The sequence below is a fragment of the Streptococcus macedonicus ACA-DC 198 genome (assembly GCA_000283635.1).
Taxonomy (GTDB): domain Bacteria; phylum Bacillota; class Bacilli; order Lactobacillales; family Streptococcaceae; genus Streptococcus; species Streptococcus macedonicus.
On record HE613569.1, the window covers coordinates 1 to 82,500 of the forward strand.

The following is an 82,500-nucleotide window of genomic DNA, read 5'->3' on the forward strand; positions in this document are numbered from 1 at the left end:
ATGACTGAAAATGAACAAATTTTTTGGAGTAGGGTTTTGGAATTAGCAAAAAGCCAACTAAAACAAGCAACATATGAATTTTTTGTTTTGGATGCTCGTTTGATTCAAATTGAGCAAAATATGGCTACCATTTATTTAGACCCTATGAAAGAGTTGTTTTGGGATAAAAATCTTAAACCAATTATTTTGACGGCTGGTTTTGAGGTTTATAATGCTGAAATTGTTGTCAACTATGTCTTTGAAGAGGATTTAACCAATCAAACAGGAGTAGTGACAACTTCACAAACTGTTCCAACAACTCAAAAAAACACTTTGCCCCTAGTCGATTCTGACTTAAATACCAAATATACCTTTGATAATTTCGTACAAGGTGACGAAAACCGTTGGGCATTTTCTGCGTCTTACGCCGTTGCAGACGCTCCAGGAACAACTTACAATCCTCTTTTTATTTGGGGAGGACCTGGGTTGGGAAAAACTCACTTGCTCAATGCCATTGGTAATGCGGTTTTACAAAATAATCCCAATGCGCGTGTGAAGTACATTACTGCTGAAAATTTCATCAATGAATTTGTTATTCATATCCGTTTGGACACAATGGAAGAGTTAAAGGAAAAATTCCGCAATCTTGATGTCTTGCTAATTGATGATATTCAATCCCTAGCTAAGAAAACATTGTCTGGGACACAGGAAGAATTTTTCAATACTTTCAATGCTCTTTATGATAATAACAAGCAAATTGTATTGACAAGTGACCGTACACCTGACCATCTGGACAACCTTGAGCAACGTTTGGTCACGCGCTTCAAATGGGGCTTGACAATCAATATCACTCCCCCTGATTTTGAAACACGTGTTGCCATTTTAACGAATAAAACGCAAGAATATAATTATATTTTTCCGCAAGATACGATTGAGTATCTTGCAGGACAATTTGATTCCAACGTTCGTGACCTTGAGGGAGCTTTAAAAGATATTAGCCTCGTTGCTAGCATTAAAAAGATTGAAACCATTACGGTTGATGTCGCAGCAGAAGCGATTCGCGCTCGTAAGCAAGATGGTCCAAAAATGACAGTTATCCCAATCGATGAAATCCAAAGTCAAGTTGGAAAATTCTACGGCGTTACTGTTAAAGAAATCAAGGCAACCAAACGGACGCAAGATATTGTTTTAGCGCGCCAAGTAGCTATGTATCTCGCACGTGAAATGACTGACAATTCACTTCCAAAAATCGGGAAGGAATTTGGCGGTCGCGATCACTCAACGGTCTTACATGCCTACAATAAAATCAAAAATATGCTAGCTCAAGATGACAGTTTACGTATTGAAATTGAAACCATCAAAAATAAGATAAAATAGGTATTGTGGATAACCATAAAAATTTTTAGCGACTTATCCACAGGTTGTTAACAACTCTTTTCGCGCGACGTTTGTGCGATTTTAGGACTTATCAACAATATAAACAAGACCTACTACTACTACTAATTTAATACTTAATAACTAAAGGAGTTTTCCTATGATTAAATTCTCAATCAATAAATCTTTCTTTCTTCAAGCATTGAATGCAACCAAGAGAGCTATTTCTACTAAAAATGCGATTCCAGTTCTTTCAACAATTAAAATTGAAGTTCAAAATAGTAACATTACATTGACTGGTTCTAACGGACAAATTTCAATTGAAAACACTATTCCAACTTCTAATGAAAATGCAGGCTTATTGATTACTTCAACTGGTGCTGTACTATTAGAAGCAAACTTCTTTATTAATATCGTTTCAAGTCTTCCAGATATGACATTAGACTTTGAAGAAATTGAACATCATCAAATCGTTTTAACAAGTGGTAAATCAGAAATTACCTTAAAAGGAAAAGATGTTGATCTTTACCCTCGCCTTCAAGAAATGGCTACTGAAAATCCTTTAGTTTTAGAAACAAAACTATTGAAATCTATCATTGCTGAAACAGCCTTTGCAGCAAGTCTTCAAGAAAGCCGTCCAATCTTGACTGGTGTTCATATGGTTCTTAGTGACCACAAAGACTTTAAAGCAGTCGCAACTGATTCTCACCGTATGAGCCAACGTAAATTAACTTTGGAAAATACTTCAAATGATTTCAACGTTGTTATTCCAAGTAAATCTTTACGTGAATTTGCAGCTGTATTTACAGATGATATTGAAACGGTAGAAGTTTTCTTCTCTGATAGTCAAATGCTTTTTAGAAGCGACTACATTAGCTTCTATACACGACTTTTAGAAGGAAATTATCCAGATACTGACCGCTTGTTGACAAATACTTTTGAAACAGAAGTAACATTTAATACCAATGCACTTCGTTCAGCAATGGAACGTGCTCACTTGATTTCAAATGCAACACAAAATGGTACTGTTAAACTTGAAATTGCTAATAATAGTGTTTCTGCTCACGTTAACTCACCTGAAGTCGGTAAAGTTAACGAAGAATTGGATACTATTGACCAATCAGGCAATGATTTGACAATTAGCTTTAACCCAACTTATCTGATTGAAGCTCTTAAAGCCTTGAAGAGTGAAACAGTTGTTATTCGCTTTATTTCATCAGTGCGTCCATTTACCTTAATGCCAGGTGATGATGCTGAAAACTTTATTCAATTAATCACTCCGGTTCGTACAAACTAAAAATCTTTAAGAAAAATTTAAGGAAGAATTTATACACTATAACCATCCTAAAACTTTTCTTTTTCATAATCTCCAGCGAGAGCACTGTTCATGCAGTGTTCTCGCTTTTTATGGTATAATATCTAATAATATGACGCTTTATATTATTGCTAATCCCCATGCAGGAAATCATGGGGCAAAACAAGTTATCAGTGATATTGAAAAACATCATACATCAGATATTTGCACTTTATTAACACGCTATAAAAACGATGAATTACATCAAGTTGAGAGACTGCTAAAAACATTTGACCCAGAAAAAGATAAGCTTCTGATTGTCGGAGGAGATGGAACATTATCAAAAGTTCTCTATCATTTGCCAGCAAATCTTCCGTTTGCCTATTATCCTGTCGGTTCTGGTAATGATTTTGCGCGTGCTCTTGGTATAGTACCAAACTTAGAAGCATTATTAGCCTCGTTAACAAATCTGCCTAAAGAAATCACGGTTTACAGTTATCAAGAAGGTTTAGTATTAAATAGCTTAGATTTAGGATTTGCAGCATGGGTTGTTAATCAAGCTGCTAAGAATTTGGGGTGTGTTTATGCCAAAGGAGAACCTTTTTTCCAACGATTAACGGTACTGTTGTCTTTGGTTCTTAAAAGACATGAGAAATCGTCTTACTTAAATCACTGTTCGTTAAAACAGGTTACGGTTAACTTTCCAAAAGAGAGTTTAATTGAAATTGATGGTGAAATTGTATCATTGAACGAAATTACTTTATCACCAAAAAACGCTATATTTATTTGTAAAAGGAGAAACAATGTACGAACTTGGAAGTCACGTTGAAATGAAAAAGCCCCATGCTTGTACGATAAAAGCTACTGGAAAAAAAGCCAATGAATGGGAAGTCATTCGACTTGGAGCTGATATTAAAATTCGTTGCACAAACTGCGACCATGTAGTTATGATGAGCCGCCACGACTTTGAACGCAAATTAAAGAAAGTTTTGTCGTAAAGTAAAAATAATTATACTGAACTCAATTTTTATGGCTAATAGCGCTTGCTATATAGTAGAAATGTTTGTTTAATGCTGAGTTTTTCTGCTATAATAGGTATGATTGAATAATTTAAACGGAGACTTATAAAATATGGCTTTAACAGCAGGTATCGTTGGTTTACCAAATGTTGGAAAATCAACTCTTTTTAATGCGATTACAAAGGCAGGTGCGGAAGCTGCTAACTATCCTTTCGCGACAATCGACCCTAACGTTGGTATGGTAGAAGTACCAGATGAACGTTTGCAAAAATTGACTGAACTTATCAAACCGAAAAAAACAGTTCCAACAACCTTTGAATTTACTGATATTGCGGGTATCGTAAAAGGTGCTTCACGTGGTGAAGGTCTAGGTAACAAATTCCTTGCTAACATTCGTGAAGTAGATGCTATCGTTCACGTTGTTCGTGCTTTTGATGATGAAAATGTTATGCGTGAGCAAGGGCGTGAAGATGCTTTTGTTGACCCACTTGCAGATATCGACACAATTAACTTAGAATTGATTCTTGCTGACTTGGAATCTGTTAATAAACGTTATGCGCGTGTAGAAAAAGTGGCACGTACTCAAAAAGATAAAGATTCTATCGCAGAATTTAACGTTCTTCAAAAAATTAAACCAGTCCTTGAAGATGGAAAATCAGCACGTACGGTTGACTTTACAGAAGAAGAACAAAAAATTGTTAAACAATTGTTCCTTTTGACAACAAAACCAGTGCTTTATGTTGCAAACGTTGATGAAGATAAAGTAGCTAATCCAGATGATATCGAATACGTAAAACAAATTCGTGAATTTGCTGCAACTGAAAATGCAGAAGTTGTTGTCATCTCAGCGCGTGCCGAAGAAGAAATCTCTGAACTTGATGATGAAGATAAAGCGTTATTCCTTGAAGACCTTGGTTTAACAGAATCTGGTGTTGATAAATTGACACGTGCTGCTTATCACTTGCTTGGTCTTGGCACTTATTTTACAGCAGGTGAAAAAGAAGTTCGTGCATGGACATTCAAACGTGGTATCAAAGCTCCTCAAGCAGCTGGTATCATTCACTCTGACTTTGAACGTGGATTTATCCGTGCGATTACAATGTCTTATGATGACTTAATCAAATATGGTTCTGAAAAAGCTGTCAAAGAAGCAGGTCGTCTTCGTGAAGAAGGGAAAGATTATGTGGTTCAAGATGGTGATATCATGGAATTCCGCTTTAACGTATAAGCAAAATTAATTAAATATTGTCGAGGTTGGAAAAAGTTTTTCCAGCCCTTTTGGCGTTTATTGGAAAGGAAAATTAATGGTAAAAATGATTGTTGGTCTGGGAAACCCAGGCAGTAAATATCACGAAACAAGGCATAATATTGGTTTTATGGCAATTGACCGCCTTGCTAAGGATTTCAATGTCACATTTTCAGAGGAGAAGAATTTTAAAGCAGAAGTTGGTTCTTGTTTTATCAACGGAGAAAAAGTTTATCTAGTCAAACCAACCACTTTTATGAACAATTCAGGCATCGCTGTTCATGCTTTGTTGACGTATTATAATATTGATATTGAAGATTTCTTGGTGATTTATGATGATTTAGATATGGAAGTGGGGCGTATTCGCCTACGTCAGAAAGGCTCTGCTGGTGGGCATAATGGCATAAAATCTATTATTGCTCACACTGGAACGCAGGCATTTGACCGTATTAAAGTTGGTATTGGACGTCCAAAGCAAGGTCGTCCGGTAGTTGACCACGTTCTTGGAAAATTTGACCAAGATGATTATATTACAGTTACTAATACACTTGAAAAGGTTAATGAAGCTGTTCAATTTTATTTACAGGAAGCAGATTTTGTAAAAACCATGCAAAAATTTAATGGGTAAGTCTATGAATATTATTGATTTATTTAGTCAAAATAAGCTCATTCAAACATGGCATAGCGGCGTGGCTAATATTGGTAGGCAACTGATTATGGGCTTATCAGCTTCTAGTAGAGCTCTTGCCATTGCTTCTGCTTATCAGGCTAATGAGGAAAAAATAGTTGTCATCACCTCAACACAAAATGAAGTTGAAAAATTGGCTAGTGATTTATCTAGCTTGATTGGTGAGGAAAAGGTTTATACTTTTTTTGCGGATGATGTTGCGGCGGCAGAGTTTATTTTTGCCTCGATGGATAAGGCACACTCACGCCTAGAAGCTTTAAATTTTTTACAAGATAATAAGCAATCTGGTATCTTAATTACAAATTTAGTAGGAGCCCGTGTTTTACTACCAAATCCAGAAATTTATGCTGAAAGTCAGCTAAATTTTGTTGTCGGTAAGGATTACAACCTTGACAAGGTTGTAAAGGTACTGTCAAATATCGGTTACCAAAAAGTATCACAGGTTCTTAATCCAGGCGAATTTAGTCGGCGTGGTGATATCTTTGATATTTATGAGATGACAGCTGACTATCCTTATCGTTTAGAATTCTTTGGTGATGAAGTTGATGGTATTCGTCAGTTTGATGCAGAAACACAAAAATCACTTAGTAATATTGAGCAGGTAACCATTTCCCCAGCTGATGAGCTCATTTTATCGGAAGAAGATTTTGCTAGAGCTAGTAAGGCATTTGAGACGTTTTTAGAGACTGCTAAAGATGAACAGCAAGCTTATTTAAGTGAGCTTTATGCTGCAACTCAGGAACAGTATAAGCATAAAGACATTAGACGTTTCTTATCACTCTTTTATGCAAAAGAGTGGACGTTACTTGATTACATTTCTAAGGGAACACCAGTCTTTTTTGATGATTTTCAAAAGCTAGTTGACCGCAATGCTAAGTTTGATTTGGAAGTTGCAAACTTGTTGGCAGAAGATTTACAATGTGGTAAAGCAGTGTCAAGTTTGGTTTACTTCGCTGATATTTATAAAGACTTACGTCAATATCAGCCAGCAACGTTCTTTTCTAATTTTCATAAAGGATTTGGTAATCTTAAATTTGATAAAATTCATAATTTTACACAATATCCAATGCAAGAATTTTTCAATCAATTTCCGTTATTGATTGATGAAGTTAATCGTTATCAAAAATCTAAAGCGACCGTTTTAATTCAAGCAGATTCGCAGCATGGCTTAGAACGTTTACAGGAGAATTTACATGAATATGGTTTGGAATTACCTGTGGTTGCTGCAGATGATTTACAAGCACAACAAGCTCAGCTAGTCGTTGGCAATTTATCACATGGCTTTTATTTTGCTGATGAGAAAATTGTTCTCATTACCGAGCATGAAATTTATCATAAGAAAATTAAGCGCCGTATTCGTCGTTCAAATATTAGCAATGCCGAACGTTTGAAAGACTACAATGAATTGTCAAAAGGTGATTATGTGGTTCACCATGTTCATGGTATTGGTAAATTTTTAGGAATTGAAACAATTGAAATCCATGGTGTGCACCGCGATTATTTGACCATTCAATATCAAGGTTCTTCAACAATTTCATTGCCAGTAGAGCAAATTGAAAGTTTATCAAAATACGTTTCTGCAGATGGCAAGGAACCTAAAATCAATAAATTAAATGATGGTCGTTTCCAAAAGACCAAACAAAAGGTTTCTAAGCAAGTTGAAGACATTGCGGATGATTTGTTGAAATTGTATGCGGAACGTAGTCAGCTAAAAGGTTTTGCTTTTTCACCAGACGATGATTTGCAGCGGGAATTTGACGAAGACTTTGCTTTTGTAGAAACAGAGGACCAGCTTCGCTCTATCAAGGAAATTAAGCACGACATGGAAGAAGATAAGCCAATGGATCGCTTATTGGTTGGGGATGTTGGCTTTGGTAAAACAGAAGTTGCGATGCGCGCCGCTTTTAAAGCTGTTAAAGACCATAAACAAGTAGCTGTCTTAGTGCCAACAACTGTTCTTGCTCAACAACACTACACAAATTTCTCAGAGCGTTTTGAAAATTATCCTGTTACAGTTGATGTGCTTAGTCGTTTCCGTAGCAAAAAAGAACAAAATGACACCCTAGACAAGTTGAAAAAAGGTCAAGTTGATATCATTATTGGTACTCATCGTCTACTATCTAAAGATGTTGATTTTGCTGATTTAGGTTTGATTATTATTGATGAGGAGCAACGTTTTGGCGTTAAGCACAAAGAAAAATTAAAAGAGCTTAAGACTAAAGTTGATGTATTGACCTTGACAGCGACTCCAATTCCACGAACCCTTCACATGTCAATGTTGGGAATTCGCGACCTGTCAGTTATTGAAACGCCACCGACTAACCGTTACCCTGTTCAAACTTACGTTTTGGAAACGAATCCTGGTCTGATTCGTGAGGCTATCATTCGTGAAATTGACCGTGGCGGACAAGTTTTCTACGTTTACAATAGGGTTGACACAATTGACCAAAAAGTGTCAGAATTGCAAGAGTTGGTTCCTGAAGCAAGCATTGGTTTTGTTCATGGTCAGATGAGTGAAATTCAACTTGAAAATACGCTCATGGACTTTATTGACGGTGTTTACGATGTTCTGGTTGCGACAACTATCATTGAAACAGGCGTTGATATTTCTAATGTTAATACTTTATTTATCGAAAATGCAGACCACATGGGCTTGTCAACCTTGTATCAACTTCGTGGACGTGTTGGGCGTTCTAATCGAATTGCTTACGCCTACCTCATGTACCGTCCAGACAAGATTTTGACAGAGGTCTCTGAAAAACGTTTAGATGCCATTAAAGGCTTTACAGAATTAGGTTCTGGTTTCAAGATTGCCATGCGTGATTTATCCATTCGTGGCGCTGGAAACATCCTCGGTGCCTCACAAAGTGGTTTTATTGACTCTGTTGGTTTTGAAATGTATTCGCAGTTATTAGAAGAGGCTATCGCTAAGAAACAAGGCAAATCTCAAGCGCGCCGTAAGAGCAATGTGGAGATGAATTTACAAATCGACGCTTATTTACCAAGCGAATATATTAATGATGAACGTCAAAAAATTGAAATTTACAAACGTATTCGTGAAATCGAAAGTCAGAAAGATTATCAAAGCTTACAAGATGAGTTAATTGACCGTTTTGGCGAATACCCTGACCAAGTCGCCTACTTACTTGAAATTGGCTTGGTTAAAGCTTATATGGACAATGCTTTCACAGAACTTGTGGAATGTAAAGATAGCAGTCTATTAGTACGTTTTGAAAAAGCTTCGCTGCAACATTACTTGACACAAGATTATTTTGAAGCTCTTTCAAAAACAAACTTGAAAGCCCGTATTGGCGAAAATCAAGGTAAAATTGAAATTACTTTTAATATCCGTGATAAAAAAGACTATGAGATTTTAGAAGAACTTCAGAATTTTGGTAAAATGCTAGCTGAAATCAAATCCAGAAAAATTGAAAAAGACTAGTTGTCAAAGTCTTTTGTTAATAGAAAGCTAGTATATCAAAGAGATTTTATGGTAAACTTTTTGATAAAGTCTAGACTGGAATTATCAAGGAGGTCAAAATGGAACTTGAACACAGATTAGTTGAATTGAGAAAGGAAAAAAATCTCTCTCAAGAAGAATTGGCAGAAAAACTCTATGTTTCACGTCAAACAATTTCTAAAACAGTATTTGACTAAAAATCAACAACCCCCACAGACCTGTTGTCAATCTAATTAGCTCTGCAGAAGCGCGACGAAATCTTAGATTTCTGTTTAGAGTAGAGGTATGCTTTAGTGAATGTGAGGATTTTATTACATTATCTTAACAAACGCGTTTAAGTCAGTCATTTTCCTAAAAAAATGATAAAATAGAAAAGATTGTGAGGTGACATATGTATGAGACTCGATAAATATTTAAAAGTATCCCGTATTATAAAACGTCGTCCAGTAGCTAAAGAAGTTGCAGATAAAGGACGCATCAAAGTCAATGGTATCTTAGCCAAATCATCAACTGATTTAAAAATTAACGACGAAATTGAAATTCGTTTTGGAAATAAATTGCTAACAGTACGTGTTTTAGAAATGAAAGATAGCACGAAAAAAGAAGATGCAACCAGAATGTATGAAATCATTAACGAAACAAGGATAGAAGCGGATGGAGAAGCCTAATATCGTTCAATTGAGCAATCAATATATCAATGATGAAAACACCAAAAAACGTTATGTCGAAGAAGAAAACCGCAAACGTAATCGTTTTATGGGGTGGATTTTGATTGTTGTCATGCTACTGTTTATTTTACCAACTTATAACCTTGTTAAAAGTTATCAAACTTTACAAGAGCGTAAAGAGCAAGTTGTTTCACTGCAAAAAAGTTATGATAAATTAGTCGTTGAAACAGACGCAGAAAAGCTACTAGCTGACCGTCTAAAAGATGATACTTATGTTGAAAAATATGCTCGCGCTAAATATTACTTGTCACGTTCTGGTGAAACAATCTATCCGTTACCAAACTTATTACCAAAATAATATGGAAAATTTAATCGAAACCATTGAAAAATTTCTGGCTTATTCCGATGAAAAATTGGAAGAATTAGCCAAAGAAAATCAAAAACTCAGAGAAGAAAATCATCAATCAACTAAAAACTAACGAAGGGAGAAGCCAATGAAAAAACTATTTGTAGTAATGCTGATACCATTTTTCTTGACTTCTCTTTCTGTTGTTAGTACCGAAAAAACGATTGCCTTAACTAATGAAGAAAAGTATCAACTGACGTCAAATGTAGTAGCGGAAACAACTTATTTTGATAGTATTCCGACCAATCCTATTTTGGCTCAAGACAGCAGTACCTACAAAGACACTGCTTTAACGACAGTATCTGATACTTTATTAGCTGGTGATACCCTGTCAATTGTTGATTTAACCATTAATGACAGTGCCATTCCAGTTTTTGAATTATCGGATGGCAGTTATATTGAAGCTAGTCGTCAATTCATTTATGATGATGTTGTGATTAGTCAAGAAAATATTTCAAAAGAATATTGGCTAGAAGATGGTTTTAAAGTTTATCAAGCACCTTATGTCACGGGAACCAAAGAAGTAAAAACTGATTTGACTTCGTATTCAGAAGTGACAGTGACTCAAAAAGCAACAACTTACCACGGAACTTATTATAAAGTAGATGGTAAAGGTTGGATTAGCGAGGATGATTTGTCAGCTACTGATAACCGTATGGAAAAAGTTCAGCAAGTTCTTAATCAAAAATATAATAAGAGTAATTATTCTATTTACGTTAAGCAGCTATCAACGCAAACAACCGCTGGGATTAACGCTGATACTGTTATGTATTCAGCAAGCGTTGCTAAATTGGCTACACTTTATTATGTTGAGGTAAAACTTCAAGATGGTACAATTTCAGCAAATGATACTTTAAAATATGTTGATGATGTCAATAGTTTTGCTAAAGCCTATGACCCAAGTGGTAGTGGTAAAATTAGCAAAACCGCTGATAATAAAGAATATACTATTGATGATTTGTTAAAAGTTGTCGCTCAAAATTCTGATAATGTGGCAACTAATATTTTAGGTTATTATGTTGCTAATCAATATGATGATGACTTTAATTCAGAAATTAGTGCGATAGCAGGAACAGATATTGATATGAAAGCACGTAATATGTCATCTAAGACAGCAGCTAACTTAATGGAAGCTATTTACAATCAAGATGGTGACATTATTTCTTATCTATCATCAACTGCTTTTGATACAACACGTATTTCAAGAGATATTGACGTTCAAGTAGCTCATAAAATAGGTGATGCCTATGATTACAAACATGATGTTGCCATTATTTATGCTGATGAACCTTTCATCTTGTCAGTTTTTACCAACAACGCTTCTTATGACGATATTTCAAATATAGCTAATGATGTTTACGCCATTTTAAAATAGTGATATGTACGATAATATTTTTAAAGAAATTCAAAAAAAGGCATATTTTGCCAAACATAAAAAAGTTTTAATAGCTGTATCGGGTGGAGTAGATTCTATGAATCTGCTACACTTTTTGTATATATACCGTGATAAATTAGAAATTGAGATTGGAATTGCTCATATCAACCATAAACAGCGACAAGAGTCAGAAATGGAAGAAGCCTACCTTTGTGAGTGGGCTGAAAAACATCAGATTCCGATTTATGTCGATTATTTTTCTGGTATTTTTTCGGAAAAAGCTGCGCGTGATTTTCGTTATCAATTTTTTAAGAAAATTATGGTAGAAAAAAACTATACTGCTGTGGTGACTGCACATCATGCAGATGACCAAGCTGAAACGATTTTTATGCGTTTTTTGCGTGGCAGTCGTCTTCGTCATTTATCAGGAATACAAGCTGTTAGCTCGTTTGGTACAGGAGAGTTAATCCGTCCTTTTTTGACTATTCCTAAAAAAGATTTACCAGAAATTTTTCATTTTGAAGATGATTCTAATCAGTCATTGGATTATCTGCGAAATCGTATTAGAAATCAATATCTGCCAAGTTTGGAAAAGGAAAATCCCAAATTTAGGCAATCTTTGCAACATCTCGGACAGGAAAGTCAACAACTCTTTCAAGCCATTCAAGATTTAACAGCAGAAATTGACATAACAGATTGTTCTCAATTTTTAGCACAAACAACAGCTGTACAAACTTTCCTTTTTCAAAATTATCTTGAGGAATTTCCTGATTTGCAAGTATCACACGGTCAATTTAATGAAATGTTGCAGTTGCTACGAAATAAGACAAATCTAGTGTATCAAATCAAGGGAAATTATTGGTTAAAGAAAGATTACCAAAGCTTTCAAATCACAAAAATCAGACCTAAGACCGATAGGGAATCAGCAGAAAAAGTGCTAGAATATAACAGCATGGTCAAATATGGTCAGTATCGATTTCAATTTAAAAACAAGGATAGGGATGGCATTCCTGTTTACAGTTCTCACCCAATTCTTTTAAGACAAAGACAAGCGGGTGATTCCATTGATTTTGGAACTTTTTCAAAAAAATTGCGTAGGCTTTTTATTGACGAAAAAATCCCAATTCAAGAACGAACAGATGCTATTATCGGTGAACAAGATAAAAAAATTATTTTTGTCTTGGTTGGCGGTAAAATTTATTTGAGAAAACCCTCTAAACATGATATAATGGAGGGCAAATTGTATATTGAAAAAATTAGAAATAGGTGATGTCATGCTTGAACAAGATATTAAAAAAGTTTTGTACTCAGAAGAGGAGATTATTGCCAAAACCAAAGAATTAGGCGAACAACTAACGAAAGATTATGAAGGTAAAAATCCTCTTTTAATCGGTGTTCTGAAAGGTTCTGTACCATTTATGGCAGAATTAATCAAACATATCGATACACATGTTGAATTAGACTTTATGGTCGTTTCTAGTTATGGTAATCAAACAACTAGTAGTGGTGAAGTGAAGATTTTAAAAGACGTTGACACTAACATTGAAGGTCGTGATGTTGTCTTTATCGAAGATATCATTGATACTGGACGTACTCTTAAATACCTTCGCGACATGTTTAAATACCGTAAAGCAAATTCAGTAAAAATTGCAACTCTTTTTGATAAACCAGAAGGTCGCGTTGTCGATATTGAAGCAGATTATGTCTGCTACGATGTTCCAAACGAATTTATTGTAGGGTTTGGTCTTGATTATGCTGAACGTTACCGTAATTTACCATATGTTGGTGTACTAAAGGAAGAAATCTATTCAAAATAATAGAAGGTCGATAATTACTATATGAAAAATAACAAAAATAATGGCTTTGTTCGGAATTCCTTTATTTATATTCTTTTAATTATTGCAGGGATTACAGCCTTTCAATATTATCTAAGAGGGACAAGTACACAAAGTCAACAAATTAATTACTCAACTTTAATTAAACAAATTAAAGCGGGTGATATTAAATCAATCACTTACCAACCAAGTGGAAGTATTATTGAAGTCAGTGGTGAATATACAAAAGCTCAAACGACTGAAACAAGTTCAAGCCTTCCATTCTTGGAGGGAAGTACCAATTCTACTGTAACAGAATTCACTTCAATTGTTTTACCAAGTGACTCTTCTATTGAAGCCATTACGAGTGCAGCAGAAGATGCCGATGTTGAAGTTACTGTCAAACCAGAAAGTTCAAGTGGAACTTGGATATCTTACATTATTACTTACATTCCTTTCATTGTCTTGATTGTCTTTTTCTTTGTGATGATGAATCAAGGAGGAAATGGCGCTCGTGGAGCGATGGGTTTTGGTAAAAATCGTGCCAAATTTCAAAGTAAAGGTAATGTAAAAGTTCGTTTCTCCGATGTCGCTGGTGCTGAAGAAGAAAAACAAGAACTTGTTGAAGTTGTTGATTTCTTGAAAAATCCGAAAAAATACAAAGCTCTTGGTGCTCGTATTCCTGCTGGTGTCCTTTTAGAAGGCCCTCCGGGAACAGGTAAGACACTCCTTGCTAAAGCTGTCGCTGGTGAAGCTGGTGTTCCATTCTTTTCAATCTCAGGTTCTGATTTCGTTGAAATGTTTGTTGGTGTCGGTGCAAGTCGTGTAAGATCGCTTTTTGAAGATGCTAAAAAGGCTGAACGTGCCATTATTTTCATCGATGAAATTGACGCCGTTGGCCGCCGTCGTGGCGCTGGTATGGGTGGTGGAAATGATGAACGTGAACAAACACTCAACCAACTCCTTATTGAAATGGACGGCTTTGAAGGCAATGAAAGTATCATTGTTATCGCAGCAACAAACCGTAGCGACGTCTTAGACCCAGCCCTTCTTCGCCCAGGACGCTTTGACCGTAAAATTCTTGTAGGTAGTCCAGACGTTAAAGGACGTGAAGCTATTCTCCGAGTTCATGCTAAAAATAAACCATTAGCAGAAGATGTTAATCTAAAAGTTGTTGCCCAACAAACGCCAGGATTTGTAGGTGCCGACTTGGAAAATGTTCTTAACGAAGCAGCACTAGTTGCCGCTCGTCGTAACAAGAAAAAAATCGATGCTTCAGATATTGACGAAGCAGAAGATAGAGTTATTGCAGGACCTTCTAAGAAAGACCGTACAATCTCTCAAAAAGAACGAGAAATGGTTGCTTATCACGAAGCAGGGCATACAATCGTTGGTTTAGTACTTTCAAGTGCACGTGTTGTCCATAAAGTTACTATTGTGCCACGTGGCCGTGCTGGTGGCTATATGATTGCCCTTCCTAAAGAAGATCAAATGTTACATTCAAAAGATGAATTGAAAGAACAATTAGCTGGTTTGATGGGTGGTCGTGTTGCTGAAGAAATTATCTTTAATGCCCAAACAACAGGCGCTTCAAATGACTTTGAACAAGCCACACAATTAGCTCGTGCTATGGTAACTGAGTATGGTATGAGTGATAAACTTGGTCCTGTTCAATATGAAGGAAATCACGCAGTAATGACAGGGCAATTGTCACCTGAAAAGACATATTCTGCACAAACTGCACAAATGATTGATGACGAAGTTCGCACACTTCTTAATGAAGCACGTGATAAAGCAGCGGATATTATCAATAATAACCGTGAAACACATAAACTCATTGCAGAAGCACTTCTTAAATATGAAACACTTAATGCTGCTCAAATTAAATCAATCTATGAAACAGGAAAAATGCCTGAAGAACTAGAAAACGATACCGAAGAAGCTCACGCTCTATCATACGATGAAGTCAAAGAAAAAATGGATGACTCTGATGATTCTAAAGAATAGTACAAATTCTTAACATCAATAATTACCAAAAAGAGAGCCTATCTAGGCTCTCTTTTGTTGTAGAAAGTGAAAAGAATTCCAAATGATCTTTTTACGGCTCTTTTCTACCATTTGTCAAGCCTCATAAGGAGTCACATTGTAAAAAGTTTATTCTGTTTTTCCCAAAATAAGGGTACACAAAATCAACACCTTATTCACCATTTTTCACATAAGGTGTTACAATAATATGGCATAGTCAACTTTACTGATTTATGGCTAAATGGTAATTGTAAAGTTTATTATGCGTTATGAGATAATACATTGTCCGAATAAGGCGATGTATGGAGGCAATCGTGTGTGGCTTAGTAGAGTCGATGTTTGATTGCCTTTTTCGTTTCTCATAGAAATTCGCGATATGACAGGGATTGGTATGACTAGCCGAAGCAATATTATGGATACATTTGAATAAAATCTTTCTAGCATAAGGGTTGCCACGTTTTGTGATGTGTTCTTGTGCTAAATAATTTCCGGATTCGTAATGTCTTAAGTCAATACCAATAAAAGCGTTAATTTGATTGGTAGACTGAAAACGGCGGATGTCTCCCAATTCGCCAATGATGCTTGTGGCTGTTGTCTCCGCAATACCAGGAATAGAAAGCAGTATCTCATATTCTGGTAAAGGCTGGGCTAGACTAACCATTTGCTCTAAGATCACTTGTCTACGTTCATCAAGTCTAAGCAGTTCTTTTGCATAATATCTTACCTCTTCAAGGATTGGAGAGGTTTTCTTGACTGCTGGATAGGACTGATTGGCCAGTACAAGTAATTTATCAGCCAAAGATGTTAACCGCTTTTCAGAAATCCGTTTTGAAGTGGACTTTCTGATAGCCTTTAACAGTTCAGCTTCTGATAGCTCAAAGACCAACTCTTTGATTGGGAAGGTAATGATAAGATTCCAGTATTGTTCACCAGTTGGTTTTGAGAGGACTTGTTCCAACTCAGGGAAAGTCACTTGAAGGACTTTGTGAAGACGATTCTTCATACGAACGATGTCTTCTGTTAGATTTTGATAGAAGCGACTGAGGTCTCGCAAGTTTTGATAAGTCTCTTCTTGCACATAGCTTGACTTACGATTGAGGGTAAATTGAGATATCGCAAGCTTTTTCGCATCAATTTTATCCGTTTTACGTACTCTTAAGCTGTCCTATTACTTCTTAGCTTCTAGAGGATTTAGGCGAGTATAGGGGTAGCTATTATTGTCCAACAAAGCTTGAAGTCTACGAGAGTAGACACCTGTTGCTTCAAAGACGATTTCTGGATTTGTGACTGTTTTCAAATCGTTTAATATCGTTTAATAGTCTAGAAAAACCAATAGAGTCATTGGGAATTGAATAGCTATGAACCTTCTCTCCATTAACTAAGATAGCTACTTCTGAGCTGGCTTTACTGACATCAATTCCAAAAACTGTACGCATAGGGTTACCTCACATATCTTGTCTAATTCCTTGTTTTAGTTATCTCATTTTCAATACTCGACGTTACTCGTCCCACATACTTTGACCAGATTTCAACTAAAATAGGTGCCTTGCCAGTTTGTCAAGCGACGTCTAGCGCCTTAGAGCCATACGACTTAACAAGACACCTCTACTTTAACATAAAGAAAAAGTAGTGAATACTCTCTCTCGTCGGAAATTTCTTCACTACTAATCTTAGTATGTTTGTCAACTGTAGTGGGTGGCAAAGTTAAGCTCTAGCGAGAACGATTTTTGTTCTCGCATTTTTGATGTTCAAAGCAAGATAAATGCGTTTTTTAAAGTTGTCAAAGTTCCTGTAACCAAAAGCGTTTCGTTTAATATCTTTGATGAGCCTGTTGGTTGCTTCAAGTTTGGCATTAGAATAGGGAAGCTTAATGGCATTAGTGATGTATTTCTGATAACGACTGAAGGTTGTTAGTGCAATTTTTAAAAGGCTGATTAAGTTGAGGTAAAGCTTCCTGAATTAATCCAAAGAATTGTTCAATGTTCTTTTCTTGTAAGTGGAAAAGAAGTAATTGATAAAGGTTGTAGTATTTTTCAAGTTGCGGAACGTGTTTAAAAATTTTGTCTAAACACTCTTTAGGCGTTAACGTTTCTCTGAAAGTCCTTGAATAAAAAGCATTAGGCGATAGTTTTCGACTATCCTTTTGAATGAGTTTCCAGTAATATTTAAGGATATGGTATTCAAGAGGCTTCTTCTCAAATGCTTTCATCATTTGAATACGAGCCTGTTTTAGCGCTCTGTTTATGTGTTGGACAATATGAAAACGGTCAAGAACGATTTTAGCGTTAGGAAAAAGCAGCTTAACCAGAGGCATATAGTTGCTAGACATGTCCATAATAACGATTTTCACCCTTTCTCGAGCTTCTTTAGAGTATTTGAAAAAGTGATTGCGAATGGTTGTTTGTCGTCTGTTATCAAGAATGGTTATGATTTTCTTCGTGTTATAGTCTTGAGCAATAAAAGCTAGTTTTCCTTTTTGATAAGAGAATTCATCCCAAGACAGTACTTCAGGTAAGGTTGAAAAGTTATCCTTGAACTGCAATTGCTTAAGCTTGCGATACATAGTTGAGGTCGAGATGGCAAGTTTTTCAGCGATGTGCGTTAAAGCTTCTCACTTAAGTAAGAGCTGAGCGATTTTCTGCTTCACTAGCTCAGAGATTTGATAGTTTTTCTGAACAAGGGAGGTCTCAGAAACCGTCACTTTATGGCAGTCTTTGCATTGAAATCTTCTCTTCTTCAAGCGAATAAGACCAGGAAGTCCACCAATCTCAATAAAAGGAATCTTAGAGGGCTTTTGAAAGTCGTATTTAATTCGTTTTCCTTGGCAATGACAACACTTAGGTGGTGTGTAATCTAGCGTAGCTTGCACCTCAATATGTGTCTCGTGTTGAAAAAATCTTTAGTTAAAGTGATATTTTTGTCTTTAATTCCGATTAATTCTGTAGTATGATAGAGTTGTCTCACATATAATTCTTTCTATTTATGGTTTCGTCGCTTTAAATTTTAAGTCATATGGGACTTTTTGTATACTCAAAAGCTCCATAACTTCTTAGCGGGATTTCACCCACTACAGAAATTATAGAGCCCTTTTTATGCCTCCTCCGCCCTTTCTATAAGCTCCTTAGTCATAATTCTCTATTTTACCCAAAAAGGCAACAAGCCACTCTAAAAAACTTACGGACAAGTAGTTGACAGTTTTTTCTAAGTTTAGTATACTAGATAAGCTATCGCAAGAGAGCAGGTTTCAGGTTTACAGAAAAGCTAAAAAAGTTCTTGACAAAGTAAGCTTGAGATGATACACTAATATAGTTGTTGTCCGAGAGGGCGGCAGAAATCGGTTTGAAACAGAATTGAAAAAACTTTAAAAAAGTGGTTGACAAGCTATTTCAGATTTGATAGAATATAGAAGTTGTCTCACGAGAGACAAAGACCTTTGAAAACTGAACAAGACGAACCAAACGTGCGGGTTGAGAAATCGACCTGTTAAGAAAATAAATCTGTCAGTGACAGAATGAGAACAAGATTAAATGAGAGTTTGATCCTGGCTCAGGACGAACGCTGGCGGCGTGCCTAATACATGCAAGTAGAACGCTGAAGACTTTAGCTTGCTAGAGTTGGAAGAGTTGCGAACGGGTGAGTAACGCGTAGGTAACCTGCCTATTAGTGGGGGATAACTATTGGAAACGATAGCTAATACCGCATAATAGTGTTTAACACATGTTAGAGACTTAAAAGATGCAATTGCATCACTAGTAGATGGACCTGCGTTGTATTAGCTAGTTGGTGGGGTAACGGCCTACCAAGGCGACGATACATAGCCGACCTGAGAGGGTGATCGGCCACACTGGGACTGAGACACGGCCCAGACTCCTACGGGAGGCAGCAGTAGGGAATCTTCGGCAATGGGGGCAACCCTGACCGAGCAACGCCGCGTGAGTGAAGAAGGTTTTCGGATCGTAAAGCTCTGTTGTAAGAGAAGAACGTGTGTGAGAGTGGAAAGTTCACACAGTGACGGTAACTTACCAGAAAGGGACGGCTAACTACGTGCCAGCAGCCGCGGTAATACGTAGGTCCCGAGCGTTGTCCGGATTTATTGGGCGTAAAGCGAGCGCAGGCGGTTTAATAAGTCTGAAGTTAAAGGCAGTGGCTTAACCATTGTTCGCTTTGGAAACTGTTAAACTTGAGTGCAGAAGGGGAGAGTGGAATTCCATGTGTAGCGGTGAAATGCGTAGATATATGGAGGAACACCGGTGGCGAAAGCGGCTCTCTGGTCTGTAACTGACGCTGAGGCTCGAAAGCGTGGGGAGCAAACAGGATTAGATACCCTGGTAGTCCACGCCGTAAACGATGAGTGCTAGGTGTTAGGCCCTTTCCGGGGCTTAGTGCCGCAGCTAACGCATTAAGCACTCCGCCTGGGGAGTACGACCGCAAGGTTGAAACTCAAAGGAATTGACGGGGGCCCGCACAAGCGGTGGAGCATGTGGTTTAATTCGAAGCAACGCGAAGAACCTTACCAGGTCTTGACATCCCGATGCTATTTCTAGAGATAGAAAGTTTCTTCGGAACATCGGTGACAGGTGGTGCATGGTTGTCGTCAGCTCGTGTCGTGAGATGTTGGGTTAAGTCCCGCAACGAGCGCAACCCCTATTGTTAGTTGCCATCATTCAGTTGGGCACTCTAGCGAGACTGCCGGTGATAAACCGGAGGAAGGTGGGGATGACGTCAAATCATCATGCCCCTTATGACCTGGGCTACACACGTGCTACAATGGTTGGTACAACGAGTCGCAAGCCGGTGACGGCAAGCAAATCTCTTAAAGCCAATCTCAGTTCGGATTGTAGGCTGCAACTCGCCTACATGAAGTCGGAATCGCTAGTAATCGCGGATCAGCACGCCGCGGTGAATACGTTCCCGGGCCTTGTACACACCGCCCGTCACACCACGAGAGTTTGTAACACCCGAAGTCGGTGAGGTAACCTTTTAGGAGCCAGCCGCCTAAGGTGGGACAGATGATTGGGGTGAAGTCGTAACAAGGTAGCCGTATCGGAAGGTGCGGCTGGATCACCTCCTTTCTAAGGAAAAAACGGAAGCACGTTTGGGAAGTCTTGTTTAGTTTTGAGAGGTCTTGTGGGGCCTTAGCTCAGCTGGGAGAGCGCCTGCTTTGCACGCAGGAGGTCAGCGGTTCGATCCCGCTAGGCTCCATTGAATCGAAAGATTCAAGTTGATTGTCCATTGAAAATTGAATATCTATATCAAATTCCACAATTAGAAATAATTGTAGAAAGTAACAAGAAATAAACCGAAACGCTGTGATTTAATGAGTTTAAGGTCAGAAGACCAAAATAAGGTTAAGTTAATAAGGGCGCACGGTGGATGCCTTGGCACTAGAAGCCGATGAAGGACGTGACTAACGACGAAATGCTTTGGGGAGTTGTAAGTAAACATTGATCCAGAGATGTCCGAATGGGGGAACCCGGCATGTGATGCATGTCACTCATTACTGTTAAGGTAATGAAGAGGAAGACGCAGTGAACTGAAACATCTAAGTAGCTGCAGGAAGAGAAAGCAAATGCGATTGCCTTAGTAGCGGCGAGCGAAGCGGCAAGAGGGCAAACCGATGTGTTTACACATCGGGGTTGTAGGACTGCGCTGTGGGAAGTCAAGATTATAGAAGAATTACCTGGGAAGGTAAGCCAAAGAGAGTAACAGCCTCGTATTCGAAATAGTCTTAAACCCTAGCAGTATCCTGAGTACGGCGAGACACGAGAAATCTCGTTGGAATCTGGGAGGACCATCTCCCAACCCTAAATACTCTCTAGTGACCGATAGTGAACCAGTACCGTGAGGGAAAGGTGAAAAGCACCCCGGGAGGGGAGTGAAATAGAACCTGAAACCGTGTGCCTACAACAAGTTCGAGCCCGTTAATGGGTGAGAGCGTGCCTTTTGTAGAATGAACCGGCGAGTTACGATATGATGCGAGGTTAAGTTGAAGAGACGGAGCCGTAGGGAAACCGAGTCTTAATAGGGCGAATTAGTATCATGTCGTAGACCCGAAACCATGTGACCTACCCATGAGCAGGGTGAAGGTGAGGTAAAACTCACTGGAGGCCCGAACCAGGGCACGTTGAAAAGTGCTTGGATGACTTGTGGGTAGCGGAGAAATTCCAAACGAACTTGGAGATAGCTGGTTCTCTCCGAAATAGCTTTAGGGCTAGCGTCGATGTTAAGTCTCTTGGAGGTAGAGCACTGTTTGATTGAGGGGTCCATCCCGGATTACCAATATCAGATAAACTCCGAATGCCAACGAGATATAATCGGCAGTCAGACTGCGAGTGCTAAGATCCGTAGTCGAAAGGGAAACAGCCCAGACCACCAGCTAAGGTCCCAAAATATATGTTAAGTGGAAAAGGATGTGGGGTTGCACAGACAACTAGGATGTTAGCTTAGAAGCAGCTATTCATTCAAAGAGTGCGTAATAGCTCACTAGTCGAGTGACCCTGCGCCGAAAATGTACCGGGGCTAAAACATATTACCGAAGCTGTGGATACCTTTTAGGTATGGTAGGAGAGCGTTCTATGTGTGATGAAGGTGTACCGTGAGGAGCGCTGGAACGCATAGAAGTGAGAATGCCGGTATGAGTAGCGAAAGACAGGTGAGAATCCTGTCCACCGTATGACTAAGGTTTCCAGGGGAAGGCTCGTCCTCCCTGGGTTAGTCGGGACCTAAGGAGAGACCGAAAGGTGTATCCGATGGACAACAGGTTGATATTCCTGTACTAGAGTATATAGTGATGGAGGGACGCAGTAGGCTAACTAAAGCGTGCGATTGGAAGTGCACGTCTAAGCAGTGAGGTGTGATGTGAGTCAAATGCTTACGTCTATAACATTGAGCTGTGATGGGGAGTGAATTTAAGTAGCGAAGTTAGTGATGTCACACTGCCAAGAAAAGCTTCTAGCGTTAATTATACTCTACCCGTACCGCAAACCGACACAGGTAGTCGAGGCGAGTAGCCTCAGGTGAGCGAGAGAACTCTCGTTAAGGAACTCGGCAAAATGGCCCCGTAACTTCGGGAGAAGGGGCGCTGGCTTTAAGTCAGCCGCAGTGAATAGGCCCAAGCAACTGTTTATCAAAAACACAGCTCTCTGCTAAATCGTAAGATGATGTATAGGGGGTGACGCCTGCCCGGTGCTGGAAGGTTAAGAGGAGCGCTTAGCATTAGCGAAGGTGTGAATTGAAGCCCCAGTAAACGGCGGCCGTAACTATAACGGTCCTAAGGTAGCGAAATTCCTTGTCGGGTAAGTTCCGACCCGCACGAAAGGCGTAATGATTTGGGCACTGTCTCAACGAGAGACTCGGTGAAATTTTAGTACCTGTGAAGATGCAGGTTACCCGCGACAGGACGGAAAGACCCCATGGAGCTTTACTGCAGTTTGATATTGAGTATCTGTACCACATGTACAGGATAGGTAGGAGCCTAAGAAGCCGGGACGCTAGTTTCGGTGGAGGCGTTGTTGGGATACTACCCTTGTGTTATGGCTACTCTAACCCAGATAGGTGATCCCTATCGGAGACAGTGTCTGACGGGCAGTTTGACTGGGGCGGTCGCCTCCTAAAAGGTAACGGAGGCGCCCAAAGGTTCCCTCAGAATGGTTGGAAATCATTCGCAGAGTGTAAAGGTATAAGGGAGCTTGACTGCGAGAGCTACAACTCGAGCAGGGACGAAAGTCGGGCTTAGTGATCCGGTGGTTCCACATGGAAGGGCCATCGCTCAACGGATAAAAGCTACCCTGGGGATAACAGGCTTATCTCCCCCAAGAGTTCACATCGACGGGGAGGTTTGGCACCTCGATGTCGGCTCGTCGCATCCTGGGGCTGTAGTCGGTCCCAAGGGTTGGGCTGTTCGCCCATTAAAGCGGCACGCGAGCTGGGTTCAGAACGTCGTGAGACAGTTCGGTCCCTATCCGTCGCGGGCGTAGGAAATTTGAGAGGATCTGCTCCTAGTACGAGAGGACCAGAGTGGACTTACCGCTGGTGTACCAGTTGTCTTGCCAAAGGCATCGCTGGGTAGCTATGTAGGGAAGGGATAAACGCTGAAAGCATCTAAGTGTGAAGCCCACCTCAAGATGAGATTTCCCATGATTTTATATCAGTAAGAGCCCTGAGAGATGATCAGGTAGATAGGTTAGAAGTGGAAGTGTGGTGACACATGTAGCGGACTAATACTAATAGCTCGAGGACTTATCCAAAGTAACTGAGAATATTGACAGCGCGTCGGAAACTTGTTAAAATATATAGGTATTCAATTTTGATTGGATAATCAATCAGAGTTAAGTGATGATAGCCTAGGAGATACACCTGTTCCCATGCCGAACACAGAAGTTAAGCCCTAGAACGCCTGAAGTAGTTGGGGGTTTCCCCCTGTTAGATATGGTAGTCGCTTAGCAAAAGGGAGTTTAGCTCAGCTGGGAGAGCATCTGCCTTACAAGCAGAGGGTCAGCGGTTCGATCCCGTTAACTCCCATTAAGAAGGTAAATATACCAAAGGTCCCGTAGTGTAGCGGTTATCACGTCGCCCTGTCACGGCGAAGATCGCGGGTTCGATTCCCGTCGGGACCGTTTGACTCGTTAGCTCAGTTGGTAGAGCATCTGACTTTTAATCAGAGGGTCACTGGTTCGAGCCCAGTACGGGTCATAATATTATGCGGGTTTGGCGGAATTGGCAGACGCACCAGATTTAGGATCTGGCGCTTAACGGCGTGGGGGTTCAAGTCCCTTAACCCGCATTAGAAAAAGTAGCCGGCTTAGCTCAGTTGGTAGAGCATCTGATTTGTAATCAGAGGGTCGCGTGTTCAAGTCATGTAGCCGGCATAGGATACTCTTTATGCGAACGTAGTTCAGTGGTAGAACATCACCTTGCCAAGGTGGGGGTCGCGGGTTCGAATCCCGTCGTTCGCTTGTAGAGGCCGGGGTGGCGGAACTGGCAGACGCACAGGACTTAAAATCCTGCGAAGGGTAACCTTCGTACCGGTTCGATTCCGGTCCTCGGCAGAAAATTTAATAAGATGCACCCTTGGCTCAACTGGATAGAGTACCTGACTACGAATCAGGCGGTTGCAGGTTCGAATCCTGCAGGGTGCATATTTCGGGAAGTAGCTCAGCTTGGTAGAGCACTTGGTTTGGGACCAAGGGGTCGCAGGTTCGAATCCTGTCTTCCCGATTGATGGCGGTGTAGCTCAGCTGGCTAGAGCGTCCGGTTCATACCCGGGAGGTCGGGGGTTCGATCCCCTTCGCCGCTATAAGATATTATGGATGACTTTGGACCTTTAGCTCAACTGGTTAGAGCACTCGGCTCATAACCGAGCGGTCGTAGGTTCGAGTCCTACAAGGTCCATATATTTTAATATATTATAATTTGGAGGATTACCCAAGTCCGGCTGAAGGGAACGGTCTTGAAAACCGTCAGGCGTGTAAAAGCGTGCGTGGGTTCGAATCCCACATCCTCCTTTAATATTGTTGACGCGGGATGGAGCAGCTAGGTAGCTCGTCGGGCTCATAACCCGAAGGTCGTAGGTTCAAATCCTGCTCCCGCAATAGAAGGCTCGGTAGCTCAGTTGGTAGAGCAATGGATTGAAGCTCCATGTGTCGGCGGTTCGATTCCGTCTCGCGCCATTAATTTTATATTTTATTATGCGGGTGTAGTTTAGTGGTAAAACTACAGCCTTCCAAGCTGTTGTCGCGAGTTCGATTCTCGTCACCCGCTTTTATTTATATTTTGGTTATTCCAACTTTCATGGGCGCATAGCTCAGCTGGTTAGAGCGCACGCCTGATAAGCGTGAGGTCGGTGGTTCGAGTCCACTTGTGCCCATACATGGAATGGAGAATTACTCAAGAGGCTGAAGAGGACGGTTTGCTAAATCGTTAGGTCAGGTAACTGGCGCAAGGGTTCGAATCCCTTATTCTCCGTGCTATTTTGAAGCGAGATTATCTTTGGATATCTCGTTTTATTTTTTATATTCTAGGATAGTTGGTGCAAAATATTGAAAAAATTAAGAATCTCTCGTTTTGTTTTTTTTGCGGTATTGATTTTATTGCTTTTGGGCATGTCTTTAGCTTTTTTATTTAGAAATTTTGGGGTGCTTTCTGCAATCTCTTCCCCTATAAGGAGTGTTGTTGCTCGTGTGGATTCCGTGGTTTCTACTCCTTTTCGCTTCTTAAATTCTGCTAATGAGGAAATTCGAGATCTTTTTAAAACGTATTCTGAGAACAAGGAATTAAAGCAAAAAGTCGCAGAATTAGAGGATCAAAATGAATTAATTGATTCTTTAAAAGAAGAAAATGAAGAGCTTAATAGTGAGATTGGAGCTTCATCATCAATTACTTCTCAATTTTCAGCTACTGGAAAGGTTATTGTTCGAAGTCCCATTTCTTGGTATGATTCGTTAACTGTTAAGCTAGGAAAGAAGAATAATATAACGAAAAAAATGTTGGTTTTATCGGGTGGTGGTCTAATCGGTAAGGTATCTAATGTGGATTCTACGACTTCGAGTATAACACTTTTATCAAACGGTTCAGATTTTAATATTCCAATTAAGATTACGACCTCTTCAGCAGAAGTTTATGGTTTATTGGAATCTTATGATTTGGATAAAAAATGTTTTGTAATTACAAATTTGAATTCTTCTGTGGATATTGAAGAAGGAGATAGTGTTGTAACGAGTGGTCTAGATGGAGATACTGTTGCCAATATTTCTGTCGGTGCAGTTTCTAGTGTAAAAAATAGTTCAGAAAGTTTGGCGCGTGTTGTCTATGTGACTCCGACAGCAGACTTCTCTGATATTTCTTATGTAACAATTGTTGGTGGTTAAAGTGAAATTTTATAAAAATAAGTATTTTTTACTATTGTTACTTTTCCTATTAATGTTAATTGATGGACAACTATCTTCTTTAGCGAGTTCGATATTTTCTTATCATTTGAAGGTTTCTAGTCATTTATTGCTATTAGCTGTTTTGTACTTTTATCATGATAAGAATAAATATTTTATGTTTATCAGCTCACTTGTTTTGGGTGGGATATTTGATATTTACTATTTAAAACAAATTGGTTTAGTTATCTTTTTGCTACCGATTCTAGTTATTTTTACTAGTAAAATTAGTAAAAATTTCTTTGTGAGCAATTTTCAAACATTAATTTTTTATATTGTTGTTTTATTTTTGTTTGAAATTGTTGGGGAATTAGGAGCTATTCTACTTGGAATGACAACGATGTCAATGACCTATTTTATAGCTTATTGCTTTGCACCAACTCTTATCTACAATATTCTTATGTACTTAATCTTCCAAAAAGTGTTTAAAAAAGTATTTTTGGAAAGTTAGATTACCAGAACAAAACACAAATGTAATAATCACGTAATATTAATTGCGTGATTTTTTGGTAAAATAATAATGTCTTATCAAAAAAGGAGTAGTTTAATTTATATGAAAAAAAGAATTTTATCAGCTGTTCTTGTCAGTGGTGTAACACTTGGAACGGCAGCCGCTACAGTAAATGCGGATGATTATGATACACAAATCGCTGCACAAGATGCGGTTATCAGTAATCTTACATCTGAGCAAGCTGCTGCTCAAAGTCAAGTTGATGCTCTTCAAGATCAAGTGACTTCACTTCAATCACAACAAGATGAACTGGAAGCACAAAATGCTCAACTCGAAGCAGAATCTCAAAAATTGAGCGAAGAAATTCAAGCTCTTTCAAGCAAGATTGTTGCTCGTAATGAATCTTTGAAAAAACAAGCACGCAGTGCTCAAAAGACTAACACAACTACAAGCTACATTAATACTATCTTGAATTCTAAATCAATTTCAGATGCTATTAATCGTGTAACCGCTGTTCGTGAAGTTGTTTCTGCAAATGAAAAAATGTTGGAACAACAAGAATCAGATAAAGCTGCTATCGAACAAAAACAAGCTGAAAACCAAGAAGCTATCAATACAGTAGCTGCTAATAAAGCAACTATTGAACAAAACCAAGCAGCTTTGGCAACTCAACAAGCTGAATTGGAAGCAGCTCAATTGAACTTGTCAGCTCAATTAGCAACTGCAGAAGATGAAAAAGCAAGCTTAGTAGCTCAAAAAGAAGCTGCTGAACAAGCAGCGGCTGAAGCTGCTGCAGCACAGGCTGCTGCTGAAGCACAAGCACAAGCAGAAGCACAAGCACAAGCAGAATCTGTAGCACAAGCACAAGCTGCTGTTCAAAATGGTACAGCAACAACTGATACAACTACAGATACTTCAGCTCAAGATTCATCTGCTGCAGCACCAGCGCAACAAGCTTCAACTCCGGCTCAAGCTGCACCAGCACAACAAGCTTCAACTCCAGCTCAAAGTGCACCAGCACAACAAGTTTCAACTCCAGCTCAAAGTGCACCAGCACAACAAGTTTCAACTCCAGCTCAAAGTGCACCAGCACAACAAGTTTCAACTCCAGCTCAAAGTGCACCAGCACAACAAGCTTCAACTCCAGCTCAAAGTGCACCAGCACAAACTGCTTCTAAACCAGCTGCTTCAACTTCATCATCAGCTAAACCATCTTCAGTAACACCAACTACTAACACAGCAGGTAACACTTACCCAGTAGGTCAATGTACTTGGGGTGTTAAATCACTTGCTTCATGGGTTGGTAACTATTGGGGTAATGCTAACCAATGGATTGCTAGCGCACAAGCTGCCGGTCACTCTGTAGGTACTACACCACAAGCTGGTGCAGTAGCTGTATGGCCGTACGATGCTGGTGGTTATGGACACGTTGCATACGTAACAGCTGTTCAAAGCTCAACTAACATCCAAGTTATGGAAGCTAACTATGCTGGTAACTCATCAATCGGTAACTACCGTGGATGGTTCAACCCTACTTCATCAACTTGGGGTGGCGGTACTGTTTACTATATCTATCAATAATAAAAAATTGAGAAGGATTGTTTCCTTCTCTTTTTGTTTTTATTCGGATTTCCTTGTATTTATAGGGATTTAACGGATTTGTCATTGAAAAATACTTGAAAAAACGTTAAAATGGTATAGGATAAAAACTTTGGAGGAAATCATGTCTTATTCTGATTTAAAATTGTTTGCCTTGTCGTCAAACAAAGAATTAGCAGAAAAAGTTACTTCGGCTATGGGTATTGAACTTGGAAAATCGACTGTTCGTCAATTTTCTGATGGTGAAATCCAAGTCAACATTGAAGAATCAATTCGTGGACACCATGTCTTTATTTTGCAGTCAACTAGCTCACCAGTTAATGATAACTTGATGGAAATCTTGATTATGGTTGATGCGCTTAAACGTGCTAGTGCTGAAAAAATTAGTGTGGTTATCCCTTACTATGGTTATGCTCGTCAAGACCGTAAAGCTCGTTCGCGTGAACCGATTACTTCTAAATTAGTAGCTAATATGCTTGAAGTTGCAGGAGTTGACCGTCTTTTGACTGTTGATTTGCACGCCGCTCAAATTCAAGGGTTCTTTGATATTCCAGTTGATCATTTGATGGGTGCTCCATTGATCGCTAATTACTTTGATCGTCATGGATTGGTTGGAGATGATGTTGTTGTCGTTAGTCCTGATCATGGTGGTGTGACACGTGCTCGTAAATTGGCACAATTCCTCCAAACACCGATTGCTATCATTGATAAACGTCGTAGTGTTACTAAAATGAATACCAGTGAAGTTATGAACATCATTGGTAATGTTAAAGGTAAAAAATGTATCTTGATTGATGATATGATTGATACGGCAGGTACTATTTGTCATGCAGCGGATGCTCTTGCTGAAGCTGGTGCAACAGCGGTGTATGCATCATGTACTCACCCTGTTCTTTCTGGTCCTGCACTTGAAAATATTGAAAAATCAGCTATTCAAAAATTGGTTGTTTTGGATACTATCTATCTTTCAGAAGAACGTTTGATTGATAAAATTGAACAAATCTCAATTGCTGAATTAATCGCTGAAGCAATTACTCGTATTCACGAAAAACGTGCTTTGTCACCATTATTTGAAATGGGAACTGCTAAATAAGACGACTTTTATTAGCTTTCATATTAAAAACCGTTAGATTTTTGTCTGACGGTTTTTTAGTCTTGAAAGATATTAACATGTGGATAACTTGACGAAATTTTCTATAAAATAGAGTTGTGGATAAGTCTAAAAGGGCTGTTTAATTATCTGAATTTTATGTATAATAGATGTAATTAGATTTTGAGGTGAGACTATGAGTTTAACAAATCGTTTTAATAAAAACTTAGATAAAATTGAAGTATCATTGATTCGTCAATTTGACCAATCAATTTCAGATGTACCAGGGATTATGAAGTTAACTTTGGGTGAGCCTGATTTTACAACTCCTGACCATGTAAAAGGAGCTGCCAAAGCGGCTATTGATGCGAATCAATCACATTATACTGGTATGGCAGGGTTACCAGCGCTTCGTCAAGCGGCTGCAGATTTTGTGAAGTCAAAATACAACTTGTCTTATAATCCTGACAATGAAATTTTGGTTACGATTGGAGCAACAGAAGCCTTATCAGCGACTTTGACAGCAATTTTAGAACCAGGAGATACGGTTCTTTTGCCAGCGCCAGCTTATCCTGGGTATGAGCCAATTGCAAATCTTGTTGGTGCTGAAATTGTTGAAATTGATACAACGGCAAATGATTTTGTATTGACACCAGAAATACTTGAAAAAGCGATTTTGGAACAAGGTGATAAATTAAAAGCAGTTTTGCTTAATTATCCAACTAATCCAACTGGTGTGACTTATTCACGTGAGCAAATTAAGGCTTTGGCAGATGTTCTTAAAAAATATGATGTTTTTGTTATCTCAGATGAAGTGTATTCTGAATTGACTTATAATGATGAACCGCATGTGTCAATTGCTGAATATCTTCCAGAGCAAACGATTTTGATTAATGGGCTTTCAAAATCTCATGCTATGACTGGTTGGCGAATTGGTTTGATTTTTGCGCCAGCTATTTTCACGGCACAGTTGATTAAGAGTCACCAATATTTGGTAACGGCTGCTGCGACAATGGCTCAATTTGCTGCAATTGAAGCTCTTTCTGCTGGTAAAGATGATGCACTACCGATGAAAGTTGAATATATCAAACGTCGTGATTATATTATTGATAAGATGTCTGCTCTTGGCTTTAAGATCATTAAACCAGACGGTGCTTTTTACATTTTTGCGAAAATTCCTGCTGGTTATGAACAAGATTCGTTTAAGTTCTGTCAAGATTTTGCGCGTGAAAAAGCAGTTGCTTTCATTCCTGGTGTGGCTTTTGGTAAGTATGGTGAGGGTTATCTACGTCTTTCTTATGCGGCTAGCATGGAAACAATCACAACAGCGATGGAACGCTTGAAAGAATTTATGGAAGAACATGCAAACTAAGGAAACTTATGGTCTTGTCCTCTATAATCGTAATTATCGTGAGAATGATAAGCTAGTCAAAATTTTTACAGAAACCAATGGAAAGCATATGTTTTTTGTTAAACATGCTGGTAAATCTCGGTTTAATTCTGTTATTCAACCGTTAACGGTGGCAAAATTTATTTTAAAAATTAATGATACAGGTCTGTCTTTCATTGAAGATTATAAGGAAGTTGAGTCTTTTAAGGAAATTAATGCAGATTTGTTTAAGTTGTCCTATGCTTCTTATGTGACAGCATTGACGGATGCAGCTGTGCCAGATGGTGTGGCAGACCCGCAGTTGTTTGCATTTGTTAATAAGACGCTTTCTTTAATGGAAGAGGGACTTGACTACGAAATTTTGACTAATATTTTTGAGATTCAACTTTTAGAACGATTTGGTATTAGTCTTAATTTTCATGAGTGTGCTTTTTGTCATCGGGTTGGATTGCCCTTTGACTTTTCGCACAAATATTCTGGTCTGCTTTGTCCAGAGCATTATGGTAAAGATGATTATCGCAGTCATCTTGATCCGAATGTGCTGTACCTAGTGGATCGATTTCAAGCCATTCATTTTGATGAATTAAAGACGATTTCAGTTAAGTCTGAGATGAAACGAAAATTGCGTTTATTTATTGATGATATTTATGATAATTATGTCGGTCTTCGTTTGAAAAGTAAAAAATTCATTGATGATTTAGGGACTTGGGGAAATATTATGAAATAATGGTTGTTAGTACTGCTTGATTTGTAGAGTGAGCACTAACAGCTTTTTATTTAGAGGTGTGTCATTGAGAAGACATCTTTTTGAAAAGGTATTGTGATATCTTCTGGAACTGAAAAAAATCGGGAATCATGCTATAATGAAGTGATAATGTTTTGTGAGGAAAAAATTGATATGAAAAAAATTGCTGTTGATGCTATGGGTGGCGATAATGCCCCTAAAGCTATTATCGAAGGAGTTAATCGTGCGTTAGCAGAATTCTCAGATATTGAGATTCAACTTTATGGAGATGAATCTAAGATAAAAGAGTATTTGACTGCAACAGAGCGTGTTTCAATTATTCATACAGAAGAAAAAATTAATTCAGATGATGAACCAGTTAAAGCTATTCGTCGTAAGAAGAAAGCTAGCATGGTACTTGGGGCACAAGCTGTAAAAGAAGGGACAGCAGATGCTGTCATTTCAGCAGGGAATACAGGTGCGCTCCTTGCGGCAGGACTATTCGTTATTGGGCGTATTAAAGGTATTGACCGTCCAGGGCTTATGTCCACTTTGCCAACACTTGATGGTAAAGGGTATGATATGTTGGACCTTGGGGCTAATGCTGAAAATACCCCTAAACATTTACATCAGTATGCTATTTTAGGGTCATTTTATGCGAAGAACGTTCGTGGTATTGCTAAGCCACGTGTTGGTTTGCTTAATAACGGAACTGAGGCAACGAAAGGTGATCCACTTCATAAAGAAGCTTATGCGCTATTAGCAGAAGATGCTTCTTTGAACTTTGTCGGAAATGTTGAAGCGCGCGATTTGATGAATGGTGTTGCAGACGTTGTGGTATCGGATGGTTTCACGGGAAACGCTGTCTTAAAAACAATGGAAGGAACTGCTCTTAATATCATGGGAGGTTTGAAATCTTCTATTAAATCAGGTGGTTTGAAAGCAAAATTGGGAGCCCTTCTTTTGAAGGATAGTTTATATCAATTAAAAGGTACTATGGACTATTCAAGTGCAGGTGGTGCAGTTCTTTTTGGACTTAAAGCGCCTGTTGTGAAATGTCATGGTTCAAGTGATGCGCAAGCTGTTTACTATACAATCAGACAAGTTCGTACAATGTTAGAAACGAATGTGGTCGGTCAACTAGTAGAAGCTTTCACACCAAAGGATTAGAATAAAGGGGAAGAGATGACAAAAGAGGCTATTTTTGGAAGGATTTGCTTCATTATTAAGGAGCAATTGCATAAACCAGAGCTAAACATTACTCAAACGTCAACTTTACATGATGATTTGGGAGTTGATTCGATTGCCTTAATGGAATTTATCATCAATTTAGAAGACGAGTTTCATTTGGAAATCCCTGACGAAGATGTTGAAAACATGAAATGTATGGGAGAAATGATGGAATATCTTTATAACCGTGTAAATTAAGCAAAAACGTTCGTTAATTTCGAACGTTTTTATTTTTATTTCGTTAAAAAGTCTGCTAAATGTTGAAATTGGTAACATCATGTGTTAAAATTTAGTAGAATAAAAGCGAAAGGCGAACAAAAACATGTCACGACAACTTATTTATACGGGAAAAGCAAAAGATATTTACACTACATCAGAAGATGAGAATTTGATTATTTCAGTCTATAAAGACCAAGCGACAATGCTTAATGGTGCTCGTAAAGAGACTATTAAAGGTAAAGGCGTTCTTAATAATCAAATCTCATCTTTAATTTTTACGAAATTGAATGAAGCAGGTGTGGCGACTCACTTTGTTAAACAATTGTCAGAAACCGAACAATTAAATAAAAAAGTTGATATTGTTCCACTTGAAGTTGTTTTGCGTAACGTTACTGCAGGTTCATTCTCAAAACGTTTTGGTGTTGAAGAAGGAATCAAATTAGATACTCCAATTGTTGAATTTTACTACAAAAATGATGACTTGGATGACCCATTTATCAATGATGAACATGTAAAATTCCTTGGTATTGCAAGTGATGAAGATATTGCTTATATCAAAGTAGAAACACATCGTATTAATGACCTTTTGAAAGATTGGTTCAGCCAAATTGGTCTTAATTTGATTGATTTCAAATTGGAATTTGGTAAAGACAAAGATGGCAAAATTATTCTTGCGGATGAATTTTCACCAGATAACTGCCGTCTTTGGGATGCTGAAGGTCATCACATGGATAAAGATGTTTTCCGTCGTGATTTAGGTAGTTTGACAGATGTTTACGAAGTTGTCCTTGAAAAACTCAAAGGGCTTAACTAAAAACTATGATTTCTAATTAAGTAGAAAGAAGAATTCTAAAAAGGGTAAAAAATGAATAAACGAATTTTCGTTGAGAAAAAATCAAATTTTAACATTAAGGCTCAGGCGCTTGTTAAAGAACTCAAACACAATCTTCAATTAACAAGTTTGACTGATTTACGCATTATTCAAGTTTACGATGTTTTTAATTTGGCAGATTCGCTTTTCGAACGTGCTGAAAAACATATTTTTTCTGAACAAGTAACGGATAATATTTTGGCTGAGAGTGATGTGGTTGCTGAACTTTCTAACTATGCTTTCTTTGCTATTGAATCACTTCCAGGTCAATTTGACCAACGTGCAGCGTCATCACAAGAAGCATTGCTTCTTCTTGGCAGCAGTAATGATGTAACGGTTAATACGGCTCAACTTTATCTTGTTAACAAGGATATTGATACTGCTGAACTTGATGCGATTAAGAATTATCTTCTTAATCCAGTAGATTCTCGTTTTAAAGATATTACAACAGGAATTGCGCCACAAGCATTTTCAGAATCAAACAAAACGATTCCAAATCTTGATTTCTTCAAGACTTATACAGCGGCTGAATTTGCTGATTATAAAGCTGAACAAGGTTTGGCGATGGAAGTTGATGACCTTGTCTTTATCCAAGAGTACTTCAAATCAATTGGGCGTGTGCCAACGGAAACAGAATTGAAAGTTTTGGATACTTATTGGTCAGACCACTGCCGCCACACAACTTTCGAAACTGAGCTTAAACATATTGATTTCTCAGCATCTAAATTCCAAAAACAATTACAGGCAACTTATGATAAATATATTGCTATGCGTGATGAACTTGGACGTTCTGAAAAGCCACAAACATTGATGGACATGGCGACAATCTTTGGTCGTTATGAACGTGTGAATGGTCGCTTGGACGATATGGAAGTGTCAGACGAAATTAACGCATGTTCTGTTGAAATTGAAGTTGATGTGAACGGTGTTAAAGAACCATGGCTTTTGATGTTCAAGAATGAAACACACAATCACCCAACGGAAATTGAACCATTTGGTGGTGCTGCAACGTGTATCGGTGGAGCAATCCGCGACCCATTGTCAGGACGTTCTTATGTTTATCAAGCAATGCGTATTTCAGGTGCTGGTGATATTACAATACCAATTTCAGAAACACGTCTTGGTAAATTGCCACAACAAGTGATTTCTAAAACAGCGGCACATGGTTATTCTTCATATGGTAACCAAATCGGCCTTGCCACAACTTATGTTAAAGAATATTTCCACCCAGGATTCGTCGCTAAACGTATGGAACTCGGTGCTGTTGTCGGTGCAGCTCCTAAGGGAAATGTTGTTCGTGAGAAACCAGAAGCTGGTGATGTGGTTATTCTTCTCGGTGGTAAAACTGGTCGTGACGGTGTCGGTGGTGCAACTGGTTCATCTAAAGTTCAAACGGTTGAATCTGTTGAAACAGCTGGTGCAGAAGTACAAAAAGGGAATGCCATTGAAGAACGTAAAATTCAACGTCTTTTCCGTAATGGTAATGTGACTCGCCTCATTAAAAAATCAAACGACTTTGGTGCAGGTGGAGTCTGTGTGGCAATTGGTGAGTTAGCTGACGGTCTTGAAATCGACCTTAACAAAGTGCCTTTGAAATACCAAGGACTTAATGGAACTGAAATTGCCATTTCTGAATCACAAGAACGTATGGCTGTTGTGGTTCGTCCGAAAGATGTTGAGGCTTTCGTGGCAGAATGTCATAAAGAAAATATTGACGCGGTAGTGGTTGCCACAGTTACTGAAAAACCAAATCTTGTTATGACTTGGAATGGTCAAATAATCGTTGATATTGAACGTCGTTTCCTTGATACAAACGGTGTGCGCGTGGTGGTTGATGCTAATGTTGTTGACAGTCAAGTTGACATGCCAGAACAACGTATCACTTCAGCTGCGACACTTGGATCTGATACTGTAAATATTCTTTCTGACCTTAATCACGCTAGTCAAAAAGGTTTACAAACTATCTTTGATAGCTCAGTTGGTCGTTCAACAGTTAATCACCCGATTGGTGGTCGTTATCAAATCACACCAACAGAAAGTTCAGTTCAAAAACTTCCTGTTCAAAACGGTGTAACAACAACAGCGTCAATTATGGCACAAGGGTTCAACCCTTATATTGCTGAATGGTCACCATATCATGGTGCAGCTTACGCTGTTATCGAAGCAACAGCGCGTTTGGTGGCAACAGGTGCGAATTGGTCTAAAGCACGCTTCTCTTATCAAGAATATTTCCAACGTATGGATAAACAAGCTGAACGCTTTGGACAACCAGTCTCAGCCCTTCTTGGGTCAATCGAAGCGCAATTGCAACTTGGTTTGCCATCAATCGGTGGTAAAGACTCAATGTCTGGTACATTTGAAGAATTGACAGTACCACCAACATTGGTTGCTTTTGGTGTGACAACAGCTGATAGTCGTAATGTTCTTTCGCCAGAATTTAAAGCAGCTGGTGAATACATTTACTACATTCCAGGGCAAGCTATTTCACAAGAGATTGATTTTGATTTGATTAAAGCTAATTTTGCTAAATTTGAAGCGATTCAAAAAGCACACCATATCACATCAGCTTCAGCTGTTAAATATGGTGGTGTGATTGAAAGCTTGGCACTTGCAGCTTTTGGGAACCATATCGGAGCTAAAGTAGAATTGGCAGAGCTTGCAACTAGTTTGACAGCACAACTCGGTGGCTTTATCTTTACATCTACTGAAGAAATTACTGAAGTTAGCAAAATCGGTGAAACAACAGCTGACTTTACACTTGCTGTCAATGGTGTCAACCTTGCAGGAGATAAACTTTTGTCAGCCTTTGAGGGCAAACTTGAAGATGTTTATCCAACTGAATTTGAACAGAGTACAAAACTTGAAGATGTTCCAGCAGTTGCTTCGGATGCAGTGATTAAAGCAAGTGAAAAAGTTGCTGAACCATTGGTTTACATCCCAGTATTCCCTGGTACAAACTCAGAGTACGATTCAGCTAAAGCCTTTGAACAAGCAGGTGCAAAAGTTAACTTGGTACCATTTGTAACACTTGATGAAGCAGCTATTGAAGCATCTGTTGACACAATGGTTGACAATATCAGTAAAGCTAACATCATCTTCTTTGCAGGTGGTTTCTCAGCTGCTGACGAACCAGACGGTTCGGCTAAATTCATTGTCAATATCTTGTTGAACAAAAAAGTCCGCGCAGCTATTGACAGCTTTATTGAAAAAGGTGGCCTTATCATCGGTATCTGTAATGGATTCCAAGCACTTGTGAAATCAGGTCTTCTTCCATATGGTAACTTTGAAGATGTGACTGAAACAAGTCCAACTCTTTTCTACAATGATGCTAACCAACACGTGGCGAAAATGGTTGAAACACGTATTGCCAATACGAATTCACCGTGGCTTGCAGGTGTTGAAGTGGGTGACGTTCATGCTATTCCAGTATCACATGGTGAAGGTAAATTCGTCGTAACCGATGAAGAATTTGCAGAACTTCGTGATAATGGACAAATCTTCAGCCAATACGTTGACTTTGACGGTAAACCAAGTATGGATTCTAAATACAATCCAAACGGTTCTGTTAATGCGATTGAAGGTATCACAAGCAAGAACGGTCAAATTATTGGTAAAATGGGACATTCAGAACGTTACGAAGACGGTCTTTTCCAAAATATTCCAGGAAATAAAGACCAACACTTGTTCCGTAGCGCTGTTGAATATTTTACTAAAGAGTAATACTATTTTTAAAAATATATTTTATAGAAATGACATGACTGCGATTGCGTCTTGAAATTCTAAATGCAAATACATAGGCAAGAGAGCTGAGGCTTGTCTCAGCCTCTTTTGTCAACTTATCAAAAGGAGAAAAAATTCCTTATAATTTAGTTCTAGGTAATAAAAATAATGACATACGAAGTTAAATCTCTAAATGAAGAATGTGGTGTTTTTGGGATTTGGGGGCACCCTCAAGCCGCTCAAGTGACTTATTTTGGACTCCACAGTCTTCAACACCGTGGTCAAGAAGGTGCTGGTATCGTCACAAACGATAACGGCAAACTTCTTCAGCACCGTAACACTGGTCTTCTTTCAGAAGTATTTAAAAATCCCGCTGATTTGGAAAAATTAACAGGAACTACAGCTATTGGTCACGTTCGCTATGCGACTGCTGGCTCTGCGTCTATTAATAATATTCAACCATTTCTTTACAACTTTACAGATGAGCAATTTGGGCTTTGCCACAATGGTAATTTGACAAATGCAGTATCATTGAAAAAAGAATTGGAAGACCAAGGGGCGATTTTTAATGCCTCATCTGATACTGAAATTCTAATGCATTTGATTCGCCGTAGCCATAATCCTGAGTTTATCGGTAAAGTCAAAGAAGCGTTGAACACTGTCAAAGGTGGCTTTGCTTATCTTTTGATGACAGAAGATAAATTGATTGCTGCGCTTGACCCAAATGGTTTTCGTCCGTTGTCAATTGGGCAAATGGCAAATGGTGCTTGGGTAGTATCAAGCGAAACGTGTGCCTTTGAAGTGGTTGGTGCTAAATGGGTTCGTGATGTAAAACCAGGAGAATTTGTTATCATTGATGACAATGGCATTCAGTATGACACTTACACAAATGATACACAGCTTGCTATCTGTTCAATGGAATATATCTATTTTGCACGTCCTGACAGTAATATTTATGGTGTCAATGTTCACACGGCTCGTAAAAATATGGGGAAACGTTTGGCACAGGAATTTCAACATGAAGCTGATATTGTCGTTGGTGTACCGAATTCATCACTTTCAGCAGCGATGGGATTTGCTGAAGAATCAGGTCTCCCAAATGAAATGGGCTTGGTGAAAAATCAGTACACACAACGTACTTTCATTCAACCAACACAAGAGTTGCGTGAGCAAGGTGTTCGCATGAAGCTCTCAGCCGTATCTGGTGTTGTTAAAGGTAAGCGCGTGGTCATGGTTGATGATTCTATCGTGCGTGGAACTACATCACGCCGTATCGTTCGTTTGCTTCGTGAAGCTGGTGCGACAGAAGTTCATGTGGCAATCGGTAGTCCAGAATTGAAATACCCATGTTTCTACGGTATCGATATTCAAAATCGTCGTGAATTGATTTCAGCTAACCACATTAAAGATGAAGTTTGTGAGATTATTGGTGCGGATAGCTTGACTTATTTGTCAATTGACGGTTTGATTGAATCAATCGGTCTTGATACAGATGCGCCTAATGGTGGTTTGTGTGTGGCTTACTTTGACGGTAAGTATCCAACACCACTTTACGATTACGAAGAACCTTACCTCAAGAGCTTAGAAGAAAAAACAAGCTTCTATATTCATGAAGTTAATGAAAATAAATAGAACTGTTTAATAGCTCTGCTATTTCCCAAAAGGAGAAAAATATTATGACAAAAAATGCTTATGCTCAATCTGGTGTTGATGTTGAAGCGGGTTATGAAGTTGTTGCACGTATCAAAAAACACGTTGCGCGTACTGAACGTGCAGGTGTTATGGGAGCTCTTGGTGGCTTTGGTGGTATGTTCGACCTTACAAAAACTGGTGTGAAAGAACCTGTTTTGATTTCAGGAACTGATGGTGTGGGAACAAAACTCATGCTTGCCATTAAATATGATAAACACGATACAATCGGTCAAGACTGTGTTGCCATGTGTGTTAATGACATCATTGCAGCTGGTGCGGAACCACTTTACTTCCTAGATTACATTGCAACTGGTAAAAATGAACCTGCAAAACTTGAACAAGTCGTTGCAGGTGTTGCTGAAGGTTGTGTTCAATCTGGCGCAGCTCTTATCGGTGGTGAAACTGCTGAAATGCCTGGTATGTATGGTGAAGATGATTATGATTTGGCTGGTTTTGCAGTAGGTGTTGCTGAAAAATCACAAATCATTGATGGTTCAAAAGTTTCTGATGGTGATATTCTTCTTGGACTTGCTTCAAGTGGGATTCATTCAAATGGTTATTCACTTGTCCGTCGTGTCTTTGCTGATTACACAGGTGAAGAAGTACTTCCTGAACTTGAAGGCAAAAAATTAAAAGAAGTTCTTCTTGAACCAACACGTATCTACGTTAAAGCGGTGCTTCCACTTATCAAAGAAAAATTGGTTAACGGTATTGCTCACATTACTGGTGGTGGTTTCATTGAAAATGTCCCACGTATGTTTGCGGATGATTTAGCTGCTGAAATCGAAGAAGGTAAAGTTCCTGTTCTTCCAATTTTTAAAGCTCTTGAAAAATACGGTAACATCAAACACGAAGAAATGTTTGAAATCTTCAACATGGGTATTGGTTTGATGTTGGCAGTTAGCCCTGATAAGGTTGAGCGCGTGAAAGAATTGCTTGACGAACCAGTTTACGCACTTGGTCGTATTGTTAAAAAAGCTGATGCAAGTGTGGTGATTAAATAATGAAAAAAATCGCAGTTTTTGCGAGTGGTAATGGGTCAAATTTTCAAGTCATTGCGGAGCAATTTCCAGTTGAATTTGTCTTTTCAGACCACCGAGATGCATATGTCTTAGAACGTGCAGAAAAACTTGGTGTGACAACTCATGCTTTTGAACTTAAAGAGCTTGACAATAAAGTAGCTTACGAAGAGGCTATTGTTGCTTTGCTTGAAAAATATGATATTGATTTGATTTGCCTAGCTGGTTATATGAAGATTGTTGGTCCGACTTTGCTAGCAGCTTACGAAGGTCGTATCATTAATATTCACCCAGCTTATCTGCCAGAATTCCCAGGTGCTCATGGTATTGATGATGCTTGGGAAGCAGGTGTTGACCAGTCTGGTGTTACCATTCACTGGGTTGACAATGGCGTTGACACGGGAAAAGTGATTAAACAAGTTCGTGTGCCTCGTCTGTCTGATGATACCATTGACAGTTTTGAAGCTCGTATTCATGAAAATGAGTACAGACTCTACCCAGAAGTTTTAGAGAGCTTAGGAGTTGAGAAAAAGTAGTCAGCGCATTTGATAGCGTAGCTATTGGCATGCTAGCTTATTAGGAGATTATGATGATGAAAAAGATTTTGGTGTTTGTATTAACTTTTATTGTCGTTGCCTTTATAATAAATGTACTATTTGGCAATCTTGAAAATCCATGGCGTCTTAGTTTAGCTTATGCTATCGGGCTTATTGCTAGCATTATGATTGACTGGTTTATTTTTTATAGAAAGTAGGACTGAAATGACAAAACGTGCACTAATTAGTGTTTCTGATAAAGCGGGTATTGTTGAATTTGCTCAAGAATTGAAAAAACTTGGTTGGGATATTATCTCGACTGGTGGAACAAAAGTTGCGCTTGATAAAGCAGGTGTTGACACTATCGCGATTGATGATGTGACTGGATTCCCAGAAATGATGGACGGTCGTGTGAAAACACTTCACCCAAATATTCATGGCGGTCTTTTGGCTCGTCGTGACCTTGACAGCCACCTTCAAGCTGCAAAAGATAACCACATTGAATTGATTGATCTTGTTGTGGTTAACCTTTACCCATTCAAAGAAACAATCTTGAAACCAGAAGTAACTTACGCTGATGCGGTTGAAAATATTGATATTGGTGGCCCTTCAATGCTTCGCTCTGCTGCTAAAAACCATGCTAGTGTAACAGTTGTCGTTGATCCAGCTGACTATGCTGTTGTTTTGGATGAATTGTCAGCTAATGGTGAAACAAGCTTTGAAACTCGTCAACGTTTGGCAGCAAAAGTTTTCCGTCATACAGCAGCTTACGATGCTTTAATTGCAGAATATTTCACAAAACAAGTTGGTGAAACAAAACCTGAAAAACTCACAATCACTTACGATTTGAAACAACCAATGCGTTATGGTGAAAATCCTCAACAAGACGCTGATTTCTACCAAAAAGCTTTGCCAACAGATTACTCAATTGCTTCTGTTAAACAATTGAATGGTAAAGAATTGTCATTTAACAACATCCGCGACGCTGATGCTGCAATCCGCATTATCCGTGATTTCAAAGACCGTCCGACAGTTGTTGCCCTTAAACACATGAATCCATGTGGTATTGGACAAGCTGACGATATTGAAACAGCTTGGGACTATGCTTATGAATCAGACTCAGTTTCAATCTTTGGTGGAATTGTTGTACTTAACCGTGAAGTTGACGCCGCAACAGCTAAGAAAATGCACGCTATCTTCCTTGAAATTATCATTGCACCAAGTTATTCAGAAGAAGCCCTTGAAATCTTGACAACTAAGAAGAAAAACTTGCGTATTCTTCAATTGCCATTTGAAGCTCAAGAGGCTAGCCAAGTTGAAAAAGAATACACTGGTGTTGTCGGTGGTCTTTTGGTTCAAAACCAAGATGTTGTCGAAGAAAATCCAGCTGATTGGAAAGTTGTGACAAAACGTCAACCAAATGACCAAGAAAAAACAGCGCTTGAATTTGCTTGGAAAGCTATCAAATACGTGAAATCTAACGGTATTATTGTGACAAATGACCACATGACACTTGGTGTTGGTCCTGGTCAAACAAACCGTGTAGCTTCTGTTCGTATCGCTCTTGATCAAGCCAAAGACCGTCTTGACGATGCTGTCCTTGCTAGTGATGCCTTCTTCCCATTTGCAGACAACGTTGAAGAAATTGCTGCAGCAGGTGTGAAAGCAATCATCCAACCTGGCGGTTCAGTTCGTGACCAAGAATCTATTGATATGGCTGATAAATACGGCATTACCATGGTATTTACAGGTGTTCGTCACTTCCGTCATTAAGATTAAGAGTTAATAATATAATAACAAGTACCTTAGCCAAATTGGTTGAGGCGCTTTTTAAGTTTTCTGAAAGAAAATTTTCAGTCTCTCTTAAGCAAGCCACCCTATACTAAAGATACTCCTAAATAAACTTTTTTTCATCCCCCTGCAAATCCTAATCTATTTGAGATTGGGATTTTTATTTGTAAAAAAACGGCTTAAAAAGGGCAAAAAATCGTTACCTGTGTTACACTTTAATTGAAATTTTTTGTTTTTTAGGTGTTAGAACTGTTGCCTCGGTTCTAACACCTTTTCATTTTGGTAAGATTGGTGAGTAGCGAGTAGTTTATAAATAATCCTGAGAATCTTATGTGCACATACAATTACCGCTTTCATCTTACTTCCTCTTTGGGAAATTCTATAGTAAGGTGATGAAAAAGTCGTATCTTTAGAGTGTGCCGCAATCAATCCCGACATTGTTAGAGCATGTTTGAGATAGCGATTTCCTTGAGTAATATGAGATGATTTTTTAATTCCTGCGCTTTCAGACGAACCCGGACCTAATCCAGCCCAAGATGCTAAATGTCCATCTGATTTTAATGCTTGAACATTAGGTCCAATTTCTGCAAAACAGTAGTTGCACAGTTTTCATTAATCCCGGAATACTCTGAAGTATTCTGTATTTTTCAGGGAAACTCCTTTTTAATATAATCCTTGATTTCACTCTCTAATGTTTCAATTAGATTTTGATACATTTGATATTCTTCTAAACTTTGGCTAATAAGAAAACGGTCTTCTAGTGATAACTTTCCATTCATAGCTTCCCCTAACTCTTCTGGACTAGCTTTTATACGTCTATGAATACAAGAAGCTACACTTTCAGAATCCATAGCTTCTCCATTGATGAAAAGAGTTAAAAGAGATTGTCCTGTTTTAGAGAAAACATCTGAAAGATGGCTCGTTAATTTAATATTAGCATGTTGTAAATGATTATGAATTTCGTTTTTAACTTGGGTTTGGCGTTGTTTGTAAGACCGTAGTCGATGAGTTAATAAACGTAATTGCATTACTTTAGGACTCGGTATGTAAGAAGGTTCGATAAGTCCACATCTTCCAAGTTGTGCAATCCATTCCGCATCTTTCATATCAGTTTTATGTCCAGGAACATTTTTGGTGTGTTGGGGATTGGCGAGTATAAGTACTAAATCTGAAAAAAATATTGAAAAGTGGCAACCAATATTGACCGGTACTTTCAAAAAAGACGTGAGTTACATGATTTTCTTTTAACCAAGCTAAAGCCTTTTGAAGTGCCACAGTTGTTGTTCCGAATTTCTTTTGAATCTTCTTAGGCTTGTTAGTGTCTAGTGGACCATCTAAGATACAGCAGACAATAGACTTTTGATGAACATCAATACCACAGCATGTTTCAATCATAACTTCCATAATAAAAACCTCCGATTCTATCATTGAACAATAGAACAAGAGGTTGTTAGTAATTTTATTTTCACGTTCAAGACGTATTCGAGTTATCTCACGACCCTTTTTCATCCAGTTTTTTGTACAGGCTAGGCAAAGCCCTATTAAACACCACGGATTTGTATCGTTCACCTTAATTATAGTCGGTGATTCTTTTTCTGTCATGAGTTAGCAGGTGAAACCTGCTTAGAGCTTTTTGTGGAACAATTTTAGAGATAAAAAAGAAAGAACCCCGCTAGCGGAGCCCTTTCAGGAGATTATGAAAAAGAAAAGTTTTAGGATTGTTTATATTGTAAATCGGGTGCCTTAATTTTTTCTTAAAAATAAAAATAGAAGTTAGAGTATTTGTCGTGTGATAAGGCTCTGTTTTTTGTTATAATGATAAAAGAAGTTTTTAATAAATGAGTTATTGACTACGTAGGGAGAGAAAATGAAAAAAGTATGTTTTGTTTGTCTAGGAAATATTTGTCGTAGTCCAATGGCTGAATTTGTGATGAAAGATTTGGCTGGTGCTGAAGACTGGCTGATTGAAAGCCGTGCAACTTCTGGCTGGGAACATGGTAATCCCATCCATCATGGAACGCAAAGTATTTTTAAAAAACATAACATTAGTTACGACAAACACAAGTCATCTCAACAGATTTCGCGCAAAGATTTTTATGATTTTGATGTTATTATTGGCATGGATGCGGAAAATGTTGCGGATTTGAAACATATGTCACAAGGAAAGTATGATGACAAAATCTTTCTTTTTGTAAAAGGTGGTGTACCAGATCCTTGGTTTACAGGTGATTTTGATGCGACCTATGATTTGGTTAAGCGTGGTTGTGAACAATGGCTAACGTGGCTAAAAAATTCTTAAAAATAGAAGTTGAGCAAAAATGAAAAAAATAAAAATAACCAGAGAGCGCATAGAGTTCTTAACGGTTTTGATCCTTATCATCTGTGGTTTATCCGTTTTTACGCTATCAATGAAATCTAAAACAACGTTAACCTATGACAATGGTAAAATAACCTACACAGGTTATGTTGTTAATCACCGTATGAATGGTCAGGGAAAATTGACTTATGAAAATGGTGATACCTATGAAGGTAATTTTGTAGATGGTGTTTTTGAAGGTCAAGGAACTTTTACCTCAAATTCTGGTTGGACATATCAAGGAGAATTTAAAAATGGTCAGCCAGACGGTCAAGGAACTTTGACAGCGCAAAATGGAGAGGTATATGCAGGAATCTTTAAACAGGGGATTTTTCAAAAATGAGAATAAAATGGTTTTCAATGGTTAGGGTGACGGGGCTCTTGCTCGTTTTACTCTATCATTTCTTTAAAACAGCTTTTCCAGGCGGTTTTATTGGTGTTGATATTTTCTTTACATTTTCAGGATATTTGATTACGGCTTTACTGATTGATGAATATTCGAAAAACAAGAAAATTGATCTTTTAGGATTTTACAAGAGGCGTTTTTATCGTATCGTGCCTCCGTTGGTGTTGATGATTCTTATTGTTATGCCGTTTACTTACTTGGTACGTAAAGACTACGTGGCAAGCATTGGTAGTCAAATTGCGGCAGCAGTAGGATTTACAACAAATTTTTATGAAATTATCACAGGTGGTAACTACGAAACGCAATTTATCCCACATCTCTTTGTTCATACATGGAGTTTGGCAATTGAGATGCATTTTTATTTGATTTGGGGACTTTTGGTGTGGTTTTTGAGTAAACACCATGATAACGTAGCAAAATTCCGTAGTTTGATTTTTACAATTTCTGCAGCATTTTTTGCTGGAAGTTTCCTATCAATGTTTATCCGAGCATTTTTTGTTGACAACGTTTCGACAATTTACTTTTCATCTCTGTCTCATAGTTTTCCGTTTTTCTTAGGAGCCATGGTGGCAACGATGACAGGAATTCGAGAAACAACGGCTCGTTTCAAAAAGAATGTTCGTCTATGGTCAACAAAACGCAGTATTTTGACAATGGTGCTAAGCTTTGCTTTGTTGCTACTGTTGACATTTGCTTTGAAATTTGACCAACGAATCACGTATTTGTTTGGCTTTGTATTAGCAAGTTTATTTTCAACGATGATGATTTATGCGGCGCGTGTGCTAAATGACCAAACCCCTAATGCCAAAGAGCCCGCTATTATCAATTATTTGGCAGATGTTAGTTATGGTGTTTATCTTTTCCATTGGCCATTTTACATTATCTTCACGCAACTAATGTCAAATGGTTTAGCGGTATTGGTAACGGTTATCTTTTCATTGATATTTTCAACGCTGTCTTTTTATGTATTGGAGCCATTTCTTGCTGGCAAGTCTGTCAAATTGCTTGGCTTGAATTTAGATTTACATCCTTATCAAAAATGGCTTTATGGTGGAGGAACTTTGCTTGGTTTGGTGACAATTGTGACCATTATCATTTCTCCAGCTGTTGGCGATTTTGAGACAAGTCTTTTGGTGAATTCGCTCCAGCAAGCACAGACTAATTTGAATCGGACACATACTGTAACTGCTGGGGATGCAACGGCTTTAAGTGATGTTACTGTCATTGGAGATTCCGTAGCTCTTCGCTCAAGTGCTTCATTTTCAAGCTTACTTCCAGATGCTCAAGTTGACGCTGCGGTTAGCCGAAATTTTGATGATGCTTTTGAGATTTTCCAAAATGAAATTTCAAGCGGAACATTATCGCAAACAACAGTTCTTGCGGTGGGGGTTAATTCGCTAGATAATTACCAAGAAGATTTGCAGCAGTTTATTGATGCTCTGCCAGATGGCTATCGTTTGATTATTGTGACACCCTACAATGCTAATAATAAAGCTCAAGTCAAAGAAGTTCGTGATTATGAGCTAACTTTGGCTGATACTTATAATTATGTTACGGTGGCAGATTGGTATAAAGCAGCAACTAAACACCCAGAAATCTGGAGTGGTACTGATGGCGTGCATTACAGTGATAGTGATACGACTGGTGCAGACCTTTATGTTAAAGCGATTCAAAAAGCAATTGAAAAATCCGCTAAAAATCCAGCTAAAGGAGAGTCGGATTCTTAGTTTATTTCAGAAACCAACTTCGGTTGGTTTTTTCTTGTTCAAAACGCCAATTTTCTATCATTTTATGTAAGAAATAATAACATCAAAAAAGTTTTAAAAACCCCTTTACAGTATAGGTTTGAAGCGTTATAATACAGGTGCATAAAACGTGAGAAGAAAGGAGAAAGAAGAAGGTGGCTGATTTATTCTACGACGTCTTGGCAAGCGTCTGGATTTCTATTGCTGGTGTTGATTCACGTTGGAGAAAATAAGAAATTAGGGAAGCTGAGACCAAATTCTCAGCTTCTTTGTTTACATAGTTATTATTTACAAGACGCAGTAGTTTGGTCTTCAACAATCTGGGGATAGATTGTTGCGCTGTCAAAAAATATTAAAACAGCGATTACCAACTTTAGTCAACTTAGAGTTTCCCATGCACAATTGATTGGGCACTTTTTGACGCTTGCTTTGCAAGCTAGATTTCCAACCTGAAGCAATTCTCAATTGCTTGAGCAATCAATCACTGCTGATTGGGTTCTAATACGCTGATAAGACAGCTTTTACAACCCTTTTGACATCAAGCTACGCTTGATTTCGTTTCCAACCTCAAAAGGTTCCCCAAACCTTTTTGACGTCAAGCTTCACTTGACTCTATTTCTCACCTCGAAAGATTTCCCAAATCTTTCGAGCCTTGCGGGGGGTGAAAGTAAAACGGTCTTGGAATAGACCGTTTTAGGTCAGCAACTAGAAACTAAGACTTGCTGAGAAATCGAATTTCTCCGAAATTACCGATTCGTTTTTTAATTTCTAGGCTCATGAATAAAGTCTCCACTGGAGACTTTATTTGCCCCACTCCCTTTTTTCGATAATTGTCATAAACTTGTATAAACTTTCTGATAATTATGGTAAAATAGACAAAAGACTATCTATATATGAGGAATTTGTGATGACGTTAATTTACCAATCAACTCGTGATGAAAATAACAAAGTAACTGCTAGTCAAGCTATCTTACAAGGATTGGCAACTGACGGTGGTTTATTTACCCCTGTATCACTTCCAGAAGTGGCATTGGATTTTGAAACTTTAAAAGATGCTTCTTACCAAGAAGTGGCTAAGCTTGTATTGTCTGCATTTTTAGACGATTTCACAGAAGAAGAGTTGGCTTACTGTATTGATTCTGCTTACGATGCTAAATTTGATACACCAGAAATCGCACCGCTGGTTAAATTAGGTGACCAATATAACCTTGAACTTTTCCATGGGTCAACTATTGCGTTTAAAGACATGGCATTGTCAATCTTGCCATACCTTTTGACAACATCAGCTAAAAAACAAGGCGTTGATAACAAAATTGTGATTTTGACAGCGACATCAGGTGATACTGGTAAAGCTGCAATGGCTGGTTTTGCAGATGTCCCAGGAACAGAAATCATTGTTTTCTATCCAAAAGACGGTGTCAGCAAAATTCAAGAGCTTCAGATGACAACACAAACTGGTAATAACACACACGTTGTAGCCATTACTGGTAACTTTGATGATGCGCAAACAGATGTAAAACGTATGTTTAACGACGTTGATTTGCGTGAAAAATTGCTTGCGCACAAGACACAATTTTCATCAGCGAACTCAATGAATGTTGGGCGTTTGGTACCACAGGTTGTTTATTATGTTTATGCTTATGCACAACTTGTTAAAACTGGTCATATTAAAGCAGGCGACAAAGTAAACTTTACAGTTCCAACAGGAAATTTTGGAAACATTCTAGCAGCTTACTACGCAAGTCAAATCGGTGTCCCAGTTGGTAAATTAATCTGTGCTTCAAATGAAAACAAAGTTTTAACAGACTTCTTCACAACAGGGACTTATGATAAAAAACGTGAGTTTAAAATTACAACAAGTCCTTCAATGGATATCTTGGTATCATCTAACTTAGAACGTTTGATTTTCCATTTGTTGGGAAATGATGCTGCTAAGACGAAAGCATTGATGGAACAATTGGTTTCAGGGGGTGAATACACACTTCCTGATGTTGACCAATCGATTCTTGATTTATTTGAAGCAGGCTATGCAACAGAAGTTGAAACGTCTGCTGAAATTAAACGTGTCTATGAAGCATCTGATTACATTGAGGACCCACATACGGCAGTTGCATCAGCTGTTTATCAAAAATACGCAGAGCGTACAGGTGATAAAACACCAACTGTGATTGCTTCAACAGCAAGTCCATATAAATTCCCACGTGTGGCAGTTGAAGCTGTTAGTGGACAAGCACCAGCAGATGATTTTGTTGCTGTTAAGGAACTTGAAAAATCATCAGGTGTTGCCATTCCAAAAGCTGTCAATGAACTTGAAACAGCTGAGGTTCGTCACAAAACGGTTGTGGCAACAGGTGATATGCAAAAAGCAGTTGAAAATTATTTAGGACTTTAAATTTATAAGAGTAGAAGCTGAGGCTGGTTCTCAGCTTTTCTTTCTGTTACGATAAGGGTATGAAACAAACAAAGAAAATTATTTACTTGGCTTTTCCTGCTATGATGGAAAATTTGCTGCAGATGCTGATGGGAGTGGTTGACAACTACCTTGTTGCTCAGGTTGGGTTGATTGCCGTTTCAGGTGTCTCTGTTGCTAATAATATTATTACAATTTATCAAGCTATTTTTATTGCTCTCGGAGCTGCGGTTTCAAGTCTGGTAGCTAAAAGTCGTGGTGAAAAAAATAATGAAAAGACGGTGCAATATCAGTCTGAGGCGATTTTGGTAACACTAGGTCTCAGTTTAGTTCTAGGGCTTTTTTCCTTGCTTTTTGGAAAAACAATTCTTCATTGGCTAGGAACAGAAACAACAGTCACACAAGCAGGTGGTCTGTATTTGGCGATTGTTGGTGGTTTGATTGTTAGTCTTGGTTTGATGACAACGCTGAGCGCGTTTTTGCGTGCTTTAGGCAAACCACAGTTACCAATGTATGTTAGTCTATTGAGCAATGTTTTAAATGCGATTTTTTCTGCGGTATCTGTTTTTGTTTTTCGCTGGGGTATTGCTGGTGTTGCTTGCTCAACGGTCTTGTCACGTCTTATCGGTACGTTGTTGTTAGCAAGTCAATTGCCGATGGGCAATATTTTAAAAACGATAAAATGGCATTTGAATAGTGATTTGTTGAAAATAGCCTTGCCTGCGACTGGTGAACGTCTAATGATGCGTGCTGGTGATGTGGTTATCGTTGCGATTATTGTCAAATTTGGTACGGAAGTCGTTGCAGGAAATGCCATTGGGGAAACCTTGACGCAGTTTAATTATATGCCAGGAATGGGTGTTGCGACAGCAACTGTTATTCTTATTGCACATAGTCTTGGACAAAAAAATACCAAGGATATTAAACAGCTGGTACGTGATTCGTATTTGATTTCGACGATTGTGATGCTTTGTGTCGGTGCTTTGGTTTACGTATTTGGTAGACATTTGACTTATCTTTTCACGACCAATCAAACAGCGCTAACAGCTAGCCTTGTTGTGTTGTTTTATTCTTTTGTTGGCGGTCCAGCGACAGCAGGAACACTTATTTACACAGCAGCGTGGCAAGGCTTGGGCAATGCAAAACTTCCATTTTACGCCACAACATTTGGAATGTGGGTCATTCGAATTATTTCAGGGTACGTGTTGGGAGTTAGCCTAAACCTTGGTTTGACAGGTGTTTGGCTGGCAACATTGGCGGATAATATTTTCCGTTGGCTTTTCCTATATTCTCTTTACAAGAAATATATGAAGCAATTGACAATGATGATTTGAAAAATCAGGTTTTCCTGATTTTTTTGTTATTTTTTCCCAAAAGGGAAGTGAAAATTATCCCTAAAGTCTATTATCTTCTAAGTAAGGATTTGTTAAGATGAGCTTATTAGAAAAGGAGACTGTCTATGGGAAAATTACTACATAAATTAAGTTATTGGATTTTTAGGCATGCCCAACTGACAATTGCTTTGGTTATGCTGTTATTGGGAGGAATCTCTTGGTGGAATTGCTGGGTTAACAGGCGTGCATTTTTCATCAACAGGGCTTGATATGAAAGGGACAGAATCGCAAACACCCCTCAATATTGTTGAAAAAGATTTTGCTGGTCTTGCTTCAAAAGGTGCGAGTGAGAAAGTCGTCTTTAAAGCAACTTCGGGTTCGTTAACAGATGAGACGGCACAGCAAGCTATGGCGGATTTTGTTAAAGAAGAAATGGCTGATGATGCTGTTGAGATGGTTATTCTACCAGAGCAACAACAAAATTTGACTAAGAATAATACTATCGGATATGCAACAGTTACTTTCAAAAAAGCAAAAGAAGATGTTAAGCAGTCATCGATTAATCATTTGGTCAAGGCGACTAAAATTACCAAAGATGCAGGAATTGAAACGGAACTAACAGGCGATTTGACAATTAGTGAAATGGATACTGGTGAAAAATCAGAAATCTATGGTCTTTTAGCGGCTATTATCATTCTAGCCATTACTTTTGCATCGGTTATCATGGCAGGAATGCCGATTCTTTCTGCACTTATTTGTTTGGGAATCAGTGTGCTTGGTGTGGTTATTTTGTCAAATTGGATTGAGTTCACAACATCTGATTTATCGCTTAGTGGTATGATTGGCTTAGCTGTGGGAATTGATTATGCTTTCTTTATTATTTCGCGTTACAGACAAGAAATTAAAAAAGGACATAGTCGTGAAGAGTCGTTGGCTAAGTCAATGACGACAGCAGGGAAAGCCGTTATTTTTGCAGGTACGACTGTTATAGTTGCTTTACTTGCTATGTCAACACTTGGTATTAGCTTCTTATCTGTAATGGGATTTGCTGGTGCTTTGTCTGTTCTTGGAGCAATGTTGACAGCTTCGACTATTATTCCAGCGGTGATTGTTCTTTTGGGAAAAATTGCAACAGGAGAAAAGCAAAATCGTGTATTAGCTCGTTTTGGACGATTGAAACGTGACTATGGTTGGGGAAAATTTGTTAACAAATTTAAATTGTTGTTATCAGGAATGGTGCTACTTGGCTTAATTGTCGTTGCATTACCAGCGCGTAATATGAATCTCGGGTTACCAACGGATGCTGACAAGAGCACCAAAACAATGGAACGCCGTGCTTATGATATTATGACAGAAGGTTATGGTGCAGGGCATGCGGCAACCTTGGTTGTTTTAGTTAAAACTGGTGACAGTGAAACAGCGCAGGATGTAGCCACAGAATTGCAAAATACAGCTAACGTAGAACGCGTGATCCCACCAATGATTGGTAATGGTAAATCTGGACAATATTACATGATTACGTTGATTCCGAAAATAGACGGAAATGCAGTAGCTACTAAGAATTTAGTAAAAGCTATCCGTGCGAAATCAAATAAAAATGGCAACCCAACGTTGTTGGTTACAGGTTCAACAGCTATTAATATTGATATGTCAGGTGCTTTGCTGGTAGCTCTTCCAAAATTTGCTTTAAATATCGTAGCATTTGCCTTTGTTCTTTCATTGCTTATCTTCCGTTCGTTGTTGATTCCATTTGTTGCGGTAAGTGGTTTTGTTCTTTCATTACTTGCGACTTTGGGTGCCTTGGTCTTTATTGTCCAAGAAGGACATTTTGATGATCTGATTGGACTTGCTGGTCTGAGTGCTATTTTGAATTTCTTACCAGTTTTAGCTATCGGAATTATGTTTGGTTTGGCAATGGATTACGAGGTTTTTCTTATCAGTCGGATGAAAGAAGTATATGATGAAACAGGAGACACTCAAAAAGCCTTGCTTGAGGGAATGAAAGACAATGGGAAAGCTATCTTTGCAGCTATTTTGATTATGGCATCAGTCTTTATGTTTATGGGCTTTTTCTTTGCAGCAGACAGTACAGTTAAATCAATGGGCTTAGCGTTGACGTTGGGAATCTTTTTTGATACCCTCATTGTTCGAATGATTTTGGTTCCAGCAATGCTTGCCGTCTTTGGTAAAGCCAATTGGTATCTGCCTAAATAGTTGGATAAATTTTTCCCAAATGTTAAAATTGAACAGAGAGATTGAGCTGAGATAATCTCAGCTTTTTTAGGTAATAGGTATGAAAACAAATAAAATAGAAGAAAGTGGCAAATATCAATTTTTAAAATCAGGTAAATGGCTTTTGATAGGTTGACTAGTTTTCCTTTATCTTTTTGTCCAATATTTAAATTATGGCTACTTTTTTCAAACAGATGTTATGTCAAATGCAGCCCTAGTTAGTGAAGTACTATTGCTTTATTTTTCTAATCGTTTGGTGTCAACGAAATATTTGTATCTCGGATTAGCTGTGCAAGTCTTGCTGATTTTTTGGTTGGCATTTTTATTTGACAATCTATCTAGTCTTGCTTTACTGGTTGGATTCATGCCTATTTGCATTGTTGAAGAAATTACCTACCAGTATCCTAAACGTTATTTTGTAATGACAGCTTTGTACGGTCTCTGTGTTCTTGGCTTTGGCTTATTGCAAGATGGTTTAGATTTTTTCAATTTTATCTTGTTAGCTGAAGCTGTGGCTATGATTGCACTACTTTCCATTTATTATTATCAAATGATTTATCGTCAAGCTTTTCAAGCGCAATATCTTCAGGAAGTTAATGAGGAACTCAATCAAGCTTATGCACAAGTAGAGGAAGTGACAACTAAGGCAGTCAAACAAACGCTGGCGCGTGATTTACACGATAGCTTGACTCAAGATTTGATTGGCTTTAATATGCACCTATCGGCAATGGAAGTTCTCCTAGACAATGAAGATTATCAAAAATTGGCACAAACTTTGGAAAAAACACAACATTTCACCAAAGAATCCATTAGTGAGGCACGTCAAACGATTGCTGATTATCGTCAAGAAAAAAGAGAAAATCTAACGTTGCAGTTGCGAGAAGAATTACAAAAACGGTTGACCAATTTGCAAGAAAATTATCATCTCAATACTCAACTGGCTATGCCTGATGAGATTGACCAAGCAAAAGTTGACGTCAAGAAAGAGGTAAAAATGTTGCAAATTCACGTTATCAATTTTGGTAAGCTTATGCGGTTGCTAGCACAAAATAATCAACATTTTGGCTTACTTGACATGAAAGAATGAGCAGCGCAGTATAACGGTCAAGCGAACATTAACAGTAGCAAAAGTACAGGAACGGTTGTAACGATTGAATTGGAGGTAATCTAGTGAAGCACATTACGATTGTAGATGATCATCCGATTGTCAGAGAAGGTTTGGCTAATATTATTGAAATAGCAGATGATTTGACAGTGGTTGCCACAGCTTCAAATGGTCAGGAGGCTTTGGAAAAATTAGCTGCGCTTACTAGGCAACCAGACCTTATCTTAGTTGATTTGCAAATGCCAGAAATGAGTGGTAAAAAGTTACTAGAAAAGTTGCCAATGTTGTCGAATGTTCTTATCTTTTCTACGGAAATCGACGGTGAATTTGCTCAGCACTTTATTCAAAAAGGGGTACGAGGCTACCTATTAAAAGACGAAGACCCGACTGACATTGTTAATCATATTCAAAAGTTATTAGCAGATGATAGCTATATCGCCATAAGTTCAGAAGTTTTGACGGCTAGTTTTCAACATAGACAAAACGAAGAAAATGTACCAACGAATACAGAGCAGCAGAAGCAGTTGTTGCAAATGGTAGCTGAGGGATTGACCAATAAAGAAATTGCAGCTCAGCTATTTGTTACTGACCGCACGGTAAAAAACTATCTAACGGAACTTTATGAGATTTTTCAAGTCAATAATCGAGCTCATGCAATTGCTTACGCGATAAGACACAACCTAATTTGAAAAAATAATCATTAGAAAAGTTTTGTGATTTTTGTTATGCTAAAATAAAGAACTTACTTCAGGAAGTAACGCTATGGAACTGAATCATGTGAAAGAATTTATTGCCTTAACAAAGGCAGAAAATTATCTAGAAGCGGCGGAGAATTTATTCATTTCGCAATCTAGCTTGTCAAAACATATAAAATCTTTGGAAGTTGAACTTGGAACAACTCTATTTGACTGAACGACACGTCAAGTTAAACTCAATGAAGCAGGAAAAGTATTTCTCAAATACGCTCAACAGCTAATTGATGTCCAGCACCAATGTAATACGGCGCTTATTAATCTCAAGGAAGCTAAAGAGCAAAATTTGACAATCGGCTCAATTCCAATTATGGCTCCTTATGGCATCACAGATATGCTCATTGATTTTAAAAAGGCGAATGTAAAAATTAATCTGAGCATTATTGAAGGTGAGACTGAGCAACTTAAACAGAAACTTTGAAATGATGACTGTGATTTGATTTTTATTCGTCGATTGTCAGGTCAAAAAGAAGTTACAGAGGATTTGGATGATTTTGCAGTAATCAATTTCACGACGGATTATTTGGTTGCGGTGTTACCAAATGATCACCCCTTGGTTAACTAAGATCTGATTGACTTGTCGGAATTGAAAAATGAAGAATTTTTATTCTTACCTCCTCATTCTGTCATGCATGACATTTCACTTCAAGCTTGTCGTCAAGCTGGCTTTACGCCGTCAATTGCTTATACGGGAAAGCGTGCTGAAAATATTATCGACCTTGTTAGTAAAGGAATGGGCATTTCGTTATTAATGGCAAAACCTATTTCCTATATCAATACGCGAAATCTGGTGAAACTAGTGCCTGTTCTTGCGCATATCGAGACAGAAATTGTCATTTGTTATAAGAAAAGTGCCCTGTTATCAAAAGCAGCCAGTCGCTTTTTAGAATTTGTTCAACGATAAAGGAGTGGTTTTGCCCACTCCTTTATTGTTTAAAATTATTCATTTTAGGAATAGGTTACTCTAAAAACAGAATTGTTTCCGATTTTATTTTTAGGTAATATAAGTTATGAGGAGGGAAGAAATGAAAGTAAGTAAAACAAGAGAATTTGTCTTTTCTTTATCAATGGCATTTGCTATGAGTTTTTGCATGGAATATTACAATTTATCACTTAATAACGGCGGTGCCAATTATGGTTTAGTTTTGGACGTATTGAAAGAAGTGTGGTGGATTACAATCATCGTTTTCTCATTCAAGAATTCTTCGGTTGACCAATTGCAGTTTGCTTGATGTCAATGCTGGCAAATCCTGAAGAAATTCCTGCGTTCATGCGACCAACGATACGAAGAATTTGCACAGTCTGTGTGATGTGTCCAAGTATGGCGGTTGTTTCGTCTATTTTATTTAAGCATCCATGGGGAAAATTCATTCCAACGGTTTTAACTACGCTAACGTTTAATTTTCCAATAGCGTTTTCAATTCAAATCTTTTTATTGGGTCCTATCCTCAAAAAATTAATTCTCGAATCAGGAAATAAATAACATCTTTTTATTCCAAAGATAGTTTCTTCCTATTAGAATGCTTTTTGCTAATTATATATGTAAGAAATCAGGTGATTGCCTGATTTTTTTGTTAATACTAAAAATGTTAGTAGTACCTGAAAACATTTTCTTGGAAAAAAAGCTAAAAAACACGGTAAAAACCTTGCAAACTCTTGTCAAATCTGATAGTATATACTGGTGCTGTAAATACAGTAACTTTAGCTATGATACAAGAGGTTGCGATACGCTCGGTTGCATTGCCACGCAAAAGCGTGTTGGTTTTCTTGAGGAGCTAGCCTATTATCTTAAATAGACGAAAAGGAGAAAAAGATGGCAAACAAAAAAATCCGTATCCGTTTGAAAGCATACGAACATCGTACACTTGATACAGCGGCAGAAAAAATTGTTGAAACTGCAACACGTACAAGTGCAACAGTTGCTGGACCAGTTCCACTTCCAACTGAACGTAGCTTGTATACAGTTATTCGTGCGACTCACAAATACAAAGATTCACGCGAACAATTTGAAATGCGTACTCACAAACGCTTGATCGATATCATCAACCCAACTCAAAAAACAGTTGACGCTTTGATGAAATTGGATCTTCCAAGTGGTGTTAACGTAGAAATCAAACTCTAATAAGGATTTGATGATTGAGCACAAAAAACGCTCATTAAAAACTTTTTAAATAAATAAAGTAAAGGAAATATTCTCTCATGACAAAAGGAATCTTAGGGAAAAAAGTGGGAATGACTCAAATCTTCACTGAATCTGGTGAATTTATTCCTGTTACTGTCATCGAAGCAACTCCAAACGTTGTGCTTCAAGTAAAAACTGTTGAAACAGACGGTTACGAAGCAGTTCAAGTTGGTTTTGATGACAAACGTGAAGTATTGAGCAACAAACCTGCCAAAGGACATGTAGCAAAAGCTAACACAGCTCCTAAGCGCTTCATTCGTGAATTCAAAAACATTGAAGGCTTAGAAGTTGGTCAAGAAATCACAGTTGATACATTTGAAGCTGGAGATGTTGTTGATGTAACTGGTACATCTAAAGGTAAAGGTTTCCAAGGTGTTATCAAACGCCACGGTCAATCTCGTGGGCCAATGGCTCACGGTTCTCGTTATCATCGTCGTCCAGGTTCTATGGGACCTGTTGCGCCTAACCGTGTTTTCAAAAACAAACACTTGGCAGGACGTATGGGTGGTAACCGTGTGACAATCCAAAACCTTGAAGTTGTCCAAGTTATCCCAGAGAAAAACGTTATTCTTATCAAAGGTAACGTACCAGGTGCTAAGAAATCTCTTATCACTATCAAATCAGCAGTTAAGGCTGCTAAATAATAAGAAAGGAGAAAACAGTTAAAATGGCAAACGTAAAACTATTTGACCAAACTGGTAAAGAAGTTAGCTCAGTTGAGTTGAACGATGCTATCTTCGGTATCGAACCAAACGAATCAGTAGTATTTGATGTCGTTATCAGCCAACGCGCTAGCCTTCGCCAAGGTACTCATGCAGTTAAAAACCGCTCTGCAGTATCTGGTGGTGGTCGTAAACCATGGCGTCAAAAAGGAACTGGACGTGCTCGTCAAGGTTCTATCCGCTCACCACAATGGCGTGGTGGTGGTGTAGTCTTCGGACCAACTCCACGTTCATACGGATACAAACTTCCACAAAAAGTTCGTCGCCTTGCATTGAAATCAGTTTACTCAGCTAAAGTTGCTGAAGATAAATTTGTAGCTGTAGAAAGCCTTTCATTTGCAGCTCCAAAAACTGCTGAATTCGCAAACGTACTTTCAGCTCTTAACGTTGACTCAAAAGTACTTGTAATCCTTGAAGAAGGAAACGAATTTGCAGCTCTTTCTGCACGTAACCTTCCAAACGTTAAAGTTGCAACTGCAACAACTGCAAGTGTTCTTGATATCGTAAACAGCGACAAACTTCTTGTTACTAAAGAAGCAATCTCTACAATCGAGGAGGTTCTTGCATAATGAATTTGTACGACGTAATCAAAAAACCAGTAATCACTGAAAAATCAATGTACGGCCTCGAAGCAGGTAAATATACATTCGAAGTTGACTCTCGTGCGCACAAACTTTTGATCAAACAAGCTGTTGAAGCTGCTTTTGATGGAGTTAAAGTTGCAAACGTGAACACTGTAACAGTTAAACCAAAAGCAAAACGTGTTGGTCGTTACACTGGTTTCACTTCAAAAACTAAAAAAGCTATCATCACTCTTACAGCTGATTCTAAAGCAATCGAGTTGTTTGCAGCTGAAGCTGAATAATCTAAGGAGGAAATAACGTGGGTATTAAAGCTTATAAACCAACGACAAATGGTCGTCGTAATATGACTTCTTTGGATTTTGCTGAAATCACTACAAGCACTCCTGAGAAATCATTGCTTGTTTCACTTAAAAACAAAGCTGGTCGTAACAACAACGGTCGCATCACTGTACGTCACCAAGGTGGCGGTCACAAACGTCACTACCGTTTGATTGACTTCAAACGTAACAAAGATGGCGTTGAAGCAGTTGTAAAAACTATTGAGTATGATCCAAACCGTACAGCTAACATCGCTCTTGTACATTACACTGACGGTGTAAAAGCTTATATCCTTGCACCTAAAGGTCTTGAAGTTGGTCAACGTATCGTTTCAGGTCCAGATGCAGATATCAAAGTTGGTAACGCTCTTCCGCTTGCTAACATCCCTGTTGGTACAGTTATTCACAATATCGAACTTAAACCAGGTAAAGGTGCTGAATTGATTCGTGCTGCTGGTGCTTCTGCACAAGTTCTTGGTCAAGAAGGTAAATACGTGCTTGTTCGTCTTCAATCAGGCGAAGTTCGTATGATTCTTGGTACTTGCCGTGCTACAATCGGTACAGTTGGTAACGAACAACAATCACTTGTAAACCTTGGTAAAGCTGGTCGTAGCCGTTGGATGGGTATCCGTCCTACCGTTCGTGGTTCTGTAATGAACCCTAATGATCACCCACACGGTGGTGGTGAAGGTAAAGCACCAGTTGGACGTAAAGCGCCATCTACTCCTTGGGGTAAACCTGCGCTTGGTCTTAAAACTCGTAACAAAAAAGCTAAATCTGACAAACTTATTGTTCGTCGTCGTAACGATAAATAATTCAGTCGCTTAGTAAATAATTATCCGCCAGCTCGGTAGTGTGCATTTTGCACACAGGCCGCTGTGGTACTATATTTTAAAGGAGAAAACTACAAAATGGGACGTAGTCTTAAAAAAGGACCTTTCGTCGATGAGCATTTGATGAAAAAAGTTGAAGCTCAAGCAAATGACGAAAAGAAAAAAGTAATTAAAACTTGGTCACGTCGTTCAACGATTTTCCCAAGTTTCATCGGTTATACAATCGCGGTTTATGATGGACGTAAACACGTACCAGTTTACATCCAAGAAGACATGGTAGGTCACAAACTTGGTGAATTCGCACCAACTCGTACTTACAAAGGTCATGCAGCTGACGATAAGAAAACACGTCGTTAATAGGAGGAGGACACAATGGCAGAAATTACTTCAGCTAAAGCAATGGCTCGTACAGTCCGTGTTTCACCTCGTAAAACACGTCTTGTACTTGATCTTATCCGTGGTAAGAATGTTGCTGACGCAATCGCAATCTTGAAATTCACTCCAAACAAAGCAGCTCGCGTAGTTGAAAAAGTTCTTAACTCTGCTATCGCTAATGCAGAAAACAACTTTGGTTTGGAAAAAGCTAACTTGGTAGTATCTGAAACTTTCGCAAACGAAGGACCAACTATGAAACGTTTCCGTCCACGTGCTAAAGGTTCAGCTTCACCAATCAACAAACGCACAACTCACGTCACAGTAGTTGTGTCAGAAAAATAAGGAGGTAAAATCGTGGGTCAAAAAGTACATCCAATTGGTATGCGTGTCGGAATCATCCGTGATTGGGATGCGAAATGGTATGCTGAAAAAGAATACGCGGATTACCTTCATGAAGATCTTGCAATCCGCAAATTCATTCAAACAGAATTGGCAGACGCTTCAGTTTCACGTATTGAAATCGAACGTGCTGTAAATAAAGTAATTGTTTCACTTTACACTGCTAAACCAGGTATGGTTATCGGTAAAGGTGGAGCTAATGTTGACGCTCTTCGCGCTAAACTTAATAAATTGACTGGAAAACAAGTTCACATCAACATCGTTGAAATCAAACAACCTGATTTGGACGCACACCTTGTTGGTGAAAACATTGCACGTCAACTTGAACAACGTGTTGCTTTCCGTCGTGCTCAAAAACAAGCTATCCAACGTACAATGCGTGCAGGTGCTAAAGGTATTAAAACTCAAGTATCTGGTCGTTTGAACGGTGCAGATATCGCTCGTAGCGAAGGTTATTCAGAAGGAACTGTTCCACTTCACACACTTCGTGCAGATATCGACTACACTTGGGAAGAAGCTGACACTACTTACGGTAAACTTGGTGTTAAAGTTTGGATCTACCGTGGTGAAGTTCTTCCAGCTCGTAAAAACACTAAAGGAGGCAAATAACAAATGTTAGTACCTAAACGTGTTAAACACCGTCGCGAATTCCGTGGGAAAATGCGCGGTGAAGCTAAAGGTGGTAAAGAAGTCGCATTCGGTGAATACGGTCTTCAAGCTACTACTAGTCACTGGATCACAAACCGTCAAATCGAAGCTGCCCGTATCGCAATGACTCGTTACATGAAACGTGGTGGTAAAGTTTGGATTAAAATCTTCCCACATAAATCATACACTGCTAAAGCTATCGGTGTACGTATGGGTTCTGGTAAAGGGGCACCTGAAGGTTGGGTAGCACCCGTTAAACGTGGTAAAGTGATGTTTGAAATCGCTGGTGTATCTGAAGAAGTTGCACGTGAAGCACTTCGTCTTGCTAGCCACAAATTGCCAGTTAAGACTAAATTCGTGAAACGTGAAGCAGAATAAGGAGAAATCATGAAACTTCAAGAAATTAAAGATTTTGTTAAAGAGCTTCGTGGTCTTTCTCAAGAAGAACTTGCTAAGAAAGAAAACGAACTTAAGAAAGAACTTTTCGATCTTCGTTTCCAAGCTGCAGCAGGTCAACTTGATCAAACTGCTTGTTTGAACGAAGTTAAAAAACAAATTGCACGCGTAAAAACAGTGCAATCTGAAAAGAAATAATAGATTGGGAAAGGAGAAATTCTAATAATGGAACGTAATCAACGTAAAACCCTTGTTGGACGTGTAGTATCTGACAAAATGGATAAAACAATCACTGTTGTAGTTGAAACTAAGCGTAACCACCCAGTCTATGGTAAACGTATCAACTATTCTAAAAAATACAAAGCACATGATGAAAACAACGTTGCTAAAGAAGGCGATATCGTTCGTATCATGGAAACTCGTCCACTTTCAGCTACAAAACGCTTCCGTCTTGTAGAAGTAGTGGAAGAAGCTGTTATTATCTAATCAAACTAAAAGGAGAAATTTGAAATGATTCAACAAGAAACTCGCTTGAAAGTTGCTGATAATAGCGGTGCTCGTGAGATCTTGACTATCAAAGTTCTTGGTGGTTCAGGACGTAAATTCGCTAACATCGGTGACGTAATCGTTGCTTCTGTAAAACAAGCTACTCCTGGTGGAGCTGTTAAAAAAGGTGATGTCGTAAAAGCTGTTGTTGTTCGTACTAAATCTGGTGCACGCCGTCCAGACGGTTCATACATCAAATTTGATGACAACGCTGCAGTAATCATCCGTGATGACAAAACTCCTCGCGGAACGCGTATCTTCGGCCCTGTTTCACGTGAATTGCGTGAAGGTGGCTTCATGAAGATCGTATCACTTGCACCAGAAGTACTTTAATCAATAAAAAACACAAACTAAGTCCCCTGCATTTGCAGGGTGCCCATTAGGGCGTAAGAAATAATAGGAGAAAAACCAAATGTTTGTAAAAAAAGGCGACAAAGTTCGCGTTATTGCTGGTAAGGACAAAGGCGTTGAAGCTGTAGTTCTTAAAGCCCTTCCTAAAGTCAACAAAGTTGTTGTCGAAGGTGTTGCTATTGTTAAAAAACATCAAAAGCCAAACAACGAAAACCCTCAAGGTGCTATCGTAGAAAAAGAAGCCCCAATCCATGTGTCTAACGTACAAGTTCTTGACAAAAATGGTGTAGCAGGACGTGTTGGTTACAAAGTTGTAGACGGCAAAAAAGTTCGTTACAACAAAAAATCAGGCGAAGTGCTTGATTAATCACGAAGGAAAGGAGAAAGTATAAGTAATGGTAAATCGCTTAAAAGAAAAATACACTAACGAAGTCGTTCCTGCTTTGACTGAAAAATTCAACTACACTTCAGTTATGGCTGTCCCAAAAGTTGAGAAAATCGTTCTTAACATGGGTGTTGGTGATGCTGTAAATAATTCTAAAAACCTTGAAAAAGCTGCTGCTGAATTGGCACTTATTTCAGGTCAAAAACCATTGATTACTAAAGCTAAGAAATCAATCGCTGGCTTCCGTCTTCGTGAAGGTGTAGCGATCGGTGCAAAAGTTACCCTTCGTGGTGAACGTATGTACGAATTCTTAGATAAATTGGTTACTGTTTCACTTCCACGTGTACGTGACTTCCACGGTGTTCCAACAAAATCATTTGACGGACGTGGTAACTACACACTTGGTGTGAAAGAACAATTGATCTTCCCAGAAATCAACTTTGATGATGTTGATAAAGTACGTGGTCTTGATATTGTTATCGTAACTACAGCTAACACTGACGAAGAAGGTCGTGAATTGCTTAAAGGCCTTGGAATGCCTTTTGCAAAATAATTTAGGAGGTAAATCAATTGGCTAAAAAATCTATGATTGCTAAGAATCATCGCCCTGCGAAATTCTCTACGCAAGCTTACACTCGTTGCGAACGTTGTGGCCGTCCACATTCAGTGTACCGCAAATTCAAACTTTGCCGTGTTTGCTTCCGTGAGTTAGCTTACAAAGGACAAATCCCAGGCGTTACTAAAGCGTCTTGGTAAAATTATGATACTAAGCCCGTGGTGAATAAAGCAAAATTAGGAAATCGAAGATGTTTGCTTGCAAACGAGTCGATTTATCTATTTTGCACACTTCATAAGGCGAGTTCAAATTAGCTTTTCATCCAAAAAGCATACAACCAGCCTAATCGGGTGACATTAACTAGCAAGTGAAATATTCAAACTACTAGTAAGAGGAGAAATATATAATGGTTATGACTGACCCAATTGCAGACTTTTTGACACGCATTCGTAATGCTAACCAAGCAAAACACGAAGTGCTTGAAGTACCTGCATCAAATATCAAAAAAGGAATTGCTGAAATTCTTAAACGCGAAGGTTTCGTGAAAAACGTTGAAGTTATCGAAGATGACAAACAAGGTATCATCCGTGTATTCCTTAAATACGGACAAAACGGTGAACGTGTTATCACTAACTTGAAACGTATCTCTAAACCAGGTCTTCGTGTTTACGCAAAACGTGAAGATGTTCCTAAAGTTCTTAACGGACTTGGAATTGCAATCATCTCTACATCAGAAGGTCTTTTGACTGACAAAGAAGCTCGCCAAAAGAACGTTGGGGGAGAAGTTATTGCTTACATTTGGTAAGATAAAACTTCCTTTCAATTTTTATTGAAAAAGTTTCTTACTAAAAATAATGGACTATAGATACAGGTGTTCTGTATAATAGTCGCCCCGTGAAAACTCGTCGCATATGCGGCTTGACAATCTAACAGGAGAAAATAAAAACTATGTCACGTATTGGTAATAAAGTTATCAACTTGCCTGCTGGTGTAGAAGTTACTAACAATAATAACGTAGTAACTGTCAAAGGACCTAAAGGCGAACTCACTCGTGAGTTTAACAAAAACATTGAAATCAAAGTTGAAGGCACTGAAGTTTCACTTCACCGTCCAAACGACTCAAAAGAAATGAAAACAATCCACGGTACAGCTCGTGCTAACTTGAACAACATGATTGTTGGTGTTTCTGAAGGTTTCAAAAAAGAACTTGAAATGCGCGGGGTTGGTTACCGTGCTCAACTTCAAGGTTCAAAACTTGTACTTTCTGTAGGTAAATCTCACCAAGACGAAGTAGAAGCTCCAGAAGGTATTTCATTTGAAGTTCCATCTGCAACTTCTATCGTTGTTAACGGTATCAACAAAGAAGTTGTTGGTCAAACAGCAGCTTACATCCGTAGTCTTCGTGCTCCAGAACCTTACAAAGGTAAAGGTATCCGTTACGTTGGTGAATACGTACGTCGTAAAGAAGGTAAAACTGGTAAATAATAGATTGTGGGAATTGTTGCAAGACTTACTCTTGCAAAGCCTATGTTCTATCGTTTATAATGTGTCGTTTTGACATTAATCAATTAATTAAGAGGTGAAAATTGTGATTTCGAAACCAGATAAAAATAAAATCCGCCAAAAACGCCACCGTCGCGTTCGCGGTAAACTCTCTGGAACTGCTGATCGCCCACGTTTGAACGTTTTCCGTTCTAATACAGGCATCTACGCTCAAGTTATTGATGACGTAGCGGGTGTAACGCTTGCAAGTGCATCAACTCTTGATAAAGAAGTTTCTAAAGGAACTAAAACAGAACAAGCCGTTGTTGTCGGTAAACTTGTTGCTGAACGCGCAGTAGCTAAAGGTATTTCTGAAGTGGTGTTTGACCGCGGTGGATATCTCTATCACGGACGTGTTAAAGCTTTGGCTGACTCAGCTCGTGAAAACGGATTGAAATTCTAATAGGGAGGACACTTAATAATGGCATTTAAAGATAATGCAGTTGAACTTGAAGAACGCGTTGTTGCTATCAACCGTGTTACAAAAGTTGTTAAAGGTGGACGTCGTCTCCGCTTTGCTGCTCTTGTAGTTGTTGGTGATCGTAATGGTCGTGTAGGTTTTGGTACTGGTAAAGCTCAAGAAGTACCAGAAGCTATTCGTAAAGCTGTTGAAGACGCTAAGAAAAACTTAATCGAAGTACCTATGGTTGGTACAACAATTCCTCACGAAGTTCGTTCAGAATTCAGTGGAGCTAAAGTATTGTTGAAACCTGCTGTAGAAGGTGCTGGGGTTGCTGCTGGTGGTGCTGTACGTGCCGTCATCGAATTGGCAGGTGTTGCAGATGTTACATCTAAATCACTTGGTTCAAACACTCCAATCAACATCGTTCGTGCAACTGTTGAAGGTTTGAAACAGCTTAAACGTGCAGAAGACGTTGCTGCTCTTCGCGGTATTTCAGTTTCTGATTTAGCTTAAGAAAGGGGATAATAATGGCTCAAATTAAAATTACTTTGACTAAGTCTCCAATCGGACGCATTCCTGCACAACGCAAAACAGTTGCTGCTCTTGGACTTGGTAAATTGAATAGCTCAGTTATTAAAGAAGATACACCAGCTATTCGTGGAATGGTTACTGCAGTTTCACACTTGGTAACTGTTGAAAATGTTAAATAATTAACATAATAATTTTAGGTTTAAGTCGCGGAGAAATCTCTTGCGACTTAAACTAGATATAGTATAGGCGAGTTTCTATGGGGAGTCCTTTTCCCTCATAGAGGCGCTAGCATTTTACAAATAAGGAGAAAATTAATAATGAAACTTCATGAACTTAAACCAGCAGAAGGTTCTCGTAAAGTACGTAACCGTGTAGGTCGTGGTACTTCATCTGGTAATGGTAAAACAGCTGGACGTGGTCAAAAAGGTCAAAAAGCTCGTAGCGGTGGTAAAGTACGTCTTGGTTTTGAAGGTGGACAAACTCCATTGTTCCGTCGTATGCCAAAACGTGGTTTCTTGAATATCAACACTAAAGAATACGCTCTTGTAAACCTTGACCAACTTAACGTCTTTGAAGACGGTACTGAAGTAACTCCAGTTGTGCTTAAAGAATCTGGAATTATCCGTGCTGAAAAATCAGGTGTTAAAGTTCTTGGTAACGGCGAATTGACTAAAAAATTGACTGTCAAAGCAGCTAAATTCTCAAAATCTGCTGAAGCAGCTATTACTGCAAAAGGTGGTTCAATCGAAGTCATCTAATGAGGAGGACTTAGTATGTTCTTTAAATTACTTAAAGATGCACTAAAGGTAAAAAATGTTAGAAATAAAATTTTCTTTACACTTTTTATCATCTTGGTTTTCCGCATTGGAACGCATATTACTGTGCCAGGTATCAATGCGAAAAGTCTTGAACAATTAGGGGAGGTTCCCTTTTTAAATATGTTGAACCTTGTTTCTGGTAATGCTATGAGTAACTTCTCTGTATTCTCTATGGGTGTTAGCCCATATATCACAGCATCCATCATCGTTCAACTGTTGCAAATGGATATCTTACCTAAATTTGTCGAATGGAGTAAACAAGGTGAAATAGGACGCCGTAAGCTTAATCAAGCAACGCGCTATATTTCACTCGTCCTAGCTTTCGTTCAATCTATTGGTATTACAGCAGGATTTAATACTCTTTCAAGTATTTCATTGGTATCAACACCAAATGTAAAGACTTATCTTCTCATTGGTGCCTTGTTAACAACAGGTAGTATGATTGTGACATGGCTTGGTGAGCAAATCACCGACAAAGGTTTTGGTAATGGTGTCTCAATGATTATCTTTGCAGGTATCATTTCATCGATTCCAAAAGCTATCTCAACAATTTATGAAGATTTTTTTGTGAATGTACGTTCAAGTGATTTATTATCTTCATACATCTTTGTAGCTTTGTTGATTGTGGCAGTATTGGCAATTGTATTCTTTACAACCTTTGTCCAACAAGCAGAATACAAAATTCCAATTCAATATACAAAACTTGTTCAAGGTGCGCCTACAAGTTCTTACCTTCCTTTAAAAATTAATCCAGCCGGCGTCATTCCCGTTATCTTTGCCAGCTCGATTACAACAATTCCAAGTACGATTATTCCGTTGATTTCAAATGGAAAAGACATTTCTTGGTTAACTACTCTAGAATCATTCTTGAATTACCAAACACCAAGTGGTATGGTAGTTTACGCGGTGCTAATTATTTTATTCTCATTCTTCTATACTTTTGTGCAAGTTAATCCTGAAAAAACAGCAGAAAACTTACAAAAAGGTGCGTCATATATTCCTAGTGTTCGACCTGGACGTGAAACAGAAGAGTACATGTCTTCACTCTTGAAGAAATTAGCTACTGTGGGTTCAATTTTCTTGGCGTTTATCTCATTAACACCAATTATCGCTCAACAAGCAATGAACCTATCTAGCAGTATTGCTCTTGGAGGAACAAGCTTACTTATCTTGATTTCAACAGGTATTGAAGGTATGAAACAACTTGAAGGCTATCTTTTGAAGAGACAGTATGTTGGTTTCATGAACACAGCAGAATAGAATATAGGTTGACTTAGTCAACCTTTCTATTTTGTTTTTGAATAAGTTTAGCACTTCGGTGTTAAATTTATTTAAAAACAAAATAAGGAGACTATCATGAATCTTTTAATCATGGGTTTACCAGGTGCTGGTAAAGGAACTCAAGCAGCAAAAATTGTTGAAAAATTTGGTGTAGTTCATATTTCTACTGGAGATATGTTCCGCGCTGCAATGGCAAACAAAACTGAAATGGGTGTCCTTGCAAAATCATTCATCGACAAAGGCGAACTTGTACCAGATGAAGTTACGAACGGTATCGTTAAAGAACGTTTAGCACAAGATGACATCGCAGAAAAAGGCTTTTTGCTGGATGGCTATCCACGTACTATTGAACAAGCACACGCTTTAGATGAAACACTTAGCAACTTGGATCTTAAATTAGATGGTGTGATTAACATTGAAGTTAACCCAGAATCACTTATTGAACGTTTAAGCGGTCGTATTATCAACCGTAAAACTGGCGAAACTTTCCACAAAGTATTCAATCCACCAGTTGGTGACTACAATGAAGATGACTTCTACCAACGTGAGGATGATAAACCTGAAACTGTAAAACGTCGTCTTGATGTTAATATCGCTCAAGGTGCACCAATCATTGAACATTACCGCAAAGCAGGTATTGTCTTTGACATTCAAGGTAACCAAGACATTGATGATGTTTTTGCAGATATTGTTAAAGCTATCTCATCATTAAAATAATTTAAGAATTTTCTACTTGCACAAGTAGAAAAGACATGATATAATAGGCTAGTCTGGCTTATAATTGTTACCTCTGTGCTCAGAGGACATCAAATCGAAATTTAGGGGGGTACTTTTGCGTGGCAAAAGAAGATGTGATTGAAATTGAAGGTAAAGTTGTTGAGACGATGCCTAATGCAATGTTTACTGTTGAGTTAGAAAATGGACACCAAATCTTGGCAACTGTATCAGGAAAGATCCGTAAAAACTACATTCGTATTTTGGTAGGTGACCGTGTTACTGTTGAAATGAGTCCGTATGATTTGACACGTGGACGCATCACATACCGCTTTAAATAATCGAAATAATTGGAGGGATTAAAAAATGAAGGTAAAACCATCAGTCAAACCAATTTGCGAATACTGTAAAGTTATTCGTCGTAACGGTCGTGTTATGGTAATTTGTCCATCAAATCCAAAACACAAACAACGTCAAGGATAATTATAGAAAGGAGAAAAAATGGCTCGTATTGCTGGAGTTGATATTCCAAATGAAAAACGTGTAGTAATTTCACTTACTTATGTGTACGGTATCGGTCTTGCTACTTCTAAGAAAATCTTAGCTGCAGCTGGTGTTTCAGAAGATACCCGTGTTAAAGATTTAACATCAGATCAAGAAGATGCTATCCGTCGTGAAGTTGATGCAATTAAAGTTGAAGGTGACCTTCGTCGTGAAGTAAACTTGAACATCAAACGTTTGATGGAAATCGGTTCATATCGTGGTATCCGTCACCGTCGTGGACTTCCTGTCCGTGGACAAAACACTAAAAATAACGCTCGCACTCGTAAAGGTAAAGCTGTTGCGATTGCAGGTAAGAAAAAATAAAATAGGAGGTAAAAAAATTGGCTAAACCAACACGTAAACGTCGTGTGAAAAAGAACATCGAATCTGGTGTTGCTCATATTCACGCTACATTTAATAACACTATTGTTATGATTACAGATGTGCATGGTAATGCAATTGCTTGGTCATCAGCTGGTGCTCTTGGATTCAAAGGTTCTCGTAAATCTACTCCATTCGCTGCACAAATGGCTGCTGAAGCTGCTGCAAAATCTGCACAAGAACATGGTCTTAAAACCGTTGAAGTTACTGTAAAAGGTCCTGGTTCAGGTCGTGAGTCTGCTATTCGTGCTCTTGCTGCGGCTGGTCTTGAAGTGACTTCAATCCGTGACGTTACTCCTGTACCACATAATGGTGCTCGTCCTCCAAAACGTCGTCGTGTGTAATCGTAATTGTTAATAGTACACAAGATTCGTTTCGAGGGAGTATAATAAATGATTGAGTTTGAAAAACCAATAATAACAAAAATTGATGAAAATAAAGATTACGGCAGATTTGTCATTGAACCACTTGAACGTGGCTATGGGACAACTCTAGGTAATTCTCTTCGTCGTGTACTCTTGTCTTCACTCCCAGGTGCGGCAGTAACATCAATTAAAATTGATGGAGTACTCCACGAATTTGACACTATTCCAGGTGTACGCGAAGATGTTATGCAAATCATCCTTAATATTAAGGGACTTGCAGTGAAATCTTATGTTGATGATGAAAAAATTATCGAACTTGATGTTGAAGGTCCGGCAGAAGTTACTGCGGGAGATATTTTAACAGATAGCGATGTTGAAATCGTCAACCCCGACCACTATCTCTTTACAATTGCTGAAGGACACAGTTTGAAAGCTACAATGACTGTTGCTAAAGAACGTGGTTATGTCTCAGCAGAAGGTAATAAAAAAGAAGATGCTCCAGTGGGAACATTGGCTGTAGATTCAATCTACACACCAGTGAAAAAAGTTAATTATCAAGTTGAACCTGCTCGTGTAGGTAGCAATGATGGCTTTGATAAATTAACAATCGAAATCATGACAAATGGCACAATCATTCCTGAAGATGCTTTAGGTCTTTCTGCTCGTGTCTTGATTGAACACTTGAACCTCTTTACTGACCTTACAGAAGTGGCTAAAAGCACTGATGTAATGAAAGAAACTGAGAAAGTGAACGATGAGAAAGTGCTTGACCGTACCATCGAAGATCTTGATTTGTCAGTTCGCTCATACAACTGTCTTAAACGTGCAGGTATCAATACTGTATTTGATTTGACAGAAAAAACTGAGCCCGAAATGATGAAAGTCCGTAACCTTGGTCGTAAGAGCCTTGAAGAAGTCAAAGTTAAACTTGCTGATCTTGGACTCGGACTCAAAAATGATAAATAATATAGGAGGATAAAATGGCTTACCGTAAACTAGGACGCACTAGCTCACAACGTAAAGCAATGCTTCGTGATTTAACAACAGATCTTTTGATTAACGAATCTATTGTAACAACAGAAGCTCGTGCTAAAGAAATCCGTAAAACAGTTGAAAAAATGATTACTTTAGGTAAACGTGGTGATCTTCATGCTCGTCGTCAAGCAGCTGCTTTCGTACGTAATGAAATTGCATCTGAAAACTTTGATGAAGCTACTGAAAAATACACTTCACAAACAGCTCTTCAAAAACTTTTCGATGAGATCGCACCTCGTTATGCAGAACGCAACGGTGGATACACTCGTATTCTTAAAACAGAACCTCGCCGTGGTGACGCTGCTCCAATGGCAATCATTGAATTAGTATAATTTTTATCAATTTTGTTGAGTGTTATGATGATGGAACTGAAAAGTTCTTAGTCTAGCTCTGGTCTACCGCTAGGATTTTTCCTAGCGGGAACACTCATCATATTGGTGTTTTTAGTAACGCTTGTTTACGAAATGTCTCTAGATTAGAAACACTTCGTAAGCAGGCGTTTTTGAGTTTCTTTGACTCGTTGTTAATTGTCGTAGATGACAAATTTAATCCCTAGCGAGAATAATTTTTAGTCTTATTTTTAATAGTTCAAAGAATTTTTGAAAAAACTAAATTACTTTTTCTCTTTGTCAACTGTAGTGGGTGGCAAAATTAAGCTCTAGCGAGAACGATTTTTGTTCTCGCATTTTTGATGTTCAAAGCAAGATAAATGCGTTTTTTAAAGTTGTCAAAGTTCCTGTAACCAAAAGCGTTTCGTTTAATATCTTTGATGAGCCTGTTGGTTGCTTCAAGTTTGGCATTAGAATAGGGAAGCTTAATGGCATTAGTGATGTATTTCTGATAACGACTGAAGGTTGTTAGTGCAATTTTTAAAAGGCTGATTAAGTTGAGGTAAAGCTTCCTGAATTAATCCAAAGAATTGTTCAATGTTCTTTTCTTGTAAGTGGAAAAGAAGTAATTGATAAAGGTTGTAGTATTTTTCAAGTTGCGGAACGTGTTTAAAAATTTTGTCTAAACACTCTTTAGGCGTTAACGTTTCTCTGAAAGTCCTTGAATAAAAAGCATTAGGCGATAGTTTTCGACTATCCTTTTGAATGAGTTTCCAGTAATATTTAAGGATATGGTATTCAAGAGGCTTCTTCTCAAATGCTTTCATCATTTGAATACGAGCCTGTTTTAGCGCTCTGTTCATGTGTTGGACAATATGAAAACGGTCAAGAACGATTTTAGCGTTAGGAAAAAGCAGCTTAACCAGAGGCATATAGTTGCTAGACATGTCCATAATAACGATTTTCACCCTTTCTCGAGCTTCTTTAGAGTATTTGAAAAAGTGATTGCGAATGGTTGTTTGTCGTCTGTTATCAAGAATGGTTATGATTTTCTTCGTGTTATAGTCTTGAGCAATAAAAGCTAATACTTAATAAAAATCAAAAATAGCGTTATAATAGTATTATGATAAAAGAACTTACCCAAACACAAGTCGAAGAATTGACGCAAGTACTTAAAAATAAAAATGATGCTCCGCATCATAGAAAATACAGACACTCATTCTTTATTCTGAATGCAATAAAAAGTAGCCAAATCAGTAGGCTTTGTCCATCAGAAAGTCCGAAACTTATTGAATCGCTATTTAAGTGGTGGCTTAGAGGGCCTATTAAAGGAAAATCGTGGTGGTCGCCACCGCTCATATATGATGCATGAGGAGGAAGAAGCTTTCCTTAAAGAGCAACTCTCTTCTTCCTTGAATGGAGAATTCCTTACCGTTAACTCTCTCTTTAAAGCCTATTAAGAGAGAGTTGGGCACAAGACAACCCGAGAAGGTTTCTATGCTCTCCTGAAGCGTCATGGTTGGCGTAAGGCTAGCCCCCGTCCCCAATATCCGAAAAAAGCAGACGCCAAAACCATTTTAGCGTCTAAAATAAAATCTTTATTCGAGGAGAGAGTGAGTAAGCGTTTTATTGATGGGAAACAATATCAAAAAATCCACCTTATGTATCAAGATGAGGCGGGTTTTGGGCGTATCAGTAAACTTGGTTCATGTTGGTCTTCAAAAGGTTATCGTCCTCACATAGCAAGTCACCATATTCGGGAGTACCGCTATTGTTATGAAGCTGTGGATGCCCATACAGGTGACTCATTTTTCATCATAGCGGGTGGATGTAATAGTGATTGGATGAATGAATTTCTACGCCAGCTATCGGTAGCTTATCCAGAAGATTATATTATTTTAGTCATGGATAATGCCATCTGGCATAAATCTCAGACGTTCAATATTCCTAAGAATATTGAATTTACTTTCATTCCACTCTATACACCTGAAATGAATCCTATTGAGCAAGTCTGGGCTGAGATTCATAAACTTGGTTTCAAGAATAAAGTATTTAAGACTTTAAATGAGGTAATCGATAAACTTAAAGAGGTTATTGAAACCTTATCTTCTGCTCAACTTAAATCAATTGTACATAGAGACTGGACTTCAGCTATTTTTGATTTTAACTAAGTATAATTTTCCCTTTTGGTAAGAGGATTCATCTCAAGACAGTACTTCAGGTAAGGTTGAAAAGTTATCCTTGAACTGCAATTGCTTAAGCTTGCGATACACAGTTGAGGTCGAGATGGCAAGTTTTTCGGCGATGTGCGTTAAAGCTTCTCGCTTAAGCAAGAGCTGAGCGATTTTCTGCTTCACAAGTTCAGAAATTTGACAGTTCTTCTGAACAAGAGATGTCTCCGAAACCGTCACTTTACGGTAGTCTTTGCATTGAAATCTTCTCTTCTTCAAGCGAATAAGACCAGGAAGTCCACCAATCTCAATAAAAGGAATCTTAGAAGGCTTTTGAAAGTCGTATTTGATTCGTTTTCCTTGGCAATGACAACACTTAGGTGGTGTGTAATCTAGCGTAGCTTGCACCTCACGGGTAATTGTCGAACGATTTCGCCCTAATAGACGGGCAATCTCAGCAGGCTTTTTCCCCATCTTCAAATAGGCACTAATTTCACCTCGCTCAGAGGGTGATAAGTGAGAATAACGAGACTTTTTGGTAGAATGAGTTTGGGACATGTTTATCGCCTTTCTATACTGAGTTGGGGAATTCTAGTATATCAGACGATCATGTCTTTTTTGTTACACTTCATTTTACAACGCGGCTCAGAAAATTTCTTAAAAATAGTTGACAGTTTTTTCTAAGTTTAGTATACTAGATAAGCTATCGCAAGAGAGCAGGTTTCAGGTTTACAGAAAAGCTAAAAAAGTTCTTGACAAAGTAAGCTTGAGATGATACACTAATATAGTTGTTGTCCGAGAGGGCGGCAGAAATCGGTTTGAAACAGAATTGAAAAAACTTTAAAAAAGTGGTTGACAAGCTATTTCAGATTTGATAGAATATAGAAGTTGTCTCACGAGAGACAAAGACCTTTGAAAACTGAACAAGACGAACCAAACGTGCGGGTTGAGAAATCGACCTGTTAAGAAAATAAATCTGTCAGTGACAGAATGAGAACAAGATTAAATGAGAGTTTGATCCTGGCTCAGGACGAACGCTGGCGGCGTGCCTAATACATGCAAGTAGAACGCTGAAGACTTTAGCTTGCTAGAGTTGGAAGAGTTGCGAACGGGTGAGTAACGCGTAGGTAACCTGCCTATTAGTGGGGGATAACTATTGGAAACGATAGCTAATACCGCATAATAGTGTTTAACACATGTTAGAGACTTAAAAGATGCAATTGCATCACTAGTAGATGGACCTGCGTTGTATTAGCTAGTTGGTGGGGTAACGGCCTACCAAGGCGACGATACATAGCCGACCTGAGAGGGTGATCGGCCACACTGGGACTGAGACACGGCCCAGACTCCTACGGGAGGCAGCAGTAGGGAATCTTCGGCAATGGGGGCAACCCTGACCGAGCAACGCCGCGTGAGTGAAGAAGGTTTTCGGATCGTAAAGCTCTGTTGTAAGAGAAGAACGTGTGTGAGAGTGGAAAGTTCACACAGTGACGGTAACTTACCAGAAAGGGACGGCTAACTACGTGCCAGCAGCCGCGGTAATACGTAGGTCCCGAGCGTTGTCCGGATTTATTGGGCGTAAAGCGAGCGCAGGCGGTTTAATAAGTCTGAAGTTAAAGGCAGTGGCTTAACCATTGTTCGCTTTGGAAACTGTTAAACTTGAGTGCAGAAGGGGAGAGTGGAATTCCATGTGTAGCGGTGAAATGCGTAGATATATGGAGGAACACCGGTGGCGAAAGCGGCTCTCTGGTCTGTAACTGACGCTGAGGCTCGAAAGCGTGGGGAGCAAACAGGATTAGATACCCTGGTAGTCCACGCCGTAAACGATGAGTGCTAGGTGTTAGGCCCTTTCCGGGGCTTAGTGCCGCAGCTAACGCATTAAGCACTCCGCCTGGGGAGTACGACCGCAAGGTTGAAACTCAAAGGAATTGACGGGGGCCCGCACAAGCGGTGGAGCATGTGGTTTAATTCGAAGCAACGCGAAGAACCTTACCAGGTCTTGACATCCCGATGCTATTTCTAGAGATAGAAAGTTTCTTCGGAACATCGGTGACAGGTGGTGCATGGTTGTCGTCAGCTCGTGTCGTGAGATGTTGGGTTAAGTCCCGCAACGAGCGCAACCCCTATTGTTAGTTGCCATCATTCAGTTGGGCACTCTAGCGAGACTGCCGGTGATAAACCGGAGGAAGGTGGGGATGACGTCAAATCATCATGCCCCTTATGACCTGGGCTACACACGTGCTACAATGGTTGGTACAACGAGTCGCAAGCCGGTGACGGCAAGCAAATCTCTTAAAGCCAATCTCAGTTCGGATTGTAGGCTGCAACTCGCCTACATGAAGTCGGAATCGCTAGTAATCGCGGATCAGCACGCCGCGGTGAATACGTTCCCGGGCCTTGTACACACCGCCCGTCACACCACGAGAGTTTGTAACACCCGAAGTCGGTGAGGTAACCTTTTAGGAGCCAGCCGCCTAAGGTGGGACAGATGATTGGGGTGAAGTCGTAACAAGGTAGCCGTATCGGAAGGTGCGGCTGGATCACCTCCTTTCTAAGGAAAAAACGGAAGCACGTTTGGGAAGTCTTGTTTAGTTTTGAGAGGTCTTGTGGGGCCTTAGCTCAGCTGGGAGAGCGCCTGCTTTGCACGCAGGAGGTCAGCGGTTCGATCCCGCTAGGCTCCATTGAATCGAAAGATTCAAGTTGATTGTCCATTGAAAATTGAATATCTATATCAAATTCCACAATTAGAAATAATTGTAGAAAGTAACAAGAAATAAACCGAAACGCTGTGATTTAATGAGTTTAAGGTCAGAAGACCAAAATAAGGTTAAGTTAATAAGGGCGCACGGTGGATGCCTTGGCACTAGAAGCCGATGAAGGACGTGACTAACGACGAAATGCTTTGGGGAGTTGTAAGTAAACATTGATCCAGAGATGTCCGAATGGGGGAACCCGGCATGTGATGCATGTCACTCATTACTGTTAAGGTAATGAAGAGGAAGACGCAGTGAACTGAAACATCTAAGTAGCTGCAGGAAGAGAAAGCAAATGCGATTGCCTTAGTAGCGGCGAGCGAAGCGGCAAGAGGGCAAACCGATGTGTTTACACATCGGGGTTGTAGGACTGCGCTGTGGGAAGTCAAGATTATAGAAGAATTACCTGGGAAGGTAAGCCAAAGAGAGTAACAGCCTCGTATTCGAAATAGTCTTAAACCCTAGCAGTATCCTGAGTACGGCGAGACACGAGAAATCTCGTTGGAATCTGGGAGGACCATCTCCCAACCCTAAATACTCTCTAGTGACCGATAGTGAACCAGTACCGTGAGGGAAAGGTGAAAAGCACCCCGGGAGGGGAGTGAAATAGAACCTGAAACCGTGTGCCTACAACAAGTTCGAGCCCGTTAATGGGTGAGAGCGTGCCTTTTGTAGAATGAACCGGCGAGTTACGATATGATGCGAGGTTAAGTTGAAGAGACGGAGCCGTAGGGAAACCGAGTCTTAATAGGGCGAATTAGTATCATGTCGTAGACCCGAAACCATGTGACCTACCCATGAGCAGGGTGAAGGTGAGGTAAAACTCACTGGAGGCCCGAACCAGGGCACGTTGAAAAGTGCTTGGATGACTTGTGGGTAGCGGAGAAATTCCAAACGAACTTGGAGATAGCTGGTTCTCTCCGAAATAGCTTTAGGGCTAGCGTCGATGTTAAGTCTCTTGGAGGTAGAGCACTGTTTGATTGAGGGGTCCATCCCGGATTACCAATATCAGATAAACTCCGAATGCCAACGAGATATAATCGGCAGTCAGACTGCGAGTGCTAAGATCCGTAGTCGAAAGGGAAACAGCCCAGACCACCAGCTAAGGTCCCAAAATATATGTTAAGTGGAAAAGGATGTGGGGTTGCACAGACAACTAGGATGTTAGCTTAGAAGCAGCTATTCATTCAAAGAGTGCGTAATAGCTCACTAGTCGAGTGACCCTGCGCCGAAAATGTACCGGGGCTAAAACATATTACCGAAGCTGTGGATACCTTTTAGGTATGGTAGGAGAGCGTTCTATGTGTGATGAAGGTGTACCGTGAGGAGCGCTGGAACGCATAGAAGTGAGAATGCCGGTATGAGTAGCGAAAGACAGGTGAGAATCCTGTCCACCGTATGACTAAGGTTTCCAGGGGAAGGCTCGTCCTCCCTGGGTTAGTCGGGACCTAAGGAGAGACCGAAAGGTGTATCCGATGGACAACAGGTTGATATTCCTGTACTAGAGTATATAGTGATGGAGGGACGCAGTAGGCTAACTAAAGCGTGCGATTGGAAGTGCACGTCTAAGCAGTGAGGTGTGATGTGAGTCAAATGCTTACGTCTATAACATTGAGCTGTGATGGGGAGTGAATTTAAGTAGCGAAGTTAGTGATGTCACACTGCCAAGAAAAGCTTCTAGCGTTAATTATACTCTACCCGTACCGCAAACCGACACAGGTAGTCGAGGCGAGTAGCCTCAGGTGAGCGAGAGAACTCTCGTTAAGGAACTCGGCAAAATGGCCCCGTAACTTCGGGAGAAGGGGCGCTGGCTTTAAGTCAGCCGCAGTGAATAGGCCCAAGCAACTGTTTATCAAAAACACAGCTCTCTGCTAAATCGTAAGATGATGTATAGGGGGTGACGCCTGCCCGGTGCTGGAAGGTTAAGAGGAGCGCTTAGCATTAGCGAAGGTGTGAATTGAAGCCCCAGTAAACGGCGGCCGTAACTATAACGGTCCTAAGGTAGCGAAATTCCTTGTCGGGTAAGTTCCGACCCGCACGAAAGGCGTAATGATTTGGGCACTGTCTCAACGAGAGACTCGGTGAAATTTTAGTACCTGTGAAGATGCAGGTTACCCGCGACAGGACGGAAAGACCCCATGGAGCTTTACTGCAGTTTGATATTGAGTATCTGTACCACATGTACAGGATAGGTAGGAGCCTAAGAAGCCGGGACGCTAGTTTCGGTGGAGGCGTTGTTGGGATACTACCCTTGTGTTATGGCTACTCTAACCCAGATAGGTGATCCCTATCGGAGACAGTGTCTGACGGGCAGTTTGACTGGGGCGGTCGCCTCCTAAAAGGTAACGGAGGCGCCCAAAGGTTCCCTCAGAATGGTTGGAAATCATTCGCAGAGTGTAAAGGTATAAGGGAGCTTGACTGCGAGAGCTACAACTCGAGCAGGGACGAAAGTCGGGCTTAGTGATCCGGTGGTTCCACATGGAAGGGCCATCGCTCAACGGATAAAAGCTACCCTGGGGATAACAGGCTTATCTCCCCCAAGAGTTCACATCGACGGGGAGGTTTGGCACCTCGATGTCGGCTCGTCGCATCCTGGGGCTGTAGTCGGTCCCAAGGGTTGGGCTGTTCGCCCATTAAAGCGGCACGCGAGCTGGGTTCAGAACGTCGTGAGACAGTTCGGTCCCTATCCGTCGCGGGCGTAGGAAATTTGAGAGGATCTGCTCCTAGTACGAGAGGACCAGAGTGGACTTACCGCTGGTGTACCAGTTGTCTTGCCAAAGGCATCGCTGGGTAGCTATGTAGGGAAGGGATAAACGCTGAAAGCATCTAAGTGTGAAGCCCACCTCAAGATGAGATTTCCCATGATTTTATATCAGTAAGAGCCCTGAGAGATGATCAGGTAGATAGGTTAGAAGTGGAAGTGTGGTGACACATGTAGCGGACTAATACTAATAGCTCGAGGACTTATCCAAAGTAACTGAGAATATTGACAGCGCGTCGGAAACTTGTTAAAATATATAGGTATTCAATTTTGATTGGATAATCAATCAGAGTTAAGTGATGATAGCCTAGGAGATACACCTGTTCCCATGCCGAACACAGAAGTTAAGCCCTAGAACGCCTGAAGTAGTTGGGGGTTTCCCCCTGTTAGATATGGTAGTCGCTTAGCAAAAGGGAGTTTAGCTCAGCTGGGAGAGCATCTGCCTTACAAGCAGAGGGTCAGCGGTTCGATCCCGTTAACTCCCATTAAGAAGGTAAATATACCAAAGGTCCCGTAGTGTAGCGGTTATCACGTCGCCCTGTCACGGCGAAGATCGCGGGTTCGATTCCCGTCGGGACCGTTTGACTCGTTAGCTCAGTTGGTAGAGCATCTGACTTTTAATCAGAGGGTCACTGGTTCGAGCCCAGTACGGGTCATAATATTATGCGGGTTTGGCGGAATTGGCAGACGCACCAGATTTAGGATCTGGCGCTTAACGGCGTGGGGGTTCAAGTCCCTTAACCCGCATTAGAAAAAGTAGCCGGCTTAGCTCAGTTGGTAGAGCATCTGATTTGTAATCAGAGGGTCGCGTGTTCAAGTCATGTAGCCGGCATAGGATACTCTTTATGCGAACGTAGTTCAGTGGTAGAACATCACCTTGCCAAGGTGGGGGTCGCGGGTTCGAATCCCGTCGTTCGCTTGTAGAGGCCGGGGTGGCGGAACTGGCAGACGCACAGGACTTAAAATCCTGCGAAGGGTAACCTTCGTACCGGTTCGATTCCGGTCCTCGGCAGAAAATTTAATAAGATGCACCCTTGGCTCAACTGGATAGAGTACCTGACTACGAATCAGGCGGTTGCAGGTTCGAATCCTGCAGGGTGCATATTTCGGGAAGTAGCTCAGCTTGGTAGAGCACTTGGTTTGGGACCAAGGGGTCGCAGGTTCGAATCCTGTCTTCCCGATGTGAATTCTGAAATTCACAAAGACCTTTGAAAACTGAACAAGACGAACCAAACGTGCGGGTTGAGAAATCGACCTGTTAAGAAAATAAATCTGTCAGTGACAGAATGAGAACAAGATTAAATGAGAGTTTGATCCTGGCTCAGGACGAACGCTGGCGGCGTGCCTAATACATGCAAGTAGAACGCTGAAGACTTTAGCTTGCTAGAGTTGGAAGAGTTGCGAACGGGTGAGTAACGCGTAGGTAACCTGCCTATTAGTGGGGGATAACTATTGGAAACGATAGCTAATACCGCATAATAGTGTTTAACACATGTTAGAGACTTAAAAGATGCAATTGCATCACTAGTAGATGGACCTGCGTTGTATTAGCTAGTTGGTGGGGTAACGGCCTACCAAGGCGACGATACATAGCCGACCTGAGAGGGTGATCGGCCACACTGGGACTGAGACACGGCCCAGACTCCTACGGGAGGCAGCAGTAGGGAATCTTCGGCAATGGGGGCAACCCTGACCGAGCAACGCCGCGTGAGTGAAGAAGGTTTTCGGATCGTAAAGCTCTGTTGTAAGAGAAGAACGTGTGTGAGAGTGGAAAGTTCACACAGTGACGGTAACTTACCAGAAAGGGACGGCTAACTACGTGCCAGCAGCCGCGGTAATACGTAGGTCCCGAGCGTTGTCCGGATTTATTGGGCGTAAAGCGAGCGCAGGCGGTTTAATAAGTCTGAAGTTAAAGGCAGTGGCTTAACCATTGTTCGCTTTGGAAACTGTTAAACTTGAGTGCAGAAGGGGAGAGTGGAATTCCATGTGTAGCGGTGAAATGCGTAGATATATGGAGGAACACCGGTGGCGAAAGCGGCTCTCTGGTCTGTAACTGACGCTGAGGCTCGAAAGCGTGGGGAGCAAACAGGATTAGATACCCTGGTAGTCCACGCCGTAAACGATGAGTGCTAGGTGTTAGGCCCTTTCCGGGGCTTAGTGCCGCAGCTAACGCATTAAGCACTCCGCCTGGGGAGTACGACCGCAAGGTTGAAACTCAAAGGAATTGACGGGGGCCCGCACAAGCGGTGGAGCATGTGGTTTAATTCGAAGCAACGCGAAGAACCTTACCAGGTCTTGACATCCCGATGCTATTTCTAGAGATAGAAAGTTTCTTCGGAACATCGGTGACAGGTGGTGCATGGTTGTCGTCAGCTCGTGTCGTGAGATGTTGGGTTAAGTCCCGCAACGAGCGCAACCCCTATTGTTAGTTGCCATCATTCAGTTGGGCACTCTAGCGAGACTGCCGGTGATAAACCGGAGGAAGGTGGGGATGACGTCAAATCATCATGCCCCTTATGACCTGGGCTACACACGTGCTACAATGGTTGGTACAACGAGTCGCAAGCCGGTGACGGCAAGCAAATCTCTTAAAGCCAATCTCAGTTCGGATTGTAGGCTGCAACTCGCCTACATGAAGTCGGAATCGCTAGTAATCGCGGATCAGCACGCCGCGGTGAATACGTTCCCGGGCCTTGTACACACCGCCCGTCACACCACGAGAGTTTGTAACACCCGAAGTCGGTGAGGTAACCTTTTAGGAGCCAGCCGCCTAAGGTGGGACAGATGATTGGGGTGAAGTCGTAACAAGGTAGCCGTATCGGAAGGTGCGGCTGGATCACCTCCTTTCTAAGGAAAAAACGGAAGCACGTTTGGGAAGTCTTGTTTAGTTTTGAGAGGTCTTGTGGGGCCTTAGCTCAGCTGGGAGAGCGCCTGCTTTGCACGCAGGAGGTCAGCGGTTCGATCCCGCTAGGCTCCATTGAATCGAAAGATTCAAGTTGATTGTCCATTGAAAATTGAATATCTATATCAAATTCCACAATTAGAAATAATTGTAGAAAGTAACAAGAAATAAACCGAAACGCTGTGATTTAATGAGTTTAAGGTCAGAAGACCAAAATAAGGTTAAGTTAATAAGGGCGCACGGTGGATGCCTTGGCACTAGAAGCCGATGAAGGACGTGACTAACGACGAAATGCTTTGGGGAGTTGTAAGTAAACATTGATCCAGAGATGTCCGAATGGGGGAACCCGGCATGTGATGCATGTCACTCATTACTGTTAAGGTAATGAAGAGGAAGACGCAGTGAACTGAAACATCTAAGTAGCTGCAGGAAGAGAAAGCAAATGCGATTGCCTTAGTAGCGGCGAGCGAAGCGGCAAGAGGGCAAACCGATGTGTTTACACATCGGGGTTGTAGGACTGCGCTGTGGGAAGTCAAGATTATAGAAGAATTACCTGGGAAGGTAAGCCAAAGAGAGTAACAGCCTCGTATTCGAAATAGTCTTAAACCCTAGCAGTATCCTGAGTACGGCGAGACACGAGAAATCTCGTTGGAATCTGGGAGGACCATCTCCCAACCCTAAATACTCTCTAGTGACCGATAGTGAACCAGTACCGTGAGGGAAAGGTGAAAAGCA

73 protein-coding genes, 29 tRNA genes, 8 rRNA genes and 7 pseudogenes (1 of these 117 only partly in view) are annotated in these 82,500 nt (G+C 39.6%); 110 read left to right on the forward strand and 7 right to left on the reverse strand.

Features of this window, described 5'->3' with window-relative positions; all coding sequences use genetic code 11:
* The 15 genes and pseudogenes from dnaA to ftsH all read left to right on the forward strand — a co-directional run bounded on the left by dnaA (position 1) and on the right by ftsH (position 15,330).
* The gene (gene dnaA / locus SMA_RS00005; protein WP_014293697.1) at positions 1–1,356 is read left to right on the forward strand and encodes a chromosomal replication initiator protein DnaA; all 1,356 of its coding nucleotides are present in this window, start codon (positions 1–3) and stop codon (positions 1,354–1,356) included.
* A gap of 157 nt (positions 1,357–1,513) precedes the next feature.
* Positions 1,514–2,650, forward strand: a complete 1,137-nt coding sequence (gene dnaN / locus SMA_RS00010; RefSeq protein WP_014293698.1) for a DNA polymerase III subunit beta — start codon at positions 1,514–1,516, stop codon at positions 2,648–2,650.
* A gap of 130 nt (positions 2,651–2,780) precedes the next feature.
* Positions 2,781–3,439, forward strand: a pseudogene (locus tag SMA_RS00015) (diacylglycerol/lipid kinase family protein).
* 11 nt (positions 3,440–3,450) lie between these two features.
* Positions 3,451–3,645, forward strand: a complete 195-nt coding sequence (locus SMA_RS00020) for a DUF951 domain-containing protein (protein WP_014293700.1) — start codon at positions 3,451–3,453, stop codon at positions 3,643–3,645.
* Positions 3,646–3,778: 133 nt separating this feature from the next.
* Positions 3,779–4,894 (forward strand): redox-regulated ATPase YchF, encoded by a 1,116-nt coding sequence (ychF, locus tag SMA_RS00025; RefSeq protein ID WP_014293701.1) that lies wholly within the window; start codon positions 3,779–3,781, stop codon positions 4,892–4,894.
* A 76-nt stretch (positions 4,895–4,970) separates the two neighbouring features.
* Positions 4,971–5,540, forward strand: a complete 570-nt coding sequence (gene pth, locus SMA_RS00030) for an aminoacyl-tRNA hydrolase (RefSeq protein WP_014293702.1) — start codon at positions 4,971–4,973, stop codon at positions 5,538–5,540.
* Positions 5,541–5,544: 4 nt separating this feature from the next.
* Positions 5,545–9,042 carry a transcription-repair coupling factor gene (gene mfd, locus SMA_RS00035; protein WP_044563170.1) on the forward strand — a complete coding sequence of 1,166 codons (3,498 nt, stop codon included), beginning with the start codon at positions 5,545–5,547 and terminating at the stop codon, positions 9,040–9,042.
* A 98-nt stretch (positions 9,043–9,140) separates the two neighbouring features.
* Positions 9,141–9,242: pseudogene (locus SMA_RS10680) on the forward strand (helix-turn-helix transcriptional regulator); the annotation flags it as partial.
* Between the two features lie 213 nt (positions 9,243–9,455).
* Entirely contained in the window at positions 9,456–9,728 is a 273-nt protein-coding gene (locus tag SMA_RS00040; protein ID WP_003067061.1) for an RNA-binding S4 domain-containing protein, read from the forward strand.
* Positions 9,715–10,086: an FtsB family cell division protein gene (locus SMA_RS00045; RefSeq protein WP_014293705.1), complete on the forward strand. Its 372-nt coding sequence runs from the start codon at positions 9,715–9,717 to the stop codon at positions 10,084–10,086. Before SMA_RS00040 ends, SMA_RS00045 begins: the two co-directional genes overlap by 14 nt.
* Before the next feature lies 1 nt (position 10,087).
* Entirely contained in the window at positions 10,088–10,207 is a 120-nt protein-coding gene (locus SMA_RS00050; protein WP_003067068.1) for an SP_0009 family protein, read from the forward strand.
* Between the two features lie 15 nt (positions 10,208–10,222).
* Positions 10,223–11,509, forward strand: coding sequence for a serine hydrolase (locus SMA_RS00055; RefSeq protein WP_014293706.1), 1,287 nt, complete (start codon positions 10,223–10,225; stop codon positions 11,507–11,509).
* Between the two features lie 4 nt (positions 11,510–11,513).
* Positions 11,514–12,779, forward strand: a complete 1,266-nt coding sequence (gene tilS / locus SMA_RS00060) for a tRNA lysidine(34) synthetase TilS (RefSeq protein ID WP_014293707.1) — start codon at positions 11,514–11,516, stop codon at positions 12,777–12,779.
* Between the two features lie 4 nt (positions 12,780–12,783).
* On the forward strand, positions 12,784–13,326 hold the full coding sequence (gene hpt, locus SMA_RS00065) for a hypoxanthine phosphoribosyltransferase (RefSeq protein ID WP_012961310.1): 543 nt from the start codon (positions 12,784–12,786) through the stop codon (positions 13,324–13,326).
* 21 nt (positions 13,327–13,347) lie between these two features.
* Positions 13,348–15,330 (forward strand): ATP-dependent zinc metalloprotease FtsH, encoded by a 1,983-nt coding sequence (ftsH, locus tag SMA_RS00070; RefSeq protein WP_014293708.1) that lies wholly within the window; start codon positions 13,348–13,350, stop codon positions 15,328–15,330.
* Between the two features lie 241 nt (positions 15,331–15,571).
* Here the strand turns inward: ftsH and SMA_RS10685 are convergent.
* Together SMA_RS10685 and SMA_RS10690 are read right to left on the reverse strand one after the other, a co-directional pair.
* A pseudogene (locus tag SMA_RS10685) lies at positions 15,572–16,784 on the reverse strand (IS110 family RNA-guided transposase).
* A 268-nt stretch (positions 16,785–17,052) separates the two neighbouring features.
* A pseudogene (locus SMA_RS10690) lies at positions 17,053–18,312 on the reverse strand (ISL3 family transposase).
* A 559-nt stretch (positions 18,313–18,871) separates the two neighbouring features.
* Here SMA_RS10690 and SMA_RS00095 point away from each other — a divergent pair.
* From SMA_RS00095 to purH, 36 genes are all read left to right on the forward strand, one after another.
* Positions 18,872–20,420: ribosomal RNA gene (locus SMA_RS00095) — 16S ribosomal RNA — on the forward strand.
* 57 nt (positions 20,421–20,477) lie between these two features.
* Positions 20,478–20,550: transfer RNA gene (locus SMA_RS00100), tRNA-Ala, on the forward strand.
* Positions 20,551–20,694: 144 nt separating this feature from the next.
* Positions 20,695–23,594 (forward strand): 23S ribosomal RNA (locus tag SMA_RS00105).
* An 81-nt stretch (positions 23,595–23,675) separates the two neighbouring features.
* A 5S ribosomal RNA gene (gene rrf / locus SMA_RS00110) occupies positions 23,676–23,791 on the forward strand.
* The 16S, 23S and 5S rRNA genes sit together here with 18 tRNA genes alongside, the layout of an rRNA operon.
* Positions 23,792–23,795: 4 nt before the next feature.
* Positions 23,796–23,868: transfer RNA gene (locus tag SMA_RS00115), tRNA-Val, on the forward strand.
* Between the two features lie 22 nt (positions 23,869–23,890).
* Positions 23,891–23,963, forward strand: a tRNA-Asp gene (locus tag SMA_RS00120).
* A gap of 3 nt (positions 23,964–23,966) precedes the next feature.
* Positions 23,967–24,039, forward strand: a tRNA-Lys gene (locus SMA_RS00125).
* A 9-nt stretch (positions 24,040–24,048) separates the two neighbouring features.
* Positions 24,049–24,130 (forward strand) — tRNA-Leu (locus SMA_RS00130).
* A 12-nt stretch (positions 24,131–24,142) separates the two neighbouring features.
* Positions 24,143–24,215: transfer RNA gene (locus SMA_RS00135), tRNA-Thr, on the forward strand.
* A 15-nt stretch (positions 24,216–24,230) separates the two neighbouring features.
* Positions 24,231–24,302: transfer RNA gene (locus SMA_RS00140), tRNA-Gly, on the forward strand.
* A gap of 7 nt (positions 24,303–24,309) precedes the next feature.
* Positions 24,310–24,395, forward strand: a tRNA-Leu gene (locus SMA_RS00145).
* A 16-nt stretch (positions 24,396–24,411) separates the two neighbouring features.
* Positions 24,412–24,485, forward strand: a tRNA-Arg gene (locus SMA_RS00150).
* Positions 24,486–24,490: 5 nt separating this feature from the next.
* Positions 24,491–24,564, forward strand: a tRNA-Pro gene (locus SMA_RS00155).
* A gap of 5 nt (positions 24,565–24,569) precedes the next feature.
* Positions 24,570–24,643: transfer RNA gene (locus SMA_RS00160), tRNA-Met, on the forward strand.
* A 21-nt stretch (positions 24,644–24,664) separates the two neighbouring features.
* Positions 24,665–24,738: transfer RNA gene (locus tag SMA_RS00165), tRNA-Ile, on the forward strand.
* Between the two features lie 23 nt (positions 24,739–24,761).
* Positions 24,762–24,851: transfer RNA gene (locus SMA_RS00170), tRNA-Ser, on the forward strand.
* Between the two features lie 13 nt (positions 24,852–24,864).
* Positions 24,865–24,938 (forward strand) — tRNA-Met (locus SMA_RS00175).
* A 5-nt stretch (positions 24,939–24,943) separates the two neighbouring features.
* Positions 24,944–25,016, forward strand: a tRNA-Phe gene (locus SMA_RS00180).
* A 20-nt stretch (positions 25,017–25,036) separates the two neighbouring features.
* Positions 25,037–25,107 (forward strand) — tRNA-Gly (locus SMA_RS00185).
* Positions 25,108–25,139: 32 nt separating this feature from the next.
* Positions 25,140–25,213: transfer RNA gene (locus SMA_RS00190), tRNA-Ile, on the forward strand.
* Between the two features lie 10 nt (positions 25,214–25,223).
* Positions 25,224–25,311: transfer RNA gene (locus SMA_RS00195), tRNA-Ser, on the forward strand.
* A gap of 74 nt (positions 25,312–25,385) precedes the next feature.
* The gene (gene mreC, locus SMA_RS00200; RefSeq protein WP_014293711.1) at positions 25,386–26,213 is read left to right on the forward strand and encodes a rod shape-determining protein MreC; all 828 of its coding nucleotides are present in this window, start codon (positions 25,386–25,388) and stop codon (positions 26,211–26,213) included.
* A gap of 1 nt (position 26,214) precedes the next feature.
* Positions 26,215–26,721: a rod shape-determining protein MreD gene (mreD, locus tag SMA_RS00205; RefSeq protein ID WP_039670316.1), complete on the forward strand. Its 507-nt coding sequence runs from the start codon at positions 26,215–26,217 to the stop codon at positions 26,719–26,721.
* A 102-nt stretch (positions 26,722–26,823) separates the two neighbouring features.
* Complete coding sequence (locus SMA_RS00210; protein ID WP_014293713.1) at positions 26,824–28,302, forward strand: CHAP domain-containing protein; 1,479 nt, start codon at positions 26,824–26,826, stop codon at positions 28,300–28,302.
* A 142-nt stretch (positions 28,303–28,444) separates the two neighbouring features.
* On the forward strand, positions 28,445–29,413 hold the full coding sequence (locus SMA_RS00215) for a ribose-phosphate diphosphokinase (protein ID WP_014293714.1): 969 nt from the start codon (positions 28,445–28,447) through the stop codon (positions 29,411–29,413).
* Positions 29,414–29,606: 193 nt separating this feature from the next.
* Positions 29,607–30,782 (forward strand): pyridoxal phosphate-dependent aminotransferase, encoded by a 1,176-nt coding sequence (locus tag SMA_RS00220; protein ID WP_014293715.1) that lies wholly within the window; start codon positions 29,607–29,609, stop codon positions 30,780–30,782.
* Positions 30,772–31,527, forward strand: coding sequence for a DNA repair protein RecO (recO, locus tag SMA_RS00225; protein WP_014293716.1), 756 nt, complete (start codon positions 30,772–30,774; stop codon positions 31,525–31,527). The genes SMA_RS00220 and recO overlap by 11 nt, the downstream gene beginning before the upstream one ends.
* Before the next feature lie 171 nt (positions 31,528–31,698).
* Positions 31,699–32,694, forward strand: coding sequence for a phosphate acyltransferase PlsX (plsX, locus tag SMA_RS00230; protein ID WP_044563174.1), 996 nt, complete (start codon positions 31,699–31,701; stop codon positions 32,692–32,694).
* 15 nt (positions 32,695–32,709) lie between these two features.
* Complete coding sequence (locus SMA_RS00235; RefSeq protein WP_014293718.1) at positions 32,710–32,952, forward strand: acyl carrier protein; 243 nt, start codon at positions 32,710–32,712, stop codon at positions 32,950–32,952.
* A 124-nt stretch (positions 32,953–33,076) separates the two neighbouring features.
* Entirely contained in the window at positions 33,077–33,787 is a 711-nt protein-coding gene (gene purC / locus SMA_RS00240; RefSeq protein WP_014293719.1) for a phosphoribosylaminoimidazolesuccinocarboxamide synthase, read from the forward strand.
* Positions 33,788–33,838: 51 nt separating this feature from the next.
* Complete coding sequence (locus SMA_RS00245; RefSeq protein WP_014293720.1) at positions 33,839–37,564, forward strand: phosphoribosylformylglycinamidine synthase; 3,726 nt, start codon at positions 33,839–33,841, stop codon at positions 37,562–37,564.
* 168 nt (positions 37,565–37,732) lie between these two features.
* On the forward strand, positions 37,733–39,196 hold the full coding sequence (gene purF, locus SMA_RS00250) for an amidophosphoribosyltransferase (protein WP_014293721.1): 1,464 nt from the start codon (positions 37,733–37,735) through the stop codon (positions 39,194–39,196).
* A gap of 44 nt (positions 39,197–39,240) precedes the next feature.
* A complete protein-coding gene (gene purM, locus SMA_RS00255; protein WP_014293722.1) occupies positions 39,241–40,260 on the forward strand; it encodes a phosphoribosylformylglycinamidine cyclo-ligase in 1,020 nt (339 codons plus the stop codon).
* The gene (purN, locus tag SMA_RS00260) at positions 40,260–40,811 is read left to right on the forward strand and encodes a phosphoribosylglycinamide formyltransferase (RefSeq protein ID WP_014293723.1); all 552 of its coding nucleotides are present in this window, start codon (positions 40,260–40,262) and stop codon (positions 40,809–40,811) included. Before purM ends, purN begins: the two co-directional genes overlap by 1 nt.
* Positions 40,812–40,864: 53 nt before the next feature.
* Entirely contained in the window at positions 40,865–41,029 is a 165-nt protein-coding gene (locus tag SMA_RS00265) for a hypothetical protein (protein WP_014293724.1), read from the forward strand.
* Between the two features lie 7 nt (positions 41,030–41,036).
* Positions 41,037–42,584, forward strand: a complete 1,548-nt coding sequence (gene purH, locus SMA_RS00270; RefSeq protein ID WP_014293725.1) for a bifunctional phosphoribosylaminoimidazolecarboxamide formyltransferase/IMP cyclohydrolase — start codon at positions 41,037–41,039, stop codon at positions 42,582–42,584.
* 261 nt (positions 42,585–42,845) lie between these two features.
* On the opposite strand, the gene SMA_RS12340 is transcribed toward purH, so the two are convergent.
* Genes SMA_RS12340 through SMA_RS11735 form a run of 3 tightly spaced genes read right to left on the reverse strand, consistent with a single transcriptional unit; the run spans position 42,846 to position 44,006 of the window.
* Positions 42,846–43,208, reverse strand: a complete 363-nt coding sequence (locus tag SMA_RS12340) for a transposase (RefSeq protein WP_081498559.1) — start codon at positions 43,206–43,208, stop codon at positions 42,846–42,848.
* Between the two features lie 41 nt (positions 43,209–43,249).
* On the reverse strand, positions 43,250–43,708 hold the full coding sequence (locus tag SMA_RS10695; RefSeq protein WP_257235519.1) for an IS110 family transposase: 459 nt from the start codon (positions 43,706–43,708) through the stop codon (positions 43,250–43,252).
* Between the two features lie 7 nt (positions 43,709–43,715).
* On the reverse strand, positions 43,716–44,006 hold the full coding sequence (locus tag SMA_RS11735) for an IS110 family transposase (protein ID WP_257235518.1): 291 nt from the start codon (positions 44,004–44,006) through the stop codon (positions 43,716–43,718).
* A 463-nt stretch (positions 44,007–44,469) separates the two neighbouring features.
* Here SMA_RS11735 and SMA_RS00285 point away from each other — a divergent pair, with 463 nt between their 5' ends.
* The 42 genes from SMA_RS00285 (at position 44,470) to rplQ (ending at position 71,181) form a co-directional block, all read left to right on the forward strand.
* Positions 44,470–44,901 carry a low molecular weight protein-tyrosine-phosphatase gene (locus SMA_RS00285; protein WP_014293726.1) on the forward strand — a complete coding sequence of 144 codons (432 nt, stop codon included), beginning with the start codon at positions 44,470–44,472 and terminating at the stop codon, positions 44,899–44,901.
* Between the two features lie 19 nt (positions 44,902–44,920).
* Positions 44,921–45,301, forward strand: coding sequence for an MORN repeat-containing protein (locus SMA_RS00290; RefSeq protein ID WP_014293727.1), 381 nt, complete (start codon positions 44,921–44,923; stop codon positions 45,299–45,301).
* Entirely contained in the window at positions 45,298–47,091 is a 1,794-nt protein-coding gene (locus SMA_RS00295; RefSeq protein ID WP_014293728.1) for an acyltransferase family protein, read from the forward strand. The genes SMA_RS00290 and SMA_RS00295 overlap by 4 nt, the downstream gene beginning before the upstream one ends.
* A gap of 925 nt (positions 47,092–48,016) precedes the next feature.
* Positions 48,017–49,501: a threonine synthase gene (gene thrC, locus SMA_RS00300; RefSeq protein ID WP_014293730.1), complete on the forward strand. Its 1,485-nt coding sequence runs from the start codon at positions 48,017–48,019 to the stop codon at positions 49,499–49,501.
* Positions 49,502–49,560: 59 nt separating this feature from the next.
* Positions 49,561–50,853 carry an MATE family efflux transporter gene (locus SMA_RS00305; RefSeq protein WP_014293731.1) on the forward strand — a complete coding sequence of 431 codons (1,293 nt, stop codon included), beginning with the start codon at positions 49,561–49,563 and terminating at the stop codon, positions 50,851–50,853.
* Between the two features lie 183 nt (positions 50,854–51,036).
* Entirely contained in the window at positions 51,037–53,067 is a 2,031-nt protein-coding gene (locus tag SMA_RS00310) for an MMPL family transporter (RefSeq protein WP_014293732.1), read from the forward strand.
* A 217-nt stretch (positions 53,068–53,284) separates the two neighbouring features.
* Positions 53,285–54,172: a histidine kinase gene (locus SMA_RS00315; protein ID WP_230937544.1), complete on the forward strand. Its 888-nt coding sequence runs from the start codon at positions 53,285–53,287 to the stop codon at positions 54,170–54,172.
* Between the two features lie 83 nt (positions 54,173–54,255).
* A complete protein-coding gene (locus SMA_RS00320; RefSeq protein ID WP_014293733.1) occupies positions 54,256–54,879 on the forward strand; it encodes a response regulator transcription factor in 624 nt (207 codons plus the stop codon).
* A gap of 73 nt (positions 54,880–54,952) precedes the next feature.
* Entirely contained in the window at positions 54,953–55,102 is a 150-nt protein-coding gene (locus SMA_RS11740) for a LysR family transcriptional regulator (RefSeq protein WP_223246211.1), read from the forward strand.
* A 126-nt stretch (positions 55,103–55,228) separates the two neighbouring features.
* Positions 55,229–55,363 carry a type 2 periplasmic-binding domain-containing protein gene (locus SMA_RS11745; RefSeq protein WP_257235391.1) on the forward strand — a complete coding sequence of 45 codons (135 nt, stop codon included), beginning with the start codon at positions 55,229–55,231 and terminating at the stop codon, positions 55,361–55,363.
* A 15-nt stretch (positions 55,364–55,378) separates the two neighbouring features.
* Positions 55,379–55,507: a hypothetical protein gene (locus SMA_RS11750; protein WP_257235392.1), complete on the forward strand. Its 129-nt coding sequence runs from the start codon at positions 55,379–55,381 to the stop codon at positions 55,505–55,507.
* A gap of 12 nt (positions 55,508–55,519) precedes the next feature.
* A complete protein-coding gene (locus tag SMA_RS11755; protein ID WP_257235393.1) occupies positions 55,520–55,846 on the forward strand; it encodes a LysR family transcriptional regulator substrate-binding protein in 327 nt (108 codons plus the stop codon).
* Between the two features lie 121 nt (positions 55,847–55,967).
* A complete protein-coding gene (locus SMA_RS11760) occupies positions 55,968–56,174 on the forward strand; it encodes a DUF2798 domain-containing protein (protein ID WP_223246212.1) in 207 nt (68 codons plus the stop codon).
* Between the two features lie 581 nt (positions 56,175–56,755).
* A complete protein-coding gene (gene rpsJ / locus SMA_RS00335) occupies positions 56,756–57,064 on the forward strand; it encodes a 30S ribosomal protein S10 (protein WP_014293735.1) in 309 nt (102 codons plus the stop codon).
* A 77-nt stretch (positions 57,065–57,141) separates the two neighbouring features.
* Complete coding sequence (rplC, locus tag SMA_RS00340; RefSeq protein WP_006531320.1) at positions 57,142–57,768, forward strand: 50S ribosomal protein L3; 627 nt, start codon at positions 57,142–57,144, stop codon at positions 57,766–57,768.
* A gap of 23 nt (positions 57,769–57,791) precedes the next feature.
* Positions 57,792–58,415 carry a 50S ribosomal protein L4 gene (gene rplD / locus SMA_RS00345; RefSeq protein WP_006531321.1) on the forward strand — a complete coding sequence of 208 codons (624 nt, stop codon included), beginning with the start codon at positions 57,792–57,794 and terminating at the stop codon, positions 58,413–58,415.
* Entirely contained in the window at positions 58,415–58,711 is a 297-nt protein-coding gene (locus tag SMA_RS00350; RefSeq protein WP_014293736.1) for a 50S ribosomal protein L23, read from the forward strand. Before rplD ends, SMA_RS00350 begins: the two co-directional genes overlap by 1 nt.
* A gap of 17 nt (positions 58,712–58,728) precedes the next feature.
* Positions 58,729–59,562 (forward strand): 50S ribosomal protein L2, encoded by an 834-nt coding sequence (gene rplB, locus SMA_RS00355; RefSeq protein ID WP_014293737.1) that lies wholly within the window; start codon positions 58,729–58,731, stop codon positions 59,560–59,562.
* Between the two features lie 96 nt (positions 59,563–59,658).
* Positions 59,659–59,937, forward strand: coding sequence for a 30S ribosomal protein S19 (rpsS, locus tag SMA_RS00360; RefSeq protein WP_000533765.1), 279 nt, complete (start codon positions 59,659–59,661; stop codon positions 59,935–59,937).
* Positions 59,938–59,952: 15 nt separating this feature from the next.
* On the forward strand, positions 59,953–60,297 hold the full coding sequence (gene rplV / locus SMA_RS00365; protein WP_003062848.1) for a 50S ribosomal protein L22: 345 nt from the start codon (positions 59,953–59,955) through the stop codon (positions 60,295–60,297).
* 12 nt (positions 60,298–60,309) lie between these two features.
* Positions 60,310–60,963 (forward strand): 30S ribosomal protein S3, encoded by a 654-nt coding sequence (gene rpsC / locus SMA_RS00370; protein WP_014293738.1) that lies wholly within the window; start codon positions 60,310–60,312, stop codon positions 60,961–60,963.
* Positions 60,964–60,966: 3 nt separating this feature from the next.
* The gene (gene rplP / locus SMA_RS00375; RefSeq protein WP_003062852.1) at positions 60,967–61,380 is read left to right on the forward strand and encodes a 50S ribosomal protein L16; all 414 of its coding nucleotides are present in this window, start codon (positions 60,967–60,969) and stop codon (positions 61,378–61,380) included.
* Positions 61,381–61,389: 9 nt separating this feature from the next.
* Complete coding sequence (rpmC, locus tag SMA_RS00380; RefSeq protein ID WP_014293739.1) at positions 61,390–61,596, forward strand: 50S ribosomal protein L29; 207 nt, start codon at positions 61,390–61,392, stop codon at positions 61,594–61,596.
* A gap of 27 nt (positions 61,597–61,623) precedes the next feature.
* Positions 61,624–61,884, forward strand: coding sequence for a 30S ribosomal protein S17 (rpsQ, locus tag SMA_RS00385; RefSeq protein WP_002885836.1), 261 nt, complete (start codon positions 61,624–61,626; stop codon positions 61,882–61,884).
* A gap of 24 nt (positions 61,885–61,908) precedes the next feature.
* Positions 61,909–62,277 carry a 50S ribosomal protein L14 gene (rplN, locus tag SMA_RS00390; protein ID WP_014293740.1) on the forward strand — a complete coding sequence of 123 codons (369 nt, stop codon included), beginning with the start codon at positions 61,909–61,911 and terminating at the stop codon, positions 62,275–62,277.
* A 79-nt stretch (positions 62,278–62,356) separates the two neighbouring features.
* Positions 62,357–62,662, forward strand: a complete 306-nt coding sequence (rplX, locus tag SMA_RS00395) for a 50S ribosomal protein L24 (protein ID WP_003062858.1) — start codon at positions 62,357–62,359, stop codon at positions 62,660–62,662.
* A gap of 28 nt (positions 62,663–62,690) precedes the next feature.
* Positions 62,691–63,233, forward strand: a complete 543-nt coding sequence (gene rplE / locus SMA_RS00400; protein WP_003062861.1) for a 50S ribosomal protein L5 — start codon at positions 62,691–62,693, stop codon at positions 63,231–63,233.
* 17 nt (positions 63,234–63,250) lie between these two features.
* Positions 63,251–63,436, forward strand: coding sequence for a type Z 30S ribosomal protein S14 (locus SMA_RS00405; RefSeq protein WP_003062863.1), 186 nt, complete (start codon positions 63,251–63,253; stop codon positions 63,434–63,436).
* A 206-nt stretch (positions 63,437–63,642) separates the two neighbouring features.
* Positions 63,643–64,041: a 30S ribosomal protein S8 gene (gene rpsH, locus SMA_RS00410; protein ID WP_014293741.1), complete on the forward strand. Its 399-nt coding sequence runs from the start codon at positions 63,643–63,645 to the stop codon at positions 64,039–64,041.
* 143 nt (positions 64,042–64,184) lie between these two features.
* Entirely contained in the window at positions 64,185–64,721 is a 537-nt protein-coding gene (gene rplF, locus SMA_RS00415) for a 50S ribosomal protein L6 (RefSeq protein WP_014293742.1), read from the forward strand.
* Between the two features lie 103 nt (positions 64,722–64,824).
* Complete coding sequence (gene rplR / locus SMA_RS00420) at positions 64,825–65,181, forward strand: 50S ribosomal protein L18 (RefSeq protein ID WP_003001342.1); 357 nt, start codon at positions 64,825–64,827, stop codon at positions 65,179–65,181.
* A gap of 18 nt (positions 65,182–65,199) precedes the next feature.
* Positions 65,200–65,694, forward strand: coding sequence for a 30S ribosomal protein S5 (rpsE, locus tag SMA_RS00425; protein WP_014293743.1), 495 nt, complete (start codon positions 65,200–65,202; stop codon positions 65,692–65,694).
* Positions 65,695–65,708: 14 nt separating this feature from the next.
* A complete protein-coding gene (gene rpmD, locus SMA_RS00430; RefSeq protein ID WP_014293744.1) occupies positions 65,709–65,891 on the forward strand; it encodes a 50S ribosomal protein L30 in 183 nt (60 codons plus the stop codon).
* A 138-nt stretch (positions 65,892–66,029) separates the two neighbouring features.
* Positions 66,030–66,470: a 50S ribosomal protein L15 gene (gene rplO, locus SMA_RS00435; RefSeq protein WP_014293745.1), complete on the forward strand. Its 441-nt coding sequence runs from the start codon at positions 66,030–66,032 to the stop codon at positions 66,468–66,470.
* A gap of 15 nt (positions 66,471–66,485) precedes the next feature.
* Positions 66,486–67,790, forward strand: a complete 1,305-nt coding sequence (gene secY, locus SMA_RS00440) for a preprotein translocase subunit SecY (RefSeq protein WP_014293746.1) — start codon at positions 66,486–66,488, stop codon at positions 67,788–67,790.
* Positions 67,791–67,886: 96 nt separating this feature from the next.
* A complete protein-coding gene (locus tag SMA_RS00445) occupies positions 67,887–68,528 on the forward strand; it encodes an adenylate kinase (RefSeq protein ID WP_014293747.1) in 642 nt (213 codons plus the stop codon).
* A gap of 119 nt (positions 68,529–68,647) precedes the next feature.
* Positions 68,648–68,866: a translation initiation factor IF-1 gene (infA, locus tag SMA_RS00450; protein WP_001040189.1), complete on the forward strand. Its 219-nt coding sequence runs from the start codon at positions 68,648–68,650 to the stop codon at positions 68,864–68,866.
* A 25-nt stretch (positions 68,867–68,891) separates the two neighbouring features.
* Positions 68,892–69,008, forward strand: a complete 117-nt coding sequence (rpmJ, locus tag SMA_RS00455; RefSeq protein WP_014293748.1) for a 50S ribosomal protein L36 — start codon at positions 68,892–68,894, stop codon at positions 69,006–69,008.
* Positions 69,009–69,026: 18 nt separating this feature from the next.
* The gene (gene rpsM / locus SMA_RS00460) at positions 69,027–69,392 is read left to right on the forward strand and encodes a 30S ribosomal protein S13 (protein ID WP_014293749.1); all 366 of its coding nucleotides are present in this window, start codon (positions 69,027–69,029) and stop codon (positions 69,390–69,392) included.
* Positions 69,393–69,409: 17 nt separating this feature from the next.
* Positions 69,410–69,793: a 30S ribosomal protein S11 gene (rpsK, locus tag SMA_RS00465; RefSeq protein ID WP_003062885.1), complete on the forward strand. Its 384-nt coding sequence runs from the start codon at positions 69,410–69,412 to the stop codon at positions 69,791–69,793.
* Between the two features lie 48 nt (positions 69,794–69,841).
* Positions 69,842–70,780: a DNA-directed RNA polymerase subunit alpha gene (locus tag SMA_RS00470; RefSeq protein ID WP_014293750.1), complete on the forward strand. Its 939-nt coding sequence runs from the start codon at positions 69,842–69,844 to the stop codon at positions 70,778–70,780.
* A gap of 14 nt (positions 70,781–70,794) precedes the next feature.
* The gene (rplQ, locus tag SMA_RS00475) at positions 70,795–71,181 is read left to right on the forward strand and encodes a 50S ribosomal protein L17 (RefSeq protein WP_003062890.1); all 387 of its coding nucleotides are present in this window, start codon (positions 70,795–70,797) and stop codon (positions 71,179–71,181) included.
* A gap of 319 nt (positions 71,182–71,500) precedes the next feature.
* Here rplQ and SMA_RS10705 read toward each other — a convergent pair.
* Positions 71,501–72,263, reverse strand: a pseudogene (locus SMA_RS10705) (ISL3 family transposase); the annotation flags it as partial.
* 38 nt (positions 72,264–72,301) lie between these two features.
* Between SMA_RS10705 and SMA_RS10710 the strand changes: the two are divergent.
* Positions 72,302–73,349 (forward strand): annotated as a pseudogene (locus tag SMA_RS10710) (IS630 family transposase).
* Between the two features lie 36 nt (positions 73,350–73,385).
* Here the strand turns inward: SMA_RS10710 and SMA_RS00495 are convergent.
* A pseudogene (locus SMA_RS00495) lies at positions 73,386–73,907 on the reverse strand (ISL3 family transposase); the annotation flags it as partial.
* Between the two features lie 444 nt (positions 73,908–74,351).
* On the opposite strand from SMA_RS00495, the gene SMA_RS00500 reads away from it, so the two are divergent.
* The 16 genes from SMA_RS00500 to SMA_RS00575 all read left to right on the forward strand — a co-directional run.
* Positions 74,352–75,900, forward strand: a 16S ribosomal RNA gene (locus SMA_RS00500).
* Between the two features lie 57 nt (positions 75,901–75,957).
* A tRNA-Ala gene (locus SMA_RS00505) sits at positions 75,958–76,030 on the forward strand.
* A 144-nt stretch (positions 76,031–76,174) separates the two neighbouring features.
* A 23S ribosomal RNA gene (locus tag SMA_RS00510) occupies positions 76,175–79,074 on the forward strand.
* Positions 79,075–79,155: 81 nt separating this feature from the next.
* Positions 79,156–79,271 (forward strand): 5S ribosomal RNA (gene rrf / locus SMA_RS00515).
* A 4-nt stretch (positions 79,272–79,275) separates the two neighbouring features.
* Positions 79,276–79,348 (forward strand) — tRNA-Val (locus tag SMA_RS00520).
* Between the two features lie 22 nt (positions 79,349–79,370).
* Positions 79,371–79,443 (forward strand) — tRNA-Asp (locus tag SMA_RS00525).
* A 3-nt stretch (positions 79,444–79,446) separates the two neighbouring features.
* Positions 79,447–79,519: transfer RNA gene (locus SMA_RS00530), tRNA-Lys, on the forward strand.
* 9 nt (positions 79,520–79,528) lie between these two features.
* Positions 79,529–79,610: transfer RNA gene (locus tag SMA_RS00535), tRNA-Leu, on the forward strand.
* Between the two features lie 12 nt (positions 79,611–79,622).
* Positions 79,623–79,695: transfer RNA gene (locus tag SMA_RS00540), tRNA-Thr, on the forward strand.
* Positions 79,696–79,710: 15 nt separating this feature from the next.
* Positions 79,711–79,782, forward strand: a tRNA-Gly gene (locus SMA_RS00545).
* 7 nt (positions 79,783–79,789) lie between these two features.
* Positions 79,790–79,875: transfer RNA gene (locus SMA_RS00550), tRNA-Leu, on the forward strand.
* A 16-nt stretch (positions 79,876–79,891) separates the two neighbouring features.
* Positions 79,892–79,965 (forward strand) — tRNA-Arg (locus SMA_RS00555).
* A 5-nt stretch (positions 79,966–79,970) separates the two neighbouring features.
* A tRNA-Pro gene (locus SMA_RS00560) sits at positions 79,971–80,044 on the forward strand.
* Between the two features lie 117 nt (positions 80,045–80,161).
* Positions 80,162–81,710: ribosomal RNA gene (locus SMA_RS00565) — 16S ribosomal RNA — on the forward strand.
* Between the two features lie 57 nt (positions 81,711–81,767).
* A tRNA-Ala gene (locus SMA_RS00570) sits at positions 81,768–81,840 on the forward strand.
* 144 nt (positions 81,841–81,984) lie between these two features.
* Positions 81,985–82,500 (forward strand): 23S ribosomal RNA (locus SMA_RS00575) (it continues 2,384 nt past the right edge of the window).

Coding starts and splice junctions, on each gene's coding strand:
- dnaA (WP_014293697.1), top strand. CDS start 1: ATGACTGAAAATGAACAAATTTTTTGGAGTAGGGTTTTGGAATTAGCA.
- dnaN (WP_014293698.1), top strand. CDS start 1,514: ATGATTAAATTCTCAATCAATAAATCTTTCTTTCTTCAAGCATTGAAT.
- SMA_RS00020 (WP_014293700.1), top strand. CDS start 3,451: ATGTACGAACTTGGAAGTCACGTTGAAATGAAAAAGCCCCATGCTTGT.
- ychF (WP_014293701.1), top strand. CDS start 3,779: ATGGCTTTAACAGCAGGTATCGTTGGTTTACCAAATGTTGGAAAATCA.
- pth (WP_014293702.1), top strand. CDS start 4,971: ATGGTAAAAATGATTGTTGGTCTGGGAAACCCAGGCAGTAAATATCAC.
- mfd (WP_044563170.1), top strand. CDS start 5,545: ATGAATATTATTGATTTATTTAGTCAAAATAAGCTCATTCAAACATGG.
- SMA_RS00040 (WP_003067061.1), top strand. CDS start 9,456: ATGAGACTCGATAAATATTTAAAAGTATCCCGTATTATAAAACGTCGT.
- SMA_RS00045 (WP_014293705.1), top strand. CDS start 9,715: ATGGAGAAGCCTAATATCGTTCAATTGAGCAATCAATATATCAATGAT.
- SMA_RS00050 (WP_003067068.1), top strand. CDS start 10,088: ATGGAAAATTTAATCGAAACCATTGAAAAATTTCTGGCTTATTCCGAT.
- SMA_RS00055 (WP_014293706.1), top strand. CDS start 10,223: ATGAAAAAACTATTTGTAGTAATGCTGATACCATTTTTCTTGACTTCT.
- tilS (WP_014293707.1), top strand. CDS start 11,514: ATGTACGATAATATTTTTAAAGAAATTCAAAAAAAGGCATATTTTGCC.
- hpt (WP_012961310.1), top strand. CDS start 12,784: ATGCTTGAACAAGATATTAAAAAAGTTTTGTACTCAGAAGAGGAGATT.
- ftsH (WP_014293708.1), top strand. CDS start 13,348: ATGAAAAATAACAAAAATAATGGCTTTGTTCGGAATTCCTTTATTTAT.
- SMA_RS00210 (WP_014293713.1), top strand. CDS start 26,824: ATGAAAAAAAGAATTTTATCAGCTGTTCTTGTCAGTGGTGTAACACTT.
- SMA_RS00215 (WP_014293714.1), top strand. CDS start 28,445: ATGTCTTATTCTGATTTAAAATTGTTTGCCTTGTCGTCAAACAAAGAA.
- SMA_RS00220 (WP_014293715.1), top strand. CDS start 29,607: ATGAGTTTAACAAATCGTTTTAATAAAAACTTAGATAAAATTGAAGTA.
- recO (WP_014293716.1), top strand. CDS start 30,772: ATGCAAACTAAGGAAACTTATGGTCTTGTCCTCTATAATCGTAATTAT.
- plsX (WP_044563174.1), top strand. CDS start 31,699: ATGAAAAAAATTGCTGTTGATGCTATGGGTGGCGATAATGCCCCTAAA.
- SMA_RS00235 (WP_014293718.1), top strand. CDS start 32,710: ATGACAAAAGAGGCTATTTTTGGAAGGATTTGCTTCATTATTAAGGAG.
- purC (WP_014293719.1), top strand. CDS start 33,077: ATGTCACGACAACTTATTTATACGGGAAAAGCAAAAGATATTTACACT.
- SMA_RS00245 (WP_014293720.1), top strand. CDS start 33,839: ATGAATAAACGAATTTTCGTTGAGAAAAAATCAAATTTTAACATTAAG.
- purF (WP_014293721.1), top strand. CDS start 37,733: ATGACATACGAAGTTAAATCTCTAAATGAAGAATGTGGTGTTTTTGGG.
- purM (WP_014293722.1), top strand. CDS start 39,241: ATGACAAAAAATGCTTATGCTCAATCTGGTGTTGATGTTGAAGCGGGT.
- purN (WP_014293723.1), top strand. CDS start 40,260: ATGAAAAAAATCGCAGTTTTTGCGAGTGGTAATGGGTCAAATTTTCAA.
- SMA_RS00265 (WP_014293724.1), top strand. CDS start 40,865: ATGATGAAAAAGATTTTGGTGTTTGTATTAACTTTTATTGTCGTTGCC.
- purH (WP_014293725.1), top strand. CDS start 41,037: ATGACAAAACGTGCACTAATTAGTGTTTCTGATAAAGCGGGTATTGTT.
- SMA_RS10695 (WP_257235519.1), bottom strand. CDS start 43,708: ATGAAAGATGCGGAATGGATTGCACAACTTGGAAGATGTGGACTTATC.
- SMA_RS11735 (WP_257235518.1), bottom strand. CDS start 44,006: ATGGAAGTTATGATTGAAACATGCTGTGGTATTGATGTTCATCAAAAG.
- SMA_RS00285 (WP_014293726.1), top strand. CDS start 44,470: ATGAAAAAAGTATGTTTTGTTTGTCTAGGAAATATTTGTCGTAGTCCA.
- SMA_RS00290 (WP_014293727.1), top strand. CDS start 44,921: ATGAAAAAAATAAAAATAACCAGAGAGCGCATAGAGTTCTTAACGGTT.
- SMA_RS00295 (WP_014293728.1), top strand. CDS start 45,298: ATGAGAATAAAATGGTTTTCAATGGTTAGGGTGACGGGGCTCTTGCTC.
- thrC (WP_014293730.1), top strand. CDS start 48,017: ATGACGTTAATTTACCAATCAACTCGTGATGAAAATAACAAAGTAACT.
- SMA_RS00305 (WP_014293731.1), top strand. CDS start 49,561: ATGAAACAAACAAAGAAAATTATTTACTTGGCTTTTCCTGCTATGATG.
- SMA_RS00315 (WP_230937544.1), top strand. CDS start 53,285: ATGTCAAATGCAGCCCTAGTTAGTGAAGTACTATTGCTTTATTTTTCT.
- SMA_RS11740 (WP_223246211.1), top strand. CDS start 54,953: ATGGAACTGAATCATGTGAAAGAATTTATTGCCTTAACAAAGGCAGAA.
- SMA_RS11760 (WP_223246212.1), top strand. CDS start 55,968: ATGAAAGTAAGTAAAACAAGAGAATTTGTCTTTTCTTTATCAATGGCA.
- rpsJ (WP_014293735.1), top strand. CDS start 56,756: ATGGCAAACAAAAAAATCCGTATCCGTTTGAAAGCATACGAACATCGT.
- rplC (WP_006531320.1), top strand. CDS start 57,142: ATGACAAAAGGAATCTTAGGGAAAAAAGTGGGAATGACTCAAATCTTC.
- rplD (WP_006531321.1), top strand. CDS start 57,792: ATGGCAAACGTAAAACTATTTGACCAAACTGGTAAAGAAGTTAGCTCA.
- SMA_RS00350 (WP_014293736.1), top strand. CDS start 58,415: ATGAATTTGTACGACGTAATCAAAAAACCAGTAATCACTGAAAAATCA.
- rpsS (WP_000533765.1), top strand. CDS start 59,659: ATGGGACGTAGTCTTAAAAAAGGACCTTTCGTCGATGAGCATTTGATG.
- rplV (WP_003062848.1), top strand. CDS start 59,953: ATGGCAGAAATTACTTCAGCTAAAGCAATGGCTCGTACAGTCCGTGTT.
- rplP (WP_003062852.1), top strand. CDS start 60,967: ATGTTAGTACCTAAACGTGTTAAACACCGTCGCGAATTCCGTGGGAAA.
- rpmC (WP_014293739.1), top strand. CDS start 61,390: ATGAAACTTCAAGAAATTAAAGATTTTGTTAAAGAGCTTCGTGGTCTT.
- rpsQ (WP_002885836.1), top strand. CDS start 61,624: ATGGAACGTAATCAACGTAAAACCCTTGTTGGACGTGTAGTATCTGAC.
- rplN (WP_014293740.1), top strand. CDS start 61,909: ATGATTCAACAAGAAACTCGCTTGAAAGTTGCTGATAATAGCGGTGCT.
- rplX (WP_003062858.1), top strand. CDS start 62,357: ATGTTTGTAAAAAAAGGCGACAAAGTTCGCGTTATTGCTGGTAAGGAC.
- rplE (WP_003062861.1), top strand. CDS start 62,691: ATGGTAAATCGCTTAAAAGAAAAATACACTAACGAAGTCGTTCCTGCT.
- rpsH (WP_014293741.1), top strand. CDS start 63,643: ATGGTTATGACTGACCCAATTGCAGACTTTTTGACACGCATTCGTAAT.
- rplF (WP_014293742.1), top strand. CDS start 64,185: ATGTCACGTATTGGTAATAAAGTTATCAACTTGCCTGCTGGTGTAGAA.
- rpsE (WP_014293743.1), top strand. CDS start 65,200: ATGGCATTTAAAGATAATGCAGTTGAACTTGAAGAACGCGTTGTTGCT.
- rpmD (WP_014293744.1), top strand. CDS start 65,709: ATGGCTCAAATTAAAATTACTTTGACTAAGTCTCCAATCGGACGCATT.
- rplO (WP_014293745.1), top strand. CDS start 66,030: ATGAAACTTCATGAACTTAAACCAGCAGAAGGTTCTCGTAAAGTACGT.
- secY (WP_014293746.1), top strand. CDS start 66,486: ATGTTCTTTAAATTACTTAAAGATGCACTAAAGGTAAAAAATGTTAGA.
- SMA_RS00445 (WP_014293747.1), top strand. CDS start 67,887: ATGAATCTTTTAATCATGGGTTTACCAGGTGCTGGTAAAGGAACTCAA.
- rpmJ (WP_014293748.1), top strand. CDS start 68,892: ATGAAGGTAAAACCATCAGTCAAACCAATTTGCGAATACTGTAAAGTT.
- rpsM (WP_014293749.1), top strand. CDS start 69,027: ATGGCTCGTATTGCTGGAGTTGATATTCCAAATGAAAAACGTGTAGTA.
- SMA_RS00470 (WP_014293750.1), top strand. CDS start 69,842: ATGATTGAGTTTGAAAAACCAATAATAACAAAAATTGATGAAAATAAA.
- rplQ (WP_003062890.1), top strand. CDS start 70,795: ATGGCTTACCGTAAACTAGGACGCACTAGCTCACAACGTAAAGCAATG.